This window comes from Candidatus Terasakiella magnetica, assembly GCF_900093605.1.
GTDB lineage: Bacteria > Pseudomonadota > Alphaproteobacteria > Rhodospirillales > Terasakiellaceae > Terasakiella > Terasakiella magnetica.
On record NZ_FLYE01000046.1, the window covers coordinates 1 to 115,343 of the forward strand.

Sequence of the window (115,343 nt, forward strand, 5' to 3'; positions counted from 1 at the left end):
CCCAGAAAATGACACGCCTGTGGTAGGTGAGATCACCTTGCCAGACGGTGTGGAATATAACACCTATACATTGACTGAGGAGCAGCTTCTGGCTAATGCCACAGACATTGATGGCGATAGTCTTGAGGTCACTGAAGTTAGCGGTGGCACCAACCTTGCCATTACCGATAATGGCGATGGCACTTGGACGATCATTAGCTCTGAAGAAGGTCTTGAAGGCATCGACTTTAAGGTCACGGATGGCACGGAAACTGTTGAGCAATCCGCCACCATTAACTTTGCCGATGTGGATAACACAGCTGTTGATGATACAGCCTCAACCACACAAGGTGAGTCTGTGACGCTAAATGTTGCGGACCTTCTTGATAATGACAACATCATTGATGGCGGCACGATCACCTCTGTTCAAGGCGCTGAAAACGGCACGGTGAGCTTAAGTGAAGATGGCACCACCGTTACCTTCACACCTGCTGAGGGTTATGATGGCTCAGCGGCGAGCTTTACCTATACGGTGACAGATGAGGATGGGGAGACTACGACAGCGACCGTGAATGTTGATGTTGCTGATCTGGATAACACCCTTGTTGATGATGCGGCGAGCCTTAACGAGGATGGTTCTAAAACGCTGAATGTTCTCTCAAACGATCAGATCGTTGATGGCGGTGAAGTCACGAGCGTGAGCCAACCTGATAATGGCAGCGTGAGCATCAATGAGGATGGCACGGTGACCTATACACCAGATGAAGATTGGAACGGTACAGAAAGCTTCACTTATACAGTCACCGATGATGATGGCGAGACAGCCACAGCGACTGTGACCATGACGGTTAATCCTGAAAATGATGACCCGATTGTGGGTGAGATTGAGCTGCCCGCGGGTACGGAATATCAGACTTATACAGTTACGGAAGAACAGCTTCTTGCCAACACAACAGATGTGGACAGCAGTAACCTTGATGTGACGTCGATTACGGGCGGGTCTAACCTGACCATTAATGATAATGGCGATGGCACCTGGACGATTATCTCTGATGAGGAAGGCCTGGAAAGCATCGAGTTTACCGTCTCTGATGGTGAGAATGAGGTTAGCCAAACCACAACCATCAACTTTGCCGATGTGGATAACACAGCCGTTGATGACACAGCCTCAACCACACAAGGTGAGCCTGTGACGCTAAATGTTGCGGACCTTCTTGAGAATGACAACATCATTGATGGCGGCACGATCACCTCTGTTCAAGGCGCTGAAAACGGCACGGTGAGCTTAAGTGAAGATGGCACCACCGTTACCTTCACACCTGCTGAGGGCTATGATGGCTCAGCGGCGAGCTTTACCTATACGGTGACAGATGAGGATGGCGAGACCACGACAGCGACGGTGAATGTTGATGTTGCTGATCTGGATAACACCCTTGTTGATGATGCGGCGAGCCTTAACGAGGATGGTTCTAAAACGCTGAATGTTCTCTCAAACGATCAGATCGTTGATGGTGGTGAAGTCACGAGCGTGAGCCAACCTGATAATGGGACTGTGAGCATTAATGATGATGGCACGGTGACCTACACACCAGATGAAGATTGGAACGGTACAGAAAGCTTCACTTATACAGTCACCGATGACGATGGCGAGACAGCCACAGCAACTGTGACCATGACGGTTAATCCTGAAAATGATGATCCGATTGCGGTTGATGATATTTCTACGACTGATGAAGATCAGCCTGTTGTGATTAATCTGTTGGGTAATGATACTGACCTTGATGGTGATACGTTAAGCATTACCAAGATTGATGGTCAGGATATTGTGGCGGGTGAAACCATTACATTGAGTGATGGTTCTGGCACAGTGACGCTCAATGATGATGGGACAGTGACCTATGATCCAGCAGATGATCTGGCTGGAGATGTGGACTTTAGCTACACTATTTCTGATGGGCAGGGTGGTACAGATACAGCAACAGCCACTGTGAGCATTGATGAAATTAATGATGGTCCGGTTGCCCTTGATGATGCCTTTAGCGGTCTTGAAGATAATGCCATTACCTTTACAGCCAATGACCTGTTGGGTAATGACAGCGATATTGATAGCGATGTCTTATCGGTTGCCCAAATCAATGGGGTGAGCCTTGAGAGCTTCCCATCTGAGGGCATGGACCTTGGGGATGGAACGCTTTCTTATGATAGTGAAAACGCCACCTTCACCTTTAATCCGACTGAGGATTGGAGTGGGACGGAAAGCCTGAGCTATACGGTTAGTGATGGTGAAGGCGGTTCTGCACAGGCAAATATCGCGCTGACAACCGAAGGGGTTGCTGATACGCCTGATCTCGCAGTTTCCATTGTGGAAAGTGATCATAGCGGTGATAGCGTGACGATTACCTTCCAAGGCAGTGATGCGGGGTATCACAACACATATGGCTATTATGTGCTGGATGAAAATGGCGAGCCAAGCACGGGCGAGATTATCTTTGCAGACCTCCATGACCAAAGCGTTGGGGACACATTTACGCTAGATGGTGTGAATGAGGATAATGTGGGCTTCTTCTTGATCTCTGATGGGGATGGAGAAAATGTTGGCTTGCTTAACGGTATGGATGTGAGCTTTGCCCAGGATGATGAGGGCAACTGGCAGGTGCTTGACCCAACGGGCACGTCATTAAACCATGATGACAATGGCGGGCTCTATTTCACCAATGAAGAGTTTAACGAAGATGGTCTAGACCATGCCTTTGATGATGGCGATGTGGCTGGGGAGCAAAATTGGGAAGATCAGGAAAGCCAGTATGGTGGCAATGACTTTGATTTCAATGATGCGTCCTTCAATGTGGATTGGGACTATACCAATACAGAAACCACTTATGATGTGAATATTTCAGCAGCCATCACGGATGATGATCTTTCTGAAACATTGAGTATCACCATTGATAGCTTCCCAGAAGGTGCGACCTTTAATATGGGTGAGATTGTTGATGGCAAGCTGGTGATTGAGGGCGAAGACCTTGATAACCTTGAAGATTTGACCATGACGGTTAGCGGTGAGGCTGAAGACTTCAATATTGATGTTACAGCAACGGCAACTGAACCAAACGGGTCAAGCGCAAGTACGTCCTTAACAGTTGGTCCAAACTTTGATCCAGATGCAATTGATGATCAGGCTTCTGTGACAGAAGGTCAGAGCATTACTATGGACCTGGTCAGCAACGATACGGACGCTGATGGCGATAGCTTGAACATCACTGAAATTGATGGTCAGGATATTGCGGTTGGTGAAACGGTTGATGTTGATAATGGCACGGTGACACTGAATGGGGATGGGTCCATTACCTTTGCAGCCGATAACGGTTATGAAGGGCCAGCGGACTTTAGCTACACCATTTCTGATGGTCAGGGTGGCACAGATAGCGCAACGGTGAACCTTGATATCACCGATGGCAATATCGCACCTGTGGCTGAAGATGACAGCGCAACAACTGATGAAGATACGGCTGTTACCATTGATCTGTTGGATAATGACAGTGATGCCAATAATGATAATCTGACCATCACCCAAATTGATGGACAAGATATTGCAGCGGGTGAAACCATTAACTTAAGCGATGGTTCCGGCAGCGTGACATTAAATGCAGATGGCACGGTCAGCTATGATCCAGCAGATGATATTAACGGTGAAGTGAACTTTGGCTACACGGTTACTGACCCTGAAGGTATGAGCGATAGCGCAACGGTCACCGTGGAAATCGAAGCTGAAAATGATGGCCCGGTTGCCAATGCCGATAGTGCGGACACATTAGAAGATAACGCAGTTACCTTTAATCCACTTGGTAATGATACAGACGTTGAAAATGATGCGCTTAGCATTACACAAATTGATGGTCAGGATATTGTTGCTGGTGGCACTGTTGATGTAGGTAACGGGACTGTTGAATTAAATGAAGATGGTACAGTTACCTTCACACCAGATGAGCATTATGCAGGTACAGAAAGCTTTGATTATACGGTTTCGGATGGTCAAGGCGGAACGTCCACTGCAACAGCAACTGTGGATGTTGAGGCCGATGCCGATGCACCATTGATCAGCATCGATATCGGCTCACCAGAAGCCGTTAGCGGTGATGGCGGTGTTGCCGGTGGTACAGTCACAGGTGATGATGTTAGCAATGGCACTGTCAGTGGGGTGACGATTTCCGGTCTGGATTCAGAAGGGAACCCTTCTCCTGTTGAACAAGTGGTCAACGGTCATGGCGATGGCATTGGTGTTGCGGGTCATACAACAGGTTCAAAAGACCTGTTGGGGTATGACAGCCGCGAAGATGCCAGTGAAACATTGATCTTTGAGTTTGATGAAGATGTAAATAACGTCAGCTTTGATGTGGAACAGTTCGGTGAAGGTGGCAACGGTAATAACGCCAGCTATGAGCAAGGCACATGGGAAGCTTATGATGATGGTCAATTGGTGGCCTCTGGCACATTTGACGGGCTTGGCTTAAATAATGCCGATGATACGGCCTCTGTCACCATTGATGGGGTGAGCTTTGATAAGCTGGTGGTACAAGCTGATACGACTATTAATGCCGATGGCTCAACAGCGGCGGGCGATTCAGACTTTGCCATTAACAATCTGGAATTCACCCATGCAGATGCAACGGGTGAGGTTGAATATTATGATTACCCACTTGATGTGTCTGCCCAGCTTGTGGACCAAGATGGTTCGGAAAGTCTGTCTGATGTGAGCTTAACTGGCCTGCCTGAGGGAGCTATTTTGAGCCAGGATGGTGTTGAAATTACCATCACCGATGGTAGCGCGACACTTTCTTCGGGTGATCTGGATGGTTTGAGCTTGCGTGTGCCTGCTGATGCAGATGACTTTAGCCTTGAAGCTTCTGTCACCACAACAGACAGTAATGGCGATCAGGAAACATCCGTTGCCAATGACAGTGCAATTGTACCGGATATGGATATTAATAATGATCCGGTTGCTAATGCAGATAGTGCTGAGGTGCTTGAAGATAATTCTGTCACCTTCTTCCCAATGGGCAATGACACTGATGCAGATGGCGATGAGCTCAGCATCACACAGGTTGCGGGCCAAGATATTGTTGCAGGTGGTTCTGTTGACATTGGTGACGGGGTTGTAACTCTGAATGAAAATGGCAGCGTTACTTTCACACCAGATGGTGATTATTCCGGTACAGAGACCTTTGAATATACGGTTTCTGATGGTCAAGGGGGTTCGCAAACCGCGATTGCCACAGTTGAAGTGGAAGCCGATGCAGATGTGCCTGACCTTACTGTTAGCCTTGGTGAAGGTGAAACAACCACAACAGGTGGCAGCCCAGTTGATGTGACCATTAACAGCGATAATGTTACAAGCAGTGAAAATGGCTTTAGCGTAACAGGGCGTTCCATCAATAGCGATGGTACACTTTCTGATGCCTCTAGTGACAATATCGACTTTAATTCAAGCCCACTTGGCTTTGGTGTTGAAGGTAGTGCTTCTGGGGCAAACTCGGAAATTGGCTATAGCGATAACCATGAAGTCTCTGAAGAGCTGATCGTTGATTTTGATACGGATGTATCTTCCATTGATGTATCTGTTGCATGGCTCAATGGTGGAGAAGATGCAGTTTACACCATGTATAATGATGGTGTTGAAGTCGGCTCTGGCCTGATTGACGGCGGGAGTGACGGGATCGATCCTGCCATTACGCTTACAGCTGATGGCAATGCGGACTTTGACCAAGTTGTCTTTAGCGCCCCTGATAGCGGGGACGACTTCCTGATCCATTCAATCGACTTTGTCGCCTCAGACGGTGGTGAGACAACAACGACTTATCCGTTAAATATTACTTCTAACCTAAATGATACAGACGGTTCAGAAAGCCTGAGCCTGATTGTGGACGGCTTGCCTGAAGGTGCAGTTCTTTCAGCAGGTACGCAAAATGAAGATGGGAGCTGGACATTAAGTGCAGATGATCTTGATGGGTTGAATGTAACAGTGCCAGGCGATGCAGGTAGCTTTAGCGTTGAAGTATCTTCTACTGCGATTGAAAATTCAAATGGGGATAGTGAGACAGTTACAGCTTCTGTGAATGTTGAACCAAATGTTGGCCCTGAAGCACAAGATGATAGCTTCACGGCAACTGAGGATGTTGGGGAGACCTTTGATCTTGTTGCCAATGACAGTGATGCAAATGGCGATAGTCTGACCATCACGCAAATTGGTGGTGCAGATATTGGGGTTGGTGAAACGGTTGAGGTTGAAAATGGCTCTGTCACGCTTAATGCCGATGGTTCCATCAACTTTATGCCAAGCTCAAACTTCAGTGGCGATGTCAGCTTTGATTACACTGTCAGTGATGGTCAAGGTGGTAGCGATACCGCAACAGCCACCATTGATGTTGAAGGCGTGGCTGATGGGGTCAGTGTTGGTGTTGATATCGGCGCAGGTTCGGTTCAAACCACGGTGCTTTCCGGTGAGACAGCCACCCTGACAGAAAGCAACTATGATAGCCTAGATGGTGTGACGATCACGGGCTCTGATGAAGGCACAACAAGCAGCAGCGTTGTGCGCACGGAAAGTTCCGGTGGCGGCTGGTTCGGTATTGAGAATGGTGGCGGTGATAAAGCTATTCAAGATAATGAACAGCTAATCGTCTCATTTGATAATGATATCTCCGATGCCACAATCAAGTTCAAAAGCCTTGGTAATAATGATGAAGGCAACTACACACTTTATAACAATGGGGTGGTTGTTGGTTCTGGCAATATTGGCTCAGATGATGATACCCTTGCGATTGCAGGTGATAACAATCAGGCCTTTGATCAGATCGTTATTGAAGGTGACAGCGGTAAATTCAAAGTTAAAAACATTGAATATAGCGAAGCTGGGGGGACGCTGACTTCTGTTGAATATCCGGTCACCTTTGCTTTAACCATGCATGATGATAGCGAAGCCCTTGTGGGTGGCGGCTTAAGTGTTGATCTTTCAACCGTGCCACATGGTTCTGAGTTAACCATTGGTGATGCAACAATTACGGTTTCTGATAACGGGACAATCTCGGTTACTTCTGGGGATGATGTGAGTGTCGATGGCACGACCATGATGATCCCAAGTGGCACATTGGGTGAGGACCTGAGTGTTTCTGGTACATTGAGTGTTCCAGCGGATGACAGCGCGCATCATGATACGTTTGACCTAACCGCAACGGCACAAAGCGTTGACGGTACGGATACCAGCCTTGAGGCCATGGATCTGGATGTTGCAGGTACAAGCACAGATGAGATCGGCACTGCAGGTGATGATATCTTAAGTGCCAGTGGTAGTGAGGATGCCATTCTTTCAGGCCAAGCTGGTGATGATGTTCTCAACGGTGGTGACGGAAACGACATTCTGCTTGGCGGTGAGGGGGCTGACACCATGATCGGTGGTGGCGGTAATGATACCTTCATGGCCCCAGATGATGCTGCCGATGATGTGATGAACGGTGGCGCAGGTGAAGACCTCTTTATCTTTAACTCGCAAGGTAACGCCGGAACCAGTGGTAACGATTGGGTTGATGGTGGTGAGGACTTCGATACCATCCAGCTTAATGGTACAGAAGGCTGGACAATGACCATCACAGGCGTCGACGGCGGCGAAGAAGTTATTTCTTCGGATGGGGCGCAAATGAGCGATTATCAAGATGTATCCGGCCTTACAGGTCAGATCGAATTCGAAGATGGCTCAACCGTTCTCTTCGAAGGTGTCGAAAAAGTCGAATGGTAATCCATTCACACGTAACAAAAGGGTCGTTGATGAAAATTCAGCGGCCCTTTTTTCATTGCACGGCCTCTTTATTTTTGGTCTTCTTAGTTCATGAAAGAATTACTCCAACCAGCTTATGACAAAATTGGCAAGTTTGATGTGAAAAGGGTTATCCGTTCAACGGGAAGCTCTGATCTTTATGAATGCTATGATCCTGATTTGGATATCAAAGTTGCCCTTAAGATATTCATCATCAAAAAGAGGTTGATGGATAAATTGCCATACAGTCGTGAAAGCTGGCAAAGACGTTTTATCAATGAAGCAAGGTTGCTTGCGCGCATTGACCATCCCCATGTTATAGGCGTGCGGGAATTATCCTCATGGGAGGGTTTGCCTTATTATGTGATGCCTTATATTGAGACAAACCTGCTTTTTGAAATGGGCAGGGATGGGGATAAAGAAGATTATGCAGCTGAAGTGCAACATGCCCCAGAAGCTCAAAAGCTGAGCGTTGCCCGTTCTTGTGAAATCCTGTTTCAAACGGCCAGTGCCTTGGCTGCCTTTCACGGGCGCGGGTTGGTTCATCGCGACATTAAGCCAGCGAATATTTTACTGACCAAGCTCCATACAGGCTTGGTAAAGCTATGTGACCCGGGCATGGTGAAATTTCCCAAGAGTGAAGAGTCTCAAGCAGGCTATTGGGTTGGAACAGAAGACTTCATTGCGCCAGAGCAAAAGCGCAGCGCAAAAGATGTGGATGCACGCGCAGATATCTATGCCTTGGGCGTGTTAGGTTATCGCATGTTGGTGGGTGAGTTGCCCGGTGGTGTGTTTAGCGGGCCAAAAGAAGAAGTGGCTGAGGTGCCTGATAGTTTAAATGATTTGATCATGCGCTCTATGTCGCGAAAAGTGAAAAGACGCCCGATGAATGCATTGGAATTTTTAAAAGAGATCGCCCCCATTCGGGCACAGGTCCGCACAAGCCAAGGAGTAAATAATGGCTGATTTTCTTGAAAAACTGAAAAGCTGGCGCCTGCCTTGGCGCGAGATTGCCACCAGTGGCACGACAAGTGAGTTACCTGAGCTGGAAGAACATTTACCGGATCATCAGATTGATCAGGTCCATGAACAGATGATGGCGTGCCTTCAATCAAAGGGTGGGGAAGTCTCCGCACGTCAACGCGCCGCGGCCCTTGGCGAGGGATATCTTGGATTAAATGAAGAAGGGCGCAAACGGTTTTTAAAAATTCTGGCAGATGATTTTGGCACGGACCGCGATGTGGTGGCGCAATCTATTTACAATTTTCAAAGTGCAGAAGATGAAGATGCCAAATGTAGCTACGAAATCGAACTTCGCCGTAACCTAGAACCTGCGCGCATGACCTTGTTGCGCCAATTCAACGCCTTGCCCCAAGGGGTGAAATTTCTTGTGGATTTACGCGCTGAATTGATGGCAATGGCGCGCGAAGATGCCAGTTTAAAAGTGGTGGAGCGCGACTTAAAAGATATTCTCATTTCATGGTTTGATGTGGGCTTTTTGGAACTGCGCCGCATCACATGGGATTCACCTGCCAGCGTTTTGGAAAAAATTATTGAATATGAAGCAGTTCATTCCATTCAAAGCTGGTCGGATTTAAAAAACAGATTGGCGAGGGACCGTCGCCTCTTTGCCTTTTTCCACCCCCGCATGCCGGATGAACCACTCATCTTTGTTGAGGTCGCCCTTGTGAATGGCATGGCCGATAATGTGCAGGCTTTACTTGATGAAGACGCCCCATTGTTAGACCCCCATGATGCGGATACAGCCATTTTCTATTCGATCTCTAACGCACAAGCGGGTTTGGCTGGTATTAGTTTTGGGAATTTTCTGATTAAGAAAGTTGTGGGTAATCTGTCCCAAGATTTGCCGAACTTAAAGACCTTTGCCACCTTGTCACCTGTGCCCGGCTTTCGCAAATGGTTGGATAAGGTTTTGGCAGAAGGCGATAGTAGTTTATTGCAAAACCAAGAGCGCGAGGCTTTAAAGGCTGCCAGTGGTCAAAAAGGTGCCAAAGGTGGCTTGAAGCATTTGTTAGAGCAGCCTGATTGGCATGAAGAGGAAGCCGCCCATGATGCGCTCAAAAGCCCCTTGATGCGTTTGGCAGCGCGTTATTTGACTGAAGCCAAGCGTAAAGGTACACGCCCGCTTGACCCTGTTGCCCATTTTCATTTAAGCAATGGCGCGCGTATGGAACGTTTAAACTGGCTTGGGGATGTCTCTGAAAAAGGCATGAAACAAGCTGGGGGGTTGATGATCAATTATCTTTATAAGCTCAAGGATATTGAGAAAAATCACGAAGCCTATAGTGCGGTGGGTAAGATCATTACCTCCAGCCAGATCAAGACATTGAAAAAAGGATAACGAGTGTGAGTGCAGCCCAAACCCTTCGCCAGCTTTTAGAAAGTGATGACTTTTTAATGATGCCGTGTTGCTTTGATGGCATGAGTGCCAAACTGGTGGAACGCGCAGGCTACCCCTTGACCTTTATGAGTGGATTTTCAGTTTCAGCAGCTCGAAATGCACTGCCTGATACGGGCTTGTTGTCTTATGGGGAAATGGTGGAACAGGGCCGTTCCATCTGTCAGGCAACCAGCCTGCCTGTCATCGGTGATGGGGATACGGGCTATGGCAATGCGTTAAATGTGAAACGCACGGTGCAAGGTTATGCTCAGGCTGGTTTTGCAGGCATCATGATTGAAGATCAAGTTTCACCAAAACGTTGCGGCCATACGAGGGGTAAGAAAACAGTTGGGTTTGAGGAAGCTTGCATGCGCATTCAGGCCGCGGTTGATGCGCGCAATGAAGGCGCTGATATTTTGATCATGGCACGCAGTGATGCGCGCGAAACCGAAGGCATGGATGAAGCCATCAAGCGCATGAAAGCGTTTGAAGAAATCGGCGCTGATATCCTGTTTTTAGAAGCCCCGCAATCGGTTGAAGAAATGCAACGGTTTTGCACAGAAATTAAGGGTGCAAAAATGGCAAATATGGTGGAGCAGGGCAAAACACCCGTACTACCCCCACAAGAGCTGCAAGACATGGGCTATAAGATTGCCGCCTATCCCTTAACCCTGATGCTCTCAGCCCTACAAGCCATGGAAAAAGCGCTTGAGGAGCTAAAAACAGGGGCGCACCCGTCAAACCTTGCCAGTTTTTCACACCTACAAGAAGTCATTGGTTTTCCTGAATATTATGCAGCGGAAGAACAATATAAGATCGAGTAGGTTTTTTCATATCGATTGAAAAGAGAGTAGGCCAAGAGCTTGTTTAGCTCCTGAATAGGGGGGCTTTAATGAGGGGGTATATAGAGGCACTCAGAAACGGACTTGGCTGTTAGCCAGTGTTTTCCAGCTCTCTTTTTTCAGCAAAGAGGTTAAATTCTTCAATGCGCAAAGGGCGGCTGTAATAATAACCCTGACCAAGCTGGCAGCCTTTTTCTCTCAAGAAATTATTATGTTCAAGCGTTTCAATACCTTCACCAACCACTTCAAGGTTGAGGCTTTGGGCCATGGTGAGGATGGCCGCGACCATGGCGGCATCTTCAGGATTGCTCGTGACGTCACGCACGAACATGCGGTCTATTTTTAGCGTATCAAGCGGGAAGCGTTTGAGATAGTTCAAGCTGGAATAGCCTGTACCAAAATCATCAATAGACAGGCGCACACCCATTTTCTTGAGCTCATGAAGCATGACAAGTGCTTCATCAAGGTTCTCCATCATCAAGGTTTCGGTGATCTCAAGAGAAAGCTGGTTGGGATCAAAGCCTGTTCTGTCTAAAACCCCTTTGACAACATCGGGCAAGTTCTGTTCTCTAAACTGGCGACTAGACAGGTTGATGCTGACGCGAAACGGGGTTTGAGACTGTCGTGACCAATCTTGAATTTCACGACAGGCGGTTTCTAAAACCCATTCCCCAATAGGCATAATGAGGTGGTTTCTTTCAGCCAGTGGAATAAACTGTTCTGGTGAGACAAGGCCGCGCTCAGCACTGTGCCAACGCACCAAAGCCTCGGCACTTTTCATCTGTCCTGTTTTGATATCCACAATGGGCTGATAGACCACATGAAATTCATCAAAGCTCTGCACCGCTTTGCGTAAATCACGCTCAATGGCGCGTTTGGCTTGGGCTTTTGCATCCAGCTCAGGGGTGAAGAAATGATAGGTGTTGCGCCCGGACTCTTTGGCCTTATTCATGGCACTGTCGGCGTTTCTTAAAAGCGTTTCCACATCATCGCCATCACCGGGCCATGAACACACCCCAATGGAGCAGGAAATATGGATTTCCTCATTTTCAATATCAAAGGGGCGATCCAGAGAATTTAAAATTTCCTGTGCCGCCAGACGGATTTCTTCATTGTCTTTAATATCAGGAATAACAGCTGTAAATTGGTCACCACTGAAGCGCGCAACGGTTACATTCTCATCAAATGTTTTGCTAAAGCGAATGGCAACTTCTTGCAGGAGCTTATCGCCTATAGTGTGACCCAAGGTGTCGTTAATCACTTTAAAACCATCTAGCCCGATAAAGAGAAGGGCCGTTTCAGAGCCTTTTTGACCAGAGGTGTAAAGCGCGCTGATGAAGTGATTAAGAAACAGGTTCCAGTTGGGCAGGTCTGTAATCAGGTCGTAATTACTGCGACGCTCAAGGCGTTCTTCTGTTTCTTTTTCATGAGTAACATCACGAAAGAAGAACACATAATTTGCCATGTCCAGATCGTCGCTATCCAGACTTTGGATATGGGTATCTGCACAATAAACATCACCCATTTTGCCTTCATTCCAAAGGATGCCCTCCCAGTGACCTTCTTGTTCAAGGCTGGTCTGCACCGCAGGCCAAAGTTCACCACGCTTGTGATGGGCAATCATCCCATTAATGGGGAAAAACTGAACGTCACTTTCATCATAACCCGTCAGCTCACTAAAGGCTGGGTTGATACTAATGATCTGATAGTTGGCATTTACAAGCGCAATAGGTTGAGTGGCAGATTGAAAAACAGATGACAACATACGATAGCGCGCGACTTCACGGCGCTGGGCAACCAGTTTCCCTTTAAGAGAGGCAATCTCTCTTTTTAAACTTTCAATGTCTTGTGTCATCGATATCTATATGCGCGGTTAGTTCTTTTAATTTAGAATTATTTTAGACTATAGATTTGCAAGTGACCAGAGTCAAAAACTGCGCAAAAGGATAATACCGATTGCGCAGTTTTTAAAGGCTATATTATAGAAAACTTATTTCAAAGCGGCACAAGCGCGTTGGATACGTGTGCAGGCTTCTGTCAAAGCTTCGTTGCTTGTTGCATATGAAACACGGAAATGTGGGGAAAGGCCAAAGGCCTCGCCATGAACCGCTGCAACACCTTCAGTTTCCAAAAGGTAAGTGACAAAGTCTTCGTCCGTTTCAATCTTTTTGCCATCTGGTGTGGATTTGCCCATAAGGCCCGCACAAGATGGATAAACATAAAAAGCACCTTCAGGTGTTTGACACTCAAGGCCTTCAGCTTCATTAAGCATTTTAACCACAAGGTCACGACGGCCTTTAAAGACGTCATTATGCTTGGCAACAAAATCATGCGGGCCGTTTAGGGCTTCAACAGCAGCAGCTTGCGCGATTGAGCAAGTGTGCGTTGTGCTTTGTGACTGGATCTTGTTCATCGCTTTGATGATTTCAAGAGGACCCGCCGCATAGCCCACACGCCAGCCTGTCATGCAATAGGCTTTAGATACACCGTTCAGTGTAAGTGTGCGATCAAACAGTTTTGGCTCAACTTGTGCAGGTGTTACAAACTCAAAATCATCATAAACGATGAGTTCGTACATATCATCTGTCATCACACGCACATGGTCGTGTTTCACTAGCACGTCTGTCAGGGCTTTCATCTCATCGCGCGAATAAGCGGCACCAGTTGGGTTAGATGGTGAGTTCAAGATCACCCATTTTGTCTTTGGTGTAATCGCGGCTTCAAGGTCAGCGGCTTGCAGTTTGAAGTTATTGTCAGCCGTACAATCAATAAAGACAGGCTCGCCACCCGCCAGTAGGGTAATGTCAGGGTAGGACACCCAATATGGTGCGGGGATGATAACTTCATCACCCTCATTAAGCGTTGCCATCAAAGCGTTATAGATGGTCTGCTTACCACCACAACCAACTGAAATTTGGTCAGGTGTATATTCAAGGTCGTTATCACGTTTTAGCTTGTCACAGATTGCTTGGCGCAGCTCAGGCGTACCAGCTACAGCCGTGTAGCGGGTTTTGCCATCGTTCATTGCTTGAACAGCAGCGTCGATGATGTTTTGCGGTGTGGCAAAGTCAGGCTCACCCGCACCAAGGCCGATAACATCACGACCAGCAGCTTTTAATTCAGCAGCTTTTGTGGAAACAGCAATGGTTGGGGAAGGTTTGATGCGAGACAGTTTGTCGGCAAGAAAAGACATGATATCACGAGACCTTTTCAAATAGGTATGATTAACGAAAAAAGATCGATCAGGTGTGATTATAGAACCATCGACCCGTTTGTATCCGACCCTACGCTTGCGCGCCTTTTGACGCAAGTTTTAATGGCGGTTTTATGACATTTTCTTATGCGCATAGATAGATTGTTATGATTCCAAAAAAAATGTAATATCGTGATATGCTCAAAAGTTTTACGACTCTTTTTATCTCTCTTTGGTTTTGTACATTCACAGTGCAGGCTGAAGATGTTGATGTGCGGGTTTTCTATTCTGATATCGCCGGTATGAGCATGGAAGGTGACCAGCAAAAAGGCATGGGGCGTGAACTGCTGGAAACAGCCCTCAATGCGGCAGGTTTATCCTATGAAACCAGGTTTTTGCCTTGGTCAAGGTTGTTGAAAACGGCTTCGCGTGACCCAAAAGCCTTGATGTTACCCCTTGGGCGCACGGAGCAAAGAGAAAAAAGCTATCGATGGATCAGGCCAATTTTTGAGGCTGAGATCGGTTTTGTTTCCCTGTTTCAGCCCATTGATGATTTTGAAACGGCAAAAAGCTTAAGCAGTATTGGTGTCTGGAAAGACACATTCTTTGAGACCATACTGGTTAAAAAAGGCTTTAAAAATCTTGCTCACTTCAATGATGATGAACAGTTAGGAAAATTGTTTCTCACGGGTCGAACAGGTGCATGGTATGGCGAGCTTAATGAAAGCCGCTACCGTCTTAAATCCTACCAAGATCAAAATGATTTGAAAGAGCTCGAAATCTATTTTGGCAAACCCGTAACAGCTATTCAGGCATGGCTTGTGGCGGGTAAAGAGTTTGACCCTGTCAAATCTGAAAAGATCAATGCAGCCTTGAATGCCTTATATCTATCGGGTTTTGCCGACGAGCTTTATGCCAAATATTATGATTTTGACACAGGCAACAGTCATTAAAAGCTGCCTTGAAATGAGGAGCGAAATAATAGGTAATTTATCGCCCCTCTTTATCAAGAAAAGATATGGTTAGTCCTCTACATCTAATTCTTGTTCGGTTGTACGAATAATGCGTGGGTCCCATTGAAGGAGCTCATCATTTTTTCCTTCATAGTCAACTTCTGAGAGGAAATAACGAATGGCATTGATACGGGCACGTTTTTTATCGTCAGACTTTACGATTGTCCAAGGGGCCTCTTTGGTATCTGTATAGAAGAAAACATCCTTTTTGGCTTTTGTGTAGGCAGCCCATTTATTCTGGGATTCTTTATCCACAGGAGAAAGCTTCCATTGCTTTAAAGGGTCATTTTCACGACTGGCAAAACGTCGCGCCTGTTCCGTTTTTGAAACGGAGAAATAGAATTTAAACATCTTTAGGCCAGAGCGATAAAGAATGCGCTCAAATTCCGGTACACTGCGCAGAAACTCTTTGACTTCATCTGGGTCGCAAAATTTCATAACGCGTTCAACCATGCCACGGTTATACCATGAGCGATCAAAGAGAACGATTTCACCTGCCGTTGGGAGGTGTTGCACATAGCGTTGGAAATACCATTGGTTACGCTCGCGGTCTGTTGGCTTTTCAAGGGCAACGACTTGGCAACCACGTGGGTTGAGGTGCTCAATAAACCGTTTGATCGTGCCACCTTTTCCCGCTGCATCGCGACCTTCAAAAATGGACAGAATTTTCTGTTCACTTTCTTTTACGGAGTTCTGCATTTTCAAAAGTTCAACATGCAGTGGTGCAATGATTTCAAGATAGTCAGCTGTCTTTAATTTACCAATAGGGGCATCTGGGTCATCAAGCTGATCAATTGGGCGGCCATTAAGCAAACCTGTACCCATTTGTTTGATGCGTTTTTTCGCATCTTTTTTGCCTTTGAATTTTTCAGCATCGCGCCCTGCAGGTCTTATTTTTTCAAGCTCTTCAGTTGCAATAAATTCCTGTTCCATCAGGGCATCATCTTTTGTATCCGCATCAAGCTGAACGATATCTGCTGATGACTGTTTTGCTTTTGTAGATGTTTTTGTCGTTGCCATTATATATTTATCCTCTACATGTGTCTAAATCGATTCCTATCGCAATGTAGCAGATTTTTATGAGTAAAACTTTATCTAGATCAAATTAGCTCTAAAAAAGGGCGTGATATTTTGATATATCAAAGGGTATGGAAAACGAAACAGTCTTTACACCGCCTAAGCATCCCGTCCCCAAAGGGGGGAAGCCTTTTAAACTGGTCAGCGATTTTGAACCCGCCGGCGATCAGCCCGAAGCCATTGCCGATTTGGTCAAAGGCATTGAGGAAGGTGAAAAAGATCAGGTTCTTTTGGGGGTTACAGGTTCGGGGAAAACCTTCACCATTGCCCATGTGATTGAAAAGCTGCAACGCCCGGCTGTTGTGCTCGCGCCAAACAAGACATTGGCGGCCCAGCTTTATAGCGAGATGAAAAGCTTCTTTCCCGATAATCATGTGGAATATTTTGTTTCCTTTTATGATTATTATCAGCCCGAAGCTTATGTGGCAAAGACCGATACTTACATTGAAAAAGACAGCTCCATTAACGAGCAAATCGACCGGATGCGCCATGCTGCCACACGGTCCTTATTAGAGTATCGCGATACTATCATTGTGGCCTCGGTTTCCTGTATCTACGGTATTGGCGCGGTTGAGACCTATTCAGAAATGACGCTTTCCATTGAAGCCGGTGGTGAATATGACGTGCGTGATATGATGAAGGGCTTGGTGGAGCTGCAATATCAACGCAATGATAACAGCTTTCAGCGCGGCAGTTTTCGCGTGCGTGGGGATGTGATTGAAATCTTCCCGTCTCACTTTGAAGACCGCGCATGGCGTTTAAGCTTTTTTGGGGAAGAGCTGGAAGATATCTGGGAGTTTGACCCGCTCACTGGCGAGAAGATCACCACCTTAGAAAAGATCACGGTTTATCCCAACAGCCACTATGTCACCCCACGCCCGACCTTGATGCAGGCGTCCAAAAAAATTAAAGCAGAAATGAAAGCCCGCGTGCAGTGGTTTCAGGAAAATAATAAATTACTGGAAGCTCAACGCATTCAAGAACGCACGACCTTTGATCTGGAAATGATCGAGACCACGGGGTTCTGCTCGGGCATTGAAAACTATTCGCGTTATTTAACAGATCGCGAAGAAGGTCAGCCACCGCCAACCTTGTTTGAATATCTGCCTGATGATGCCTTGTTGTTTGTGGATGAGAGCCATGTGGGGGTCTCGCAAATTGGCGGGATGTATCGCGGTGACTTTAACCGGAAAAGTAATTTATCCAGTTATGGTTTTCGCTTGCCGTCTTGTCTGGATAACCGCCCGTTAAAATTTGAAGAATGGGACCATATGCGCCCCCAAAGCGTGTTTGTTTCTGCCACCCCCGGGGATTGGGAGATGGAGCGCACAGGCGGGGTCTTTGCTGAACAGGTCATTCGCCCCACAGGGCTGATTGACCCCATCTGTATTGTGCGCCCGGTTGAAACCCAAGTTGATGATCTGCTTAATGAATGTAAGGAAACCGCAGCTAAGGGCGAGCGGGTGTTGGTCACCACCTTGACCAAACGCATGGCCGAAGACCTCACTGAATATTTCCACGAACAAGGCGTGCGGGTGCGCTATATGCATAGTGATATTGATACATTAGAGCGCATCGAAATTATCCGCGATTTACGCCTTGGTGCTTTTGATGTGCTGGTGGGCATCAACCTGTTGCGCGAAGGTTTGGATATCCCTGAATGTTCGGTTGTGGCAATTTTGGATGCGGATAAAGAAGGCTTCTTGCGCTCTAAACGCTCCTTGGTGCAGACCATTGGGCGTGCTGCGCGTCACATTAACGGGCGCGTGATCCTTTATGCCGATAAGATGACGCAAAGTCTGGATTACGCCATTGGCGAAACCAACCGTCGCCGCGCCAAACAGCAAGCCTATAACGAAGAACATGGCATCACCCCTAAGACGGTGAAATCCAACATCTCTAACGTTCTTGATGATGTTTCCCAAGGTGATTATGTGCATGTGGATACGGGCGCTGCGGGTGAAGAGCATTTAGTGGGCAAAGACTTAAAAACAGTCTTGGCTGATATGGATAAAAAGATGAAAGAGGCCGCCGCCAACCTCGAATTTGAAGAAGCCGCACGCCTTCGCGATGAAATCCGCCGCCTTGAAGCATCCGAGCTCGGCCTTGATCGCGCCGGCGTTGCCAAGGGTGCTGCCCAGCGTGCAGGTGTGGGCGCTAAAAAGAAGAAAAAGAAGCGTCGTGGACCGTGATTAAAATCACCAACACCGTCTTTATCGACGAGTCCGAGATTGAGGAAAAGTTTATCCGCAGTCCGGGCTCAGGTGGGCAGAAAGTCAATAAAACCGAAAGTGCGGTTCAGTTGCGTTTTAATGCGCGTGCGTGTCGTGTGCTTTCTTATGCTGTTTTTATGCGTTTGCAAAAGATTGCAGGGAGCCGGATGAGTAAAGACGGCGTGATTGTTTTAACCGCTCACACTCATCGTACACAGGAAATGAACCGGGCAGACGGGCTTGCGCGTTTGGTGAAAATGATTGCTCAAGCCTGTGTCAGCCCAAAGAAAAGGCGGGCAACAAAGCCGACGAAGGCGTCGAAAAAACGTCGCCTTGAGGGAAAGAAACGCACAAGCGACATAAAGAAAAGTCGTTCTAGGGTCAGGACCTATTAATTTATTGAGTTTGGCAGAGATGAATTTGAAGAAGGGTTAGGCATAGTCCCCGCAGAAGTACTTGTACTTTAAGGGGAGTATAACGACAGCTTTCTTCAAATTCATCCTGTCCCTCCGGGATTTATTAAAAATGCCACAAATACAGCGTCAAAGACTTTTGAAAGTACAAGTACTTCCTGCAAGTCATTTCCTTGCCTTGTGGTATTTTTAATAAACCAAACACATTAAATTAATAGGTCCTGACCCTAAGGTAAGTGACTATTAAAAAATAAACCTCAAGAAATCACGCCTGCATGATAGACTTGGCTTAGACTGATCAGCAAAAAGGTATGAAAAATGAACATGGAAGCGCTTTTCGCCCTTGTGGTGGCAACGGCCATTTTGGGGATGGTTCCCGGTCCTGTTGTGGCTGCACTGGTGGGGCGGGCTTTATTTAAGGGTGTTCAATCGACTTTTGGTGTTTTGGCTGGTGTGTTTGTCGGTGATCTGGTCTGGTTGCTGGCGGCTGTATCAGGGCTTGGCTATGTGGCGGCGAGTTACTCCACGCTTTTTCTGGTGATTAAATATGTCGGGGCGCTCTATCTGATTTATCTCGGCATTGGTGCGCTACGTCATGCGTTTGCCCAAAATATGGAAGTGAAAATCCCAAAAGAGGCCCGTAAAGGCGCAGGCTTTGTTACAGGCTTGCTGGTCACGTTGGGTAATCCGAAACTGGTGGTCTTTTATGTCGGTTTCTTGCCAAGTTTTATCGATATGCAAGCGCTTGCCTTTCAGGATGCGGTGATGGCGGCGATTTTGGTGCCGACCACTTTTTGTTTCATCAATTTCTGCTGGGCCTTTAGCGCATCTAAGGCCCGCAATCTGATGAAAGCACAAAAGCCCATGCGGGTCATGAACATGCTTTCTGGTGGTCTGTTAGTTGGGGCGGGCGCCTTTATGATGATTGAAGAATAGGAGAGTTTTTATGACATGGCTGAATGAAACCATGCGCCGGATTGAGGCTGATTATAACCGATCAGCTGACACCCACCTTATCCATCATCATGTGCCGGGCTGTGACGGTATTGATCTTTATTTTAAAGATGAATCGACCCATCCATCTGGCAGTTTAAAGCACCGCTTGGCGCGCTCCCTATTTCTTTATGGGGTCTGTAACGGGGTGATCAATGAAGGCACCACCATCATTGAATCCTCATCAGGTAGCACGGCAATTTCAGAGGCTTATTTCGCCCGTTTTCTTGGACTGCCTTTTATTGCGGTGGTGCCGAAAAATACCGCCAAAGCCAAGCTGGATCAGATTGAGTTTTTTGGGGGGAAATGTCATCTGGTGGACCCCAGCGATATTTATAGCGATGCCAAACGTCTGGCATTGGAGCTCGATGGTTATTATATGGACCAGTTCACCAATGCCGAGCGTGCAACAGATTGGCGCTCTAATAACAATATTGCCGATAGTATTTTCGCCCAGATGAGTGCGGAAAAATACCCGGTCCCCACATGGGTGGTGGTGAGCGCGGGCACGGGCGGGACATCTGCGACAATTGGGCGCTATAAACGTTATTACTCGCGCCAGTTTGGGGCAACCCAGCTTTGTGTGGCTGATCCTGATAACTCGGTCTTTTATGAGTATTATCATAAAGGGGATGAGAGCCTGACTTCGCCAAAAGGCTCACGCATTGAAGGCATTGGTCGCCCGCGTGTGGAACCTTCCTTTATCCGCACAGTGGTGGACCATATGGAGCATGTGCCCGATGCAGCCTCACTTGCTGCGATACATTTTTTAGAAAAAGAAATGGGGCGCAAATGCGGGGCTTCTACCGGAACAAACTTTTACGCCACCTTAAAGCTGATGTGTGAGATGAAATCCCGCGGGGAAAAAGGCAGTGTGGTCACCATGATCTGTGATCCCGGTGAGCGTTATAATGAGACCTATTATAATTCCGACTGGCTTGTTGCCCAAGGTTTTGACCTTCAGCCTCATCTTGAGCATATTGAGCAGGCCTATCGCACGGGCCAATGGGGGAAGGGGTAACTTGCAATGTTAATGGCCCCCATCATTGGGCATCGCGGCTGCGCTGGACATGCCCCTGAAAATACACTGGCAGGCATTCGTGATGCTGAGCGGGTGGGCTGTAGATGGGTTGAGGCTGATGCCACCTTACTGGCTGATGAAACGGTGGTGTTGTTTCATGATGACACATTGGATCGCTGCACTGATAAAAGCGGTTTTATTCGTGAAATTGATTGGATTGAGGCGCTCAAGCTGGATGCTGGGCGTTGGTTTGGGGATGGGCGTTTTGTCGGGGAGCGCATCCCGTTACTTTCAGATGGGATAGATTGTTGTCGTGCCTTAAAACTCGGTTTTAATATCGAGCTTAAGACCCATCGCGGGGAAGGTGAACATCTGGGCCAAGCGGTGGCAGCGCAACTAAGCAGTACTGAAAATATTCTTGTCTCCAGCTATGACCAAAATGCTCTAACCAGTTTCAGAAAAACGCAAAATGACTGTCCGCTTGGCATTATCTATGATGATTTACCGAAGGATTGGATCAAGCTCGCTGATGATCTTAAGGCGGCTTCCATTCATCTTTGGGCCAAGCATTTAAGCAAAGAAGCCATTGATGAAGTGAAAGCCACAGGGCGTGATGTTTATGTCTTTACTCTGAATGATCGCCTTGAAGCCAAACGCCTTTGGGCCATGGGGGTGGATGGGGTATTTAGTGATTTACCCGATTGTGTGATGTTAGAGGCCTAACTGTGCCCTCATCTTTTTTGTGAGTTTGCTTGCAATAATCTCATGGGCATCGCGAAGATGGCTTTTAAGGTCTGCCTCACTCATGGTGTCGTCACTGTTGATCTGCACCCATTTGGCGCGCGCAAGATAAGGGGCAGGGATAATGCCTTGTTGTTGGGTGAGGATTTCATAGGCGAAATCAGAAACTTTAAAGCTGATTTTCTGGAAGGAACCTTCCTCAACAATTGGCGCAAGGGCAAAAATTTTACCGCCAACTTTCCACACACTGGCCCCGCCCCATTGAACCACATGGGTGGCAGCTGTGAGCTGGGCGCAGTATGTATCAAATTCATCGCGGGTCATGTCTATCCAAACAAGAGTTTTTGCATCTCGGCCTCAGCCTCACGAAAGGCTGAATCAAAACCATCGGGCGCATTATAAACAGCCAAGCCCGTACCATACATGCCGCGCTCTTTTTCAGGCCCGATCAGTTCATAAAAACTCGCCCCTTTGAGTCTGGCTTTTAATTCTTCATGACGGTTTTCTGGTAAAAGCGGGTACCAAACCAGCAAGGTTGCGCTGGGCCAGCGTTTATGGGTGGAGATGGCAAGTTTTGCGATGGTGGTATATTCTTCTTTAAGCTCAAAAGACGGATCAATCAGCACAAGGCCGGCTGCTTTTCGCGCAGGCAGATAATTCACCAACCCTTCAAGCGCATCTTGATAGACAATGCGCAGGCGTTTATCTTCGCCCAGACTATTTTTAAGCTCTTCATGTTCTTGGGGGTGGAATTCAAAAAAGACCCCGTGATGGTTTGGTGCCATCATTTTCTGCATGAGGGCGGGGGAGCCGGGATAGATATTGCCTTCAAAGGAATTGATGGTCTCTAGATATTTTGACAGGGCCGGGCTTTTGATCTCTTTATCTTTTAAAGCACCAAAGCCGCTTTTCCATTCCCCTGTTTTTTCAGCCTGCTCGTTACTAAGATCATAAAGGCCGCGTCCTGAATGGCTATCCACATAGGTGACCAGTTTGGATTGGGCGCCGTAATGTTCAAGGACAAGGCAAAGGGCCGTGTGTTTGTGCACATCGGCGAAATTTCCGGCATGATAGCCGTGTTGGTAACTGAGCATAAAAGAGGAAGACCTATTTCTCGGCTTCGATTTCTCGAACCATTTTCTGGAGGTGATTAAGGCGGCCTAAACTTTCACAGTTTAACTCTGCACGCAAGCCTTCCCAATCATCAAGATGCTTTTTTACCGCACGAATGCGATTGCTCGCGGCTGACTTTTTATCTTTTGCAATATCCTCAACAGCTTGGTTGAGCTTGGCACGGTAATCAACGAACTCTTTATAGTCGATAGTCTTAGACATATGAACCTCCCTTATTCTTCAAAAAAAAGGCTACGTGTTGCACCCCAATTGGTCAAGGCCTTATAGGTGAACTAGGGGGCTAATAACCTCCATGGCTTGGTCCATACCTGTGGTCGCGGGTTGTTTATCTGAAAAGTCGGCCTTTAAAAGCTCTATAAGTTCATTTTCATAGTGACCTTTGTTTAAGGCATCTTGGCTGATGCAACAGCTTGGCGTATGGGCGTCAAGCCAGCTTGAAAGATAGGGGAATTCAGGCCAGTCGTGGCGATCGCAATAAAGCACGCGGGTTTTATTAAGGGCTGCTTCAACAAAAATCCCATAGCCCGGTTTGGCAATGATACCATCAGCTGAACTAAGCGCTTGGATAAAGGTAAAAGGCAGGTCTTTAAGGGATGTGCAATCAGTCCGCCTTGTTGGGAACTCCATCAGATCGGCGGTGAGCCAATGGATATTTTCAACAACAGGCAGTTGGAGCTCATGTGTGCCCATGGAAATCCCCCCCATACTGTAAAGCACAAGGAAGGTGTCTGGTGAAAGGTTGAGATGGTTGAGAATCTCATTGCGCTGTGAGGGCGTTATCCGTCCAAACGGGTCCACTTGAACAGAATTTTCAAGCCAATTCATGGGCAGAGACGGTGTGGTCTGGATAAAAGAGGTACAGTTTTGATAGATGGATTTGATGGTCTTTAGAAAGGCCGCTTGTGGATAATAGCCCGCCATGATGTCGGCCCAGTTTAACGAGCTGATGGCAATATTGGGAAGGCCGAGCCTTTGGGCCGCAGCCAATCCGCAATAGCCCACATCACTGAGTAACAGGTCTGGGGCAAGCTCTTTAAGTTGTTGTGTCTCGTTTAAAACAGTCTGTTCAAAGTTTTGATGGAGCTCTTCATAGGCTTTAAGAGAGGCCTTATGATCAACCACATAAGGGTTATGCATCAACATACCCACATCAGGGGCAGGGGGCGCGTGATCAACCTTATGGCCAATCATTTCCTCAATCTTATCATTTGCTACATTACAGCGAATGCTCAGTTTAATTTGGTCTGAGCTTTCCACGAGCTTGCGCAAAAGTGGGGCGATTTGACCCACATGACCTAAGCCGTGACCTGTGATATCTGCAACAATGTGGAACATGTGATGTTACCTTTAGACAAAGAAAAGGGCGTATAGTTTAAAACCATACGCCCGAATTCTTTTCGTTTCTGATGCTGCGTTAACCGCAGGCAGCAACCATTGCTTCAGCAGCGAGGAGCTCACGCTCTGCAACTTTTTTAGCAACGTCACTTTCAGCAGCTTGCAGGGCATCGTTTGCTTTTTGCAAACGCGCTTCTGCATCATCACGGCTGAGCTCGTCAACAGCGATGGCTTCTTCAGCAAGAACGGCACAGCGTTCTTCAGAAACTTCAGCAAAACCGCCTACAACAAAGATGCTTTTGGCAACTTTATCGTTTTCGTAGATGTCGATAATGCCGGGACGAACAGTCGTCAGCATTGGTGTGTGTCCGGGCAGGACACCGAAGTCACCTTCGCCGCCCGGAACCACAACCATTTCGACTTCTTCTGACAGAAGCAGCTTGGCCGGGGAAACGAGTTCGAATTGAACTTTATCACTCATTGTGTTGTCTCCTGGCTAAAATTAACTTCCGAAAGATTAAGCAGCTTCAGCGGCCATTTTCTTAGCTTTTTCCAAAGCTTCGTCAATGCCACCAACCATGTAGAATGCAGCTTCTGGCAAGTGATCGTATTCACCAGCAACAATACCTACAAAGGCTTTAATTGTGTCTTCAAGTTTAACGTACTTACCTGGAGAACCTGTGAATACTTCCGCAACGTGGAATGGCTGAGAAAGGAAACGCTGGATCTTACGGGCACGTGCCACAACCATCTTATCTTCTTCAGACAGCTCGTCCATACCAAGGATGGCGATGATGTCTTGCAAAGATTTGTATGTTTGCAGGATACGCTGAACTTCACGAGCAACTTTATAGTGCTCATCACCAACAACGCGAGGCTCAAGAACACGTGACGTAGAGTCAAGTGGGTCTACCGCAGGGTAGATGCCGAGCTCGGCGATTGAACGGTTAAGTACGGTTGTTGCATCCAAGTGAGCAAACGATGTAGCAGGCGCCGGGTCAGTCAAATCATCGGCAGGTACATAAATCGCTTGTACAGATGTAATGGAACCCTTCTTAGTAGAAGTAATACGTTCTTGAAGGTTACCCATCTCTGTTGCCAGAGTTGGCTGATAACCTACCGCAGAAGGAATACGACCCAACAGGGCGGATACTTCTGAACCAGCTTGTGTAAAGCGGAAGATGTTATCTACGAAGAACAGTACGTCTTGGCCTTCTTCATCACGGAAGTATTCAGCCAATGTCAAACCAGTCAAGGCAACACGAGCACGCGCACCAGGAGGTTCGTTCATCTGACCGTATACGAGAGCCGCTTTAGACTGGTCAGTGTCCAGCTGAATAACGCCTGATTCGATCATCTCATGGTAAAGATCGTTACCCTCACGAGTACGCTCACCAACACCAGCGAATACGGAGAAACCACCGTGCCCTTTGGCGATGTTGTTGATCAATTCCATGATAAGTACAGTTTTACCTACACCAGCACCACCGAACAGACCAATTTTACCACCTTTAGAATAAGGTGCGAGAAGGTCAATTACTTTGATGCCTGTTTCCAGGATTTCTGATTCAGTAGACTGATCAGCAAATTCTGGGGCTTGACGGTGAATTGGCAAAGTGCCTTTAGATGTTTTTAGCTCACCACGTTCGTCAATTGGCTCACCAACAACGTTGATGATACGACCCAATGTTTCCGGACCAACCGGAACATTAATCGCAGCGCCTGTATCAACTACTTCTTGACCACGGACCATACCGTCTGTGGTGTCCATAGCGATACAACGAACAGTGTTTTCACCAAGGTGTTGAGAAACTTCCAACACCAAACGTTTGCCTTGGTTTTCAAGTTCCAAAGCAGACAGGATTTCTGGCAAGACGTCGTCGAACTGAACGTCGACAACCGCACCCATTACCTGGGTTACCTTACCTACATTTTTTTTGCTCATCGCAAAAAGCTCCTACTTGCAAATATATGCCTATAACGGTTACAGCGCTTCTGCGCCGGAAATAATTTCGATCAGTTCGCTCGTAATAGCAGCCTGACGGGCGCGGTTGTAAGTTAGAGTGAGACCATCAATCATCTCACCTGCGTTACGTGTCGCGTTGTCCATGGCAGCCATACGTGATCCTTGTTCGGAAGCATAGCTTTCCAACATGGAACGGAAGATCTGAACGGAAAGGTTTCGCGGCAACAAGTCTTCCAGGATGTCTTCTTCTGAAGGCTCGTACTCGTACAAAGCTTTCAGTTCATCATCTTGGTTTTCTTCCTCGGCAGTTTCAGTTTCTTCAACTGCAAAAGGAATAACCTGTAACGGCGTTACTTCTTGTGTAATGGCAGATATAAACTTGTTATATACAACCGTACAAACGTCGATTTCACCTTCTTCATACATCGTACGAATACGAAGAGCGATATCATCAGCGTCTGAATAGATCGCGCCGTTCTTGGTCACGTCTTCCATCGTATCAAGGATAACATCCCCAAATTGACGGCGGACTTGATCTCGACCTTTACGACCAATACACAAGACTTTTACGGATTTGCCAGCATCTTGCAGCTCAGCAATTTTATTCCGAGTAAAACGACCAATTCCTGCATTGAAACCACCACACAGGCCACGGTCAGATGCAACAAGCACGATAAGGTGCTTTTCATCTTTACCATTACCTGCCAGTAGTTCCGGAGCGCCTTCAACACCGTCGAAGCTCTTAGCAAGAGCCCCGACCATTGCTTCCATACGCTCAGCATAGGGGCGGGCGGACTCCGCAGACATTTGTGCCTTACGAAGTTTCGCAGCCGCCACCATTTTCATGGCCGAAGTGATCTTCTGTGTCGATTTGACACTGTCGATCCTGATTTTTAGATCCTTGAGGTTTGGCATATGCCTAATTCCTCTTCTTCAACGACGAAAACAATTAAGCGAATGACTTAGTGAAGTCCTCTAGGAACTTCTTAAGTTTTGCTTCGGTTTCATCGCTAAGTTTCTTTTCATCACGAATAGTTTTGAGGATCTCAGAACCGTTAGCGCGAATGTCATCCAACATAGCTGCTTCGAAGCGGTTGACGTCGCCAGCAGGAATGCCGTCGAGGAAACCGTTCACACCAGAATAGATAGAGACAACTTGCTCTTCAACCGGAAGCGGAGAGAACTGAGGCTGCTTAAGCAGTTCAGTCAAACGCTCACCACGAGCCAGCAATTGCTGTGTAGATGCGTCAAGGTCAGATGCGAACTGGGCAAATGCAGCCATTTCACGATACTGAGCCAATTCAAGCTTAACGGAACCCGCAACCTGTTTCATGGCTTTAATCTGTGCAGATGAACCTACACGAGATACAGACAGACCAACGTTTACCGCAGGACGGATACCTTTATAGAACAGTTCAGTCTCAAGGAAGATCTGACCATCTGTAATGGAAATCACGTTTGTCGGAATAAACGCAGATACGTCACCACCTTGAGTTTCAATAACAGGCAAAGCTGTCAAAGAACCGGCGCCCATGTCGTCAGACATTTTACAAGCGCGCTCAAGCAAGCGAGAGTGAAGATAGAATACGTCACCTGGGTAAGCTTCACGTCCTGGTGGACGACGAAGTAGCAGAGACATCTGACGATAAGCAACAGCCTGTTTAGAAAGGTCATCATAACCGATCAAAGCGTGCATACCATTGTCACGGAAGTACTCACCCATGGCAGCGCCACAGTAAGGAGCCAAGAACTGCAACGGAGCAGGTTCAGAAGCTGTCGCAGCAACAACGATGGAATATTCCAAAGCGTTGTTCTCTTCGAGAACTTTAACCAGCTGTGCAACTGTAGAACGTTTTTGACCAACAGCTACGTAGACACAGTAAAGCTTTTCGCTTTCGTCTTTAGCGTTATCGTTAACGTTCTTCTGGTTCAAAATGGTGTCCAAGATGATGGCAGTTTTACCAGTCTGACGGTCACCAATGACCAATTCACGTTGGCCACGACCAACTGGGATCAAGCTGTCAACAGCTTTTAAACCAGTTTGTACAGGCTCGTGTACAGACTTACGCGGGATAATGCCCGGCGCTTTTACTTCCATCAATTGGTTTTTAACGTCTTTAAGAGGACCTTTGCCGTCGATTGGGTTACCCAAACCGTCAACAACACGTCCCAAAAGGCCTTTACCAACCGGTACTTCAACGATGGCGCCAGTACGTTTTACTGTATCGCCTTCCTTAATAGCACGGTCATCACCAAAAATCACGATACCGACGTTGTCGGTTTCGAGGTTCAAGGCCATGCCTTTCAAGCCACCAGGAAATTCAACCATTTCCCCAGCTTGAACGTTATCTAAACCATGTACGCGAGCGATACCATCACCCACAGACAATACTTGACCGACTTCAGCTACATCAGCTTCAGTCCCGAAATTAGCGATCTGATCTTTTAGGATCGCAGAAATTTCCGCGGCGCGGATTTCCATCACCCAACCCCTTTCATGGCGAGTTGAAGATGTTGCAACTTGGTGCGCAAGGATGAATCAACCATGCGCGAACCAACCTTGACGACTAAACCGCCAAGTAGTGCAGAGTCCACCTTCTGTTCAACAGCGACATCACTGCCAATTGCTTCTTTTAACGAAGCAGTCAACGAATCAACTTGTTTTTGCGTAAGCTTTTTAGAAGAAGTTACTTCAGCAGAAACTTCACCTTTATGCTCAGCAAGAAACGCCTCAAAGCCATTAATCATGCCTTCAAGTTCAAAGAGACGACGGTTTTGTGCCACCACTCCGATAAATCGTTTCGTGAGATCTGATAATTGTGCCTTGTCCATGACAGCAGTCATGGCGCGGCCTTGTTCTTCTCGTGCGATCACTGGACTGAGAACAAGCTTGGATAGATCTTCTGAATCAGCCAGCATTGCTGACAGGTCAGAAAGATCCTGAGCCACTTGTTCAACCGCATCATTACTAACTGCGAGCTCAAAAAGAGCCTGAGCGTAACGACCGGCAAGTCCGCTTGCACCTTGTGCTTTAGAAGCCACCTGGGACAGCCCTCGACATTTGGTCCACCCGAAGGGACATGCGACTGCACGTCCCCAAACGACAATTCGCTCTTTTGATTAAGCCCAAAGACTTAGCAAAAGAGTAGCGGTGTCATAACACACGCTGATACCAAGATGCAAGCAGGCATCTCGCCCGTGCCCAAATTAACCGAAACCATAGGAAAATAAGGAGGTTTTAGCCCTCTGGTCATACCAGAAAACACAGGTTTTACGGATTAATAGGGAGGGAATCGGGGCTTTGTTAAAAGATTCTGAGTGAAAGATTCTTACAAAAAACTATAGGGGTCGATATCAATCTGTATTTTTACCGTTCGTGAAACAGAAGTTCGTTCCAGCCAGTCCTTTAAAATGGACTGGATCGGCATTTTCTTATCTGTCTTTAAAAGAAGCCGCCTGCGATGGCGCCCGCGGATCATGGCAAGCGGGGCAGGGGCGGGGCCAAGGGCCAAGATACCTTGCCCGTGGGGGGCATTTCGCCCCAGTGCATTGGCGGTATCATCAACGAGAACTTCATCTTCACCTGAAACAATAAGGGCAGCAAGGCGACCAAAGGGCGGCATGCCAGCACTTTTGCGCGCATCGGCTTCACATTCTAAAAAACGATCACGCAGGCCGGATTTCAAAGCTTTCATCACCGGATGGTCCGGCATGAAGGTTTGGAGCATGACGGTACCGGGTCGATCAGCCCGCCCGGCGCGCCCCGCCACCTGATAGAGCAATTGATAGGTGCGCTCACTTGCACGCAAGTCTCCACCAGAAAGGCCCAAATCCGCATCAACCACACCCACAAGGGTCAGCATGGGGAAGTGATAGCCCTTGGCGACCATTTGCGTCCCTATTAAGAGGTCTACTTCCTGATCTTCAATCTTGCGCACCAGCTCAGCGGCTTGTGTGGGTGACGTCACTGTATCACTGGCTGCAACAATGGCCCTTAAATCTGGGAAAGTTTCGGCAACTTCTTCTGCTAGACGTTCCACACCGGGGCCACAGGCGGCAAAATTATCTTCAGATTCGCAACTGGGACAGGTGCGCGGCGGGCGGGTGAAATAGCCACAATGGTGACATTGTAATTTCTGGGCTTTGCGATGTTCCACCAGCCAGCTCGTGCAATTGGGACATTGCAGGCGATGACCACAAGAGCGACATAAGGTAAGGGGGGCATAGCCCCTGCGGTTGAGATAGAGCATGACCTGCTCACCGCGGGCAACGGTTTCTTTAATGGCTTCAATCAGGCTGGGCGATAACCATTTCTGGCGCTCTGGCTTATCAAGGCGCAGATCAATGGTGATGACATCAGGTAACGGCACATCAGCATGGCGGCTGGGCATATGGAGATTGTTATAGCGCCCTTCCCAACTGTTAACCGCTGTTTCTAGCGATGGTGTGGCAGAAGCCAGCACAACCGGGCATTTGCCCATCTGGGCACGCACCACGGCCATATCGCGCCCATTATAGATGACGCCTTCTTCTTGTTTAAAAGAAGCATCATGTTCCTCATCCACAATAATAAGGGCGAGGTCTTTATAGGGTAAAAATAGGGCAGAACGCGCCCCGACAATGACTTTGGCCTGCCCACGCACAATGGCGCGCCATGTTTTTTTGCGCATGGATTGCCCGATATCGGAATGCCAGACCGCAGGTTCCACGCCAAAGCGCTTTTTAAAACGCGTCAACCATTGCGAAGACAGGGCAATTTCCGGCAAGAGCACAAGGGTCTGTTTGCCATGTTCTAAGGCTTTGGCAACAGCTTCAAAATAAACTTCGGTTTTACCCGAACCGGGGACGCCATCCAGTAATGTAACGCTAAAACCATCCTCTGTGCCCGCATGTGCGGTTTTTTCAACAAGGTCATCAGCCGCAACACGTTGTTGATTGGCAAGCTCATAGCCATCGCGTTGCCAGTCCGGTTCTTGAAACGGGCTGGGGTCCGTCATATGCACGGTTTCAAGGGCGCCGAGGTCTGCAAGGCCTTTTAAAACAGAGGTGCCGCATCCTGCCTCGCGCGCAATGTCGCTTGGGGCCATGGGTGGCATATTTTCCATAAAGGCCAATACGCGTTCGCGCGCTTTGGTCAGTTTTAAGCCTTCAGGCTGGTGGCTTGCTTTTATATAAGCCGGCTTTGGGGCTGGATCGCTTAAGGCACCGGGCACGGACATGACCATTTTTAAAATGGAGCCGCTGGGTTGAAGGGTATAGCGCGCAACCCAATCCACTAATTTGCGCGAAGCTTCAGGAATGGGCGGTTGTTCCAGCTTTTCAATGACGTTTTTGAGCTTTTCAAATGGCACATCTTGATTGGTGGGCTCAAGCTCCCAGACAACGCCTGTTCTTTCGCGCGGACCAAGCGGGACGGTTACAAAGTCACCTTCACATAACTCCATTCCCGGGGGAACGGCATAATCATATGCCCCACTTAACGGGAGGGGAAGCAGGACACTGACGCGTCTTTCTTGATCGGCAAAAAGGGACAAAGTCTGATTTTCTTATTTTAGGGAAACGATAAGGTCACTGACGCATCTTAAGGGGCTCGGGATGTGAAATCAATTTAAGAGATTTTATGCCTCTGGATTGGGACAAAAATTGATTTTATGAGGTAGTTTCGTCATAAAGTCTTTACCAAATTGGTTTAAAAGTTCACCTTCATGTTTGTGCATTAAATAATGTGTGACGATGACGAGAATATAAATTGGAGTTTCTTTTATGAAGTTTTTTGTTGATACCGCCGATGTGACAGAGATTAAAGAGCTGGAAGACGTTGGTCTGTTGGATGGTGTCACAACCAACCCGTCTTTAATTGCAAAATCCGGTCGCCCGTTTCTTGATGTGGTTGCTGAGATTTGTGACATTGTTGAGGGACCTGTCAGTGCAGAAGTGACCGCACCTGATTTTGAAACCATGATGAAAGAAGCCGCTGTCTTGCGCAATATTGCAGATAATGTTGCCATTAAAGTGCCCATGACGCGCGACGGCATTAAAACCTGTAAGCATCTTTCTGATGATGGCTGTCAGGTGAATGTGACTTTGGTTTTCTCTGCCGCTCAAGCCTTGCTTGCAGCCAAAGCGGGGGCCGCTTTTGTCTCTCCCTTTATTGGGCGTCTTGATGATATTGCCCAAGATGGCATGTCCTTGATTGAAGATATCGTAGAAATCTATGCCAATTATCCAGACCTGCAAACAGAGGTTCTGGCAGCTTCCATTCGTGGGCCGTTGCATGTGGTACAAGCTGCCCAAGCTGGTGCGGATGTCTCAACGGTTCCAGCCAAGGCGCTGTGGCAGTTGTTTAATCATCCTTTGACAGATAAAGGCTTGGCAGCGTTTGAAGCTGATTGGGCAAAAACTGGTCAAAGCATCCTGTAATCTGTTAGACTGTTTAAAAGACGATAAAGTGGGAAAGGTTCAAGCATGAGTTCGAAGAAACAGGATTCTGCCGATGAAAACGCGCTGAGCAATCAGGACGTGGTGGATTACTTACAGAAAAATCCTGATTTTTTTGTGCAAAATACAGCCTTGCTGGAAGTGCTTGAACTGCCTGCGCGCTATAGCGGGGAGCAAATTGTTGACCTACAACATGAAGCCCTAAAACGCCTGCGCGCAAGACAAGACATGCTGGTGGATAATTCCCGCTCTAATATGTCTGTTCAAATCGCAACCCACGAAGCCGTGCTTGCCATGATGGAAGCGCGCACGCTTGATGAGTTTATCGGTATTGTTCAAGATGAAGTACCGATCTTACTTGATATTGATATGGCGGCTGTTGCCCTGGAAGGGGCGGTGGAAACCATTGATATGTCGGCAGAAGGTATGCCCGTTTTATTACCCACAGGCGAAGTGCAAAAACGCTTAGGCGATGATGATGTCAGCCTGATTGGTTGTGTTGAAACAGGGGATCACCTGTTTGGCGCGGCGCGCGATCTGGTGCGCTCGGTTGCAATCGCGCGGCTTTACCCCAGTGAAACAATGCCTGCGGGCCTGTTGATTTTAGGGGCGCGTGATGAAAACACCTTTAATCCACACCAAGGCACGGACCTGATCACCTTTATGGCCCGGGTGGCTGAAATTCTGGTTGAAAAGTGGCTTGCAGCGAGCGAAATGGACGACTGATTTGGCGACCAGCAAAGAAGCCCTTGATCGTATCAATTTTGAATGTGAGCCTGCTTTAAAAGAAGCCATTATCACATGGCGGCGCTGGTTAGAAACAGAACGTCGCGCCTCCAAACATACTTTAGATGCTTACTTAAGAGACCTATCTGCCTTTTTTATCTTTGCCCAGCAATTGCTTGGTTATCCAGCCGGTGTGGATGACCTGAGAAGTTTTACGGCAGCCGATTTTCGTGGCTTTTTAGCCGACCGTACAGACGCAGGCATTGCGCGCAGCTCCATCAATCGCCAGATGTCGACCCTGCGCAATTTCTTTAAATTTCTAGATCGCCAAAATATTTTAGAGAATCCCGCTTTGGTTGCGGTGCGCACACCAAAACAAAAACAAGCCGTGCCCAAGGCACTCAGCCAGCAAGAAGCCGTTGTTTCTCTTGATGCCATTGAGGCCTTAAGTGATGGCGATTGGCATGAAAGTCGGGGGCTTTCTTGGGTGGCAAAAAGGGATGCGGCCGTTTTAACCCTGCTTTATGGCTGTGGTTTGCGCATTGGCGAGGCCTTGAGCCTTAAGCAAAAAGATGCCCCAAACACGGATGTGATGCGTGTTAAAGGGAAGGGTAAAAAAGAACGGATGGTGCCTGTCTTGCCTTTGGTGATTGAAGCCATTAAAGCCTATCGTGAGGCCTGCCCGTTTGAGTTAAAACAACGCGATGCCTTGTTTGTGGGCGCGCGGGGCAAGCCGCTTGACCCCGGTGTGATCCAACGCCAAATCAGGAAATTGCGCCCGCTTTTAAATTTGGCTGATGATGCAACACCCCATGCGTTGCGCCATAGTTTTGCAACGCATCTTCTTGCAGGTGGCGGGGATTTGCGCACAATCCAAGAACTGCTTGGTCACGCCTCGCTTTCAACAACACAGCGCTATACAGCGGTTGATGCTGAAAAGCTCAACGCAGAATATAAAAAATCCCACCCGCGGGCTTAAGTTTATTCTTTCTTTTCAGCTTGATCAGCGTTTGTCGTATCGCCAAAGAAAAACTGTTTGCCAAAAAGCATCATGACAAAGACGGCGACCAGTTCAGCCGCAAAAGACATGATCAAATCTTGTGTAAGCAGGAATGTTACAAGAAAAACAGCGGCCATAATGACCCATGCAAGATATCTCATCTGATCATGAACTCCAGTTTCGTTTAAGAGACTTCTTCATACATCAATCAGCAGTGACTTGGAAGATAGTCATTTGATGATTATAAAAAATAGCCCCACTTAAAACACCATAAAGGCACGCCCCGGTATCCAGCCCAATGCGATGGGGTTCTAGTCGAGGGCCGGGTAGAACCGTGTGACCATGCACTACAAAGACGCCGTCTTCATAAGGGCCTTGATGGTCTAAAAAGTCATCTCTAATCCATGCCCAGTGATTTGGATGTTGGGACAGGCGCGGGGCGGTGAAATTTTCTTCTAGTGTTTTATTAGGATCAATCCCGCCATGTACGCACAGGATAGAACCATTGCGATAGTGTGAGCGAAAGCCATTGATATAATCAAGCCGCTCTTGTCCCAAGGCCTTGATCAGGGCTTTTTTATGGGTTTTCGTATCTGTTTCTGCAATGGAAGGGATATTGATTTGTAGGTTTTCAAGGGTAGAGATCCCACCGTTTCCCCGCCACATGCGCCATGTGGGGCGATAGGCGGCATCATTGGCATCTAGAACACGCAAAAGAAGCTGTTCATGATTGCCCAAAAGCGGGATGATGTTCCAATCCTCAATGCCTTCTCTGATGTAATCAATCACTTCAATTGCCGCATCACCACGATCCAGAATATCACCTAATAAGACCAAGTCGGTTTGCTTCGCCTCAGGGGGGAGTGCTTTTTTTATGCAAGGAATAGCTTTTTGTAATAGGTCGTAGCGCCCATGAATATCACCAACGGCAACCACACAGACACCTTCTTTAGGGGTGCCGGGGATAGGATATGGTTTTCTGATGATATTCACGAAGAAACCTTTTAGAACTCTGCCTGCTGCGCACGCACTTCGACGATCTTTTTACTCGCTTCAATTGCATCATTCAAGGTTTCAATGCCGCGGGCCTTTAACATGGGAACCATTCTTAGGAAGATACCTGCCGTGACCAAGGCATCGCCAATGGCTGTGTGGCGCCCTTCAATCTCAATTCCAAAGCGTTTAGCAATATCATCAAGACTGTGTTGATCCGTATGATCATGCAAAATCACAGATAGAAGTAATGTATCTAGAACAGGGTGATCAAAAGAAAGGCCGCAGTCATCTTTTTTTAGCTCAAGGAACTTCATATCAAAAGCAGCGTTATGGGCAACCAGCACTGCATCATCGACAAATTCCTGAAACTGGGGCAGGACAATTTGCGCAGGGGGCTTGTCTTTGACCATTTCATCGGTGATGCCGTGAAACTTAATCGAGCTTTTGGGGATTTTACGATTGGGGTTGACCATACGGGCAAAGGATTCCCCAGTTAAGATACGCCCGTTTAAAATACGCACACCGGCAATGGCGATGATCTCGTCACCTTCTGAGGGTTTAAGTCCGGTTGTTTCTGTATCAAAAATAACAAAAGACAGCTCACTTAACGGTCGGTTGCCCAATTCTGAAGAAAGGGGGGATGTTTTGTTTAATAGGCCAAAATCATAAAACTCAGGGCGTGCGGGTAAATCCTCACTGGTGCGATCGGCAATGGGGCGATGGGCTGAGAGCATGGGCAGGCGCAGGCGTGCATGATGCTCATCCGTATTCTCGCTCCACATTTCACAGCGGTGATGCTCTAAAATATCGCGCAGGCTCATACCGCCGATGGATTCTTTTAAATTTATATCCAGCCAGCTGTCAATTTCAGAAGATGAAAGCGGGGCGCCTTCCCAGATGATATCAATATGTACCCGATTGTCCCGATTGACAGTTTGCAAATCAAAATTCTCAGCCCCGGTTGCTTGATGGATATTATGGACAATCTGGTCCATGGCAAGAAGCAGGGAATGACTGTCCCCATGAAGCCAGCAGGGGATGCCCGTCATCATGGCGTTGATGTTTTTTTCATCTGATAAGCGCAAGGAAACAAGGCTTAACAGATTGGCTGAATAAATATCTGCCATGGGCCAATGGGTGGTTGCCAGCCCGTGATATTCTTGTGCCAGCCCATCAAGGGTTTGGGAAAGTTTCTGGCTTTCGTTTAAGAGAACATCCTGAAAGCGCATGGACATTTCTTTGCTCATATCATCTGAATTATAAAGCATTTCAGCCGCCGCGCGCAGGTTGGCAATAGGTTGGCGCAGGCCCTCGGTTGTTTCGCGCAACAAATGGTCACGTTTACCAAGGGCGGTGAGCTCTTCGGTGACATCTTCAAAGGTCAGCACATAGCTGGTGGGGATATTTTCATCCTGATCCAGAATGAGGGTCATATGCGCTTCTAAGGTATAGCGCCCATCACAAGTGGCACAAACAAAGGAGGTGCTTAAGCCTTCAGGGTGGTTGATATGGCGGTTTTCAGCCAAGCGGTTGCGCAAACGGCGAAGGGAATGCATGAGAGGCGGGCGATCAATCACGCTAAAGAGCGAGCGCCCCAGACCAATATCCCCACTCACATGTAAAAGCGAAAGTGCGCGCTGGTTATAAAGCAGAACCTGATTATTCAGGTTACAAATGATCACCCCTTCAAACAGGTCTTTAAGCACGGTCTCAAGGGTTTTTTTCTGCTCAGATGTTTTGGCTGTGGCGCTGGCAATGGCTTTATCCACTTCAACGCGTTGCTTGCGATATTGGCGCGCAAGGTCGCGCACGGTCTCAGGCAGGTGGTCAAGGTAGCGCCCTGTGGAAACCTCAATACTATGGTCACGGTTGCTGTGCAGGATGGTTTGAATATCGCGAATGAGCCCTTGAATAGGGCTTGCCACATTCATATCAAAAAGCAGGCCAATGGCAATGATGCAGAAAAGACTGCCCAGACTGGCCCCAATACCAAAAAGAAAAAGGGTGGTCGCCGGATCATTATGGGTTTGGATATGACCATAGGCAAAATAGAAGGTGAGGAACATCACAATAGTGATGCATATTGCCAAAAGGGCAAAAAACAAGAGTGTGCGTACGCGTAAACTCAGTTTTGAAATACGTTTGAGCATTCAACCCCTTAATGCAGACATTAATCGTCGCCCAAAAGCTCTTTTACGCGTTTGGTCAGTTCACTTGTTGAAAATGGTTTTGTGACATATTCATTGGCCCCCAGTGCAAGGCCTTTTTCCTTTTCAACTTCACGGCCCTTGGCCGTTAACATGATGATCGGAATGGCAGCCCATTCATCGGATCGGCGCAGCGTCTGGCAGACATCATAGCCATCGCGCCCCGGGATCATCAGGTCAAGAAGGATCAAATCAGGTGTTTTTTCAACGACGGATTCTAAAGCTTCGTTGCCATCGCGCGCGATGCGCACATTATAACCCGCTTGGGTCATAAGAAACTCAAGTGATAAAACGATATTAGGTTCGTCGTCGACGATAAGGACCGATTTGGTCATATTGGTTTTTGCCTCCCGAAATTATTCTTTGGATTTTTTATAATCCTTATTTTTACATCATAACATGTTTTTATGGACATGACATAGCGATGTAGTCCTGCTAAAACACATGCAAATCTCTTTTCATTCTAAATATGGATATATAAGCACGATGGCTTCTTATCAATACGTATATGTCATGAAAGACCTGTCCAAGGTCTATCCGGGCGGCAAAAAAGTTGTAGAGAATGTTTTCCTCTCCTTCTTGCCGGGCGCAAAAATCGGTGTGTTAGGTCACAACGGGACGGGTAAATCGACCTTGATGAAAATCATGGCTGGCCTTGATACGGAATATAACGGGGAAGCTTGGGCTGCAGAAGGCGCCAAAGTGGGCTATCTGCCACAGGAACCCCAGCTTGATGAAAGCAAAACAGTTGCTGAAAACGTGATGGAAGCTTTGGGCGATACCAAGCGTGATCTGGATCGTTTTAATGAAATTTCAAATAAGTTCATGGAACCCATGGACGATGATGAAATGAATAATCTGCTGGCTGAACAAGGCGAGTTGCAGGAAAAAATCGATGCGTCCAACGGTTGGGAGATCGAACGCACAATCGAGATCGCCATGGATGCACTGCGTTGCCCACCGGGGGACTGGTCTGTTGATAAACTTTCTGGTGGTGAAAAACGCCGGGTTGCTTTGTGTAAGCTCTTGCTTGAAAAGCCAGACCTGTTGCTGCTTGATGAGCCGACCAACCATTTGGATGCGGAATCAGTGGCATGGCTGGAACGTTTCCTTGAAACATATGAAGGTACAGTTGTGGCGGTAACCCACGACCGTTATTTCCTTGATAATGTCGCAGGCTGGATTTTGGAGCTTGATCGCGGTCGTGCCATTCCTTATGAGGGCAACTACTCTCAGTGGCTTGGGCAAAAGCAAAAACGTATGGAGCAGGAATCTAAAGAAGAAGCCAGCCGCCAAAAGACTTTGGCCCACGAGATGGAGTGGATCAAGCAATCACCAAAGGCGCGTCAGGCAAAATCTAAAGCCCGTATCAATTCATATGAAGAATTGCTCAATAAGGACATGAAGGAACAGATCGGTTCCGCCCAAATCGTAATCCCGCCAGGGCCGCGTCTGGGTAATGTTGTGATCAAGGCTGAAGGCGTTGCCAAGGGCTTTGATGATAAGCTTCTTTATGAAAACCTCGAATTTAGCCTGCCTGCTGGTGGGATCGTTGGGATTATCGGGCCAAACGGTGCAGGTAAGACGACTTTGTTCCGCATGATTACAGGTCAGGAAACGCCGGATGCAGGGACTTTCACGGTGGGTGAGACGGTCAAGCTTGGTTATATCGACCAAAGCCGTGACAGTCTGGATGATAATAAAACCGTTTGGGATGAAATCTCAGATGGGGATGACATGATCCAACTGGGTAATGGTGAGCTGCAAAGCCGTGCGTATGTATCGCGCTTCAACTTTAAAGGTGGGGATCAACAGAAAAAAGTTGGTCAACTTTCCGGTGGTGAGCGCAACCGTGTGCATCTTGCCAAAATGTTGAAAGAAGAAGCCAATGTGCTTCTGCTCGATGAGCCAACAAACGATCTGGATGTGGACACATTGCGTGCCCTTGAAGATGCGCTGGAAAACTTTGCCGGTTGTGCCGTGGTGATCTCACACGATCGCTGGTTCCTTGATCGTATCGCAACACACATTCTGGCCTTTGAAGGTAATTCTGAAGTGGTCTGGTTTGAAGGTAACTACGAAGACTATGAAGCTGATCGCAAACGCCGCCTTGGCGCAGATGCTGAACAACCTCATCGCATTAAGTTCAAACCGCTTACTCGCTAGTTTGTGAGTTTAAGATAACTGAATGAAAAAGGCGGCCCTTTGGTCGCCTTTTTCTTATTGATAAGGTCTGTTAGTGACCGCTGAGCAGGCATTAGAACAACCTGCTTACAAACTGCTTGGTGCTTTAGTTTATCATTCGTCGCCATCAGAGTTTCATTTTAGTTTAAAGCTGATAACTGATAGGTCGTCACGACGTTTTTCATCTCCTTGGAAATCTGAGAACACCTCAAGTATTGTATCTCGTTGGTTCTGCATTGGCTGGTCCTGAACAGAAAGCAGGAGCTGTTTGAGTCTTTTCTTACCAAACCCTCTTCTTCTTTCCCCACCGACTTGATCGGTAATGCCATCGCTAAACATTGTAAATGTATCACCTTCACAAATGGGAACATCATGTAGTGTAAAGTTTCTGTCGATATCAACATGGCGGTAACCAATCCCCGTTTTATCACCTTTAACCTCAGTGCAATCATCTCCATTAAATTTCAATAAAGAGAAACGGGCACCAGCATAAGTTAAAGTATTTGAACCATAGTGGATACGGCAAACTCCGAGTTCCAATCCATCGTCAGACTCCCCTTCACCTTGATGTTGGCTTAGAGAATGTTGAATACTTCGGTTAATGGAACTGATTATTTTAGCCGGATCACCATCAGGGTGTGTTCTCAAGCCACGATCCAATCCACCTGTGGTAAGCATTGTCATAAATGCACCAGGCACACCATGACCGGTACAATCGGCTAAGATAATTAAAAAGCCGCCTTCACAGCGCCTGTACCAGTAAAGGTCCCCACCAACGATATCCCTTGGCTCCCAGATTACGAAATAGTCGTCTAAGTCTTGTTTTAAATACATATCCTTGGGCAATAGGGAACGTTGGATGCTGGAAGCATATTCAATGCTCTCAGATATTGTGCCATAAGCATCAGAAAGCATTTTCGTTCGATCTTGAATATCCTTCTCTAAACGAGTTTGATACTGACGCGTGGCACGCATTTTAATTTGATAGATAGCTATAAGTAATACAGCCAAAAGAGCGACGTAAATTATTATGGCCCACCATCGCATCCATGGGGGCGTCGCAACGATGATTTTTAATGCTACTTCTTGCTCTTTCTGGCTCCAGACACCATCGTTGTTTGACCCTTTAATTCGCAGAACATAGGTTCCACCTGGCAAAGCCACATATCGACCATTACGAATTGAACCTGCATTAAACCAATCTTTGTCATAACCTTCTAATTTATATTTATATTGGTTCTGCTGAGAGTTTGTGAAATTCAAAGCTACATAACTAAATTCAATTATATTGCGATCCCAGTTTAACTGAATTTCATTCAACCGTTCTAAACTCATTTTTGTTTCTATAGGGGCTCCACCACTGGATAAAGATGTCAAAAAGACACGTGGCGATACTTTGTTTTTCGTGATGGACTTAGGCTCAACTATATTAAGTCCGCCAAAGCCACCAAACCACAGTTTACCATTTGAATCTTTTAATTTTGAGGTGGCGAAAAAGTTATGAGAATGAAGACCATCTTCCTTGGTGAAAATATCAACAAGATTTTCTTTTTCAGGGTCAAACTTCACAAGCCCGATACTGGTCCCCATCCATAAATACCCATTATCATCCTGCAAAATATTGTGAATGATTGCATTATTAAAACCTGAATGGCCTTTTATGTGATCAAAAGTTCCATTTTCTCGGTTGAATTTATTTAAACCTGATTGAGTTGCTACCCAGAATGTGTCATTGCGATCAATAAACACATCATATACAGAATTCGAGCTAATTGATTTTGGGTCGTCCAATTTATGTTGGTAATGCTTAAAAGTTTTTGTGACTGTATCAAAGCGGTCCATACCACCACCCCAAGTCGCAAGATAGATATGGTTCGGTTTTTTTGTATCCCTTATATTCTGTAATGCTGAATTATTTGCTGGGGTATTTAGATCGTCAGGGTCATGAAGCGTACATTTGCTCTCATATGTTTTTTTATTGAAACTGCATAGTCCTTGAATCCAACCTGAAGCCCATAATAACTCGGGGTTATTGGCATCTTGTTGAAAGTCATAGAGGAATGTGTTTTCAGTTAAGCGTTGAATGACTGCGCCTTTATCGCGGTCAAACAATGTTATCCCTGCGGCCGTGGAAACATAGAAATTATTCCCATCCTGATACATACCGGATGGGTAACCGTGAGGAAGGCTCGTTTTCTGGCTTGTGTCAGGTTTAAAGCTACGAAATGTACCTGTCTCTTTATCAATGTGATCTAGGCCTGAACCAAAATGGCCTATCCAAACATCCCCTCTATTATCCTCATAAATGGGCATGACTGAATCACTTGAAAGACCATTTTTCCCGATATTTACAAGCTTGAACTTTCTGGCGTTAGGATCAAATTTATCAACTTTACCTGAACTATGTACGACCCATAGTATTCCAGTTGCATCTTCCAATACGCCGTGGATAGTGTTTGTTGCCAACCCATAACTCTGTTTAAAAGTCTCAAATGTATTATGATTTGGATCAAAAATGACGAGACCAACATTTTGGGTGGCATCAATTAAAGCCAGTTTTCCCGATTTCAGGGGTACGATTTTCCAAATCCACATCTGTGGAACCGGACTGTTTTTCTTAGAAGTGTACTGTATGGTTTCATATTTACCAGTTGTGGTGTTGAATTTAATCAGCCCATTTTCTTTCGTGCCAAACCATAGTATTTCCTGTGTTTGAGCAATAGAATAGATGTCATTAAAGGGTAAAGAGGCTAAATCTTTGGGGTTATGTATGATACGGGTTATGTGATGTGTTTTACTGTTGATCTTAGCTAAACCAGCATCTTTAGCCGCGACCCACACATTCTCATTTGTATCTATATGAAGTGAGAAAATATCGTTTCCCGGCAACGAGTTTTCTAGTTTTGGATTGTGTCTGAAATTTGTAAAATTATTATTTTTAACATTATAGACACTCACACCATCCTGAGTTCCCAACCAAATGTTGCCATTTGTATCTTCAGCAATTGTTTGCGCAGAATTATTGAAGCTATTGTTTACAATTGTATTTTGCTGATTTGGGTCATGTTTGAAGATGGTTATTTTATTCGTCGACTTATCGTATAGGTTCAAACCGTCGTTTGTACCTATCCATATATTGCCTGCCTTATCTTCGAATAATTGAGAGACATATTTACTCGAGATGCCATTTTTGCCTGTGATCAAATTTTTTGTTTTATTACCATCAAACCTAACAGCTCCACTAAAAAATGAACCAAACCAGACAAATCCATCGCTATCTTGAAGCATGGAAAAAACCGGTTGGCCACCAATGTCAAAAGCAGGTTTGAATTCAATCTCAAAAGGGTAATGATCATTCCCAAATTCATAGGCATGCGTTTTGCTGACAAAACCAAGGGAGATAGAAAATACAACGATCCAAAGATATTTAATAAACATACTTTCTTCCTTGAGGTACTGCCTTGCCCTATTTAATAGGAATTACTGTACATTAGTATGTACTACTTACCAGTTATTTTTAAGCGCTTCTAATTTTGATTTTTATTTAGAATGACTACTATTGGCGAAATGCAGACTTCCTATATTTGAAAGTTAAACTCACCTATGGGGCATTAAGTTTAAACCTTTGACGAGATAGTAAGGTTTGGCTGAAAAGGGATTTGAAAAGGCGGTCTTCGGGCTGCTTTTTTTATGTGCCGATTTCTTTGCGGATTTTATCCCATTCACCATTTTGTCGCATAATTTGTAAACCTTGGTTCAGTCTTTCCATGAGAAAACGGGCACGTGCAGGCTTATTGCTGAAAATCAGCCGGTAAAGAGAAATTCTAAAAGGCTCTTTATGGAAAGTGAGCATATGGTCGTTCTTAGGATACTTTTCTTTAAGGATGGCCTCACCACTTATTTTGTTATACGGCAAAAAATTGATCTTTCCAGTTCGTAACATTTCAAAAGCATGAGCAGGATTTGCTATATAGCGAATTTTAAGGAGTTTTTCGTCTACGAGTTTCTGAAAGTAAGGAGCAAGCTGCCCCCCTTTTTCATACCCCATCACCATGCCATGCAAACTTTTAGAATCACGCCAATTAAAATATTTTCGAGCATCTAAATGGAAAATCACATAATCAGAGGAAATTATGGGATCACTGGCGAGCAGTTTACCTAACCAACTTTGATAGTCCCCCCAGACAGCTCCTCCATCGAAAACACCTTTCATCAAATTTGGATGGATTGTTTTCCAGGGTACGAATCTGAATTCGACCTCCAAACCAGAATAGGCAAATGCTTTTCGAATGATGCGAGGGATAATTCCCTGACCTTTAAAGTTTTGAGAGATATAAGGAGGCCATTCACCCGTCAGTATTTGAACGTTGTTTTCACCTGTTGATTTTGCAATCGCTTCATGACTTAAGGCAATCACCCCAATCAAGAACGCAAAGATCAAAACATATATTCTCTGCATTGGAAGCTTCCTTTAACTGAATAGGTGAAAAGTAAAAGATAAAGAAGTTGTTACAAAAACTCAAATATACTTATTGTCAATCTCGGCGACTAGCAGGCATTTGGAGCATGCTATATATTATGTGTCACTTTAGGCGCGATAAAGGCAAGTCGGTGACACGCTAGTCGGCAAGGTGTGAGAAAATGAAAAAAGAGGCGGCCCCTGAGATCGCCTTTTTTCATCACTAAAGTCCGCTTTTTAAGCTAGAACAGTCATTAATTAATCGATACTGACTCTAGTTACTTCTGATTTTAGAAACGAAATCTGTTAAAGCTGTTTTCAGCTCATCAGATTGCATTGAGAGTGTTTGTGAGGTCTCCAGCAATTGATTTGCGGATGTTTCTGTATGTTCCACACTGCTATTTACACCCGTGATGTTCTCTGAAACTTCATTAGTACCAACTGCAGCTTGTTCGGCACTATTTGCAATCTCATTTGTCGCATTGCCTTGTTCTTCAACACCTGCAGCAACCGCTGTGGAAACTTCATTGATGTCCTTGATCGTTTCACCAATTTGTTGAATTGCCTGCGCTGCTTGATCAGTCGAATTTTGTACATTGGCAATTTGAGTAGAAATTTCTTCAGTGGCGCGCCCTGTTTGGTTTGCAAGGTTTTTAACTTCGGAGGCGACGACTGCAAACCCTTTGCCTGCCTCACCTGCGCGCGCTGCTTCAATTGTTGCGTTAAGGGCAAGCAGGTTTGTTTGTTCTGCAATGTCAGAAATCAGGGAGACAACTTCCCCGATTTTGTTCGCTTCTTCCACAAGAGCTTTCACCATGCCTTGGGTTGTCTCAGCTTGATGTGCCGCATTATCTGCAATTCCGCTGGAATGGGCGACTTGAGAGCTGATTTCACTAATAGAAGAAGAAAGTTCTGTTGCAGCAGATGCTACAGATTGAACGCTACCGGCTGCTTGTTCTGATGCGGTTGCAACATTTGATGTTTGCGTTTTAGCCTCCTTCACAACATTCACCATGCCCATTGAAGCTTCTGATATCATTTGTGCTGCTTCACCAACGCTATTGGCAATTTCACCAACACTTTGTTCGAAGTCCTCTGCCATTTGATTGAGCATGGCTTTCTTTTCAGTTTCTGCACGTTCCTTGGCTTTTTCTTGTTCAGCTTCCATTTCACGTGTTTTGATGGCGCTATCTTTGAAGACCTGAACAGCCTGTGCCATATCACCGATCTCATCCGTGCGGGCTTGTGCAGGAATTTCAGCCTCAAGATTGCCTTGTGCCAATGCATTCATGGACCGAGCCATTCTACGCAAAGGCGCAGATGCCGCCCCGCCCATAAACCAACCTGCAGCAATGATAATGAGGGCAGAAGCACCAATGGTTAACACCATAATATTTTGAACTGTGTTTACAGTTGCATAGGCTTCTTCAACAGGTACACGAATAAGCACGGACCAGCCCATACCCGGGTAATCATAGGCACCTTTACTTTTTTCAAAACCAGCAACTTGATCGATTTTCTTGCGTGCATGTGTTGAAACCATATTACCGCTTTTGCCTGAGACGGCTTCCTTGGCCGCAGCAACCCCGACTTTTGCGAGGTTTAGATTTCCAATCACTTTGAAGTTACGTTTATATGTGGCCCATCCTTGTGCCGCAGGGTCATAATCAACGATAATATTTCCTGTAGGATCTAATAAAGTTAATTCGGTATTTGCCATTTTTTGCTTCTTGAAATCTTCATATGCGGAGGCAAAAATATCTTCAACGAGCCCGAAATCAGCAAAGTTCACCCAAACACCAACGAGTGAGCCTTGACTGTCTTTGACGCGTGTTGCAAAGGGAATAGTATATCCATCATCGCCATAAATATCAGAAATAATTTTTTGTTGTGTGGGTTGATATACGGCTGTGCCTGTTAAGCCATTTCGCCCTTCAAGGAAGTTGCCTGCCATAACATCCTTGAACCATGGCTCATTTGAAAAGTTGGTGTCATAGAGGCTAAATGTTTCAATTTCTTTTCCCTGAGCATCAAGCGTATTTACAGCAAGTAAGTCACCTTTTTTATCAACCAACAGCATGAGCTTATAGATGCCATAGCCTGTTGTGTAACTGTTCATTGCATTGATGAGGGGATTATATTCAGACGGTGTTTTCCAGTTCGTCGGATCATGTGCCGCTACATTTAATCCAAAGGCTTGGACATCGCCATAACGTTCAAATAAATTTCGATCGATTGTATTATTTAAGGAAATAGCTGCGGATTCTACCCTTTGGCCAAAGGCATCCTTAAAGGATTGTTCGTTTGATACATACACCATTAAAATGATGATTGATGGTATTAAGCCAAAAGCAGATAGCAGAAGAACGAGTTTACCTCTGATTTTAGTCAGCATTTCCATAATAGTTTCTCCTAGATAAATCCGCTTTGCATAAAGCAGATATCATGTCCTTTTTTCCAAAGGTTATTTTTATACAAAAAGATAGAATATTATTCTGTATATTACCGAAAAAGACAATCCCTAAGATGTGCGTAAAAAAAAGGAAATGGCGGTCCACGTGGTCGTTTTATTATTTTAAAGTGGGCAATAGCCTACGAGCCAATCTTCTCATAGCTCATTCCCGCCATAGCCTGCCGGTGATTTTTCAAAATAAATTATAGACAAGGGAGAAGAGATAGTGTTTAGTACCCGAACAATTAATTTGTCATACAAATATAGATAAAGCACACGGAGGTTATCATGAACCAGTCAACTGAACACCCTATTAGTCGTTTCCCTGTTCCTGAACTGAGCGAAATGCCAGATGATATCCGCGAGCGTATTTTAGCGGTCCAAGAAAAATCAGGTTTTATCCCAAATGTTTTCCTTGTTCTGGCTCACCGTCCAGATGAATTTCGTGCATTCATGGCTTATCATGACGCCTTGATGGATAAGCCTGGTAACTTGACGCAGGCCGAGCGTGAAATGATCATTGTTGCAACCAGCAATCTCAATCAATGCCAATATTGTGTCGTTGCTCATGGGGCTATTTTACGCATACGTGCGAAAGACCCATTGATTGCTGATCAGGTTGCTGTGAACTACCGTAAAGCCGATATCACGCCAAGACAGAAAGCCATGTTGGATTTTGCCATAAAGGTTTCTGTTGAGGCATATGAAGTCAATGATGAGGATATGACAACTTTGACCTCTCATGGTTTCACCGAAGAGGATGTCTGGGATATGGCGGCAATTACAGCCTTTTTCGGTCTTTCTAATCGTATGGCAAACGTGACAAGCATGCGTCCAAACGATGAGTTTTTTGCACTGGGCCGTCAGGCCCGCAAGTAGTCAAACAAGTGGTGAAATTCTCACTGAGTTGATAGCCAGTTTAAACTTAAAAACGTAAAAGGCGGCCCTTATGTGGTCGCCTTTTACTTTGAGTATCACGGCTATTCTTCGGTTTATCAGCGCATGTAACTCAAAATATCAATTTTGTTCGCATTGCGAAGGGGTTGAGTGAGATGGCTTATTGCTTGCGTAGAGTTTAACTCATGGCTAAATCCCAAATCAGCCATTTTCTTGCTGAAGTTTGTGGAATGACCTCTTGCTGGATCAACAATGATGATTTTGCAGCGCTCCTCTGCATGACGATTGATAAAGCCGGATAATAATTCAGCATGATCAGGTTCATACAGTAGATCACTTCCTATAATAAGGTCGAATTTACCAAGTTCATCTTTTAGTTCTAGCCAATCAGTTTGAACAAAAGGAATGTCGCGCCCGTTATTGAGTTCTACATTTTTTGCCAGATATGAGCCTGCTTCAGGGTGGTAATCTGTCGCTGTTATTTCTGCAGTGCGTTCATTAAGAACAAGGCTGGCAATGCCAATTCCGCAGCCGACTTCCAAAATCCGCAATCCCTGAATGTCATAATCTGACATCATATGGGCCAAGAATTCACCAGAAGCCCATACGACACCAAACAAGGACCAAGTAGAGGAGGGAACACCCAATTTCTCAGCTTTGCCCCCTGGGTCATGAAACTCTTGTCGATTACGTAAGGTACGTATGTGAATGTCGGTTTTGCCAAATTCAATGGTTTGATAACGAACGCGTACTAAAGTCATAGGAAACTCTATATTAAGTATCGCATCGAATTTGAGGGCAGCCTCCGAAGCAAGGGCTTTTAGGCTCTAAAAGTATATGTAACTCTTGATGTCATCCCGTATTCTAAGGGACCTTGAAAAGGTTTTCGCTGTGAGGCCGTTGTGAATTTCATCCTTGATGATGAAATCATATTCTTTGTTTCATGCGAGGGAGAAATAAAGAATTTGTAGCTATGACGACTGAAAAAAATCATAAAAACGTGCGAGGCGTCAGCCATTTTTATGGGCCTCTTGACTGAGGGTGTCAAGGTTTCTCCAATTCACGACTTTTCAATTTCAGGGATAATCTCTCTGGCGAGGTCTGAGCCGCTTATTCTCATGATGTCCCATAATCAGTCTCCAATCGGTCAACTTATTTCAGGACGGGTCATATAAAAAGAAAAAGGCCCCTAGTGAAGAAGCCTTTTTTTGTTTTGATTTTATATCAACCTTCAAGCAATTTAAGCGGGTTGTTGATATATTCGCGGTAATGACGCACTTCCTCTGTTGGTAGGCGGAAGGTTTTGCCATTTACTTTGCGATAGCCGTGATAATGACCGATCAGTTTATTGAAACTGATAAAGGCATCATCAAAGAGCCAAACTTGTACACAGTCTTTATCAAAGACAGGGGGGAGCTTATCAAGGGTAGACGTGACTGTTTCTTTTGGAGCGAGAAATTGATGTTTTTCATCAGTTGCGATGAGGTCCATCAAGTCACTTACTGCTCTTTCAATCTGAGCTCTGTAGGTTTCTTCTTCAACACCTTCCAGCAGATCGAATAAGAAGTCTTGCGCAAGCTCTGCCCCGTACATCTCTAGCAAGACATGTGGGTTCAGATCATTTGTCATCATTTGCACGTTACTTCCTCACGATTGTTTACCTATAAGGAGTATGGTGTCTGATGATAATCGGGTCAAGGTTGAGGCTCTACCTTATTAAGATAGATTTATAGCGCTTTGTACAACTTACTAAGTGAGAATACTTATTATAGTCGTTTAATAAGAGTAGGCTTTTGCCGTTTTCTGCACTTGTGCCCGATAAAAGATATGGCGACCGATCTTGGCTGTGCGCATCATTTTACCTGCCCAGCTTGGGCTGACATAGTCTGCGTGATACCACAAAGCATTCGCCGTTGGGTCATCATAGATACCGACAAGATACAGGCGTGCAACTTGTTGGGCATCACGCCAAGCGGTAAGCTCCCGCGGGATATCTTTCTTACCATCACAATACCAAGAAAATTGGCAACGGTGCAGGCGGGCACTTCTGCTATGTTTGACAACACCACAAATGGTGTGTGGGAATTTCTTATGGGCCACACGGTTCATGGTGACACCGGCAACAGCCAGTTTACCATTAAGGGGCTCTGAGCGTGCTTCCCAATATATATTGAGGGCGAGACAACGCAGCTCGCTTGTGTCCACGATCAGGTTATGTGAGGTGATGGTATTATACTGGCGCACAAAGGCTGCTGCAGAAGGTTCTTTCAAGGTATCTTTTTGATAGTCTTCAAAAGGGATGAAGCCCGTCACACCAAAAAAGAGGCTGAGACTTACAACCGACATTGCCAGAATACGTCCCAATGCAGGGCGCATGAGTGATTTAACCGAACGCATGTATCTATCCACATCTGTTTCAATTACAGGTCCGACAATCTGGCAATCAGTCCCAGTCGATTGCTTCTCATTAAGGCGGCGGCCATATATTCAATCGTGGCCGCAAAAAGGGTCGGACGGCATTAGCGCTTCTTATGCGCGCCCTAGATATATGAAGAACTACATATGAAGTCAAGGCTATGTTGCGTTGCAAAAAAGACACAGTTTAACGCAATGATATTGCTTGGTTTTTTAATAACGTTTAGACTTGTCAAGCTTAAAACAATCCTAAACTGGAAGCCCAATGACCTTCATATACAGCCCGCCACAGGATGATATTAAAATACTATATATTGATGATTGCTTTGTTATTGTGAATAAACCTAGTGGATTGCTGTCAGTTCCGGGACGTGCGGAGGAACATAAAGACTGTTTAGAGACTCGGCTAAAGTCTTTAGGCTATGCGGTGATGACGGTCCATCGTCTGGATATGGATACTTCAGGCCTTATGGTTTTTGCACTGCACAAAGAAGCCCATAAGAACCTATCAAAACAGTTTGAGTTAAAGCAGACGCAAAAGACTTATGTCTGTTTGGTTGACGGGCATGTGGGGGCGGATGAAGGTGAGATTGACCTGCCTTTAAGGTGTGATTGGCCAAACCGCCCTTTACAGATGGTGGACCATGAACTGGGTAAAAAGGCCTTAACTAAGTGGCGGGTTCTAGAGCGTTTGCAAGAAGGAACAACACGTTTGGAACTTACCCCTATCACAGGGCGCTCTCATCAGCTCAGGGTTCATTGCCTGAGCATGGGACATGCGATTTTGGGGGATCGCTTTTATGGGTCTGACGAGGTCGTTAATAAAGCAAAACGCCTATGCTTACATGCACAGGCGCTCTCTTTTCACCACCCTGAGACGGGTGAGCTTATGTCGTATGATTGTCCAGCAGATTTTTAGTTTGTAGCTTGATCAACATTTTGAACAAGTTGCGCTGTTTTATTTTTCAGCGCATCAATCAAGCCGTTCACCTTACCGCCATTGCGTTTAATAACAGAGGAAAACTCAGAACGTTGTGTCTGGCTCATGCTCACACCAGCAATCAGGACATCAACAACTTTCATATTGCCTTCCTTGCCTGATTTCACACGCCAGTCTACAAAGATGGGTTCGCTTGACGTTGGGCGGTCAATGCGTGAACGCACGATGGCATCTTGATCATTCTTTGCCAACGACTGAACCACTGTCATAGTGATGTCATCACCAGAATAGTCTTTAAAACGGTTGGCATAGGTAACAATGATGAAATCTTCAAACAGCTTGAGGTATTCTTCTTTTTCAGCTGGTTTTGCTTTGCGCCAGTAACGGCCCAAGACCCATTTACCAATGGCACGGACATCAAAGCCATCATTCAAGATGGTGCGGAATTCTTTTTGCAAAGCCGCTTCATCGTCAATGGTGCGAAAGCTGTTCATGGCTTTATCAGCCATGATTTGAATGAAGCCTTCAGCTTCTTTGGCAAAGTCTTTAGCAGAGGCAGTTGTTGCGCCAAGGCAGATAAAGGCCGACAAAAACGCAGCTACAAATAAACGACGTGTCATCATTGCTCTATTGGTCCTTAACGCGCTTCAGTAATTTCTTCATCGCCCGGTGAAGGGGCATCAAAATCGAAAGACAGGCTTGGTGCTGCTTTCACCTTTGGCTGATCATTATTCATGATCTCAGCCTGGCGGCGCTGCATATAAAAGCTGCGCATGGCAACATACGGGTCAAGCGAGTTCTTTTTCATATCTTCAATGGCGTCATAGTAATAAGCGCGTGTATCAACGGCACTTACAAGGCTGCGACCCATTGGGAAATTATCACGGTCCGTGTTGTTGGCCCAGATGTTAACCGGGTCTGTGAAATAATCGACAACCAGACCGATTGCATCACGTGGGCTTGAAGGACCAAAGATAGGAAGAACAATATAAGGGCCTTCACCAATGCCCCAAACGGCAAGGGTCTGACCAAAATCTTCACTATGTTGTTTAAAGCCCATGTCTTTTGCAGGATCGTTAAAGCCGAGCACACCAACTGTGGTGTTGATGGCAAAGCGCGATACGGTGTTTAACGCGCGATCAGGCTCACCTTGCAAAATATCATTGAGCAGAATAATCGGTGTGCTGAGGTTTGACAGCATATTGTGAATGCCATTTTGGACAGGTGGCGGCAAGAGCGAGCGATAAAGCGTCGCTGCCGGGCGCAGGAACCATGTATCCACAACTTCGTTGAAACCATAAACCGCACGGTTCACGCCTTCTAACGGGTCATTCACTTCATCAACAGCTTGTGGTTGACTTGCACACCCTGAGAGAATCACAGCAACAGCAACGATTCCACCAAGTCTTTTTATCCAACTCTTCTGCTTTACGGGCTTTGTCATTCTACACCGAATTTTTATTGTTTCTGTCCGTTTTGTTAATAAAAACAATAAGTTAAATATTTTTAATCAAATTGTATTTATCATTGAGTTCACGCATACCCCAACAGACATTCTGTCTTTCATACGTAAATCCAACCATTGAACTACCATAGCGTAACGCAAAATACCAGTACTTGAAATGGTTTAAAAAACATCAAAGGCTGTAGGGTGTGGCTTTTGTGCAACAGATGATTTTTTGTATTGCAATGATATAAAGATATCTTTATATGTTGAATATAGTTTTTTGATGAGACGAGTTTTAAATGGATAGAATTCTTTCTGCCTTAAAAGCATTGGGAGAACCAACCAGAATGCGTGTGATGGCCTTGTGTGCACAGGGTGATCTGACCGTGTCTGAACTCGTCCATATCTTAGGTCAAAGCCAGCCACGGGTTTCACGTCACCTAAAATTATTATGTGAGGCCGGTCTTTTACAAAGACTGCGTGAAGGCAGTTGGGTCTTTCATCGTTTGGCGCCAGACGGGGAGGAAAATGCCTTTGTCAGCAAGCTTGTTGAAATGATTCCCCAAGATGATGAGATTATTTTGCGCGATCGTGAACGTTTGGGTGAAATCAAGCGCGAACGTGCGCAAAAAGCCACAGAGTATTTTGGTGAGATCGCACAGGAATGGGCAGAAATTCGCGCCCTTCATGTCGGCGATGGTGAAGTTGAAAAGATTTTGCTGGATGTGCTTTCACCACAACCTGATTATGATTTTCTTGATATCGGTACGGCAACAGGGCGCATTATGGAGGTGTTTTCCCCTCATATTAGACAAGGCTGGGGAATTGACCTCTCGTCTGAGATGCTTTCCATTGCGCGTGCCAATTTAGAAAAAGGCGGCTTTAATAATTGCGCGGTGCGCCAAGGCGATATGTATCAGGTGCCCTTTAGTGGCGAAAGCTTTGACCTTGTAACAATTTATCAGGTGCTTCATTACGCTGATGAACCGCTGCGCGCCATCATTGAGGCTGCGCGGGTTTTGCGCCCCGGTGGCAAGCTTGCCATTGTTGATTTTGCCCCTCATGAAGAAGAGAATTTGCGAAGCCAATACCAACACCGTCGTCTTGGTTTTTCAGAAACAGAGCTTTCCCTTTTATGTGAGGAAAGTGGTTTAAATATTTCACAGGTTCGCCAATTACCGGGCGACCCATTAACGGTAACCATCTGGATTGCCGAAAAAAAAGATAACAATTAAATGAGATACATCTGCTTTTCAGATGATGGAGAATACGAAAGTGACGATTAAAGAAGAACAAAAAGCCATTTTAAGCGGCCTGCCTGTTGCAGCCCCTTTACCAAATGATGTGAATGTATCATTTGAATTCTTTCCCCCAAAGTCTGAAAAGATGGAAGAAACGCTCTGGGCCTCTTTAAAACGTCTGGAGCCCCTTGGTCCCCAATTCGTATCTGTCACATACGGGGCAGGCGGTACCACGCGTGAGCGCACTCATAATACGGTTGTAGGGATTCAAAAAGAAACCTCCATGACAGCAGCGGCTCATTTAACTTGTGTGGGTTCATCTAAGGCCGAGATTGATGAGATCGCGGACCGTTACTGGGAAGAAGGCATCCGTCATATCGTGGCCTTGCGCGGTGATCCGGCTGAAGGGGATAAAACTTATACGCCTCATCCAGATGGTTATGCTTATGCGGTTGATCTGGTTGAAGGGCTTAAAAAACGCCATGATTTTGAAATCAGCGTGGCAGGCTATCCTGAAAACCACCCAGAAGCCCCAAGTGAGCAGTTTGATCTGGATTACTTAAAGAGAAAAGTGGACGCTGGTGCCAACCGCGTTATCACACAATATTTCTTTGAGGCTGAAACCTTCTTGCGCTATCGCGACAAGGCCGCTGCCGCAGGTGTGACGGTGCCGATCATTCCGGGTATTTTGCCTGTGACCAACTTCAAGCAGGTTTTGAAAATGTCAGACATGTGTGCAACCAATGTCCCTGCGTGGATGGCGGACCTGTTTAGTGGTTTGGATGAGGAACCCGAAACACGCAAATTGGTCGCTGCAACCGTGGCGTCAGAGCTTTGTCGCGTGCTTCACGCTAATGGCGTGAAAGACTTCCATTTCTATACATTGAACCGTGCAGACCTGACTTATGCTTTCTGCCATGTTCTTGGTGTTCGCCCGAAAGGAACTAAATAATGACAACCCGTGAAGAACGTTTGGCTTACTTGGAAAGTGAATCTAAGAAACGCATTATGATCCTCGATGGCGCTATGGGTACAATGATCCAGCGTTATGGCCTAACAGAGGCTGATTATCGTGGGGAGCGTTGTGCTGAGTGGGCTCAAGATGTGAAGGGCAATAATGACCTTCTCTCCATCACCAAGCCCCAAGTCATCAAGGAAATCCATACGGAATATTTAGAAGCTGGTGCAGATATCTTGGGCACCAACACCTTTTCATCCACAACCATTGCGCAAGCTGATTATGCCATGGAAGAGCTTGCTTATGAGATGAATGTTGAAAGTGCGCGCATTGCCCGTGAGGCAGCCGATGAAATGAGTGCTAAAACACCTGATCGCATCCGTCTTGTCGCAGGGGCCATGGGGCCGACAAACCGCACATGTTCCATCTCACCTGATGTGAATGATCCGGGCTATCGCAACGTTTCCTTTGATGAGTTGCGCATTGCCTATAAATCTGCGGCCAAAGGCTTGCTTGAAGGCGGGGCTGATTTGCTGATCGTTGAAACCATCTTTGATACGCTTAATGCCAAGGCGGCACTGTTTGCTATTGAAGAGCTGTTTGATGAGCAGGGCTGGAGCGTGCCGATTATGATTTCCGGCACCTTGACCGATGCCTCAGGGCGTACCCTTTCTGGGCAAACGGCAGAAGCATTCTGGAATTCTGTTCGCCATGTAAACCCATTTTCTGTTGGGTTGAACTGTGCGTTAGGCGCTGATTTGATGCGCCCGCATATCGCAGCTTTGTCTCAAGTGTCTGAAGTGCGTGTCTCAACCTATCCAAATGCGGGCTTGCCAAACGAGATGGGTGGTTATGATGAAACACCCGAACAGATGGGTGAGGCCTTAAAAGAATGGGCTGAAAGTGGCTTGATTAATATCGTTGGGGGCTGTTGTGGCACAAGCCCGGCGCACATTAAGATCATTGCCGAGGCGGTTAGTGGCATTACCCCACGCGCTGTACCAGAGCTGGACGTGAAAATGCGTCTTTCGGGTCTTGAGCCTTTTAACATTGCGTCCTAAGAGAATAAAATGACAACTCAACAAGCAACATTTATCAATGTCGGGGAACGCACAAACGTTGCGGGCTCGGCAAAATTTAAACGACTGATCGCTGAAGAACAATATGACGAAGCCCTCAGTGTGGCTTTGCAGCAGGTCGAAAACGGTGCCAATATCATCGATATCAACATGGATGACGCCATGCTTGATAGTGAGAAAGCCATGGTGCGTTTCTTAAATCTGATTGCGGCAGAACCGGATATCGCACGTGTTCCTGTGATGATTGATAGTTCTAAATGGTCGGTCATTGAAGCAGGCCTGCAATGTGTGCAGGGTAAGGCCGTTGTGAACTCCATTTCCTTGAAAGAGGGAAAAGAACAGTTCGTTGATCATGCCAAGAAAATCAAACGCTATGGCGCAGCTGTTGTGGTTATGGCCTTTGATGAAGATGGGCAGGCCGATACCAAAGAGCGCAAGGTCGAGATTTGTAAACGCTCTTATGATGTTTTGGTCAATGAAGTTGGTTTTCCCCCTGAAGATATTATCTTTGATCCCAACATCTTTGCCGTTGCAACGGGCATTGAAGAACATAACAATTATGCGGTGGATTTCATTGAGGCCACACGCATCATTCGTGAACAATGCCCGCATTGTCATATTTCTGGCGGCTTATCAAATGTGTCTTTTTCGTTTCGCGGGAACAATCCGGTGCGCGAAGCCATGCATTCGGTCTTTTTGTATCACGCCATTCAGGCGGGTATGGATATGGGCATTGTTAACCCAGCTCAGCTGGAAGTTTATGATGAAATTCCCCTTGATCTGCGTGAGCGCGTTGAAGATGTTATTCTTAACAAACGCGACGATGCCACAGACCGCCTCTTAGAAGTTGCTGATGAATATAAAGGCAAGGGCGGCTCAAAAGCGGCGGCAACGGACCTGTCTTGGCGTGAAAAGCCTGTGGCAGAACGCTTATCTTTTGCTTTGGTTAAAGGGATGGATCAATTCATCACCGAAGATACCGAAGAAGCCCGCCAGATGTTTGATAAACCGATTGAGGTGATCGAAGGTCCCTTGATGGACGGTATGAACGTGGTGGGTGATCTGTTTGGTGCAGGTAAGATGTTTTTGCCCCAAGTGGTGAAATCAGCCCGCGTGATGAAAAAGGCTGTGGCCTACCTCATGCCATATATTGAAGACGGTAAAGAAGCCGGATCAGAATCTGCTGGTAAGGTTTTGATGGCGACGGTGAAGGGTGATGTACATGATATCGGTAAAAATATCGTGGGCGTTGTCTTGCAATGTAACAACTTTGAAGTCATCGACCTTGGTGTGATGGTGCCAACCCAAACTATTTTGGACGAAGCCAAAAAACACAATGTGGATATTATCGGTCTTTCTGGGCTGATCACACCATCGCTTGAAGAAATGGTGAATGTGGCGCGCGAGATGAAGCGTCTGGATATGAACATTCCGCTATTGGTTGGCGGGGCGACCACCTCTAAAGTCCATACGGCTGTGAAAATTGATCCAAGTTATGGGCATCCAACGGTGCATGTGCTGGATGCTTCGCGTGCTGTTGGGGTTTGCTCGAACCTGTTGTCTGAGACAAAGCGTGACGCGTTTGTGGCTAATCTGGATGCTGAATATGAGCAAACACGCATAGCCCGGGCGAAAAAGCAAAACAAGGGCAACAAGATTTCCATTGATGATGCCCGCAAAGCCAAGCAGCCTATTGATTGGGATGCGTTTAAGGCGGTAAAACCGTCTTTCTTGGGCACAAAAACATTTGAGGATTATCCGCTGGATGATCTGGTGGAACGTATTGACTGGACGCCGTTCTTCCGCACGTGGGAGCTGGCTGGTAATTATCCGAAAATCCTTGAAGATGAAGTTGTGGGCGAAACCGCAACCAATCTGTTTAAAGATGCCCAAGATATGCTCAAGCAGATCATTTCTGAGAAATGGCTGACAGCTAAGGGTGTTATTGGTTTCTGGCCTGCGAATTCAACAGAAGATGACAGCATTCGCCTGTTTAAGGATGAAGCACGTTCTGAGGATCTGGCACGTTTGCATATGGTGCGCCAGCAAATCCCCAAAGCAGAGGGGCGTTATGATAACTGTCTGGCTGATTATATCGCGCCAAGCGGGGAAGATTATATCGGTGGTTTTGCGGTTACAGCAGGTCATGGCATTGAAAGCAAATTGGCTGAGTTTGAGGCCGCCCATGATGACTATCGCTCTATCTTGTTAAAAGCTTTGGCTGATCGTCTGGCTGAAGCCTTTGCTGAGCGTATGCATGAGCGTGTGCGCAAAGATTTCTGGGGCTATGCTTCAGATGAGGGCTTAGCCAATGAAGCTTTGATTAAGGAAGAATATAGCGGCATTCGTCCGGCACCGGGGTATCCGGCCTGTCCTGAACATTCAGAAAAAGAAACATTGTTTAAGCTTCTGGATGCTGAAAAAGAAGCGGGCATTGAGCTGACAGACGGTTATGCCATGATGCCAACGGCTGCGGTCAGCGGGTTCTATTTCGCCAATCCTGAAGCCAAATATTTTGGTGTGGGTCGGGTTGAAAAAGATCAGGTTGAAGATTACGCACGTCGCAAAGACATCAATCTGGCACAAGCTGAAAGATTGCTTTCCCCGGTTTTGGGGTATGATCCTAAATAAGACAAAAAAGGGGAGCCATTTGGTTCCCCTTTTTTATTTACCCGTTTTGAAGGATTAGAGTTTTACAACCGTGCGCACCTGATTGCCACAGCCAATATATTCGACCTCGTCAAAAGAGATTTGCAAGGCCATGGCAATGCCGCGACCATGAGCATCAAACATGCGACACGGGTCAATTTCCATATAGCTTTCTGATCTAAAGCCCTTGCCTTGGTCTGTAATGACAAGCTCAATTTCTTTGTCGGTAATGGTGAGTTCAACCTCAACAAATTTATTGATATTTTCAGGCAGGTTCAGGCGACGGTATATTTCATTTTGCCAGTCGTTATCCAGCACCAGCTGGCTTTTCTTCTGATATTCCAAACCGAGATTGCCATGCTCAATCGCATTGGTCAAAAGCTCATGAATACCAAGATTGACACTCTCGGGCTCAGGATAAGCACAACAGAGCAGGCTGGTGAGCTGTTCCATCTCATCAAGGGTGCGAATGGCAAAAGAGGCATTTTTTGCAAATTTGATCCCTTTGCGCGCTTGGGCGTGTTTGAAATCATTATGCTCACTTTGCTCTTTATGTTTTTTGGCTGAATGAACAAGGGATTGAACGACTTTTTTGTCGGTTGATTTTTCAAGGAAGTAAAATGCACCCGCAGACAGGGCATCACTGATGAATGTAATATTGTGATTGTCTGTTTTAATGATCACTGGCAGATGAATGAATTTCTCATCATCCTTAATGGCATGAAGACACTGCAGGTCGCTCATTTCTTCACAGAGATCAAAATCGATAATCACCACATCATAACGTTCGGGATGCGTGTTGAGCTCATTAAGCGCTTTTTTTCCTGTTTCAAAAAAACTCAGTTGATGTTTCTTATCTGTCAATTGATCGGCAAGCAAATTCTGTGCGTATGGATCGCCGTCAACGACAAGAATTTTGATGAGGGAAGAAACCATGTTTTTATCCGCACCTATCTGAAGAAAGACCGGGGAAAGATTTGCCTGAAAAAGCACATCGGTTGGAGGAGGTGCGCCCGCCAACGGCCCGACAGAAATCTACTTGAGAGGGCTTGCGTAACTGAATGGCGTTAATTTTGTCTGATTGATCAAAGGCAAAATCAAGCTGCCATAAGTTGGGATCATTTTCCAGCTGAACCAAGGTGGTGCGATGGTCCCCGCTTTGACCCCGGCCCCGGCTGTAACAGCCATAAGATTTTATGGGCAGCATCATGAGATATTCAGCAGCATCTGTATTTGAAAGGCTTGGGGCGACCACATCGTTTGTTGCATTGATCAATTGGCCTGATTGGGCAGGAAACAGCAAGCGGGCTTCATCGCGCACCACGAGCTTGTCGGTCATCATTTTAGCCAAGCGGGTATAGCCGCTGTCTTTTTGATTTTTAACAAGGCTGGCTATGCTGCTGAGTGCCTTGTTCATGGTTTTTGTTTTTGTGCGGCTCGTGCGCCCTTGTTTGGGTGAGGGCAAGCTAAACCCTGCTTCTTCAAGCCGCGCTGCACTATCAATACCACTACATTGGGTGATGTAATCGGTCTCTTTGGCAAAAAGGGCATGGGCCTGCATCATGCGCCATAAAACCAGCGTGCTATCACGAAGAGAAAGGCCAAGGCGTTCTTGTAAAGCCCCTTGAATGGCGCGACAGCTTGAACGCAGAGCCTCAACAGGCACACTCCAGAAAACGCTTTCAAGGTCGCTTAAGGCTTCACGTGGGCTAAGGTTGCTGACTTTATAATTTAAAAGCTCATCATAAAGGGGCGGCTTGTTGTGATGCAGGGGTAAAACGCTGATTTTGCCTTCAACGGATAACAGAGTGCTTAGGGCAATATCCCCCATCGGGGCGATGAAGTTTAAGGCGGTGGCGAAATTTTCCAGATAGGAAATGGTGGAATGGGCAACTTCTTTTAAAGAGGCTTCTTCCACAAGGGCAATGCGCTGGGCAAAGGCGTCTGCCAATGTTGAGATCTGATGGGCCTGTTCTTTGGAATAAAGCGGCAAGCTGTTGGCATAAGACTGGATAAGCTCATGGGCATCTTTTGAAAGACCTGTGAGTTTATCTTTAAGTAAAACAATCTCGATATCTACTGTTAGGGCTGCGCGCTGGGCAACAAAATAAGGTGTGAGGTTACCAGAGGCCTGAAAGATGTTTTTCCATTTATCATCTTGCTTATCAAAAATAAACAGCGGCACGGGCGGAAGTTTTAAGGCTTCGCCATTTCCGATATGGGCCAACAGGACGACCGATTGGGTTTTATCTGAGGTCAGGCCAGAAAGAAAGGCATCAGGTGATTTCGGTTGTAAGTCCGGTGTGGCCATAATGCGCAGATAATCGCTATTTGTCGCAATGGGCGCACTGTTTACATCAATGCTGGCAATGCGCTTTATGGCAAGCTGTTGGGCTTTTTCAGGCTGAAAAACCTCTTTAACAGGAAGCTTGGCTTGCTCAATTTCAGGTTCCTTGCAGGCTGTTAAAGGCAGCAAGAAAATGCCAGAGATCAAAGCGAGTGTTTTCAGCTTTTTTCGCATTGCCTTTTTTAAACCCTTTCTTCTCACCAGCAAACAAAAGTATGGTGTTTTCCATAAGAAATATCAACAGCCTATCACGTCTTTTTACGGCTGTAGAGAGGGTATATTAAAATGTGTGAATTTATCTTGCATGAAGAAAGCGTTCAGCCCGAGTGGATTGATTATAATGGCCATATGAATGTGGCCTATTACGTTTTGGTTTTTGATCATGCAACAGATGGTGCACTTGAGGCACTGGGTATGGGAGAAGCTTACCGTGAGGCTGAAAATAACACCTTTTTTGTTGCCGAATCGCATGTGGTTTACGAGCGTGAAGTGAAAAAAGACGATTTGTTAGTAGTCAAAACTAAATTGATAGGTTATGACACCAAGCGCTTGCACATCTCTCATGAAATGTATGTAAAAGACGGCAAAGATAGATGTGCAGGTAATGAAGTTATGGCACTGCATGTGGATATGGAGCGGCGCAAAACAGCGGAAATTCCGCTTGAACATCGCAACGCGATTAAGACAGGGGTTGAAAAATCTTTGCAAAATGGCGTTCCGGATTATTGCGCGCGGGCCATTCAGAAACTGCATAATAAATTCTAATATCTAGAATTTCAGTTTTTTGCTTGGAGTCATGGCCTAAATATCTATACTTAAGTATAGGTACCGAAAGGTTGCGAGTGGAGAGTAAGCGTGGAATATACTGAAAATATTGATCAGGCCCTTGAATACGCCAATCAGGCGATTGCCAAGATGCGTGATATCGGTGTTCCTGCAAACCCGAATAATTTTACGGTTTGGTTTCATTATTACAGCGGTACTTACCCTGATTTGAAACGCACGCTCGATATTTTGTTGGACAATCAGCAGGCCTTTAGCGAAACGCGTAACTCTGAAATTTTCCAGAAATTCTTCACCTTGGATCAGGAAAGCGCAATTCTGCATGACACCACCGCACGCATGGAAGGCGAGCTGGCGCGTATTGTGACTGCCCTTGATGGGGCAGAAGATAATTACGCCATGTTGGATTCGGATTTGCGTAATTTTCAGGAAAAGCTTGCTCAAGGCGATCAAGCAAATGATATGACAGCAATTGTGGATAGCCTTAATGGCCGTATCGGCAATGTGCTTGAGCATAATTCCGCATTAGAAGACGAGCTAAAATCTTCCATCAAGGAAATTGATGAACTTAAAGAAGACCTGGAGCGTATGCGCCGTGAAGCCATGACCGATGGCTTAACTGGCATTGCAAACCGCAAATTATTTGACCTTGAATTGCGCAAATCTTCCATGAATGCCATGGCAAATGGGGAAGAGCTTGCTTTGATGATGATTGATGTGGATCATTTTGCGCGCTTTAACGAACATCATGGACATCAGGTTGGCGATCAGGTGTTAAAGCTGGTTGCGGTAACGATTGCTGAATGTATTAAAGGTCAAGATACGGCTGCACGTTACGGTGGGGATGAGTTTAGTGTGATTTTACCACGCACCAGTTTGGATAATGCCATGAAACTGGCTGAAAATATCTGTAAACGGGTGAGTTCTAAAAACGTGATTAACCGCGCGACAGGCGAGCGCCTTGGTAAAATTACCATGTCGGCAGGGGTTGCAACCTTTGAATATGGTGAACCGATCAGCCAGTTGTTGGTGCGTGCAGATCACGCCTTACAAGAGGCCATGCGCAATGGTTATAATCAGGTTCTCACGCAAGTCGATCTTAAAGATTCTGTCGCTTAAAAAAACGCTGCTGCAAACTTTACGTTAACTCTTCTGCTTCATGATAGCCTGTGAAAACTGCTATGAGTGGAGGCGTTTTGGTGAGCCAAGGTCGCAACAGGCCAAGTCCTTTTATTTTGTTTATGCGCAAGCTGGTGAAAAACGATCAGCTTGTCATGACCTTATTGGCTGTTGTCATTGGGGGCTGTGTCGGTTCCTTAGCTATTCTATTCGTTGAAAAGATCGATTTTTTCCAATCGCTATTTTTGGGCATAAGTGGAGCTTGGATTACAGAATATATTCGCGCCTTACCCGCATGGAAAGTGGTGATGATCCCAACCGTTGGCGGTTTGGGTGTGGGGTTGCTGCTGTATTATTTTATGCCCGGTGGTAAACCTAAAGGCCCCGCAGATGTGATTGCGGCTTGTGAAGTTGGCGGTGGGCAAATGTCTTTAAAAGAAGGTGTTGTCGCCCTTTTTGCCAGTACTTTTTCCCTTGCCTGTGGTGCCTCGGTCGGGCGTGAAGGCCCTGCGGTTCATATGGGGGCGACCTTTGCCTCATGGGCATCAGATAAACTGCAAATGTCGCGCTCTAACACCCGTGTGCTTTTGGGTTGTGGGGTGGCGGCTGCTGTTTCAGCCTCTTTTAACGCGCCCATTGCCGGGGCGCTTTTTGCCCAAGAAGTTATCTTATCGCATTATGCCTTAAAAGCCTTTGCACCTGTGGTGATTGCCAGTGTATCGGGAACGGTGGTGGCCCATCAGGTGGTGGGGAATGTAACGGCTTTTGAGCTTAAAGCTTATGAGTTAGGCTCATATCTGGAATTTCCCGCCTTTGTCGGGCTTGGCATTGCCAGTGGGCTTGTGGGCATTTTATTTGTGCGTGCAATTTTAAAAACCCAAAGCCAGACGGAGAAACTCCCCGGGCCGCAATGGTATAAGCCCGCACTTGGGGGCTTTTGCGTTGGCTTAATCGCCCTTTGGTTTCCCGAAGTGTTAGGTGTGGGTTATGAAGCGACCGACAATGCGTTGAAAGGCCAATATGGGCTGGCTTTGTTGTTTGGTCTTTTCGCCTTTAAATTTTTGGCAACGGTGATCTCGCTTGGCTTTGGCTTTGGCGGTGGTGTGTTTAGCCCGGCCCTTGTTATTGGGGCCATGTTGGGCGGCACCTATGGGACCATGGCAACTTCGCTTTATCCTGATCTTTCCTCAGGTGCGAGTGCCTATTCCCTTATCGGTATGGCGGCCATGGCCGCAGCCGTTTTGGGCGCGCCGATTTCAACAACCCTGATTGTGTTTGAACTGACAGGGGATTACTCCCTGACCATTGCGGTTATGTGTGGCTGTGTAATGGCGACGTTGGTCAATGACCAGATGGATCGTCAATCTTTCTTCTTAGAACAGCTTAAAGCCCGTGGCCTTGATTTGATGAATAATGTTAGTGGCCTCCTGTTACAGCAAGTAAAGGTCAGTGATATTCTCAAACAAGAAGGAACCTATGTAAGCGTTGATGCGCATTTGCCCCATATTCGCAAAAAACTGCTGCGCGCACCGGGCGGGCTTGTTTATGTCATTGCCCATGATCGACGTCTTTATGGGGTGATCACGTGGGAGCATTTGCCAGAAGATGCCTTTGAGGGCAATCTGGATGATCTGGTAATCGCTGCTGATATTGCCGATACCCGACCGCCCGTGATTCAAATATCTGATACGCTGGATGTGGCCCAAGGAATTTTGGAAGAAGTGCCTTATCATCAAATCGCTGTGGTGAACCCGGATGAGGGACGCGCGTATGTGGGCTGTATTGAAGAGCGTGAAGTGATGAATGCCTATAACGAGGAACTGCTGAAAAAACGCAAGCAGGAACATGGCGGCTAATTCGTCTTAAAAAAACAATTGTTCTCTCTTTGTTTCTTTGAAATCTGGTGTTATAACCAGACGTATGAACGATCCATTTGAATTTAATGATGAGCATTTAGAGCCTGCGGAACCCAATGTTCCCCAAGGCCTACCGCCTTATGTGAGCGCCCTAAACCCAGAACAGCGTATGGCTGTTGAGGTGACAGACGGCCCTGTCTTGGTCTTGGCTGGTGCAGGAACGGGGAAAACCCGTGTTCTCACCACACGCTTGGCCCATATCATGGATTGCGGCTTGGCCTATGCGGGCGAGATCATGGCAGTGACCTTTACCAACAAGGCCGCCATGGAAATGAAGGAACGGGTTGGTAGTATCTTGGGTCGCCCGGTTGAAGGCTGGTGGCTGGGCACGTTTCATGCGCTGGCGGCACGCATGGTGCGCGCCAATGCCGAAGTTGTCGGGCTGACCTCAAACTTCACTATCATTGATACGGATGACCAGATCAGGCTGTTAAAGCGGATCATGGAAGCCGAAGGTGTCGATGAAAAGAAAAATCCGGCGCGCAACCTCATGGGGGTGATCCAACGTTGGAAAGATCGCGGCCTGACACCGGATAAAGTCTCCCCAAGTGAAGGCGCTGCGTTTGCAGATGGACATGCTGCGCGGATTTATAAAATTTATCAGGAACGTTTACAGCTGAATAACGCCTGCGATTTTGGTGATCTATTGCTTCATGTACTCACCATCTTTTCCGAGCAGCCACAAATTTTAGAACAGTATCAGCGCCGTTTTCGCTATATTTTGGTGGATGAATATCAAGATACCAACGTGTCACAATATCTCTGGCTGCGCCTACTTGCCAAGCAACATAAAAACATCTGTTGTGTGGGCGATGATGATCAGTCGATCTATAGCTGGCGTGGGGCTGAAGTCACCAATATCCTGAAATTTGAAAAAGACTTCCCCGGTGCTAAAGTTATCCGGTTAGAGCGTAATTACCGTTCAACTGAACATATCCTTGGGGCGGCCTCGGGCCTGATTTCTTATAACGAAGATCGTTTGGGCAAGACGCTTCATCCCCAGCTTAAAGATGAAGACCCTATCAAGGTGCGGGTGGAAAGCCTGTGGGATGGAGAGTCTGAAGCACGCTTTGTTGGTGATGAAATAGAAGCTTTGCAACGCAAGGGCCAAAGCCTGAATGAAATTGCCATTTTGGTGCGCGCAGGTTTTCAAACCCGCGAGTTTGAAGAGCGCATGATCACCCTTGGCCTGCCTTATAAAGTTGTTGGGGGCTTGCGTTTTTATGAGCGTGAAGAAATCCGCGATGCGCTGGCCTATTTGCGTGTGGTTAATCAGCCCAATGACAGTTTGGCTTTGGAGCGCATTATTAATAAGCCCGCACGGGGTTTTGGGGCAAAGACCAAGGGCTTACAAACCCTGATGGAATATGCCCGTATCAATCAGGTGTCACTTTATTCAGCCGCGGTCACCTTGGTGGAAACTGATGAGTTAAGTGCGAAGGCCCGTTCAGGTTTGCGTGAGCTTCTCATGGAGTTTGATACATGGCGCAAGCTAAAAGACGGCTTGGATGTGGATGAACTTGTCGGTCAGGTGCTTGATGAGTCCGGTTATATGGATTGGCGCGTTCAAGAATCGAAAAAGGGCAAGGATGTTAAGGCCCAAGGCCGCGTGGATAACTTAAAAGAACTGGTTTCTGGCCTGAAGGAATTTGAAAGCCTTGATGAGTTTTTAGAGCATGTCTCCTTGGTGATGGAAGTACAGGAAAAAGGCGATGATGCCAAAGTGACCATCATGACGCTCCATGCTGCCAAGGGGCTGGAATTTGACAATGTGTTTTTGCCCGGTTGGGAAGAAGGCACTTTTCCAAATCAGCGTGCCCTTGATGAGTCAGGCAATAGCGCGCTGGAAGAAGAACGCCGCTTAGGCTATGTGGGTATCACGCGCGCGCGCAAACGCTCCATTATTTCCTATGCATTGCGCCGTCGTATTTTCGGGCAATATAACGATATGTTGCCGTCACGTTTTGTCGATGAGCTACCTGATCAACATATTGAAACAGGTGGGGAAACCGGTACACCCTCTGGTGAGTACGGCGGTGGAAATTACGGTTTTGGTGGTTTTAATGATCGCAACCAGCAACGTTTTACCTATCGTGGAGAGCGTGAAAGCCGTAAAGAGAAACTCATCACCATTGATGCTTATGATGTAAGTGTTTCTGATGCGCCAGATGGCGGCTTTAGAAAAGGTGATCATGTGCGCCATGGTAAATTTGGCACTGGCGTTGTGCTTAACGTTGATGGTAATAAGCTTGATATCGCCTTTGCCAAAGGTGGGCGCAAAAAAGTGATCGACAGTTTTGTCGAGAAAGTTTGATCATAACTGTCAGCCTTGTTTGAGTATGGCCTGACAAAAGGGAAGAAATAAATGTCCGATATATTGTGGCGCGTTGATGTGGCTGTAACGCCAGAGCTGGCTGATGCATTTGAATATGCGTTGGAAGATTATTGCGCAGCGGTGACCCAGTATCTGGATGATGACGAACTAGCCCAACGCCTTGAAGCTTATGCAGATGTGAAACCTGATGAAGCCGCGTTGCGGGCGTCGGTTGGCCTGGTTGCAAAGCGCATGGGTGTTGAGGTGCCTGAGGTGACGATAACTGAGGTGGAAAATAAAGATTGGCTGGCAGAATATGCCCGCAAATACCCACCGCTTTCTATTGGTCGCTATTTCATTTATGGCTCGCATTTTCAAGGCCCTTTACCCGCAGGTAAAATCGCGTTGAAGGTTGAGGCCGCAACGGCATTTGGCACAGGCGAACATGCCTCTACAAACGGGTGTTTACAGGCCTTGGACCGTTTGTCAAAACGCTATAAATTCAGCCAGCCGCTGGATATGGGCTGTGGGTCTGCGATCCTCGCCATGGCGATTGCCAAAACATGGAGCGCGCCAGTCGTTGCCAGTGATATTGATGCCCAGTCCGTTGATGTGGCGAAATATAATGCCGAGGTCAATGGCGTGGGCAGTTATATCCTGCCTGTCTGTGGTGATGGTTATGGCACACCGTCAGTTGCGCGCAATGGCCCCTATGACTTGATTATGGCCAATATTCTTGCGCGTCCTTTGTCTGCCATGGCAAAGGATTTGGCAAAAAATTTGCAACCCGGCGGCTTTGCTGTTTTGGCAGGTTTTTTAGAGCGCGATGCCAACTGGGTATTTGCCGCACACCGCTGTCATGGTCTGCGCCTTGTTGAGCGCATCAAGGTTGATGGTTGGCAGACGCTGGTTTTGCGCAAAGGCTAACCAGCATCAAACCCCACGCTTTCTATGTACGAATGCTCCCTAAGAACCCGTTGACTTCTTCGTGTAAAAGGTCGGTTGGTTTTTTTAAGTCTTCAGCCGCCCATGTGACTTGAATGGCGGTGTTGTGCGATTGTGCAGCATTTCTTGTCATATTCACAATACGCTCAGCTACGGCCTGGGCATCACGTGATACATTTTGCACATTTTCAGCAATATCACGCGTCGTGGCATCTTGTTCTTCAACAGAAGCCGCAATGGCCGCTGCAATCTGGTCGATCTGGTGAATGGTTGTTGAGATATCGGCAATGGCATCAACCGCTTCGCCTGTTGCACCTTGGATGGCATTGATCTGTTTTGCGATTTCGTCTGTGGCACTTGCGGTTTGATTGGCAAGGTTTTTCACTTCACTTGCCACAACGGCAAAGCCCTTGCCCGCATCACCTGCGCGTGCTGCTTCAATCGTGGCGTTCAGGGCAAGAAGGTTGGTCTGTTCTGCAATATCGGTAATCAGGCTTACCACCTCACCGATGCGTTGGGCTGCTTCTGCCAAACCATTAACTTTATCATTGGCATCTGTGGCTTTATTGACCGCTTGATTGGCAATATCGGTTGAGTGAGTAACTTGTTGACCGATTTCACTAATGGCAGATGACAGCTGTGAAGTGGCAGCAGCGACCGTATCGGCATTGGTTGTTGTGCGCTCTGAGGCTTCAGCAACTTCCATGGATTGGCTGGTCTCATTATCAGATGAGCTGCGACCATTTGCACTGGCAACACTCAGGATATCACCTGTCTTTTCACCAAGGCTACCAATGACAGTGGAGACTGAGCTTTCCAGATGGTTGGCAAGGTTCATCATCTGCTGGCGGTTTTCTTCTTCACGTTTTTGACGCTCAGTTTCCTGCTGTGTGCGCATGGTATCCATTTCAACCAGATTGTCTTTAAAGACGCTGAGGGCTGCGGCCATTTCACCAACTTCGTCACGGCGCTCATCATCAGGGATGGTGACGTTTAAATCACCATTTGCCAGTGATTGCATGGTTTTTGTCATAAAACGAACCGGGCGTGAAATACTGCCTGCCACCAACAAAGCAATAGCGAAAACACCGATGAGAACAATTACCAGAATAATGGCATCGGCTTGAATGGTTTGTTCAATACTGTCATTGGCACTTTCAAACTGGGCATCAGCTTCTTCGCGCCATTTTTCAACCTGTGAGGCAACGCTTTGGTTAACTTGGGAGAATAGATCATCTGCTTCAAACATATAGATGACAGCCATGGAAGCATCGCTTTCAGATGTTTCAATAACGTCTATTGCAGCCGTTGTATATTGGTCAAACAAGGTGATGATTTTATCGACGGTTTTCTTTTCTTCTCCAACAAACGGGTGTTTTTCAGAAAGAAGTCTGAGGTCAATCTTTAAGCCGTTGAGGTTAGATTTCAGCGATGCGCGCATGGCGTTGAGCGATTCTTCATCGGTCATATTGCTGGCACCCCAGCTGATCATACGAAAGAGACCACCGTTGAGCTCACTTAAGGATTCTTGAAAATCAAGGGCCTTAACGACCTTGGCTGTATTTTCATTAAACAGTTCATCCATGGTGGTGCGAATGGTTTGAACACCAGTAAATGATAACCAGGATAAAAAGATCAATGCGATGGTGAAAATCACTGGAGAAACCAGCAGTTTCTTTGTAATGCTCCAGTTTTTCATGGCTCTACCTCTTTTGTCGATTACAATAGCGCTATTGTTTGCTTGGCGAACAAATTATTTTATCAACTTCTTATATGCAAGATGAGCTTTGTAATAAATTGTAAGGAAGATGAATCAATCTCGCAGTTTCATTGACATTGAGCAAAAGTCTGCGTAGGTTGCCCAACGATTTTTGATTTCTTTCAGAACCATAAAAAATGACTGCTTCACTGACACTTGCACTGGCTCAGCTCAACCCGACTGTTGGGGCCATTCATCATAATATGAGCCTGTTAAAAACGGCCTTTGATAAGGCTGTTGATCAAAAGGCCGACCTGTTGGTGACGTCAGAACTTCTCAGTACAGGCTATCCCCCCGAAGATTTGGTGCTCAAACCTGCTTTTCAAGATGAAGTTGAAACAGCAGTTAATGGCTTTATTGAAAGCACAAAGGGCTGTGATACAGCTGTCTTGCTGGGGACACCTTGGCGCATTGAAGGCAAGCTTTATAACAGTGCCTTGATGATTGTTGATGGCGAGATCACCGATGTGGTGACCAAGCGTCATTTGCCCAATTACGGCGTATTTGATGAAATCCGCTTTTTTGAAGAAGGGCGTGATAGCCGTATCATCAATTTTAAAGGCCATAAGCTGGGCGCGATGATCTGCGAAGATATGTGGTTTGAAGATGTGACGGCAGATTTGAAATATCAGGGCGCAGAAATGCTACTGGTGCTCAATGGCTCTCCCTTTGAAGCAGATAAACCGTCCTTGCGTTATGACCTTGCTAAAATGCGCACCCAAGAAGCAGGTGTGCCGCTTGTCTATGTCAATCAAGTCGGTGGGCAGGACGAATTGGTGTTTGATGGGGCTTCTTTTGTCATGTGTCCTGAGGGCGAACGTGTCTGCCTGATGAAACATTGGGATGAAGAACTCAGCCTTGTCACCCTCACTAACGATGGGATTATTCAAGGCCCGCAAGATGAAGATAGTGAAGGCTTAGAGGCCATCTATCAGGCCATGGTTTTGGGCTTGCGCGATTATGTGAATAAAAATGGATTTCCCGGTGTAGTCCTTGGGCTTTCAGGCGGGATTGATAGTGCGATCTCAGCAGCCGTCGCCGTAGATGCTTTGGGGGCCGATCGTGTAAAATGCGTGATGATGCCTTCACCTTATACCTCACAAGAAAGCCTTGAGGATGCCAAGGGTTGTGCCCAGTATCTAGGCGTGGAGTATGACAGTGTGTCTATTGAACCTGTGATGCAGGCTTATGATACCATGCTTTCGCCTCTCTTTGAGGGGCGCGACAAAGACATAACAGAAGAAAATATTCAATCACGCGCACGTGGTTTGTTGTTGATGGCGCTCTCTAACAAGTTTGGCCATATGCTTTTAACCACGGGCAACAAGTCTGAAATGTCGGTGGGCTATGCCACGATTTATGGTGACATGTGTGGTGGCTATTCTGTTTTAAAAGACGTTTATAAAATGACGGTCTTTGCCCTTTGTAAATGGCGCAATGACCATAAACCTGCGGGCTGCTTGGGCCCTGCTGGGCGTGTTATGCCCGATAATGTGATTTCCAAGCCGCCTTCGGCTGAGCTTCGCCCTGATCAAAAGGATGAAGACAGCCTTCCGCCTTACGAAATTCTTGATGACATACTGGAATGTTTAATCGAGAAAGAGTATTCCCTAGAAGATGTAGTGGCCTGTGGTCATGATGCAGATGTGGTGCGCCGTATCTGGAAGTTGCTGGACCGTGCTGAATATAAGCGCCGTCAAGCCCCTCCGGGTGTGAAAGTTACCTCACGTGCATTTGGCCGTGATCGCCGCTATCCCCTTACCAATGGTTTTACGAGTCTGATATGACCTTAAAAGTACGTTTTGCGCCTTCACCAACCGGTATGCTGCACGTGGGTAACGCCCGCATGGCACTGGTTAATTATCTTTACGCCCGCAACGTTGGCGGTACTTTCTTGCTGCGTGTTGATGATACCGACCAAGAACGTTCCAAGCCGGAATATGAACAAGGCATCAAGGATGGGCTCACATGGTTGGGCTTAAGCTGGGATGAAGAAGAACACCAGTCTGCCCGTATGGAGCGCTACGAAGACGTTTTTGAAGACCTGAAATCCAAGGGTCTGGTTTATGACTGTTATGAAACGCCTGAAGAGCTTGATTATATGCGCAAGCGCCTGCGTTCACGCGGCAAGCCACCGATTTATGATCGCTCTGCTCTTGAACTCAGCGATGAAGCCAAAGAAAAGCTGAAAAGCGAAGGCCGTCAAGCACACTGGCGCTTTAAATTGCCACAAGATGATATTGAATGGACCGATTTGGTTCAAGGCGACAAGAAATTCTTGGCAGCAAACTTGGCTGACCCGGTGATCCGTCGCGCAGATGGGACATTCTTATATATGATGCCGTCTGCCATTGATGACATCGATATGGATGTGACCCACGTGTTGCGCGGGGAAGACCATGTATCAAACACGGCGGTTCAAATTGCCATGTTTAAGGTGATGAATGACGGTAAATTCCCAGAATTTGCTCACCTGCCACTACTGTCTGGTACAGAAGGTGAAAAACTTTCCAAACGTATCGGCTCCCTTTCATTGGCTGAGCTGAAAGAAGATGGTCTGGAAGCCATGGCGATCAACAGCTTGTTGGCTCACCTTGGTACAAGTGAGAATGTGGAAGCCACTGATGATATGGACGCATTGGTTAAGTCGTTTGATATTGCAAGCTTTGGCCGTGGCACACCGAAATTTGATTCTAAAGAACTGGACCGTTTGAACTCCAAGCTTTTACATGACATGGATTGGGCAACAGCTTCTGCCCGCCTTGATATTGAGGGTGCGGATGAAACATTTTGGGAAGCGGTTCGCCCGAACCTGTCACGCCTTAAAGACACCAAAGATTGGGCCGATATCGTCTTTGGTAAGGTTACCCCTGTGATTGAAGATGCTGATTTTGCCAAAGCTGCCATGGCTGTTCTGCCAGAAGGTACATGGGATGACACCACATGGAAAACATGGACCAATGCAGTGAAAGAGGCCACGGGCGCCAAAGGTAAAGGCTTGTTCATGCCACTTCGCCAAGCCTTAACGGGGATGAACCATGGACCGGAGCTTGGCGTTTTGCTGCCACTATTGGGACGTGAAAAAGTAGAAGCCCGCTTGCGTGGCGAAACGGCTTAAATCAGACTGTGTGCCCCTGCAAAGGCAGGGGCTTCTTGCTGGGAAATAAAGAATGACATTGCACATCTACAACACACTGACCCGTAAAAAAGAAGAGTTCAAACCGATCAATCCTGAGAAAGTCGGGATGTATGTGTGTGGACCAACGGTTTATGACTTTGCCCATATTGGTAATGCGCGCCCGGTCATTGTGTTTGATGTGCTCTATCGTTTGCTCAAAACGCTTTATTCAGATGTTACCTATGTGCGCAACATCACCGATGTGGATGACAAGATCAACGCCAAGTCCAAAGAGACAGGCGAAGATATCCGCACTATTACGGAGCGCACAGCGGCCATGTTCCATCAAGATATGGCTGCACTTAATGCAGGTAATCCTGATATTGAGCCCCGCGCGACCGAGCATATTGCTGAGATGATCGAGATGATCGAGCGTCTGATTGAAAATGGCAATGCTTATGCAGCAGATGGTCATGTGTTGTTCCATGTGCCAAGCATGCCTGAATATGGCGCGCTGTCTGGTCGCAATATGGATGATATGATTGCCGGTGCACGTGTGGAAGTGGCTTCTTACAAAAAAGATCCGGCTGATTTTGTCTTGTGGAAACCATCTGAGGATGACGTGCCGGGATGGGAGTCCCCATGGGGGCGTGGTCGTCCGGGCTGGCATATTGAATGTTCAGCCATGAGCCGTAAATATCTGGGGGATACCTTTGATATCCACGGCGGTGGGCATGATCTGATCTTCCCTCACCATGAAAATGAAATCGCACAAAGCTGCTGTGCAAACAAGACAGAGCGTTTTGCCAATTACTGGATGCATAATGGGCATTTGATGGTTGAAGGCGAGAAGATGTCCAAGTCTCTTGGGAACTTTTTCACCGTCCATGACCTGTTGGAAGAAGTCCCGGGTGAGGCTTTGCGTTTTTATATGTTATCTGCGCAATATCGCTCGCCCTTTGATTTCACCAAAGAAGGTGTGGCTGAAGCAAAATCGACCTTGGATCGTTTTTATACGGCCTTGCGCCAGAGCCAAGATGTGGAAGCCGCTGATGTGGAAGCGCCTGTTGAATTTATGGCAGCTCTCAAAGATGACCTTAATACACCATTGGCAATTTCGATTCTGCATGAGTTGTTGAGCGCTGTGAATAAAGATGCGGATCCTGATAACAAGGGCAGGTTGATTGCGGCAGCCAATATTCTCGGTATCTTACAACAAAATGTTGAAGAATGGCTAAAAGGCGGTTCTCAAGCGGCTTCAGGTCTTGATGAGGCGGATATTGAGCGTATGATCATTGAACGTCGTGATGCCAAGGCTAATAAAGACTTTGCCACGGCTGATCGTATCCGCGATGAATTGGATGCCCAAGGGATTGTTTTAGAAGACGGTGCCGGGGGGACCAACTGGAAACGTAAATAAGGTTTAGGAGTTTTCTTTCATGAAGTTGCAGCCATTTGCCCTCCTTCTTATTGGTTTTGTTTGTTTTTCACTACCTGCCCATGCAGAAAGTCTGCTCATTGGCATTGGTTTGTCAAAACCGCCTTATGTCATTCAGGAACATAATGCGGGTGCGGAATATGAAATTGTGGAACGCGCAATTGAGCTTTCCGGTTTTTCCATGACACCTAAATACATGCCGATGAAGCGTATCCCCCATGCCCTAAATGGTGGGGCATTAGATGGGGGCATGAATATGCGTGCTCATATGCCTGTAGATGGTTTCTTTTCTAATGAGATTATTTCTTATCAGAATTATGCCATTACCCTAAAATCATCAGGCTTAAAAATTTCCCAAATTGCTGAGTTAAAAAACTATAGTGTCGTTTCTTTTCAAAATGCCCATAAGCTTTTGGGTCCAGACTATCAAGAGGCTGTGAAGGGGAATAAGCAATATAGCGAACTTGCGAACCAAGAGTTACAAGTCAAAATGCTGGCAGCTGGTCGCAAACAAGTGGTGATTTCTGATTTCAGGATTTTTCTACATTTTAAAAAGCAGGTAGAACGTGAAACAGGTCGTAAAATTGACGTTCAGTTCCATGAAATCTTCATGCCTACGCCATATCGTGTTGCCTTTAGAAAAAGGACCGTACGTGATCGTTTTGATGAGTCTCTAGAGTTTCTTAGAAAGTCTGGGGAATATGATCAAATCCTTGCTAAATATATTTCTGCTGATGATGTGAAAGCGGTTAACCTGACAAAATAGAACTGTTTTTCACGGGCTTTATGGTGAGAGCAATTTATTTTTGCTTAAGGTGTAAGGGTTTTTCAGAAAATATTCCCTAATCCGTGTATATTGATTGGAAAGTTCAGTCTAAGGGTGCTGCACGTGCGTTTTTTCATTCTATTTGTTTTTTTATCATTCTGTGTCACCAGCCTAGAACCTGTATATGCACAAGGTTCAGGCGAGGCAATTTCCACACAGGATGAGGATAAGCCGTGGCTGAAAAAAAAGAAGAAAACAGATAAGAAAAAGAAGAAGAAACAGGCTTCAGCTTCTAAATCCTTTAAAAAAATGGCACGAGAACTCCTGGGGCGACCAAGTTGGAGTGATCGCTTTTTAAATCTGCTTGATCAGGATGTTGCAAAAATTGCCATTCATCCTTTTAAGGAAGAAGACCTGCCCATATCTCTTGAAGAGGCCCAGACTTATGTGGATGGCTTTACCCGCGCGCTTGTGCGCGAGGCGGATGGTCGCTATGCGATTGTGGGGCGCAAAGAACTAGGCGCGGTGGTAAGTGACATTAATGAAATGGGCACCCGCACAGAAAGTATAAATCCCCTTGGGGATTTGATTGCCCGGGCACGCTCCGACCTGTTGGCGGTTGGTAGTCTTTCTTTAAAAGGCGAAAAAATTATTCTGGCTTATAAGCTGGTGGAAACAGAAAGCGGGCGCATTGTTTCAGCAACGCAAAAGTCTTTTAAACGCAAGCAAGGTGAAACCCAGAAAGTCGGGGGGCTATCTGTGAAAGGTGCCGCCCAAAAAGCCTCAGCCCAGTTGATGCGTGATCTTGTGGAGGTGCGCAAGATCATGGTTGAAGGGCTGCGTTATCAAACCAGTGGCATCCACACGGGTTTTGGGCGCTATTTCATGGGGCTTTTAAGTGATGGTTTGCGAAAACAGGCCGCCAGTGGACCGCGCAACATCAATGATCTAAGTATCAGTGCTTTTGAAATTGAAGAAGAACGTTTTCGCGGGTTAAAGCTTGCCAAGGGGAGCCTTAACAATCAAGAAAACCAGCGTCAAAAACGCGATTATATCCTCAAAGGAACCTATTGGGTGTTTGAGCAATGGGTAGAAATCCGCCTCACCCTTGAAGGCGCTGATGGGCGATCTATTGCATGGCGGGGGCGCATTGTGCGCAGTGAAATCCCTGAAAGTTTTGAGCTCATCCCACCGCCAGCACCCATTGATGAAGAGGCACGCAAAGCCCTTGGGCCAATCGATCTTTATGTGACCAGTAATAAAGGCGATAATCCTTTATTTAAAATCGGGCAGAAAATGGTTCTGGCGTTGCGCGCACAAGAAGATGCCTATGTGAGCTGTTATTATTTTCAGGCCGATGGGGCTTTCTTTAAAATCTTTCCCAACCGTTTTATGACTTCTGGCAAAATCAATGGCGGCTTTACCCAGCATATCCCTTCTGCCGGGATGCCGTTTGCTTTTGAGTTTTCACCGCCAAGCGGGGTGGAAGCGGTGAAATGTTTTGCAACAGATGTTGAGGTAACAAAGCGCCTTGCCCCCCATATAGGAAAGGCTGCGTTTGAACCTTTGTCACTGCAAAATGAGCATGAACTGACAAAAATCTATCGCAGCCTTCGTGATGTCACGCTAAGTGAGGCATCCCTGATCGTTACTGTTCAGTAAGATCAGTCATCATAAGCAACCAATGTGTCAAACGGCACCCCATCAAGACGCTCACGCCCGTTTAGGAAGGTGAGCTCAATCATGCAGGCCGTGCCGACTACTTCTGCGCCAACGTCTTTAAACAGTTTAATGGCGGCTTCCATGGTGCCACCTGTTGCCAGCAGGTCATCTAAAATGACAACGCGTTGACCGGGCTTGACGCAATCGGCCTGAATTTCAATGGTGTTGGAACCATATTCAAGATCATAATCATATTGGATGGTTTCACCAGGTAGTTTGCCTTTTTTGCGCACCATGGTAAAGCCAAGGCCGAGTTTAAGCGCAAGAGGGGCTGCAACCAAAAAACCACGGGCATCAAGGCCTGCAAGGATATCAGGTTGATGGCGGCTAACGATTTTTGCCATACGGCCCATGGCGACTTGCCATGCATCGGGCTCTGCCAACAATGTGGAAATGTCGTAAAATAAAATGCCCGGTTTTGGAAAATCAGGAATGCCGCGGATATGGTCTTTTAGGTCCATTATAACCCCCTTTAAAATAAGATTGCGCTCATCATAATAAGGGCTTTGGTCTGTGTCATTTAAAATCCTTGGGTTCGCCAACATCATATGTCTATAATGTTGACCAAATGTGCAGCTTTGGGGGATGGATAAGATATGCCTGTTTATAAAATCATATGGTGTTTGGCTGTAATGCTTGGGGCATTGTTTGCTGCCCTTCCTTTTGCTCATGCCAGCCAGATGTTTATTACCATTGGTACAGCGGGTGTAACCGGGGTTTATTATCCAACGGGCGGGGCGATTTGTCGCTTGGTCAATAAGGAACGCAAGGAACATGGCATTCGGTGCTCCGTTGAATCAACAGACGGCTCAGCCCATAATATTACCTCCATTCGCGAAGATGATCTAAATTTCGGGATTGCCCAATCAGATGTGCAGGCTGCAGCTTGGTCTGGGAGCCACAGCTTTGAAGAGGCAGGGCGTTTTAAAAAACTGCGCGCGGTTTTTTCCGTTCATGGGGAGCCTTTGCAGCTTGTCGTGCGAAAAGATGCGGGCATTGATACATTTAAAGACGTTAAAGGCAAAAGGGTAAATCTGGGCAATATCGATTCCGGTCAACGCGAAACCATGATGCGTATTCTTGGGCATTTGGGCTGGGATGAAAAAGATTTTTCCTATGCGGGAAGCCTGAAATCAACGGAGCAATCCAAGGCCTTATGTAACAACAAGCTGGATGCGGTTTTTTTTACAGCAGGCATTCCCAACGCCTCTGTGAAAGAGGCAACAACATCTTGTGATACAAAGCTGATTTCGATGACAGGGCAGTGGGTTGATAGTTTTATCGCCAAATACCCGCAATATTCTAAAGCCGTGATCCCAGCAGGCACATATCGTGGCACGGAAAGTGATATCCACACTTTGGGCCCAAAGGCAACGGTGGTTTCTTCAACCAAAACATCTGATGAAATTGTCTATCAGGTGGTGAGATCCGTGATGGATCATTTTTCAGCCTTTAAGAAACTCCATCCAGCTTTTAAACATATAAAGAAGTCGCAAATGATTAAAGATGGGCTGTCCGCACCGCTGCATCGTGGGGCGATTAAATATTATAAAGAAGTGGGCTTATTGAAATAAACTTTATTTCTTTAAACGCTCAATAGGCAGGTTAAAGGGTGCGCGCAATTTGTCTGTGGTTTTGACCAGTGCAATCCCACCTAAAAGCGTGCTGCCCAGGTCAATCATCTCGCCTAGTTGCTCGCGTTTATTAATGCTGAAGCTGTAAAGCTTGGCTTGGATTGATGCGGCATGTTTATGCAGGGCGCTCACTTGTTCAGCCGTTATGGCTGTTTCTTCACTCATGCTCTGGAAATCAACCCCAATCCAGCTGAACTCTTTACATAAGGGGGCTTTAAAGCCATTGCTCCCAATGGGGCGAAAAGCAAGTGCATGGACCTGTGGGCTCAGTTGTTCACAAAGGTCTTGAAGCGGGGCCTCTTCCCATTTTCCATCGTCCATAATCTCTAAAACCAGATAGTTCTGGCGCAGGTTTTCTGTATATTTTGTCAGGCCTGCCAAGAAATCCTCAAGCTGTTCTTGCCTTAAAGAAGTGGAGTGAATGGGGAGGAAAACAGGGGTGATGACTTTTTTACTGATCATGGGGAACAGCGCTTTTGCCGTTTCCTGTAAAAGCCAGAGATCAACCTTTAGGCAGTCTTTTGGAGTGCGATAGCCCGCATATGCCGGAACCCCTTCAAGGTGGCGTCCCTCAGCAGTATCAAAACAAAGAATACTTCTATAGATGCAGAGACTTTCTTGAGTTTTTTCCCAACAAGGTTGAAAGCGTGCAGTATATTTGGGTTTCGCCTTTGGCTTGGTCTGTTTTTGTTTTACGGGTTCTTCTTGGGCGCTGATGGATTTCCATTGCGGGTCAGCATCGGCTTCTTTACCTGTTTCAGGCGCTTTGTTTTTTTGCCAGTCTTGGGAAGCTTCCGGATCATTGTCCAGTTGTTGCTTTTTCCAATCTGTATTGGCTTCTACATTTTCATGGGCGTCTTTTTGCCAGTCGGTCTCAGCTTCTTCATGTTCCCATTTCTTTTTCTTCCAATCAGGACTGTCGTCATCTTGATCATCTTGCTTGGCATCTAAATCTTTGATAGGGGCGGGATCACCTGCGGCCTCGCCTTCACGACCGACTTCTTCAAGTTTAGCAATATTTAAGGTGCCGTCTTCATTTAAGGCGTCTTTGGGGTCAACGCCTGCCACGCGCACAAGCGGGCGACGCCCGCCATCAAAACGCTCGCCAATAATTTTAAACCCAAGCTCTTCAGAAATCTCAAAGGCACGTGCGGTCCCTTCTATTTCTGAAAGGGCAGGAAACAGCATAATATAGATTTCCCGGCTTTGATGTTCCCAACGGTTTCCCTCACCAATACGTTCACGCAGCAGATTTTCTGTGAGCATTTGGATTTTAGCTTCACGGGCATCCCAAGTATCGCCAAGGGCTTGGTGGAATTCTGTTAGGCTGAGGATATGCAGCTTGCCAAGGTCTTCATTTTCGTCTTGATTGATAACATCTTCAATACTGACTGAAATATTTTCAGCCATAAATCCATCATCATCAATATGGACGAGTGAACTTCCTGATGTTTGCCCACTAAAGAGTTTCTTGGCTTTCTTGACCCATTTAAACACGATGATGCTACCTTGTTATTCTATCTTCTTTTCCCTTATGTAACAGCTTGTTCCCCATAGGAAAAGAGCGAAGGTGGGTAAGACCTGCGCTCTTTTGTATAGTATGGTTTATTCTCTACTTAGCGGCGGTATTCTTCTGGCAGGAATAAGAGCCCGTCGGTCTCTTCCCCCATGGAATTATGGCATTCAAAACAGAAGTTCATGCCAGCTGAGTTTTTACCCCCGGTTTGGCCCCACAGGCTGCCATCGGCATTGATCATGGTATATTTCCAATTCCAAGATGCCGTGTTCCAGCCCGTTGGCATTTTCTCCATCATAAAGAGCGGGCCGATTTCTGCGGTACCATCTTTTTTGCCCACAATGGTTGGTTTGGCAATGAGGGAGCCCGCAGGCAATGTGCCAGCCTTTTCCCATTTGGCATAATCTTTACCTGTTTCATTTACGATATTAACAAGATAACGCTCGCCATGGGTGCTGGATTGATAGGGGCTTTTGGTAACATTAATCCAATCAAAAAATTGGCCTGTGCCTTTTACACCAGATTTGGCATAGGTGGTGCGCATGGCCCCAACAAGGCGATCCCATTCAGCCGTGGCTTGTGCATTGGTGAGTTCTTCTGGCTCAGCCGCAGCACAGGGATTGGCAGCACAAGGATTAGCCGCGCACGGGTTCTTGGCTGCACACGGGTTTGCGGCACATGGGTTTTTCGCAGCGTATGGGTTAGCCGCGCACGGGTTCTTGGCTGCACAAGGATTTGCGGCACAGGGGTTTTTCGCAGCGCAAGGATTGGCCGCACACGGGTTTGCCGCACATGGATTAGCTGCGCAGGGGTTTTTGGCACAACAAGGGTTTTGGGCACAGGCTTTGGCAGCGCATGGGTTGGCTTGGGCAGGTTGGATATTGCCCATGGTCGCAATACCTATTCCAAGCCCGAGAGCAAGAGGGGTGATAGAGCTACAGAAAAGTGTCTTGCGAAAAGTCATGATGCCTCCAAATATGTCTGATGGACGGGGATGTCCGTAAAAGGATGTTGCCTTAAAATAACTATGATCCTTTGCCTGCTTTGGGTCTTTAAACAAAGCCATCACAGACCATCAACAAAATGTGATGACCAAGTGAACATCAAAGGCTTATAGTGAGAGTAAGGATGACCATGAGGGGCAAGAGCAAATGAAAGCTGACTTTAAAAATGTCGCGACAGAGCGTTTAAAGAAAATGCTTAAAGCTGGTCATGAAGTTGAAAATTGCCAGCGTGTGCTCACCAAGGTGGGGGAAAACATCGTTGCAGACCTGTTAAAGGGAAGTGGCACTTTTTTTCAAATGAACCATTACCCCGAAGGTGATGTTTATGACCATGACACCCATGGGCAATATTACTATCATGCCCATCGCGATGGAGAACATGGTCATTTCCATCTATTTTTGCGCCCCAAAGGCATGCCCAAGGGGGTAAAGCCGCTTGTCGGGGATGATTTTAAAAAACCAAAAGCCAAAAATGATGCGCTTAGCCACCTGATTGCTATTTCCATGGATGCGTTTGGCGCACCTCAGTCTTTATTTACAACCAATCGCTGGGTGACGGCAGAATATTGGTATGATTGTGAAGATGTCATCAAGATGCTGGATCATTTTGAAATTGACCATGCCAGCCCGTCTTGGCCTGCAAATAGATGGGTTGGCGCGATGGTTCAGCTTTATTATCCACAAATTTGTGACTTGCTGCGCACACGCGACCATGTGATTGAGGATTGGAAAAATGAGCATCCAGACGTGAATGTGTTTGAAGATCGTCATCTGGAGATCACGTCAGAGCTTGAATGTAACGTTCATTACCAAATTGCTGAGATTGAAGAAGAGTTGAAACGCCGCACTTAAGAGCTGGCACATTGGGCCATTACGTCTATATAGATATAAGATAATAATAAAACCAATTGAAAGCCTCCCCCCATGCGCCACCTTTCCCAAGATGCCCCAAAACATACTGGTCCTCGCAATGATTGGCGCACGTTAAAAACGCTGCTGCCTTATCTTTGGCCTAAAAATGCCACTAACTTGCGTATTCGGGTTTTAATCGCGCTGGTGTTTTTGACACTGGCAAAGGCGATGAATGTATCGGTTCCACTTTTTTATAAAGAGGCTGTTGATGCGCTGTCGCTTGGGGAGGGGAGCGAGCTGATTGTGGTGCCTGTCATGTTGTTAGTCGCCTATGGGTTAGCGCGTGTGATGGCCCAAGCCTTTGGCGAGTTGCGCGATGCGGTTTTTGCCCGTGTGGCCCAGCGCGCCATTCGTGATGTGGCACTAAAAACCTTTGAGCATTTACACCGTTTGGCCTTGCGTTTTCATGTGCAGCGCCAAACAGGGGGCTTAACCCGTTCAATTGAGCGCGGCACCAAGGGGATTGATTTCCTCTTGAACTTTATGCTGTTTAATATCTTGCCGACCTTGCTGGAAATTGTCTTGGTCTGTGGCATTTTATGGGTGCTTTATGATTGGACTTTTGCGGTTGTGACCTTTGGCACCATCGCAAGCTACATCGCCTGGACGCTCATTGTGACAGAGTGGCGCATCAAATATCGCCGCACCATGAATAAAAGCGATAATGAAGCCAATACCAAAGCGGTTGATTCTTTGCTGAACTTTGAAACGGTGAAATATTTCACTAATGAGCAGCATGAGGCACGTCGGTATGATGTGGCCCTAAAAAGCTTTGAAGAAGCTTCCATTAAATCCAAGGTGACGCTTAGCCTGCTTAATATCGGGCAGGGCGCAATTATCTCGGTTGGGCTAACGGCTGTGATGGTGATGGCGGGGTATGGGGTGCAGGATGGTTCCATGACCTTGGGTGATTTTGTGTTGGTTAATAGCTATCTCATCCAGCTTTATATGCCGCTAAACTTTCTTGGTTTTGTCTATCGAGAGATCAAACAGTCTCTTACTGATATGGAACATATGTTCTCGCTTTTGGATCAGGAAGCTGAAATTGCCGATGACCCTGAGGCGAAAGACTTACCCGTTGGCGGCGGTGAAGTGGTGTTTGAAAATGTCTCTTTTGCCTATGATGCGCGTCGCCCCATCCTAAAAGGGGTTGATTTCAAGGTGCCTGCGGGCAAAACCACAGCCATTGTCGGGGCCAGCGGGGCGGGTAAGTCCACCTTATCGCGCCTTCTTTTTCGGTTTTATGATGTCTCTGAAGGGGCGGTGAAAATCGATGGGGCTGATATTCGCACCATTAAGCAAAATGCCTTGCGCGGTGCCATTGGGATTGTGCCTCAAGATACCGTGTTGTTTAACGATACGGTTTTTTACAATATTGCCTATGGTCGCCCCGATGCCACACCGGCTGATGTGGAAAAGGCTGCCAAACTGGCGAGCATTCATGACTTCATCATGGAGCTGCCCGATGGCTATAACACCATTGTGGGCGAACGCGGACTTAAGCTTTCTGGTGGTGAAAAACAGCGCGTTGCCATTGCACGCACGATTTTAAAACGCCCCCGTATTTTGTTATTTGATGAGGCAACCTCGGCCCTTGATACCCATACGGAAAAAGAAATTCAGGTTTCCTTGCGTGAAGTTTCCAGTGGCTTGACCACCCTTGTTATCGCCCACCGTTTATCCACCGTTGTGGATGCGGATGAGATTATCGTGCTGGATCAAGGTGAGATTATTGAGCGCGGCAACCATGCGGTCTTACTTGAAAAAGACGGAGCTTATGGGGCCATGTGGGCCAAACAACAAGAAGCCGCCCTTGCTTTGGAAACATTGGAGAAAGTCGGTGAGAAAGAAGCTGTTCTGGCTGGCGTTTAAAAAAAGAAAAGCCTCTCCTTTAGGGCAAGGAGAGGCTTTCTTGTGACCAAAGGGCAGGGGAAAGCCCTTTAGTTACTAGTTGGCCGGATGCACGGTTGAATCATCAGGGATAGGGTCTTCATCGCGTACATAATAGGCCACCGGGCGCGGTGCGGTTGATTCCAAGCGATCGGGAGGTGAGGGCGTTTCAAATCGACTTGGATGAGGGCCATAGTAATTTACCAACCTGGCCGCGTCCCGGTGAACTGGTTCGCTGAAACATTGGATGGAGCCAAGCTGCTTGTAGCAATATCTTGGTTCCCAGTCATAGACGGCTTCTTCGTATTTATCCACATACCCGCAGGCAGTTAACAAAGTTAAGCCGCCTATAACTGTTCCTAGCTTCAACGCTCTAAACATAATTCGATCCTTTTAAAAGGTGTGTCACCCCTGCTCGTTGGCAGGGGCCCCGTTTTTTATTGGGTTCCTGTTTTTTTCAGGAATGACGGTTCTCTTTATGCTTAAAACTATTGCAAAGGGGATGCCAAAAATGAAAAGGGGCTGTTAAAAAGTTAACAAGCCCTTAAGATTCAATTGGTTAATAAAAGGTTTACGAATTTACATCCACGATGATGCGCCCTTGTGTCTGGCCTTTAAGGATTTTTTTGCCTACCTCTGGCAGGTCTGACAGGCAAATTGTGCTGGTCATACTATCCAGCACATCTTCTGGAAGCTCTGTCACAAGACGTTGGTAGGCTTTGACGCGGCGCTCATAAGGGCAGGTCGCGCTGTCAATGCCTTGTAAGGTAATGCCACGCATCAAAAACGGCAGGACGGTTGTGTTAAGCTCATTTGAGGCCGCAAGCCCGACAGAGGCACAGCAGCTCCAGTATTTAAGCGTTGCCAGCACATGGTGCAAGGTTGTGCCACCCACATTATCAATGGCACCAATCCAGCGTTCAGCCCCAAGGGGGCCGCGCGGGCCTTCTTCTAATTCAGCACGCGGCACAATGGTGCTAACACCGAGCTCTAAAAGATAGTTATGGGAGTCTTCTGATCCGGTTGAACCCGCCACTTGATAGCCAAGGCGGGCAAGGATGGCACAGGCAATGGAGCCCACCCCACCAGAAGCCCCTGTGACCAGTACTTCACCATCTTGATAAGGGGTTAGCCCATGTTCTTCCAAGGCCATGACGGAAAGCATGGCGGTATAACCTGCTGTGCCGATCGCCATGGCGCGTTTGGTGGAGATTTCATCAGGCAGGGGCACTAGCCAATCAGCTTTAACCCGTGCTTTTTGGGCATAGCCACCCCAGTGGATTTCACCCACACGCCAGCCGTTAAGCACCACGCGATCACCGGGTTTGTAACGCTCATCTTCTGAGGCCTCAACGGTGCCTGAAAAATCAATACCCGGCACATGGGGATATTGTTTTACCAGCTTGACCAGACCGTTCATGATTAGACCGTCTTTATAGTTCAGCGTAGAATAATCCACCTTCACCAGAACTTCACCGGCGGGCAGGTCATCTTCTGTGATGGGGTTGATGGCAAGGGACATATCTTCTTGGAGCTGGAGCGCATTAAATGCCATGGGGAGCCTCATTATCATTTTATTATTAAGTGACTTGTACGATACATAATGTTCGGTAGGCGATCAATGTGTTTTAAGCGAATCTTATGGGAGATTAGAATTCTTAATTGGGGTTGCGCAATTTCATTTCAAGTCAAACCATTAAAAGGTTTCATCTGTTATAAAAAATCCCATATTTATCGGGAATAGAAATAAAAGATGACAGTTTCTTGACTTCTTGGTTAAGTCGAATCAGAGTTGAAGTGTAATTAATTGATAAAAATCCATAAAAGATTTCATGACTATAGATTTTCCGGCCCTTGAGGTCACAGATATCCATAAATCCTTCGGTGAGCTGGAAGTGCTTAAAGGCATTTCACTAACTGCTCGCTATGGCGATGTTATTTCCATTATCGGTTCAAGTGGTTCCGGTAAAAGTACGTTTTTGCGTTGCTTAAACTTACTGGAGCGCCCCACACAAGGCAGCATTTCTGTGGCAGGGGAAGCCATGAAGCTGAAACGTGAAAAAGACGGGCAATTGGGCGCGGCTGATAAAAAGCAGATCACGCGCCTGCGCTCAGAAATCGGATTTGTGTTTCAAAGCTTTAATCTTTGGGCCCATATGGATTTGATGGAAAATATCATTGAAGGCCCAACTCAGGTTAAGGGGCTATCTAAGGCTGAAGCGACTGAAAAAGCAGAAGAACTGCTCAATAAGGTCGGGCTTTATGAGCGCCGTGGGCATTTTCCTTCCCAGCTTTCAGGCGGGCAACAACAGCGCGCAGCCATTGCACGCGCTTTGGCGATGGAACCGGAATTATTGCTGTTTGATGAACCGACCTCGGCCCTTGACCCAGAACTTGTCGGTGAAGTTTTAAAAGTTATGCAGATGTTGGCTGAAGAAGGGCGCACCATGCTTGTGGTTACCCACGAAATGGGTTTTGCGCGCGAGGTCTCCAGCCATGTGATGTATCTGCACCAAGGACAGGTGGAAGAGTTTGGACCACCTCAAGAGGTTTTTGAAAACCCGAAATCCGAACGTATGAAACAATTTATCAGTACGGAACTTTAAAATAAATCCGGCTGGTTAGGGACTAACTTAATTTTCGATCACGGGAGATCACCCAAATGAAAAAAATTGCAATTGCATTGGCTGCTGTACTCGGCCTTGGTATTTCTGTTGCAGATGCTGGCGACAAGCTGCGCATCGGTACAGAAGGCGCATACCCTCCGTTTAACGGCATCAATAAAGAAGGCAAAGCCTTTGGTTTTGATGTGGATATTGCCAATGCCTTATGTGCAGAAATGAAAGTGGAATGCGAAATTATCGCCCCGCTTGAATGGGATTCCATCCTTATTGGCCTTAAGAAAAAGAAATATGACGCGGTTGTGGCCTCTATGTCCATTACTGAAGAGCGCAAAAAGGCTGTGAGTTTCACTGAGCCTTATTATTCCAACAACCTGACCATGGTTGCGAAAAAAGGTTCTGGCCTGAAAGCACATATGTTGCGTGGTAAAAACATTGGTGCACAGCGTGCAACCATTGCTGCGAACTATGTGACAGATAATATGATGGGTGTGAATGCCAAGCTTTATGATACGCAGGAAAATGCTTATCTTGATTTAGCTTCAGGGCGCATTGAAGTGTTGGTGTCTGATAAGTTGCCAGCTTATGACTGGTTGCGCTCAGAGGCGGGTCAAGGCTTTGAATTCCTTGGGAAAGCCATTGATGTGAATGATAAAATCGGCATTGCGGTTCGCAAGAAAGATAATGATCTGCGTGAAAAAATGAATGCGGCGATCAAAGCAATTGTTGCCAATGGCACATACGCCAAGATTAACGAGAAATATTTCCCGTTTTCAATTTACTAAGAATAAGTTGTCGCCCTCATGAAGATGGGGGCGATACTTTGATTTAAGAGTTAGCAAGCAATGTTCGACCTTCAAGGATTTGGCCCACAGATCGCCTTTGGCGCATGGATGACCGTACAGGTCGCCTTGGGCGGGTTATTGGTTGGGCTTATCTGCGGTCTTTTAGGGGCATGGGCAAAACTGTCGCCTTATGCTTTTTTTCGCGCGCTTGGGCAAAGCTATACCACGGTGGTGCGCGGCATTCCTGAAATCCTTGTGGTCTTGCTGGTTTATTTTGGGGGCGAAGACATCATCAACCGCATGGCTGAGGCGGTTGGTTATGATGATTATATCGAGATCAATGTGTTTGTCGCCGGTGTTTGCGCATTGGGGCTTTCCTTTGGGGCTTATGCAACGGAAGTGTTTCGCGGGGCCATACAGTCTGTTCCGCGAGGCCAAATTGAAGCCGGCATTGCTTGTGGTATGCAAGGCAGGCAGGTTTTTTGGCGCATCACATTACCCCAAGCCATGCGCCTTGCCATACCGGGTCTTGGGAATTTGTTTCAGGTCTTGTTAAAAGATACCTCCTTGGTATCGCTCATCGCATTACCGGAATTAATGCGAAATTCCGCCATTGCGATTAGCAATACCAAGGAACCTTTCACCTTTTATTTCATCGCCGCCCTGATTTATTTAGCCATTACATCGGTTGTGATGTTGGGCCAGATTTATGCAGAAAAATGGGCTAACCGCGGTGTGAAAAGGGCAGCCTCATGAATTGGGAAGAGATTTTCATTGCCCTGCCCAAATTGTTGGATGGGGCTTTACTGACCCTAGAGCTGGTGTTCATTGCCTGTCTTGTTGGTTTTGTCATTGCCATTCCCGTGGCCTTGATGCGCAGTTCGCAAAACTGGTGGCTGCGCAATGTGCCGCTGGTCTATACCTTCTTCTTTCGTGGTACGCCGCTTTTGGTGCAGCTGTTCCTGTTTTACTATGGCGCAGCCCAGTTTGAAGCGGTGCGTGAAAGTATCTTTTGGGTGGTGTTAAAAGAGGCCTATTGGTGTGCACTCATTGTCTTTGCGCTAAATACCGGGGCCTATACGGCAGAAATCTTTCGCGGTGCCATTAGGGCCGTTCCCCACGGGGAAGTGGAAGCCGGCATTGCCATTGGTATGAAAAAACACACGCTTTATCGCCGTGTGGTCCTGCCGCGCGCCATTCGCATGGCCCTGCCTGCATATGGCAATGAAATCATCCTCATGTTGAAAAGCTCGGCACTGGCCTATACCATCACATTGTTAGACCTCACCGGAGTGACGCGCACCATCATTGCACGCAACTATCTCGCCATTGAAATGTATTTCACTGCGGGTGTGATCTATCTTTTGATGACGTTTATCTTTATCCAAGTCTGGATGCGGGTGGAAAAACGCCTTTTGCGTTTTCAGTGATTATGTGTTTTACTATACGATAGTAGTAGATTCTTTTGATTGATTAAAATGCCTGCTCTTCACGTACTTGCGAAGCTGTCTTTGGTTCTATCTTTCTGTTTCTTTGGTGCACTGCCCGTTGTTGCAGAAGATGATAAAGCTGTTTTGCAAGCCGCAACACTACATTATCCCCCTTATGAATATGAGATTAACGCCCGCCCGGCTGGCCTTGCCATCGACATTTTACAAGAAGCTGTAAAACGCACGGGCAAAGATGGGGTGAATATTGAGTTTTACCCATGGAAACGCGCAGTTAGTAAAGTGCAGCATGGTTTTAAAAATGTGTTGTTTAATGCAGGCAAGAATGAGCAACGCCAAGTTTGGGGTTATTATTCCAACCATGTGCTGGTTTTACAGAAATATTATCTCTTTACCCGCAAGGGCAAGGGGCTTGCAACGGACTTGTCTTTTGAGCATATGAAGGATAAGAAAATTGCTGTTCGTCGGGGTTATCTTTATGGCAGTGGGCCTTTTAAAAAAGCCATTACAGGTGATAAAAAATTTAAGGAAGTCACCCCGTCTGATTCAACAGAACACAGTGTGCGCCTGTTGTTAAAGGGGCGCATTGATATGTTTGTCGGGGATTATTTGCCCGTTATGCATTATCTGATTAATAACGATCTGGCAAGTGAGGTTGAGCTGGTTGAGAAAACAGCTACGAAAGAGAATTTGGTTGTTTTGACTTGGCCGACGTACTTTCTTTTTTCCAAGAAATCTGTGCGCCCCAGCTATGTGAAACTGTTTGATGACAAGCTCAAAAACATGATTGATGATGGCACATATGATGCGATCTACGCAAAATATAATCTGCGCTATAAGCTTGCGGATTAATTCTTATTCTAAAAACCGTAGAATGACGGTATGAACAGGCTAAAGGCGATCCAGATGATAAAGACAAGCGGTGTGCCTGCGACAATGAAATCTTTAAAGCTATAGCGCCCCGGTGCCATGACCAGCAGGTTGGTTTGATAGCCAATGGGGGTGGCAAAGGCACAGTTTGCGGCAAAGACCACAGCCACGGCAAAGGCGCGCGGGTCCACACCCAGCTCATTTGCCATAGAAACGGCAATGGGGGTGAAAAGGACGGCGCATGTTTGCGTAGATAAAACGTTGGTCAAAATCGCGATTAACAAGAAAAGGACAGATAAGACCGTCCTTGGTCCTGCCCCATCCAGCATATCAACAACACTATGGGCGAGATAGCTGGCCGCCCCTGTGGCCTGCATGGCAGAACCCAGCGCAAGGGCCGCCCCCACCATGGTGACGATTTTTGAATCAACCGCGCGCACAGCTTGGCGCACATTTAAGGCACCAATGCCGACCATGGCGGTTGCACCCAGTAAGGCGCAAGTCACAGTTGGTAAAATGCCCGTACCAGCCAAGACGACAACACTGGCGAAAATAGCCAAAGCCCGGCGGGCATGGTGAACAGCTGGCAATTCTTCTTTAGACCATTCCAGCAAGATCACATCGCGGTTAGAGCGCAAGTTATGAATATCACTGGGGTGGCCTTGAACAAGCAAGACATCACCTGATTGCAGGCGAATATCATCCATACGCGCACGGATCATGCGTGAGCGACGTTGAATGCCAATAACTTTACAGGCGCTTTTTTGGGCAAAAGTTGTGTTTTGCAGGGTTTGACCCGAAATCTGTGATGTTGGGGGCAGCATAACTTCAACCAACATACGGTCTTGGGTTTTGACTTCCTCTTCTTCGGGGGCTTCTTTTTCACTGTCTTCACCTTCCATGGAGGTGAAAGACTTATCAATCAGTTCAGGGTGATGAGGCTCTAAAAGACCTTTATTTTGGGTCAGCACTTCCGTGATGGTTTTGCGCGTGGCAGCCACCACCAAAATATCACCGGGCTGAATGATATGATCTTCAAAGGGCGGCAGGATGCTTTCGCCGCGGTTCTGGATCATGCGCACGGTCATATCGGGCAGATCAATAAAGAAGCCACCCATGGATTTTTTACCTACCAGCTTAGCACCGGGTGCGACACTTAGCTGCGCGATGAAATGCTTGCCACTATGTTTATTTTCGCCTTCTTCACCGCTGCGGTCCGGCAATAGGCGGGGCATAACAAAGACCACATAGACAAGCCCGATTGAGGCGAGAACCAAACCCGGGATGGTAAAGTCAAAAAACTTGAAAGGCACCTCACCAAGCTGGATGAGGGCGGAGTTTACCAACAGGTTTGTGCCAGAACCGATCAAAGTGATCATCCCGCCAAGAACGGCAGCTGCACTGAGCGGCATCATGACTTTTGAGGCCGATTTATTGATGCGCGCAGCCAAGGCCTGCATGATCGGGATGAAAATCACCACAACCGGGATGTTGTTGAGCATGGAGGAAATCAGCATGCCAACGATCAAGGTCAGCAAAATGGTGATCAGCGTGTTTTTCCCGCCAAGTTGTAAAAGCAGCTGTGCGCCGCGCTCTAACACACCTGTGCGCACCATGCCTTGACCCACAACCAAAAGCGCAAGCACGGTTATGAGCCCGGTATTGGCAAAACCTAACAACAGATTTCTGGGAGAAAGTAGGTTATGACCGTCTTCACCCACAACAGGGAAAATATGGAAAATCACCATGATGAGACCCAAGGTCACAAGCGAGGTGAGTTCTACTGGAATATCTTCAACAGCATAAGCGATGAGGGCAGCAAGAATGATGATGTAGGTTAACCACATCTGGAAATTTTGCCCAAAGATATCTATCGCAAGTTCAGTCATGCTGTTCCTGATTTTTGTTATTTATCTTACAGATATCGCCCATGGGGCGCTTTCACACAAGTATTTTCGCGCAAGAACAGCTGCTTTTCTTTTATTACCTGTTTGTTTTTTAAAGGGTGATTTCACCAAAAAGATATAAATCAAAAGGCAGAAACAATTTTCTTGGGTTGGATATCAATGATTTGTCGTTGAAAAAAAGGCCTTCGGTTGAGATTGAACCGAAGGCCTTTTTAGGTTGTTTTGATAAGGTTGAAACTATTAGAACGTTGCTTTTAGGCGAGCAAATGGGCCAAACATAAGGTAATCTTCGTGTGACTGTTCCGCACCTGTCGTATCATCCGTAGCAATATAGTGTGACGGAGCGTTTGCCCAATATTCGGCTTGTAAGCCAAATTCGGCAACAAGGTCCATGTCTTTTGTTTTAATTTTATAATGGCCTGCGACTTCTGTATCAAAAACAGGTACGGCATGGAAACCACTGGATTTTGCATCACCATCACCATTGGTCGTAACCTGATTGTCTTTTCGACCTACGAGCACGGAGCCGCTGACAGAGGTCTTAAAACCAAGCTGATCGGTGATGGCGAAATTTGCATCCATACCAATTTTTGGCCCCAGACCCGTATAGCCGAATTTACTATTAACGCGATCAGTGCCCGTAATATTTTCATAGGCGACACTTCCTGCCATATGACCTGCACGTAAACCTGTAATGAAGGAGAATTTACCATCAGCCTCATTAATCAGGGTATAGGTGGCATCGGTATCAAGAAGAATACGTCTAAAGTCAGCAGATAAAGCTGTGTTAGTTACTTCTTCTTTGTTTTTACCCATGCGCCAAGCGTTAGTCTGACCGATGAATTGATGTCTTTCCATTTCATTGGCGTAATATTTTCCGGAAACGCCAAGGGACCATCGGCTATCTTCTAGAGGAATGTTTAATTCAGCTTCATACCCTGGTTCAAAACCGTGATATTGTTCTGTATCTTGATACATATCATCATTGCCATCATCTGTCTGGAAATATTGGAAGGTATTGGATGAGGGGCGTAAGTAGGAAATGCCAATTTTCCCAGACACTTTGGTGTCGTTATTCTTGGGGCTCAGGTGGGAATAGTCATTATAGCGGCCCGCAGGTTTGCCTTGAGCTTTTAAAACTTGATTTTCTTTTTCAAGTTTTTCAACTTTCATCTGTAACGCTTTAAGCGCTTCCATAACATCAGCATTGCTTGGACTTGCTGCCTGAGCACTTCCTGCGATAAGGGCAAATGTGCAACCTGTTGCAAGAGCCACTTTTTTAAATAACATTATAACTTCCCCATTGATTTGCGATAAAACAACTTTAGATAGTTGTTTATATGTAGAGTGAGATCAATCTGAGGTTAGTTGGTTACATTATCCTGAGGTCAAAGCAATGGGAAAGTAAGTTAGCGGAAAAATAAGTCGGCGCTATTAACATTGCGTTTACATTGAGTTTCATGAAAAATGGATATTGATGCGGCGGTTTAATTTGCCTTTTTTCTCAACCTTACCAATGCGGATGGGGCCAATTTCGCCGGTGGATTTAACATGGGTGCCCCCGCAAGGTTGATAGTCCACATCCCCCACACGAATGGTGCGCACACTGCCTTGGCCTGTGGGTGGCTTTACCGACATGGTGCGGATAAGATCGGGATTCGCTTCAAGCTCTTCATCGCTGATGGCGGCAATCTCAACAGGTTTATTAGCTGCAATTTCTTCATTAATAGCGGCTGCCAAAGCCTCTTTATCAGGGGCTTCGGGCAGGTCAAAATCAAGGCGGCTTTTTTCAAGTCCGATGGAACCCCCACTGACAGCGGCATCTACTTTTGAACACATAATATGGAGGGCTGTATGCATGCGCATAAGCTGATAGCGCCTTTCCCAATTTATGATGGCTTTGAGCTTTGTGCCAACAGGGGGCAGGGGCGTGCCTTCTTCAACCAGATGTAAATGCGTGCCTGTCTCACGGTCTTTCACCGTATTGGCAATGGTGATCACTGTGCCATCTTCAAGCTCAAACGTGCCGCTGTCACCGGGTTGCCCGCCGCCTGTGGGATAAAAGACGCTTTGATCCAAAATGATGGCCCCTTCTTGTGTTGCGGTGATGGTTGCAGCACATTCTTTGAGGTAGGAATCAGCTCTAAACAGCTCAATCGTCATTTTGAAACTCCTTTTATAAAAACAGGGTCGCCACCATGGTCAGGGCCAAGATGATATAGAGTATGCGCGTGCGCGCGGGGTTGTCGATGAGAAATTGACGCATCCATGCGCCGGCAAAAATCCATGTGCCACAGACCGTATTGGTCAGGGTAAAGATAATCGCCCCGCTCAGCGTATCTAGCCCATAAGAGGTCGCACCCGCAAAAGCCATCATCAAGGCTTTGGGATTGATCCATTGAAAGGCGGCGGCGCGAAAAAAGCCCCATGGTTTTTCATCGGCTTCAGGATCGCTAAAATCCGTTGAGGCGGTGGCGATTTTAAAGGCGATGTAAAACAACAGCGCCATGGCGACCCACTGTAAAACCTCCATGGTGCCATCAGGTAATAAAGGCAGGATGGAGCCCACCAGTAAGAACATAAAGCCAAAGCCAAGATTAATCCCAAAGAGATGGGGCAGGGTGCGTTTAATACCAAAACGCACGCCCGATGCCATTAAAAGGGAATTGTTCGGCCCCGGTGTGATGGAGGTAACAAAGGCAAAAAGGGCAAAGCTGAACATGATCTAACTACCTATCATCATCGCGAATGCGGGGATCTGTATGTAAAGGGTCGGGAGGTCCCCGCTTTCGCGAGGACGACACCTTTGATGAATTACGCCATCCAGAACGGCTTTTGTGCCTGCTCTCTTATTTGCGCGCGGTTCAGCCCGACATCTCTTAAGGTTTCATCCGAGATATCATGAAGCTGGCGGCGATGGTGTGCCCGCATGGACCAAATTCGCCCTATCTCAACAAGCTGGAGCATGTCTGCACGGACCATCTTTACCCCAGCTTTTACCCATTGGCCCCAGCTTGGTAGCGGGGCAGTTGTTGTGTCGATTGTATCGATACAATTCTGTCTCATCGGTCGTAACTCCGCTTGTGTTTGTGTGTTTACAAAATACTTGATGACAATGACCATAAAATCGATACAATATGGTGTCAATTATTACATTGTCACCGTGACAATATAGTCAGGAGCCGTAAAATGTCTGGATGGGTGCCGCAAATTGAAGATCGACGAGGCCCGCGTTACCTCGCCATTGCCGATGCTATTGGTGAGGCCATTCGCGATGGAAGCCTTCAGCCTGAAGAACGTCTGCCCACCCACCGCGACCTTGCTTACGATCTTGGGGTGACGGTAGGTACGGTGAGCCGGGCCTATGCAGAAGCAGTGCGCCGTGATTATGTGATTGGCGAGGTCGGGCGCGGCACCTATGTCAAACCGGAAAATGAGCCCGATAATCCCTTTCATATCCCCTATGATGTGGAGCCTGATATTTATGATTTCAGTTTAAACTTTCCGGCTGAAGAAGGACGGGTTGAACTGTTAAGCAAGGCCTTGATGGGCGTGGCGCAAGACCCCGGCCTTGGTGCATTGATGCGCTATCAGTCTGAACAGGGGATGGAGCATCACCGCCAAGCCATGGCGAAATGGGCAGCCCATCATGGTGCGCCAAATGATCCTGAGCGCATTGTGGTATCCAACGGTGTGCAACATGCCATGACCTTGTCCTTAATGGCGCTGTCAAAGGCAGGCGATACCTTGTTATGTGAGGAATATTCCTATCCCGGCATCAAGACATTAGCGACCCAACTGGGCTTGAAAATGCAGGGTTTGCCCATGGATGGGGAAGGGATAATTCCTGAAAAATTGGAAGAAGCCATCGTGCAAACGGGCGCGCGCATGCTTTATTGTATGCCCAATTTCCAAAACCCGACCAATGTGGTGATGGGATTAGATCGGCGCAAAGAGATTGCGTTGATTGCCAAAAAGTATGGGGTGTGGATTATTGAGGATGATATCTATGGCTTTTTACATGATGACCCTTCTGCCCATACACCCTTTGCCAGCTTGTTACCCGAGCAGACCTTTTATCTAAATGGGGCCTCAAAATGTGTTAGCCCGGGTGTGCGCGTTGGCTTTGTCTTGGCCCCTAAACAAAAGGTTTCAACCGTTGCGGCCTGTATGCGTTTAAGCAGCTGGATGGCGGCGCCATTAAATGTGGAACTGACCGCGCGCTGGATTGAAGATGGCACGGTGTTTGATTTAATGGAGTGGCACCGTGGGGAAGCGCAAAGCCGCCAAGCTGTGATGAATAAGGCCTTGCAGGGCCAAGACTTTCTTTCCCTACAAGGAACCTATCATGCTTGGTTGCGCCTGCCTGCGCCGTGGAGTGCAGAGATGTTTTGCCTGCGTGCGCGCGAACGTGATGTGTCCATCCTGCCTGCCCATGTGTTTCATATCGGCAAGAAACAGCCGGAAAATGCCGTGCGTATTTGTTATGGTTCGCCACCAAATCTTGATCATGTTGAAGAAGGCATGAGCCGCTTAGCAACGCTGCTGAGCGAAGAAATTCACGCCTTTCATAATGTTATGTAAGCCAGAAATAGAGCAAGGGTAAGATGATGGCAGTTGCCAGTGCATTAAGCCCCATGCCTAATCCTGCAAAGGCACCTGAAGTTTCATTTAAGCTGAGCTTGCGCGCAGTGCCAATGCCATGAGAGGCAATGCCAACGGCAAGGCCACGGGCTTTTTTATCTTTCACCCCAACAAGGTTGAGCGCCGCCCCGCCAAGGACGGCCCCTGTCACCCCGCTTAAGATGACAAGCACGGCGGTCAGCGAAGGTGTGCCGCCAATAATCTCAGCCAGCCCCATGGCAACCGGAGCTGTTACTGATTTGGGTGCAAGTGAAAGCAAGGTTTCCTCAGATGCCCCTAAAAGGGCGGCGACACCCACACCACTGCCAATGGCAAACAGGCAACCTGTGAGGAGGGTAACGATAATGGGGGCCAGGGCAGCTTTTACATGATGGATGTTTTTATAAAGGGGGACTGCCAAGGCAACCGTGGCAGGGCCAAGCAGGAAATGGATATATTTCGCCCCATCAAAATAAACCAGATAGTCCGTCTTGGTCACCCACAAGGTCAGTGAAACCGTGATGATGGAAAAAAGTACCGGATTGGTCAGCGGGTGCTTGTTGCATTTATTATGTATCCAGTTGCCCAAGGCAAACCAGGCCAAGGCCAGGGTAATGCCCAGCAGGGGTGTTTGGGCAAGATGGGCCCAGAGATCAAGCAGTTTATCCATGGCTGCGATCCAATAGCTTCATAACAAGGCCGCAAAAGGCGATGGTCAGCAGTGTGGCAAAAATGATCGAAGCCGTAATGGGCAACCATTCACTGGTGATGAGGTTGAAATGTAAAGTCACCCCCACACCAGCAGGCACGAACAACAAGGCGAGATATTGCAACAGGCCGGAGGCGGTCTTATCAAGACTTTCCGGTAAGCCTTTTTTGATGAGCAATCCAATGAGCAAAAGCGCCATGCCAATTACAGGGCCGGGAATGGGCAAGCCTGTCACATAAACAATGGCCTCACCTACCAGCTGTAAGAAGCAGAGGAGGAAAAAGAAAGCGATCATAATTTATAGAGACTCCTCAAGAAAACTGCCGAGCATTTTAAACTCATCACCCCGACCAGATGTTTTGCGCCACACCAGCCCAATATCACGCGGTGGGCTTTCTTTGGCAAGTGGGATCGCTGTGATATCACACCCATTTGTAATGCCGGATTGTACCGCCATTTCCGGCAGCAAAGTCAGCCCCAACCCATTGGCAACCATTTGTACAAGGGTGGTCAGGCTGGTGCCACCAAACTCATTGGTTTGTTGTTTTTGTGGCCATGAACAAGCCGCAAGCGCATGATCACGCAGGCAGTGGCCCTCTTCGAGTAAAAGCAAAGTTTCTTCAAAGATATCTTCGTTTTTAATGGATTTCTTGCGCCCTAGTTTATGGGTCTTTGGAAAGGCGCAATAAAAAGGGTCCTGCATGAAAGTGTAGCTCTCAATGCCGTCATGTTCATAAGGAAGAGCAAGGATGAGGATATCAAGTTGACCATTATGCAGGCTACTTAACAGTCGTTCGGTTTGATCCTCTTTTAAATAAAGCGTGAGATCGGGGTAACTGTCGCGCACCGCATGCATAAATTTGGGTAAAAGATAAGGTGCAATGGTCGGGATTACGCCAAGGCGGAGCTCGCCACTTAAGGGCGCGCGGCGCGATTGAGCCAGTTCCATCAAGGCATCGGCTTGAATGCTAATCTCTTTTGCGCGCTCTAACAGTTCTTCGCCAACACTTGTGAGCAGGACACTTCTTTTGGTGCGCTCAAACAGTTGTAGGCCGAGAATCTCTTCAAATTCCTTAATGGCAGCACTTAAGGTTGGCTGGGTGACAAAGCAGGCTTGGGCGGCTTTGCCAAAATGCTGATGTTGGGCAACCGCCATAAAATATTTGAGGTGTTTAAGTGTATATGTCGCATTCATAGGTAATATCTATAAATCAATGAATATTCATTGGCAAACTTGCATATCGCCTATAGGTGTATTTTTTGGTAGGCCTTATCCTTAAAAAATGGCATATATCTATTTATATAATAAATGAGAAATATCGTCGTATAAAGAGCAGGCTATGGTCAAAGAACGGTTTCAGGATGTGACGGTCGTGGTGGCAGACCCCGACCCCAGAGCAAGAACAGTTGCCAAGAAGACTTTGATTCAGGCAGGCTTTCGCAAGATTTTAACGGGCCATTCCCTCTCGTTTGTCAGAGAAAGTTTTGACATTGAGATGCCGGAATTGCTCATTGCGGAAACTGAATTACCCGATGGTGATTTCACCGAATTTGTCAGCGACCTGCGCCATCATAAAATCGGCAATAACCCGTTTCTTGTTGTTTCTGCCCTGACCTCAAACCCTACACCTGAGCTTGTGAAAAAGGTTATTCAGGCAGGCGCGGATGACCTGTTATCCAAACCCTTTGATGTGAAAACTTTGATGCGCCGTGTCGGTCGTTTGATCCATGAGCGCAAACCTTTCGTGGTGACAGGGGATTATGTGGGGCCGACCCGTCAGGCCAAATCACAAAAAGAAGCCAATGCAGAACGGTTTGATGCGCCCAATACTCTTAAGGCCCGTGCCTTAAATGAAGGCACGATTGATGAAGTTCAGGCCATGGTGGATGCGGCCATCACCAATGTGAATACCAAGGCGCTGGAATCCCATGCTGAAGATATTGAAGAGCTGGTCACGATTTTGATACCGCGTCTTGCAACAGGTGAGATTGATGCAACGGCGCGCTTGTGCCTTGATCGTTTGCGTTATGCCGCAGAAGATGCCAACCGCCGCTTAGATGGCACCATTTATAATCATGTCTCAGACCTGTGTCAGACCCTGTTGGGGATTGTAAATAGTATTCGCAATTGTGGCGGTACACCGGGCGAGCGCGATGTGAAACTGCTGGGTCCGTTAAATAAGGCCATTCAGCTTGGCTTTGATAAAAATGCAGATGTGGCAACAGCCCGCCAAATCACGCAGGCTGTTTTGTCACAAATCGGCTAGGCCTGATCTTATTTTTCTAAAGTAATATAGCGACAGGCTGGTTTGAGGTCTTTGGGGGAACCACCCGATTTAACGATCTCAATGGCTTTGGTCGAATCGACAATGATGCGCCCAGATAAGACATCAATGCCATAATCAAACAGCTTTTCACATAAGGGTGTTTCTGGTCCCACAAGCACGGTTTCAGCGCGACCTTTAGTTTCCAGTAATGTGGGTAAAAGCCCATCGCCAAATGTGTGCGATGGCAGGATAACCCCGTCATAGGAATGCCCAATAAGATGGGGGATTGCTTTATCCGTGTTCATTAAGGTGAAGTCATTGGCGTAATCTTTGTTCGGTGGGAAATTTCCAACAACAAGGACTTGGTCGTCGCGACCTTGAAAATGGGTCAGGCCGCTGTGGTCTGAGCCTTCCATATCAAATCTGTTGTGATGGGCAAGGATGGCGGCAATGCCCAAGGCATGTTCGATGGGGTTGTGAAGGTTTTGTGCGCGCCCAGCCATGGCCTTTAAAGAAAGGTTTGTTGGGATTTCAATATCTGTTTTACCTGTAGGGTTCGCTGTAACCCCGCAGCCATGTTCACTTTGAACGAGGATGGCATTTTTGCCCACTTCAATATGTGTGGCGGGTAGATTGCTAATTGAATGAGCGAGTTCTTTATAGATGTTCCACTTGGGCCACCATTGCCAGAGGGTCTCGCTATCATGGGGCACAAGGGTGCCAAGGCGTCCGGTAAATTCATTCCATGTTTCAAGGGCCGTTGCGGGAACGGCAACAAGGGTGGGGATGCCTGCCATGGCAGCGGTGATGATTTCTTGTGCTAAGCCATCACCTGTTTGTTCGCGCTCCCCAAATTTTTCAATCACTAAAAGGTCGGCTTTTTCTTCAATGGCGCGTCTTAAAACGCTGGATGATTCGCAAAGTAAGCCCACATCAAAACCACAGGTGCCGCTTTCACGGTCTTCTTTACTGGGGCGCGCCAGTGGGAAATGCTCTCCTGTGCGAATATCAATGGCATCGAGACCGATTTTTTCGCCTTTTTCGTCATAAGCGAGTTCTTGAGTGAGCCCAGCCACATGCCAGCCGCGATTTTTTAATGTTTCTGCAAAACCCAGCAAAGCGTTGCGTTCAGGGGTGTCTACGGCATAAAGTACACCGGCAAGGCGGATCGGTTTTGCAGTTTGTGTTGACATTGGCTCTGGTTCGCTTTTCTTCTATGGTTTGTATTGGGGTTAATTTAGCAAAAGAAGGAACAAAATTCTATGGGTGTTCAAGTCGATATGAGAGTGGCGGAGTTATTGTGTTCTCGTTTATGTCATGACCTCGTCGGTCCTGTTGGGGCTGTGAACCATGGAATTGAGCTGCTTGAAGAAACAAATAGTCCGGTTATGGCGGAAGCCACGCAGATGATTGGGCAGAGTGCAGGCCAAGCGTCAAACCGTCTTGAGTTCTTCCGCGTTGCTTTTGGACTTTCTGGTGGGGGCAGTGGGCAAATGTCCATGGCGCAGGGGCGCAGCTTGTCACAAGGTTTTCTTGAAAAGCATATTCAGCTTCATTGGCCGCAAAACCCTGAATTGCCTTGGCAGGATAGTGAAAAACGTGTCCCTAAAGACATCATCAAGGTGATTCTCAATCTGATTATGTTAGGCGTGGATTGCCTGCCTCGTGGTGGGGATATGACCCTTAATCAGGCTGTCTTGCCAGAAGGGCTTGGTATTGCCTTGGTCGCGCAGGGGCAAAAGGCGCATGTCAAAGATGAAATTCAAAGTGCAATTGATGCGAATGCCAGCTGTGATTCTTTAACAGCACGCACCGTTCAAGCCTTTTTTATGGCGCGATTGGCGGATGACTTGGGGTTGGATTTTGAAATTTCTTGCCCACAGACTGATTGTGTCCAAATCGCAGCAATTATTCCCCTAGAAAGCTAGAGCGCCCGTAGGGTCTAGGGTTTGAAAGCTCTTAAAACCATTCTAAAATTAGTTTCATTGTCAAACTAAAATGAAATAAAAATTACGAAAGCGGAACGAAGTCGTTTTTTTCTTTTTCCTCAAGATATTTTAGGTAATAGTTAGCGCAAACATAGTGATAATTTCGCATTCTTTGTGAACAATATTGCCGAATGCTATCGGTAAGATTAGGAGAAAGGTATAGCCATGGATGATCTACTCAGTGAATTCATAACAGAAACGTCCGAAAGCCTGATGGTGCTTGACTCGGAATTGGTAAAATTCGAGCAAGACCCAAATGATACGGAAATCCTTTCCAATATCTTCCGTCTTATGCACACCATTAAAGGGACATGTGGTTTCCTTGGTCTGCCACGTCTTGAAAAAGTTGCGCATGCTGGTGAGAACGTTCTGGGTAAATTCCGTGAAGGAACACTGGAAGTTACACCTCAGGCGGTGACGTTGATCTTACATGCAATTGATACCATTAAAGAGCTGTTGCAGATTCTGGAAGATACAGAAACTGAGCCTGATGGGGATGATCAAGAACTGATTGATCAGTTAAACGCCATGGCTGAAGGGCGCTCTATTGAAGAAGCAGCCCCTGCACCCGTTGCAGAAGCGCCAGCCCCCGTTGCAGAAGCAGCTCCTGCTGCACCAAGTGGCCCGATTACCAATGAAAACGGTTTCCCCGTTGCTGCTGAATTATTGGCAGAAGTTGAACAGGCTGTTGCTGAAGGTGTCAAAGCCCCAAGTCAAAATGAAATTGAAGCACAGATGCAAGCTGAGATGGAGGCTGAAAAAGCTTCTGAACCTGCGCCTGCCCCTGCGCCAGTAGAAGCCACACCGCCAGCACCTGCTGCGCAAGTGCCTGCTGCCCCAAAAGAAGAGCCGAAAAAACCAGCCCCTGCTGAAGCGAAAAAGCCAGCGGGTGGTGCCAAGGAATCGGTTGCGAACCAGACAATTCGTGTGAATGTGGAATTGCTTGAAAACCTGATGACATTGGTTTCCGAGCTTGTTCTGACACGTAACCAGCTTTTACAGATGGTGCGCGGTTCTGATGATAGTGTCTTTAAGGTGCCGTTACAGCGCCTGTCACATATTACGTCTGATCTGCAAGAAGGCGTGATGAAAACACGTATGCAGCCAATCGGGAACGCTTGGGCCAAACTGCCACGTATTGTTCGTGACCTTGCCGTTGAATCGGGTAAGAAGATCGATCTGCAAATGATCGGTGCGGAAACCGAGCTTGACCGTCAGGTTCTGGAACTGATTAAAGATCCGCTGACCCATATGGTGCGTAACTCCGCCGATCATGGTCTTGAAATGCCAGATGAGCGTGTTGCCATTGGCAAGCCACAGGTTGGTACGGTAACCTTGAACGCTTTCCATGAAGGTGGTCATATCATCATTGAAATTACTGATGATGGTAAAGGTCTTAATACAGATCGCATTAAAGCGAAGATCGTTGAAAGTGGCCTGGCGACAGAAACTGATCTGGAAGCTATGTCTGATCAGCAAATCCACCAGTTTATTTTCCGCGCAGGTTTCTCAACGGCCCAAAAAGTCACGTCCGTTTCCGGTCGTGGTGTGGGTATGGACGTGGTGCGCACAAACATCGAGAAAATCGGTGGTACCATTGAGCTCAAATCAATTGAGGGCAAAGGCTCGACCTTTACCATCAAGATTCCACTGACGCTGGCGATTGTTTCTGCACTGGTTGTTGAATGTTCTGGTGAGCGTTTTGCTATTCCGCAAATCAGCGTTCTGGAATTGGTTCGCACATCCTCTGCATCTGATAATGCCATTGAGATGATCAACGATGCACCGGTCTTGCGTTTGCGCAACCGTCTGTTGCCGCTGGTCTCGCTGCATGATCATTTGAAACTGGATGACTATAAGAAAGACTTGGCAAACGACGAATTGTTTATCGTTGTGACGCAAGTCGGGACTTACCAATTTGGTATCATCGTTGACCGTGTCTTTGATACGGAAGAAATCGTGGTGAAACCAGTTGCACCGATCCTGCGCCATATCTCCTTATTCTCAGGTAACACCATCCTTGGTGATGGTAGCGTGATCATGATCCTTGATCCAAACGGTATCGCAGCCACAACAGGTGAGGTTGCCATGGGTGGCAGTCAGGAAGCACAAAACACAACAGTGGCCACGCGCACAGACGGCGAAACAACCTCAATCCTTATCTTCCGCGCAGGCGGCGAAGAGCTCAAGGCGGTTCCGCTGGCGCTTGTTGCTCGTCTGGAAGAGGTCGATGTGACGAAGATCGAATATTCTGGTACGAATCCGGTTGTTCAGTATCGTGGTCAATTGATGCCGCTTATTCCGATCGATACGGGTCACGAGTGGAAAGAAGAAGGGCGTCAGCCTGTTCTGGTCTTCACGGATAAAGATCACTCTATGGGTCTTGTGGTTGATGAGATCGTCGACATCGTTGAAGATCATCTTAATATCGAACTGGCCTCTGAGCGTGATGGTTTTGTTGGTTCTGCGGTTATTAGTGGTAAGGCAACAGACCTTATTGATGCAGGCTACTACCTCACGAAAGCATTCCCAGACTGGTTTGGTCGTCCTGAAACAGCAACGGCTTATGGCGATGAAACTTCTTCTGGTCCGCGCGTTCTGTTGGTTGATGATAGCCCGTTCTTCCGTAACCTTCTCACGCCGATTCTCTCGGTTGCAGGCTATACGGTAACAACGGCAGAAGGTGCAAAGAAAGCGCTTGAGCTTCGTTCTGCCGGTGCGGTCTATGACGCAATCGTCAGTGATATTGAAATGCCAGACATGAACGGCTTTGAATTTGCAGAAGCTGTTCGCAGTGATACGCGTTGGAATGATATTCCAATGGTAGCCCTATCTTCGCATGCAACTGAAGCAGACTTCGAACGCGGCCGTGAGGTTGGGTTTAACGACTATTGTGCGAAGTTTGATCGTGATGCATTGTTACAAACACTCGCCGAAACATTGGCAGTACAGTAACTTATTTGACAACGTTGTTGAGTTTGGCGGCCTACTCCTTTATTTTATACAGATGTGTAGGCCGTCTTCTAACCAAAGGAGCCGGTAAACTTAAGGCGATATAGCCGATGGGAACCGTGAAATAATGAAATCTTGTTTGATTGTTGATGATTCTAAAGTTATCCGAATGGTAGCTCGAAAGATTCTACAGGAGTTGGGCTTCGAGACAGTCGAAGCAGCCGATGGCCAGCAGGCATTGGACGCATGTATTAAAGAAATGCCGACGGTTGTTCTGCTTGATTGGAACATGCCTGTCATGAGTGGTATCGAATATTTGCGTGAATTGCGCAAGCAACCCGGTGGTGATGAGCCCGTTGTTGTTTTCTGTACGACAGAAAATGATATCGAGCACATTCAGGAAGCGATCGAAGCCGGTGCGAATGAATATATTATGAAGCCGTTTGACAGTGAGATTATCCAAGCGAAATTCTCTCAGGTTGGTCTTCTGTAATTTAATAAAGAATTGAGGTTCCTTTGACGGGTCTCGTTGGGAAAAGTATGTCTGTAAGCGCAACGCAAAAAAATGATAACCCGATCAGGGTCATGGTCGTTGATGACTCTGCGGTTGTTCGCGGATTGATTACGCGTATGCTGGAAGCCGAAGCTGATATTTCAGTGGTGTCTTCTGTTGGCAACGGGAAAATGGCTGTTGATAGTCTCGCGCGCAATGAGGTCGAGGTTATTGTCCTTGATATCGAAATGCCCGTAATGGACGGTTTGACAGCGCTACCTAAGTTGCTTGAAGTTGATCGTTCCATTCGTATTGTCATGGCCTCTACGCTGACAGCGCGCAATGCCGATATCAGTTTGCGCGCCCTTCAAGCCGGTGCGGTTGATTACATCCCAAAACCTTCTTCTTCGCGTGAATTGTCCGGTGGGCGTGATTTTGCGAAAGAGCTTGTTGAAAAAGTGCATATTCACGGTGCTGCACGTCGTAAAGTGAAAGGTGCGCCTTCGGTTGCTTATTCCAAGCCGCGCCCGGTTTCACGCACAGCGCAGCCCGCACAGCCCAAACAAGTCAGTATTCGCCAATCAGCCTTAAAAGATCGTCCCGATATTATTGCGATTGGCAGCTCAACAGGTGGGCCGCAGGCACTCTTTTCCGTCCTGAAAGGGATGTATGGAAAGGTGAAGCAACCTGTTGTGATTACACAGCATATGCCCGCCACTTTTACAAAAATTCTTGCAGAACATATTAACCGTATGACAGGTTGGGACTGTTCTGAAGCGAGCGATGGTATGGTGATTGAAGCGGGGCATGTTTATCTTGCGCCCGGTGATTTTCATATGACGGTTGAAGCCAAGGGTGTTCAAAAAGTTCTGCACCTTGATCAAAACCCGCCAGAAAATTTCTGTCGCCCGGCCGTTGACCCAATGTTGCGCAGTGTTTCAGCAGCGTATGGTCGCAAAGTCCTGACTGTTATTTTAACAGGGATGGGTTCTGATGGCCTTAAAGGCGGGGAACTCGTTGTGAAAAACGGTGGTGACTTGATTGCACAAGATGAAGCTACAAGTGTTGTATGGGGCATGCCTGGGGCTGTTGCCAATGCAGGGATTTGTAGTGCAGTTTTACCCCTTGAAGAAATTTCTTCTCATGTTGTTAAAGTCGCTGCAGGAGGTGCGTTATGAGACCTGATGACTTTCAGTTTCTCGCAACTTTGGTAAAAGAACGCTCCGGCCTCGTTTTGACGCAGGATAAATCTTACCTGCTTGAAAGCCGCTTAATGCCCGTTGCGCGCAAACGTGGGATGAAAGGTCTAGAAGACCTTGTTGCCGCGATGAAAACACGCATGGATAATACGTTGGCTGATGAAATCACAGAAGCAATGACGACCAATGAGTCGTTCTTCTTTCGTGATATCAAGCCGTTTGATATTTTCCGCGATACGGTTTTACCAAATTTGCTTAAAACCCGTGCTTCCAAGAAGACATTTCGCATTTGGTGTGCAGCCGCCTCTAGTGGGCAAGAGCCTTATTCCATTGCTATGGTGCTGAAAGAAGCAGCGGCGCAATTGGCGGGTTGGCGCATTGAGATTGTCGGCACAGACATTTCAAAAGAAATGCTCGATAAAGCGCAAGCGGGGCTTTATTCCCAGTTTGAAGTACAGCGCGGCCTTCCGGTTCAGCAGCTCGTAAAATATTTTAAAAAACGTGATGATCTTTGGCAGATCGATTCAGCATTGCGCGGTATGGTGCAATATAAAGAATTCAACCTGCTTGAAGATATGAAATCACTGGGCACTTTTGATGTGGTTTTCTGTCGTAACGTGTTGATCTATTTTGATCAGCAGACAAAAGGCGATGTATTGGGCCGCATGGCAAAACAAATGTCTGAAGACGGTGTGCTTTACCTTGGTGGGGCGGAAACTGTTTTGGGTATTTCTGATGCCTTTAAACCTGTTCAGGGATTGCGCGGTATTTATAGCCGTCCTCATTGCGCGGAAAGCCTTGGCACGGTAAGCGAAGGTGCAGCAGCAGCTCCTGCTCCGGCCCCTGCGGCACCCACAGGATTTGCAAAACCCAAGCATATGGTTGAAGGACGTGCACCGAAAGGGGCTGAACCATCACCTGCTGCAAGGCCGGGGGTAACGCCACGTCCAGCGGCCGCGCCAAGACCCGGTGCACCGAGACCTGCATCTGGTACAACACCGCCACCGCGCCCAGCGCCAAGACCGGGGGCAGCACCAGCAGGTACGCCACCACGTCCAACGCGACCAATTGGTGGTGGTGCTGGTTCAACAACAAAACCGGGGTCTTTACCGCCACGTCCCGGGGTAAAGAAGCCTTAAGATAGGTTTTCTATTGAGAATAAAAAAACGGCTTTCATAGATGCATGAAAGCCGTTTTTCTTTATCAAGTCGTGTGAAGCGCTAATTATGCTGTGGCAGCAGCGGCTTCTTCCAATGCATCCGGGTCACGCAAAACATAGCCGCGGCCCCAAACAGTGTGGATGTAATTGTCATCGGTTGCTTTTGTCAGCTTTTTGCGAAGCTTACAGACAAACACGTCAATGATTTTAAGCTCAGGCTCATCCATGCCACCATAAAGGTGGTTGAGGAACATTTCTTTGGTTAGGGTTGAGCCTTTGCGCAAAGAAAGCAGCTCAAGAATGCCATATTCCTTAGAGGTCAGGTGAACGGGCTTACCATTACTTTCCACAGTCTGATTATCAAGGTTCACAGACAGTTTGCCTGTTTTGATAATGGACTGTGCATGACCTTTAGAACGGCGCACAATCGCATGAATACGTGCGATGAGTTCTTCTTTATTATACGGCTTGGTCAGATAATCATCTGCACCAATTTCAAAGCCTTTAACCTTTGAGGGCGGTTGATCCAGCCCTGAAAGAATAAGGATCGGTGTGTCGACCTTGGAGCTACGCAAAGCGCGCAGTACTTCAAAACCGTCAATGTCAGGTAACATCAAATCTAAAATAATGATGTCATAGTCATAAAGCTTGCCAATTTCGATACCTTCTTCACCGTAATTGGTGACATCAATCACCATACCGGCAGATTTCAGCATCAATTCAATTGCTTTTGCTTCGCTTGGGTTGTCTTCAACAAGTAATGCACGCATGGCTTATCCCCGATTGCTATGTGCGTTAACCTTTTCTTAACCTTTCGTTAACCTTTATCATATTAGTAAAATGATTAAAACATTTTTTTTCGCTCAACGCTATATTTTCTCGCGAGTCGCAAAAAATGTTGAATCTTGTCAAGGGGTTTGTCATTTTGAGCAAACAGAGTATAGTGTATGAAAATATCACGAAAACGCACACTTTTTACGGAGCATCCCCGTGGCCCTTTTGGTCAATAACGTAATCGCAGAAGTTGATAAACTGCCACAATATAATGTGTTTGGCCGGGTCGCTGCTGTTAAAGGCTTGATGGTTGAAGTTGGTGGTGTGCAAGGGGCCTTATCTATCGGGGATCATTGTCGTATTCATGTGCGTCGTCGTGACTGGGTTGTCTGTGAGGTGGTAAGTTTTCGCGATGGGCGCGCACTCGTTATGCCGTTTGGCTCTGTTGATGGGATTGCCATGGGTGATCGCGTCGAGGTTGGGCAACGCGAACCTGTTTTATACCCCTGTGAGGAATGGTTAGGTCGTGTGATTAATGCCATGGGGGAGCCTGTGGATGGTAAGGGGCCGCTACCTGTTGGGCCAAACCCATATGTGATCAAAGGTGCGCCACCATCGGCTCATGAAAGAACCCGTGTGGGCGGGAAAATGGATTTGGGTATACGTGCCATCAATACATTTTTGACCTGTTGTCGTGGGCAACGTATGGGGATTTTTGCCGGCTCTGGTGTGGGTAAATCAACCATCCTTTCCATGATGGCACGTAATACCGAAGCTGAGATCAGCGTCATTGGGTTAATCGGGGAACGTGGGCGTGAAGCGCGTGAGTTTATTGAAGATGATCTGGGTGAAGAAGGTCTTGCGCGCAGTATTGTCATTGTTGCGACCTCGGATGAGCCCCCATTAATGCGCCGCCAAGCGGCTTATGTGACCATGGCGGTATCGGAATATTTTAGAAATCAGCAAAAAGATGTTCTTTGCTTGATGGATAGTGTCACCCGTTTTGCCATGGCACAGCGCGAGATTAGTCTATCAGTTGGTGAACCACCGGCCTCAAAAGGCTATACGCCTTCTGTTTTTGCCGAACTGCCACGTCTTTTAGAACGCGCAGGTCCCGGTAATAAAGAGCAGGGCAATATCACGGGCCTCTTTACCGTTTTGGTGGAAGGTGATGATCATAACGAGCCGATTTCAGATGCGGTGCGTGGTATTTTGGATGGTCATATTGTATTAGATCGCGCCATTGCGGAGCGCGGGCGTTATCCGGCGATTAACCTGCTTCGAAGTGTGTCGCGGACCATGCCTGACTGTAATGATGATGAGCAAAATGCTTTGGTCTTTAAAGCCCGCCAATTGCTTTCAACATATGAAGATATGGCAGAATTAATCCGTCTTGGGGCGTACCGTCAAGGCACGGATCCAAAGGTGGATGAAGCGGTTTATTATAATCCGGCCCTTGAAGCCTTTTTATCGCAAAATAAAAATGAGCCGATGGATTTGGAAACTGGCTATATGGCTTTGGCGCAATTGTTGGGTATGCAGTATAAGGGCTTTAATGGGGATGTCTCCCAATTGGGTGTGCCGCAAGACCAGCTTCAGGCCCCGCAGTAATCTAGGTAAGATATGGGCAAGACACTCGCCAACCTGATCCGCCTTCATAAATATCGTGTGGATGAAAAACGCCGTGTTCTGGGTGTGCTTTATGGCGAGCTGCATGAGCTGGAACAAAGATTACGCGACCTTGAAGAACAGATTGTGCGTGAAAAAGAAATTGCCCAATCCTCACCAGACCAAACCATGTTTTCTTATGGGCGCTTTCATGAGCGCGCCATGGGTATTCGCGAAGAAATCAACGGGGCCATTCAGGCTAAAGAAGAAGAGGTCGAGGCCGCACGTGATGAAGTAAACGCGGCCTTTCGTGAGCTAAAGGTCTATGAAGAGGCAGAAAAGAACCGCCTTAAAAAAGAAGAAGAAGAACGCACCCGTAAAGAAAATATCGAGATGGATGAGATCGCCATGAATCTTTATCGCCAGAATATGCCTGAAGATTAAATTTTCGTCATGCGCGCAATCAGGTGGGGGTTCTCCCAATGGGGTTGGTGATCTTCTACCACAACACTATGCATGGCCGTGTCGCTTAAATCTTCAAAAACAATCACCTGAACCCAGCGAACAACCAGCTCATTATTGATATCTTCAAGCAAGCGATTTGCCAAAGTCTCAACCGTCTGGGTCTTATCATTAAATAGATTGTTGATATAAGTTTCAAAACAGGCACTTTCTAAAACCTGTTTATCAGGCACATAACGCAGTGAAACCCGGCGTGTTTCATGGGGGCAAAAGGCCTCTAGGGTAATGAGATAATCAATCGCTTTATTGGGGTTGTTTTGAGCTTTTAAAAGCGCGCGTCTTTTGATCGTATCCATTATATCTATACCAACATACCAAGGTTAAGTTCACTTTTATTAAGCTCAATGCCATCCACTTCCACAAAATGCGGGGTGACTTGATAGGTGATTTTACCATCAAAACCAATGGCTTTCATGCCAGTGTCATAAATATCATGGATTTCCTTGCGCATAAAACCGGGTAGGGCACTGTGGGTGCGCACAATCAGGTCAAACTTTTTAAGACGGTCTTTTGCCAGCCCATCAAACTGCATGGGGCCAAGTTGAGATAGGTCCAAATCAATAACAAACCTGACGCCGGGATCATCCTTGCCGTCTTTCTCATCCTCTTTAGGATTGCGATGGGCAATGCGGATTTGATTGATCTCCCCATTATTTTGCATGGGGACATAGGCGATTTTCCAATCTGTTGAGTTTGGCGCTTTGGCCTTATCACTCATTTGGGAAAAATCACCTTCAAGGCGTTTGAGTAATTCTGGCTTAAACTTACCAAGTGCTTTCAGGGTTTTTTCATCTGCCCAGTTTTTAAAAGTGCCACGCCCCAGCGCTTTTAAAAAGAAGATCATATTGGCTGCAAGGCGGTTATCGGCTTTAGGTACCAAGGCATTGCTGAGGTTTTCAGCAAGTGCCGGATTGATATCTTTTAAAGTGGCCATGGCTTCTTCAAGGGCGGGCCATTTCTGGGCCAAGTTCTGGGGACCTTGGTTGGGCTGGGTCGGGTTGGTCGTTGCTGGCTTTGTGCTTGGCTTAAGCGAAGACAGCACTTCCAGTTTCACTAACGTGCCTTCCTGCATTTTGGCTGTGGTATCTAGGGCAATGAGCCCTTGGGGCAGCTTGATAATCGGTTGGCCTTGAGCTGTTTGTCCCTGCACTGTGCCTTGAGTAATGACAGTGCTGGTGGAAGGGGTGCTTGAGGCACTTTGGATTTGGCTGGTGCTTTGGCCGGGTTGTTGCACACTGAGAAGGCGCACATTGAGCTGGTTGCCACTTTGGAAATGATTGCTCCCCGTGGCTTGAGTGCCTTGGCCCTGAATGACGGTTGAGCCCGTTGTTGTGGGGGTCGCACCTGATTTAACCTGTACACCTGCAAGGCTTGATTTACCTGATTGTGTGGGGTTTGCTTTAGTTTGTGCTTGGCCCGTAGTTGTCCCAGCCTGCGCTTGGCCTTGGTTTGTTGTGGGGCTGAGCACAAAGGCTTTGATGCCAGATGCGGTATTGAGGTTAAGCAGGGTCGCCGGGGTTGCCCCGACATTAAGTTGGGCGCCACCAGCTTGTGAGCTTTGCCCACCAAGGGAGGCGGTTTGAGCATTGCCTTGCATAAACTGGGTCGCAACCGTATTGACCCTTCCCGCGGGCGTATTAGGCGCAATGGGTTTGCCATTGATATGGGTGAGTTGCACTTGCACTGCGGGTTGGGTTTGCACCAGCTTAAATGTCGCTTGGGCATTGGGCGGCAGGGTAAAGGGCGCTTTAAATTGCAGTAGGCCGAGATTTGTTTGTAAGCTTGTTGTGCCACCTTGGCTGGATTGTTTTACAATACCTGTAAGCAGACTATCTAATGCCATCTTAGACAGCTGGACAGAGGCTGGGCCACCAACGCTGACAGTCAGTTGCGGTGCCGCACCACCAGCAGTCGGCGGTAAAGGTGGTGGCGGTGGGGGCGCAACACTTGTCATGTCAGGCGGGCCTTAGAAGTTGTTGATCAGGCTATTGGCAATGGTTGCAACATCTTTTGCCGCAATACAGCTGGGCGCATGGCTAAGCAAAGGCTGTTGATGCTTTATTGTATCACGAACACGCTTGTCCCAGCGAATCACACCTGCAAGAGGCGGTGAAATACCCAAGAAACCCTCACATGCACGGCGCAAGGTATTATAGGTGCGCTCGCCATCACGAATGGAATCGCTCATATTGACCACAACGCGAATATCCAGACCGGGGCGTTCTTTTGTCATGGTCTTGATAAAGGCATAGGCATCGGTCATCGCTGTGGGCTCATCTGCGGTTACCACCAAACAGGTGCCTGCTTTTGAGGTGAGTTGACGCGTTGGACGGTCAAGCCCTGCACCAAGGTCAACAATCACACGGTCATAAGAGACAGAGAGAACACCAAGGTCATTGCCTAAATGTTGGATTTGGTTTGCAGGAATATGATTAAGCGAGCTGGAGCCTGATCGCCCGGCAATAATGTCAAAGCCGCCTTCATCAAAGGGTTGGGCAGCCTGATTAAGGGTGAGGTTGCCCCCGACCACGCCGGATAGATCATGTTTAGGCATAAGCCCTAACTGAATATCCACATTGGCCAGACCGAAGTCACCGTCAAAAAGGAGGGTCCGCTGACCCAAGTTCGCCAACGCATGTGATAGCGTCACTGCAAACCAGGTCTTTCCCACACCGCCTTTTCCCGAGGCAACAGCAAATACATTGCCGCCTTTTCGTACAGCCGGTGTTGGAGTTGTTTTTGTCATAGCTGCAAACATGGCTATTATATGTATAGGGAAATGGTTACCGAACAGTTAGGCAAAGATTTTTTTTCGGTTAATTTAGGGAGTGTCACCATGCTGACAGCAAAGCAACAAAAAGCTTATAATGCGTTTTATGAAACAACACATCAAACAGAACATCTTGATTCTAAAGCGGAATTACTCGTGGATCTTGCTGCGGCAATGGCGATGAACTGTGCGCCTTGTACAAAATACTATCTTGAACAATGTAAGAAATCAGATATCACAAAAGGTGAAATTTCTGAAGTTTTAGCAAAAGTCATGGCCGTGGCAGCAGGCCAAAAACGACTCCAGATGCAGGAGGTTATAGAAACCTATGATCTTGAATTATAGGTTTTAATCAAAATGAGTATCGATGCTTTTGGTGAAACGTTAAATCTGCCCGATGGTTTTGATCTTGGCTTTGGGGTGAACTTCACTTTGTGAAATCACCGTTGTTGTTGGGCGGAAGCGCTCAATAATGGAACGGACATAAGGGCGAATAGCCGGGCTTGTCAGCAAGGCAGGTGTTTCGCCCATCATGGCTTGACGCTCAAAGGTCTGGCGTACCGCATTGATAAATTCCTGCATCTTACTTGGTGCCATGGAAAGCTGTCTTTCATCACCACTACCCACCAAAGATTCAAGGAAGACCTGCTCCCATTCTGGTGACAAGGTAATTAGTGGTAAGATACCTTGATGGTTGGTCAGCATATCACTGATCTGGCGACCAAGGCGTGAGCGCACATGCTCGGTAATCATATTTACGTTGCGGGTATAGCCTGTGGCTTCTGAAATCCCTTCCAAGATGGTCGGTAAATCACGAATAGAGATACGCTCGATCAACAGATTTTGAAGAACACGTTGTACACCACCCACACTCATGGCTGCTGGAATAATATCAGCAATAAGTTTCTGATGCTCTTTATCCAGATCATCAAGCAGCTTCTGGGTTTCTGTATAAGACAGAAGCTCAGACATATTGTCTTTGACCAGCTCGGTCAGATGGGTGGTAATGACGGTGCCGGGTTCCACAACCGTATAGCCGCGAAACAGGGCTTCTTCCCGGTTATTGGAATCAACCCAAAGGGCAGGCAGGCCAAAGGTAGGCTCTTTTGTGGATTCACCGGGCAGGGAAATATCTTCACCGCGCGGATCCATAATCATCAACTGATTGGGGCGAAGATCACCGCGCCCTGCTTCAATCTCTTTAACGCGGATGACGTAATTATTAGCGGGCAGCTGCATGTTATCTTGGATACGCACTGAGGGCATAACAAAGCCCATCTCTGTGGCAAGCTGGCGGCGTAGCGCTTTAATCTGGTCGGTTAAACGTTGCCCATCCATGCCCGCATTTACCAGAGAGAGAAGGCCATAGCCAAGCTCTAGACGCATCATGTCAATCTTCATGGTCTGGGCGATGGGTTCTTCTGAGGGGGCAGGTGGTGCAGTAGATTCTGCAGCTTGGCGTTTTTCTATCTCAGCTTTTTCTGCACTTTGTTTGGAAAAGACGTAATAAGCGCCCCCACCAGTAAGAAGGCCAAGGAACATGAAAGGCATCATCGGGATGCCGGGCATGGTCGCCATACCAAACAGGATGACCGAGCTCACCCCCAATGTTTTTGGGTTGGCCCCAAATTGACCGATAAGGGCTTTATCAGCGGTGCCGGAAACACCCGCTTTGGTCACCAAAAGACCTGCAGCGGTTGATACGATAAGGGCTGGAATTTGTGAAACCAGACCATCACCTACGGTCAGTCGTGTATAGCTGTCAGCAGCTTGGATCATCTCAAGGTCTTTTTGCACAACCCCGATGATGATCCCGCCGATCACGTTGATGAAGGTAATGAGAATACCGGCAATGGCATCCCCACGTACAAACTTGGATGCACCATCCATGGCCCCAAAGAAAGTACTTTCATCTTGCAGTTCTTGACGGCGTTCTTTGGCTTGGTCTTCATCGATCAGGCCCGTGGACAAATCAGCATCAATTGCCATTTGTTTACCGGGCATAGCATCAAGGGTGAAACGTGCAGTCACCTCGGCGATACGACCAGAACCCTTGGTGATAACGATAAAGTTAACGATCACAAGGATGGAGAAAACGATAATACCGATAACGAAGTTACCGCCCATGATAAAGCCACCAAAGGCTTCAATCACGGCTCCCGCAGCGTGGGTACCTTCGTGACCATTGGTCAAAATCAGGCGGGTGGAGGCTAGGTTCAAGGCCAGCCGGATCATGGTCGCAATCAGCAAGACCGTGGGAAAGGCACTGAAATCAAGGGGTTTTTCCAAGAATATGACTGTCATCATAATCATGACAGAGAAGGTAAAGGAAAAAGCCAGCGAGATATCAAGCAGCCACGGCGGCATGGGGAAGATCAGCACAACCAAAATGGTTGAGATGCCAACAGCCATGCCGTAATCGCCTTGGAGGAAGGTGTTTTTTAATTTATTAAAAAATGCGCCGAACTGGTCCCCGCCAGATTGGCCGGGCTGGCCGGGAGTCGCTGGATCTGCCATCGCTTATACCCTGCCTGACCTTAAGTGTTGCCGCCTGCTGCGGGGACTTCAAAACCGTCATCCCCGTAGAGTTTTAACTTGTTACGTAATGTGCGAATGGAAATGCCCAGCACGTTAGCCGCATGGGTGCGGTTACCAAGGCAGTGATCCAATGTGGCAATAATCAGTTTGCGTTCCATATCAGCAACGGTCTGACCGACAAAATCGCTCGGATTTTCAGATTGCGCTGCTAAAAGAGGCGCGCCTGCTTCTTGTTGTGGGGCCGAAGCCCCCGCTGTGGGGCTGCCACTAAGCATAATGGCTTCTTCCCCAATCTCCGTTGGCCCTCCAATGAGAACCGCGCGGTGCATGGTGTTTTCCAGCTCGCGCACGTTACCGGGCCATGCATGACCCAAAATTTTATTCATCGCTGTTACTGTAAGTGGACGTTCATCCATTTCATTGGCTTTGGCGTATTTCTTGATGAAATGTTCAGCCAGTACGGTGATGTCTTTGGGGCGATTTTTCAGCGATGGCAGTTGTAGGTTCACCACATTTAGGCGGAAGTATAAATCTTCACGAAACTCGCCTTTGGCAACGCTTTGTTCCATATTGCGGTTAGAGGTCGCAAGGACACGCACATTGACCGGAACGGGCTTTTTACCCCCGACACGATCAATTTCGCGTTCTTGTAAAATACGCAAAAGCTTAGCTTGTAAGCGCGGGTCCATCTCTGAAATCTCATCAAGCAGGATG

At 47.0% G+C, this 115,343-nt stretch carries 95 protein-coding genes and 1 pseudogene (1 of these 96 running past the window's edge); 48 read left to right on the forward strand and 48 right to left on the reverse strand.

The window, feature by feature from the left end:
* From MTBPR1_RS14500 to MTBPR1_RS14515, 4 genes are all read left to right on the forward strand, one after another.
* A partial coding sequence (locus MTBPR1_RS14500) for a cadherin-like domain-containing protein (RefSeq protein ID WP_126465280.1) occupies positions 1 to 7,765 on the forward strand: 7,765 nt, incomplete at its 5' end.
* 90 nt (positions 7,766 to 7,855) lie between these two features.
* Complete coding sequence (locus MTBPR1_RS14505) at positions 7,856 to 8,749, forward strand: serine/threonine protein kinase (RefSeq protein WP_069189750.1); 894 nt, start codon at positions 7,856 to 7,858, stop codon at positions 8,747 to 8,749.
* Positions 8,742 to 10,145 (forward strand): malonyl-CoA decarboxylase, encoded by a 1,404-nt coding sequence (locus MTBPR1_RS14510; RefSeq protein ID WP_069189751.1) that lies wholly within the window; start codon positions 8,742 to 8,744, stop codon positions 10,143 to 10,145. Before MTBPR1_RS14505 ends, MTBPR1_RS14510 begins: the two co-directional genes overlap by 8 nt.
* 5 nt (positions 10,146 to 10,150) lie before the next feature.
* Entirely contained in the window at positions 10,151 to 11,008 is an 858-nt protein-coding gene (locus MTBPR1_RS14515) for an isocitrate lyase/PEP mutase family protein (RefSeq protein WP_069189752.1), read from the forward strand.
* A gap of 109 nt (positions 11,009 to 11,117) precedes the next feature.
* On the opposite strand, the gene MTBPR1_RS14520 is transcribed toward MTBPR1_RS14515, so the two are convergent.
* Together MTBPR1_RS14520 and MTBPR1_RS14525 are read right to left on the reverse strand one after the other, a co-directional pair.
* Complete coding sequence (locus tag MTBPR1_RS14520; RefSeq protein WP_069189753.1) at positions 11,118 to 12,881, reverse strand: putative bifunctional diguanylate cyclase/phosphodiesterase; 1,764 nt, start codon at positions 12,879 to 12,881, stop codon at positions 11,118 to 11,120.
* Between the two features lie 135 nt (positions 12,882 to 13,016).
* Complete coding sequence (locus MTBPR1_RS14525; protein WP_069189754.1) at positions 13,017 to 14,219, reverse strand: pyridoxal phosphate-dependent aminotransferase; 1,203 nt, start codon at positions 14,217 to 14,219, stop codon at positions 13,017 to 13,019.
* Between the two features lie 197 nt (positions 14,220 to 14,416).
* On the opposite strand from MTBPR1_RS14525, the gene MTBPR1_RS14530 reads away from it, so the two are divergent.
* Positions 14,417 to 15,172, forward strand: a complete 756-nt coding sequence (locus MTBPR1_RS14530) for a substrate-binding periplasmic protein (protein WP_069189755.1) — start codon at positions 14,417 to 14,419, stop codon at positions 15,170 to 15,172.
* Positions 15,173 to 15,241: 69 nt separating this feature from the next.
* Here MTBPR1_RS14530 and ppk2 read toward each other — a convergent pair whose 3' ends face one another.
* Positions 15,242 to 16,252 carry a polyphosphate kinase 2 gene (gene ppk2, locus MTBPR1_RS14535; protein ID WP_126465282.1) on the reverse strand — a complete coding sequence of 337 codons (1,011 nt, stop codon included), beginning with the start codon at positions 16,250 to 16,252 and terminating at the stop codon, positions 15,242 to 15,244.
* Positions 16,253 to 16,380: 128 nt separating this feature from the next.
* On the opposite strand from ppk2, the gene uvrB reads away from it, so the two are divergent.
* The 5 genes from uvrB (at position 16,381) to MTBPR1_RS14560 (ending at position 21,672) form a co-directional block, all read left to right on the forward strand.
* A complete protein-coding gene (uvrB, locus tag MTBPR1_RS14540) occupies positions 16,381 to 18,501 on the forward strand; it encodes an excinuclease ABC subunit UvrB (protein ID WP_069189756.1) in 2,121 nt (706 codons plus the stop codon).
* Entirely contained in the window at positions 18,498 to 18,917 is a 420-nt protein-coding gene (gene arfB, locus MTBPR1_RS14545; RefSeq protein WP_069189757.1) for an alternative ribosome rescue aminoacyl-tRNA hydrolase ArfB, read from the forward strand. The genes uvrB and arfB overlap by 4 nt, the downstream gene beginning before the upstream one ends.
* Positions 18,918 to 19,253: 336 nt before the next feature.
* Positions 19,254 to 19,871 carry a LysE family translocator gene (locus tag MTBPR1_RS14550; protein WP_069189758.1) on the forward strand — a complete coding sequence of 206 codons (618 nt, stop codon included), beginning with the start codon at positions 19,254 to 19,256 and terminating at the stop codon, positions 19,869 to 19,871.
* Between the two features lie 10 nt (positions 19,872 to 19,881).
* Positions 19,882 to 20,949 carry a PLP-dependent cysteine synthase family protein gene (locus MTBPR1_RS14555; RefSeq protein ID WP_069189759.1) on the forward strand — a complete coding sequence of 356 codons (1,068 nt, stop codon included), beginning with the start codon at positions 19,882 to 19,884 and terminating at the stop codon, positions 20,947 to 20,949.
* A 6-nt stretch (positions 20,950 to 20,955) separates the two neighbouring features.
* The gene (locus MTBPR1_RS14560) at positions 20,956 to 21,672 is read left to right on the forward strand and encodes a glycerophosphodiester phosphodiesterase family protein (protein WP_069189760.1); all 717 of its coding nucleotides are present in this window, start codon (positions 20,956 to 20,958) and stop codon (positions 21,670 to 21,672) included.
* On the opposite strand, the gene MTBPR1_RS14565 is transcribed toward MTBPR1_RS14560, so the two are convergent.
* The 10 genes from MTBPR1_RS14565 to MTBPR1_RS14610 all read right to left on the reverse strand — a co-directional run bounded on the left by MTBPR1_RS14565 (position 21,661) and on the right by MTBPR1_RS14610 (position 31,659).
* Positions 21,661 to 22,014 (reverse strand): MmcQ/YjbR family DNA-binding protein, encoded by a 354-nt coding sequence (locus MTBPR1_RS14565; RefSeq protein WP_069189761.1) that lies wholly within the window; start codon positions 22,012 to 22,014, stop codon positions 21,661 to 21,663. The genes MTBPR1_RS14560 and MTBPR1_RS14565 overlap by 12 nt on opposite strands.
* A 2-nt stretch (positions 22,015 to 22,016) precedes the next feature.
* The gene (gene rlmJ / locus MTBPR1_RS14570) at positions 22,017 to 22,784 is read right to left on the reverse strand and encodes a 23S rRNA (adenine(2030)-N(6))-methyltransferase RlmJ (RefSeq protein WP_069189762.1); all 768 of its coding nucleotides are present in this window, start codon (positions 22,782 to 22,784) and stop codon (positions 22,017 to 22,019) included.
* Between the two features lie 13 nt (positions 22,785 to 22,797).
* Entirely contained in the window at positions 22,798 to 23,025 is a 228-nt protein-coding gene (locus MTBPR1_RS14575; protein ID WP_069189763.1) for a hypothetical protein, read from the reverse strand.
* A gap of 60 nt (positions 23,026 to 23,085) precedes the next feature.
* On the reverse strand, positions 23,086 to 24,159 hold the full coding sequence (locus MTBPR1_RS14580; RefSeq protein WP_069189764.1) for a glycosyltransferase family protein: 1,074 nt from the start codon (positions 24,157 to 24,159) through the stop codon (positions 23,086 to 23,088).
* Between the two features lie 79 nt (positions 24,160 to 24,238).
* Positions 24,239 to 24,640, reverse strand: a complete 402-nt coding sequence (locus MTBPR1_RS14585) for a F0F1 ATP synthase subunit epsilon (protein WP_069189765.1) — start codon at positions 24,638 to 24,640, stop codon at positions 24,239 to 24,241.
* A gap of 36 nt (positions 24,641 to 24,676) precedes the next feature.
* Positions 24,677 to 26,104 carry a F0F1 ATP synthase subunit beta gene (atpD, locus tag MTBPR1_RS14590; RefSeq protein ID WP_069189766.1) on the reverse strand — a complete coding sequence of 476 codons (1,428 nt, stop codon included), beginning with the start codon at positions 26,102 to 26,104 and terminating at the stop codon, positions 24,677 to 24,679.
* Positions 26,105 to 26,143: 39 nt separating this feature from the next.
* Complete coding sequence (locus MTBPR1_RS14595; RefSeq protein ID WP_069189767.1) at positions 26,144 to 27,040, reverse strand: F0F1 ATP synthase subunit gamma; 897 nt, start codon at positions 27,038 to 27,040, stop codon at positions 26,144 to 26,146.
* A gap of 34 nt (positions 27,041 to 27,074) precedes the next feature.
* A complete protein-coding gene (gene atpA, locus MTBPR1_RS14600) occupies positions 27,075 to 28,607 on the reverse strand; it encodes a F0F1 ATP synthase subunit alpha (RefSeq protein WP_069189768.1) in 1,533 nt (510 codons plus the stop codon).
* Positions 28,607 to 29,167: a F0F1 ATP synthase subunit delta gene (locus MTBPR1_RS14605; protein ID WP_069189769.1), complete on the reverse strand. Its 561-nt coding sequence runs from the start codon at positions 29,165 to 29,167 to the stop codon at positions 28,607 to 28,609. Before MTBPR1_RS14605 ends, atpA begins: the two co-directional genes overlap by 1 nt.
* Before the next feature lie 287 nt (positions 29,168 to 29,454).
* On the reverse strand, positions 29,455 to 31,659 hold the full coding sequence (locus MTBPR1_RS14610) for a primosomal protein N' (protein WP_069189770.1): 2,205 nt from the start codon (positions 31,657 to 31,659) through the stop codon (positions 29,455 to 29,457).
* A 229-nt stretch (positions 31,660 to 31,888) separates the two neighbouring features.
* Between MTBPR1_RS14610 and fsa the strand changes: the two genes are divergently transcribed.
* The 3 genes from fsa to MTBPR1_RS14625 are packed head-to-tail and all read left to right on the forward strand — an operon-like array spanning position 31,889 to position 34,268.
* Entirely contained in the window at positions 31,889 to 32,545 is a 657-nt protein-coding gene (gene fsa, locus MTBPR1_RS14615) for a fructose-6-phosphate aldolase (protein ID WP_069189771.1), read from the forward strand.
* 45 nt (positions 32,546 to 32,590) lie between these two features.
* Entirely contained in the window at positions 32,591 to 33,289 is a 699-nt protein-coding gene (locus MTBPR1_RS14620; RefSeq protein ID WP_069189772.1) for a DUF484 family protein, read from the forward strand.
* A 1-nt stretch (position 33,290) separates the two neighbouring features.
* Positions 33,291 to 34,268, forward strand: coding sequence for a tyrosine recombinase XerC (locus MTBPR1_RS14625; protein ID WP_240492927.1), 978 nt, complete (start codon positions 33,291 to 33,293; stop codon positions 34,266 to 34,268).
* Between the two features lie 2 nt (positions 34,269 to 34,270).
* On the opposite strand, the gene MTBPR1_RS14630 is transcribed toward MTBPR1_RS14625, so the two are convergent.
* The 4 genes from MTBPR1_RS14630 to MTBPR1_RS14645 are packed head-to-tail and all read right to left on the reverse strand — an operon-like array spanning position 34,271 to position 37,827.
* On the reverse strand, positions 34,271 to 34,450 hold the full coding sequence (locus tag MTBPR1_RS14630; RefSeq protein ID WP_069189773.1) for a hypothetical protein: 180 nt from the start codon (positions 34,448 to 34,450) through the stop codon (positions 34,271 to 34,273).
* Positions 34,451 to 34,493: 43 nt separating this feature from the next.
* Positions 34,494 to 35,282, reverse strand: coding sequence for a metallophosphoesterase (locus MTBPR1_RS14635; RefSeq protein ID WP_069189774.1), 789 nt, complete (start codon positions 35,280 to 35,282; stop codon positions 34,494 to 34,496).
* 11 nt (positions 35,283 to 35,293) lie between these two features.
* Positions 35,294 to 37,435, reverse strand: a complete 2,142-nt coding sequence (locus MTBPR1_RS14640; RefSeq protein WP_069189775.1) for an exonuclease domain-containing protein — start codon at positions 37,433 to 37,435, stop codon at positions 35,294 to 35,296.
* Between the two features lie 20 nt (positions 37,436 to 37,455).
* Positions 37,456 to 37,827 (reverse strand): response regulator transcription factor, encoded by a 372-nt coding sequence (locus tag MTBPR1_RS14645; protein WP_069189776.1) that lies wholly within the window; start codon positions 37,825 to 37,827, stop codon positions 37,456 to 37,458.
* 151 nt (positions 37,828 to 37,978) lie between these two features.
* Between MTBPR1_RS14645 and ettA the strand changes: the two genes are divergently transcribed.
* Positions 37,979 to 39,658, forward strand: coding sequence for an energy-dependent translational throttle protein EttA (ettA, locus tag MTBPR1_RS14650; protein WP_069189777.1), 1,680 nt, complete (start codon positions 37,979 to 37,981; stop codon positions 39,656 to 39,658).
* A gap of 153 nt (positions 39,659 to 39,811) precedes the next feature.
* On the opposite strand, the gene MTBPR1_RS14655 is transcribed toward ettA, so the two are convergent.
* The 3 genes from MTBPR1_RS14655 to MTBPR1_RS17890 all read right to left on the reverse strand — a co-directional run bounded on the left by MTBPR1_RS14655 (position 39,812) and on the right by MTBPR1_RS17890 (position 46,536).
* Positions 39,812 to 43,114, reverse strand: a complete 3,303-nt coding sequence (locus MTBPR1_RS14655) for a ligand-binding sensor domain-containing protein (RefSeq protein ID WP_069189778.1) — start codon at positions 43,112 to 43,114, stop codon at positions 39,812 to 39,814.
* Positions 43,115 to 43,364: 250 nt separating this feature from the next.
* Positions 43,365 to 44,135: a substrate-binding periplasmic protein gene (locus MTBPR1_RS14660; protein ID WP_069189779.1), complete on the reverse strand. Its 771-nt coding sequence runs from the start codon at positions 44,133 to 44,135 to the stop codon at positions 43,365 to 43,367.
* A gap of 274 nt (positions 44,136 to 44,409) precedes the next feature.
* The gene (locus MTBPR1_RS17890; protein ID WP_083223127.1) at positions 44,410 to 46,536 is read right to left on the reverse strand and encodes a methyl-accepting chemotaxis protein; all 2,127 of its coding nucleotides are present in this window, start codon (positions 46,534 to 46,536) and stop codon (positions 44,410 to 44,412) included.
* A 339-nt stretch (positions 46,537 to 46,875) separates the two neighbouring features.
* Here MTBPR1_RS17890 and MTBPR1_RS14670 point away from each other — a divergent pair, with 339 nt between their 5' ends.
* Positions 46,876 to 47,466, forward strand: coding sequence for a peroxidase-related enzyme (locus MTBPR1_RS14670; RefSeq protein WP_069189780.1), 591 nt, complete (start codon positions 46,876 to 46,878; stop codon positions 47,464 to 47,466).
* A 116-nt stretch (positions 47,467 to 47,582) separates the two neighbouring features.
* Here MTBPR1_RS14670 and MTBPR1_RS14675 read toward each other — a convergent pair whose 3' ends face one another.
* From MTBPR1_RS14675 to MTBPR1_RS14685, 3 genes are all read right to left on the reverse strand, one after another.
* A complete protein-coding gene (locus MTBPR1_RS14675; protein WP_069189781.1) occupies positions 47,583 to 48,245 on the reverse strand; it encodes a class I SAM-dependent methyltransferase in 663 nt (220 codons plus the stop codon).
* A gap of 463 nt (positions 48,246 to 48,708) precedes the next feature.
* A complete protein-coding gene (locus MTBPR1_RS14680; RefSeq protein WP_069189782.1) occupies positions 48,709 to 49,116 on the reverse strand; it encodes a hypothetical protein in 408 nt (135 codons plus the stop codon).
* A gap of 144 nt (positions 49,117 to 49,260) precedes the next feature.
* The gene (locus MTBPR1_RS14685; RefSeq protein ID WP_069189783.1) at positions 49,261 to 49,881 is read right to left on the reverse strand and encodes a cell wall hydrolase; all 621 of its coding nucleotides are present in this window, start codon (positions 49,879 to 49,881) and stop codon (positions 49,261 to 49,263) included.
* 283 nt (positions 49,882 to 50,164) lie between these two features.
* Here MTBPR1_RS14685 and MTBPR1_RS14690 point away from each other — a divergent pair, with 283 nt between their 5' ends.
* Complete coding sequence (locus MTBPR1_RS14690; protein ID WP_069189784.1) at positions 50,165 to 50,818, forward strand: RluA family pseudouridine synthase; 654 nt, start codon at positions 50,165 to 50,167, stop codon at positions 50,816 to 50,818.
* Here the strand turns inward: MTBPR1_RS14690 and MTBPR1_RS14695 are convergent.
* On the reverse strand, positions 50,815 to 51,462 hold the full coding sequence (locus MTBPR1_RS14695; RefSeq protein WP_069189785.1) for an MlaC/ttg2D family ABC transporter substrate-binding protein: 648 nt from the start codon (positions 51,460 to 51,462) through the stop codon (positions 50,815 to 50,817). The genes MTBPR1_RS14690 and MTBPR1_RS14695 overlap by 4 nt on opposite strands.
* Before the next feature lie 14 nt (positions 51,463 to 51,476).
* Positions 51,477 to 52,283, reverse strand: a complete 807-nt coding sequence (locus MTBPR1_RS14700; RefSeq protein ID WP_083223128.1) for an MlaA family lipoprotein — start codon at positions 52,281 to 52,283, stop codon at positions 51,477 to 51,479.
* A 302-nt stretch (positions 52,284 to 52,585) separates the two neighbouring features.
* Here MTBPR1_RS14700 and MTBPR1_RS14705 point away from each other — a divergent pair, with 302 nt between their 5' ends.
* The 4 genes from MTBPR1_RS14705 to metH are packed head-to-tail and all read left to right on the forward strand — an operon-like array spanning position 52,586 to position 58,195.
* Entirely contained in the window at positions 52,586 to 53,521 is a 936-nt protein-coding gene (locus MTBPR1_RS14705; RefSeq protein WP_069189786.1) for an ArsR/SmtB family transcription factor, read from the forward strand.
* A 46-nt stretch (positions 53,522 to 53,567) separates the two neighbouring features.
* Positions 53,568 to 54,479 (forward strand): methylenetetrahydrofolate reductase, encoded by a 912-nt coding sequence (gene metF, locus MTBPR1_RS14710; protein ID WP_420808129.1) that lies wholly within the window; start codon positions 53,568 to 53,570, stop codon positions 54,477 to 54,479.
* On the forward strand, positions 54,479 to 55,546 hold the full coding sequence (locus MTBPR1_RS18170; RefSeq protein WP_069189787.1) for a homocysteine S-methyltransferase family protein: 1,068 nt from the start codon (positions 54,479 to 54,481) through the stop codon (positions 55,544 to 55,546). The genes metF and MTBPR1_RS18170 overlap by 1 nt, the downstream gene beginning before the upstream one ends.
* A 9-nt stretch (positions 55,547 to 55,555) precedes the next feature.
* On the forward strand, positions 55,556 to 58,195 hold the full coding sequence (gene metH / locus MTBPR1_RS14720; RefSeq protein WP_069189788.1) for a methionine synthase: 2,640 nt from the start codon (positions 55,556 to 55,558) through the stop codon (positions 58,193 to 58,195).
* A 54-nt stretch (positions 58,196 to 58,249) separates the two neighbouring features.
* On the opposite strand, the gene MTBPR1_RS14725 is transcribed toward metH, so the two are convergent.
* Together MTBPR1_RS14725 and MTBPR1_RS14730 are read right to left on the reverse strand one after the other, a co-directional pair.
* Entirely contained in the window at positions 58,250 to 59,149 is a 900-nt protein-coding gene (locus MTBPR1_RS14725) for an ATP-binding response regulator (RefSeq protein ID WP_069189789.1), read from the reverse strand.
* Positions 59,150 to 59,153: 4 nt separating this feature from the next.
* The gene (locus tag MTBPR1_RS14730) at positions 59,154 to 60,734 is read right to left on the reverse strand and encodes a hypothetical protein (protein WP_069189790.1); all 1,581 of its coding nucleotides are present in this window, start codon (positions 60,732 to 60,734) and stop codon (positions 59,154 to 59,156) included.
* A gap of 111 nt (positions 60,735 to 60,845) precedes the next feature.
* On the opposite strand from MTBPR1_RS14730, the gene MTBPR1_RS14735 reads away from it, so the two are divergent.
* The 5 genes from MTBPR1_RS14735 (at position 60,846) to MTBPR1_RS14755 (ending at position 67,619) form a co-directional block, all read left to right on the forward strand.
* Entirely contained in the window at positions 60,846 to 61,325 is a 480-nt protein-coding gene (locus MTBPR1_RS14735; protein WP_069189791.1) for a thioesterase family protein, read from the forward strand.
* Positions 61,326 to 61,415: 90 nt separating this feature from the next.
* A complete protein-coding gene (locus MTBPR1_RS14740) occupies positions 61,416 to 62,462 on the forward strand; it encodes a GGDEF domain-containing protein (protein WP_083223129.1) in 1,047 nt (348 codons plus the stop codon).
* A 62-nt stretch (positions 62,463 to 62,524) separates the two neighbouring features.
* Complete coding sequence (locus tag MTBPR1_RS14745; RefSeq protein ID WP_083223130.1) at positions 62,525 to 64,318, forward strand: chloride channel protein; 1,794 nt, start codon at positions 62,525 to 62,527, stop codon at positions 64,316 to 64,318.
* Positions 64,319 to 64,382: 64 nt separating this feature from the next.
* Positions 64,383 to 66,692, forward strand: coding sequence for an ATP-dependent helicase (locus MTBPR1_RS14750; RefSeq protein ID WP_069189793.1), 2,310 nt, complete (start codon positions 64,383 to 64,385; stop codon positions 66,690 to 66,692).
* A gap of 51 nt (positions 66,693 to 66,743) precedes the next feature.
* On the forward strand, positions 66,744 to 67,619 hold the full coding sequence (locus tag MTBPR1_RS14755) for a 50S ribosomal protein L11 methyltransferase (protein ID WP_069189794.1): 876 nt from the start codon (positions 66,744 to 66,746) through the stop codon (positions 67,617 to 67,619).
* 22 nt (positions 67,620 to 67,641) lie between these two features.
* Here the strand turns inward: MTBPR1_RS14755 and MTBPR1_RS14760 are convergent, their stop codons facing one another.
* Positions 67,642 to 69,336 carry a methyl-accepting chemotaxis protein gene (locus tag MTBPR1_RS14760; protein WP_069189795.1) on the reverse strand — a complete coding sequence of 565 codons (1,695 nt, stop codon included), beginning with the start codon at positions 69,334 to 69,336 and terminating at the stop codon, positions 67,642 to 67,644.
* A gap of 197 nt (positions 69,337 to 69,533) precedes the next feature.
* Here MTBPR1_RS14760 and MTBPR1_RS14765 point away from each other — a divergent pair, with 197 nt between their 5' ends.
* The 5 genes from MTBPR1_RS14765 to MTBPR1_RS14785 all read left to right on the forward strand — a co-directional run bounded on the left by MTBPR1_RS14765 (position 69,534) and on the right by MTBPR1_RS14785 (position 76,380).
* The gene (locus MTBPR1_RS14765) at positions 69,534 to 71,183 is read left to right on the forward strand and encodes an NAD+ synthase (RefSeq protein WP_069189796.1); all 1,650 of its coding nucleotides are present in this window, start codon (positions 69,534 to 69,536) and stop codon (positions 71,181 to 71,183) included.
* Positions 71,180 to 72,514 (forward strand): glutamate--tRNA ligase, encoded by a 1,335-nt coding sequence (gene gltX, locus MTBPR1_RS14770; protein ID WP_069189797.1) that lies wholly within the window; start codon positions 71,180 to 71,182, stop codon positions 72,512 to 72,514. The genes MTBPR1_RS14765 and gltX overlap by 4 nt, the downstream gene beginning before the upstream one ends.
* A gap of 52 nt (positions 72,515 to 72,566) precedes the next feature.
* On the forward strand, positions 72,567 to 73,934 hold the full coding sequence (cysS, locus tag MTBPR1_RS14775) for a cysteine--tRNA ligase (RefSeq protein ID WP_069189798.1): 1,368 nt from the start codon (positions 72,567 to 72,569) through the stop codon (positions 73,932 to 73,934).
* Between the two features lie 19 nt (positions 73,935 to 73,953).
* On the forward strand, positions 73,954 to 74,718 hold the full coding sequence (locus MTBPR1_RS14780; protein WP_069189799.1) for a substrate-binding periplasmic protein: 765 nt from the start codon (positions 73,954 to 73,956) through the stop codon (positions 74,716 to 74,718).
* A 123-nt stretch (positions 74,719 to 74,841) separates the two neighbouring features.
* Complete coding sequence (locus MTBPR1_RS14785) at positions 74,842 to 76,380, forward strand: DUF4384 domain-containing protein (RefSeq protein ID WP_069189800.1); 1,539 nt, start codon at positions 74,842 to 74,844, stop codon at positions 76,378 to 76,380.
* Between the two features lie 2 nt (positions 76,381 to 76,382).
* Here MTBPR1_RS14785 and MTBPR1_RS14790 read toward each other — a convergent pair whose 3' ends face one another.
* Positions 76,383 to 76,901 carry an adenine phosphoribosyltransferase gene (locus MTBPR1_RS14790; RefSeq protein WP_069189944.1) on the reverse strand — a complete coding sequence of 173 codons (519 nt, stop codon included), beginning with the start codon at positions 76,899 to 76,901 and terminating at the stop codon, positions 76,383 to 76,385.
* 135 nt (positions 76,902 to 77,036) lie between these two features.
* Between MTBPR1_RS14790 and MTBPR1_RS14795 the strand changes: the two genes are divergently transcribed.
* Positions 77,037 to 78,014, forward strand: coding sequence for a TAXI family TRAP transporter solute-binding subunit (locus tag MTBPR1_RS14795; RefSeq protein WP_069189801.1), 978 nt, complete (start codon positions 77,037 to 77,039; stop codon positions 78,012 to 78,014).
* 3 nt (positions 78,015 to 78,017) lie between these two features.
* Here MTBPR1_RS14795 and MTBPR1_RS14800 read toward each other — a convergent pair whose 3' ends face one another.
* Both MTBPR1_RS14800 and MTBPR1_RS18245 read right to left on the reverse strand, forming a co-directional pair.
* On the reverse strand, positions 78,018 to 79,571 hold the full coding sequence (locus MTBPR1_RS14800; protein ID WP_069189802.1) for a hypothetical protein: 1,554 nt from the start codon (positions 79,569 to 79,571) through the stop codon (positions 78,018 to 78,020).
* A 119-nt stretch (positions 79,572 to 79,690) separates the two neighbouring features.
* A complete protein-coding gene (locus MTBPR1_RS18245; protein ID WP_205631256.1) occupies positions 79,691 to 80,554 on the reverse strand; it encodes a hypothetical protein in 864 nt (287 codons plus the stop codon).
* 187 nt (positions 80,555 to 80,741) lie between these two features.
* Between MTBPR1_RS18245 and MTBPR1_RS14810 the strand changes: the two genes are divergently transcribed.
* Together MTBPR1_RS14810 and MTBPR1_RS14815 are read left to right on the forward strand one after the other, a co-directional pair.
* Positions 80,742 to 81,446 carry a DUF6969 family protein gene (locus MTBPR1_RS14810; RefSeq protein ID WP_069189803.1) on the forward strand — a complete coding sequence of 235 codons (705 nt, stop codon included), beginning with the start codon at positions 80,742 to 80,744 and terminating at the stop codon, positions 81,444 to 81,446.
* A gap of 72 nt (positions 81,447 to 81,518) precedes the next feature.
* Positions 81,519 to 83,378 (forward strand): ABCB family ABC transporter ATP-binding protein/permease, encoded by a 1,860-nt coding sequence (locus MTBPR1_RS14815; protein WP_069189804.1) that lies wholly within the window; start codon positions 81,519 to 81,521, stop codon positions 83,376 to 83,378.
* Between the two features lie 75 nt (positions 83,379 to 83,453).
* Here MTBPR1_RS14815 and MTBPR1_RS18175 read toward each other — a convergent pair whose 3' ends face one another.
* Positions 83,454 to 83,777: a hypothetical protein gene (locus MTBPR1_RS18175; RefSeq protein ID WP_069189805.1), complete on the reverse strand. Its 324-nt coding sequence runs from the start codon at positions 83,775 to 83,777 to the stop codon at positions 83,454 to 83,456.
* A gap of 190 nt (positions 83,778 to 83,967) precedes the next feature.
* Positions 83,968 to 84,951: an MDR family oxidoreductase gene (locus MTBPR1_RS14825; protein ID WP_069189806.1), complete on the reverse strand. Its 984-nt coding sequence runs from the start codon at positions 84,949 to 84,951 to the stop codon at positions 83,968 to 83,970.
* Positions 84,952 to 85,228: 277 nt separating this feature from the next.
* On the opposite strand from MTBPR1_RS14825, the gene MTBPR1_RS14830 reads away from it, so the two are divergent.
* Genes MTBPR1_RS14830 through MTBPR1_RS14850 form a run of 5 tightly spaced genes read left to right on the forward strand, consistent with a single transcriptional unit; the run spans position 85,229 to position 89,102 of the window.
* Complete coding sequence (locus MTBPR1_RS14830) at positions 85,229 to 86,002, forward strand: ABC transporter ATP-binding protein (RefSeq protein ID WP_069189807.1); 774 nt, start codon at positions 85,229 to 85,231, stop codon at positions 86,000 to 86,002.
* Positions 86,003 to 86,058: 56 nt separating this feature from the next.
* The gene (locus MTBPR1_RS14835) at positions 86,059 to 86,802 is read left to right on the forward strand and encodes a transporter substrate-binding domain-containing protein (RefSeq protein WP_069189808.1); all 744 of its coding nucleotides are present in this window, start codon (positions 86,059 to 86,061) and stop codon (positions 86,800 to 86,802) included.
* Between the two features lie 60 nt (positions 86,803 to 86,862).
* A complete protein-coding gene (locus MTBPR1_RS14840) occupies positions 86,863 to 87,558 on the forward strand; it encodes an ABC transporter permease (RefSeq protein ID WP_069189809.1) in 696 nt (231 codons plus the stop codon).
* Positions 87,555 to 88,232, forward strand: coding sequence for an ABC transporter permease (locus MTBPR1_RS14845; protein WP_069189810.1), 678 nt, complete (start codon positions 87,555 to 87,557; stop codon positions 88,230 to 88,232). The genes MTBPR1_RS14840 and MTBPR1_RS14845 overlap by 4 nt, the downstream gene beginning before the upstream one ends.
* Positions 88,233 to 88,280: 48 nt before the next feature.
* Positions 88,281 to 89,102 carry a substrate-binding periplasmic protein gene (locus tag MTBPR1_RS14850; protein WP_069189811.1) on the forward strand — a complete coding sequence of 274 codons (822 nt, stop codon included), beginning with the start codon at positions 88,281 to 88,283 and terminating at the stop codon, positions 89,100 to 89,102.
* Between the two features lie 8 nt (positions 89,103 to 89,110).
* Here the strand turns inward: MTBPR1_RS14850 and MTBPR1_RS14855 are convergent, their stop codons facing one another.
* The 5 genes from MTBPR1_RS14855 to MTBPR1_RS14875 form a co-directional block, all read right to left on the reverse strand.
* On the reverse strand, positions 89,111 to 91,009 hold the full coding sequence (locus tag MTBPR1_RS14855; RefSeq protein ID WP_083223131.1) for a sodium:proton antiporter: 1,899 nt from the start codon (positions 91,007 to 91,009) through the stop codon (positions 89,111 to 89,113).
* Between the two features lie 258 nt (positions 91,010 to 91,267).
* Positions 91,268 to 92,317, reverse strand: coding sequence for an Lpg1974 family pore-forming outer membrane protein (locus MTBPR1_RS14860; protein WP_069189812.1), 1,050 nt, complete (start codon positions 92,315 to 92,317; stop codon positions 91,268 to 91,270).
* 168 nt (positions 92,318 to 92,485) lie between these two features.
* Positions 92,486 to 93,190, reverse strand: coding sequence for an alanyl-tRNA editing protein (locus MTBPR1_RS14865; RefSeq protein WP_069189813.1), 705 nt, complete (start codon positions 93,188 to 93,190; stop codon positions 92,486 to 92,488).
* Between the two features lie 13 nt (positions 93,191 to 93,203).
* Positions 93,204 to 93,749, reverse strand: coding sequence for a LysE family translocator (locus MTBPR1_RS14870; protein ID WP_069189814.1), 546 nt, complete (start codon positions 93,747 to 93,749; stop codon positions 93,204 to 93,206).
* A gap of 92 nt (positions 93,750 to 93,841) precedes the next feature.
* A complete protein-coding gene (locus MTBPR1_RS14875; RefSeq protein ID WP_165602684.1) occupies positions 93,842 to 94,093 on the reverse strand; it encodes a DUF1127 domain-containing protein in 252 nt (83 codons plus the stop codon).
* A gap of 123 nt (positions 94,094 to 94,216) precedes the next feature.
* On the opposite strand from MTBPR1_RS14875, the gene MTBPR1_RS14880 reads away from it, so the two are divergent.
* On the forward strand, positions 94,217 to 95,611 hold the full coding sequence (locus MTBPR1_RS14880) for an aminotransferase-like domain-containing protein (protein WP_069189816.1): 1,395 nt from the start codon (positions 94,217 to 94,219) through the stop codon (positions 95,609 to 95,611).
* On the opposite strand, the gene MTBPR1_RS14885 is transcribed toward MTBPR1_RS14880, so the two are convergent.
* From MTBPR1_RS14885 to MTBPR1_RS14895, 3 genes are read right to left on the reverse strand one after another with little or no spacing between them, the layout of a single operon-like run.
* Entirely contained in the window at positions 95,604 to 96,320 is a 717-nt protein-coding gene (locus MTBPR1_RS14885; RefSeq protein WP_069189817.1) for an LrgB family protein, read from the reverse strand. The two genes, MTBPR1_RS14880 and MTBPR1_RS14885, sit on opposite strands and share 8 nt — an antisense overlap.
* Entirely contained in the window at positions 96,313 to 96,654 is a 342-nt protein-coding gene (locus MTBPR1_RS14890) for a CidA/LrgA family protein (protein ID WP_069189818.1), read from the reverse strand. The genes MTBPR1_RS14885 and MTBPR1_RS14890 overlap by 8 nt, the downstream gene beginning before the upstream one ends.
* Before the next feature lie 3 nt (positions 96,655 to 96,657).
* Complete coding sequence (locus tag MTBPR1_RS14895; RefSeq protein WP_069189819.1) at positions 96,658 to 97,554, reverse strand: hydrogen peroxide-inducible genes activator; 897 nt, start codon at positions 97,552 to 97,554, stop codon at positions 96,658 to 96,660.
* A gap of 145 nt (positions 97,555 to 97,699) precedes the next feature.
* Here MTBPR1_RS14895 and MTBPR1_RS14900 point away from each other — a divergent pair, with 145 nt between their 5' ends.
* A complete protein-coding gene (locus MTBPR1_RS14900) occupies positions 97,700 to 98,626 on the forward strand; it encodes a response regulator (RefSeq protein ID WP_069189820.1) in 927 nt (308 codons plus the stop codon).
* A gap of 8 nt (positions 98,627 to 98,634) precedes the next feature.
* Here the strand turns inward: MTBPR1_RS14900 and MTBPR1_RS14905 are convergent, their stop codons facing one another.
* A complete protein-coding gene (locus tag MTBPR1_RS14905; protein ID WP_069189821.1) occupies positions 98,635 to 99,819 on the reverse strand; it encodes a DUF2478 domain-containing protein in 1,185 nt (394 codons plus the stop codon).
* Between the two features lie 69 nt (positions 99,820 to 99,888).
* Here MTBPR1_RS14905 and MTBPR1_RS14910 point away from each other — a divergent pair, with 69 nt between their 5' ends.
* The 5 genes and pseudogenes from MTBPR1_RS14910 to MTBPR1_RS14930 form a co-directional block, all read left to right on the forward strand.
* Positions 99,889 to 100,554: a histidine phosphotransferase family protein gene (locus tag MTBPR1_RS14910; RefSeq protein ID WP_069189822.1), complete on the forward strand. Its 666-nt coding sequence runs from the start codon at positions 99,889 to 99,891 to the stop codon at positions 100,552 to 100,554.
* Positions 100,555 to 100,779: 225 nt separating this feature from the next.
* On the forward strand, positions 100,780 to 103,569 hold the full coding sequence (locus MTBPR1_RS14915; RefSeq protein ID WP_069189823.1) for a hybrid sensor histidine kinase/response regulator: 2,790 nt from the start codon (positions 100,780 to 100,782) through the stop codon (positions 103,567 to 103,569).
* 124 nt (positions 103,570 to 103,693) lie between these two features.
* Complete coding sequence (locus MTBPR1_RS14920; RefSeq protein ID WP_069189824.1) at positions 103,694 to 104,059, forward strand: response regulator; 366 nt, start codon at positions 103,694 to 103,696, stop codon at positions 104,057 to 104,059.
* A gap of 47 nt (positions 104,060 to 104,106) precedes the next feature.
* On the forward strand, positions 104,107 to 105,237 hold the full coding sequence (locus MTBPR1_RS14925; RefSeq protein WP_069189825.1) for a protein-glutamate methylesterase/protein-glutamine glutaminase: 1,131 nt from the start codon (positions 104,107 to 104,109) through the stop codon (positions 105,235 to 105,237).
* Positions 105,234 to 106,061, forward strand: a pseudogene (locus MTBPR1_RS14930) (CheR family methyltransferase); the annotation flags it as partial. The gene MTBPR1_RS14925 and the pseudogene MTBPR1_RS14930, both read left to right, overlap by 4 nt.
* Positions 106,062 to 106,482: 421 nt before the next feature.
* Here MTBPR1_RS14930 and ctrA read toward each other — a convergent pair.
* The gene (gene ctrA / locus MTBPR1_RS14935; RefSeq protein WP_069189826.1) at positions 106,483 to 107,187 is read right to left on the reverse strand and encodes a response regulator transcription factor CtrA; all 705 of its coding nucleotides are present in this window, start codon (positions 107,185 to 107,187) and stop codon (positions 106,483 to 106,485) included.
* A 220-nt stretch (positions 107,188 to 107,407) separates the two neighbouring features.
* Here ctrA and fliI point away from each other — a divergent pair, with 220 nt between their 5' ends.
* Positions 107,408 to 108,802, forward strand: coding sequence for a flagellar protein export ATPase FliI (gene fliI / locus MTBPR1_RS14940; RefSeq protein ID WP_069189827.1), 1,395 nt, complete (start codon positions 107,408 to 107,410; stop codon positions 108,800 to 108,802).
* A 12-nt stretch (positions 108,803 to 108,814) separates the two neighbouring features.
* The gene (locus MTBPR1_RS14945) at positions 108,815 to 109,243 is read left to right on the forward strand and encodes a flagellar FliJ family protein (RefSeq protein ID WP_069189828.1); all 429 of its coding nucleotides are present in this window, start codon (positions 108,815 to 108,817) and stop codon (positions 109,241 to 109,243) included.
* On the opposite strand, the gene MTBPR1_RS14950 is transcribed toward MTBPR1_RS14945, so the two are convergent.
* From MTBPR1_RS14950 to MTBPR1_RS14960, 3 genes are read right to left on the reverse strand one after another with little or no spacing between them, the layout of a single operon-like run.
* On the reverse strand, positions 109,240 to 109,617 hold the full coding sequence (locus tag MTBPR1_RS14950; RefSeq protein ID WP_069189829.1) for a hypothetical protein: 378 nt from the start codon (positions 109,615 to 109,617) through the stop codon (positions 109,240 to 109,242). The genes MTBPR1_RS14945 and MTBPR1_RS14950 overlap by 4 nt on opposite strands.
* Before the next feature lie 5 nt (positions 109,618 to 109,622).
* On the reverse strand, positions 109,623 to 111,275 hold the full coding sequence (locus MTBPR1_RS14955; RefSeq protein ID WP_069189830.1) for a hypothetical protein: 1,653 nt from the start codon (positions 111,273 to 111,275) through the stop codon (positions 109,623 to 109,625).
* A 12-nt stretch (positions 111,276 to 111,287) separates the two neighbouring features.
* The gene (locus MTBPR1_RS14960) at positions 111,288 to 112,067 is read right to left on the reverse strand and encodes a nucleotide-binding protein (protein ID WP_240492928.1); all 780 of its coding nucleotides are present in this window, start codon (positions 112,065 to 112,067) and stop codon (positions 111,288 to 111,290) included.
* Between the two features lie 90 nt (positions 112,068 to 112,157).
* Here MTBPR1_RS14960 and MTBPR1_RS14965 point away from each other — a divergent pair, with 90 nt between their 5' ends.
* A complete protein-coding gene (locus MTBPR1_RS14965) occupies positions 112,158 to 112,436 on the forward strand; it encodes a carboxymuconolactone decarboxylase family protein (protein WP_069189946.1) in 279 nt (92 codons plus the stop codon).
* 39 nt (positions 112,437 to 112,475) lie between these two features.
* On the opposite strand, the gene flhA is transcribed toward MTBPR1_RS14965, so the two are convergent.
* Together flhA and MTBPR1_RS14975 are read right to left on the reverse strand one after the other, a co-directional pair.
* Positions 112,476 to 114,608 carry a flagellar biosynthesis protein FlhA gene (gene flhA / locus MTBPR1_RS14970; RefSeq protein ID WP_069189832.1) on the reverse strand — a complete coding sequence of 711 codons (2,133 nt, stop codon included), beginning with the start codon at positions 114,606 to 114,608 and terminating at the stop codon, positions 112,476 to 112,478.
* A gap of 20 nt (positions 114,609 to 114,628) precedes the next feature.
* On the reverse strand, positions 114,629 to 115,343 hold the 3' portion of the coding sequence (locus tag MTBPR1_RS14975) for a sigma-54-dependent transcriptional regulator (protein ID WP_069189833.1). It continues 644 nt past the right edge of the window; 715 of the gene's 1,359 nt are visible here — the last part of the coding sequence; its start codon lies beyond the right edge, outside the window; its stop codon occupies positions 114,629 to 114,631.

Coding starts and splice junctions, on each gene's coding strand:
- MTBPR1_RS14830 (WP_069189807.1), top strand. CDS start 85,229: ATGACTATAGATTTTCCGGCCCTTGAGGTCACAGATATCCATAAATCC.
- rlmJ (WP_069189762.1), bottom strand. CDS start 22,784: ATGCTCAGTTACCAACACGGCTATCATGCCGGAAATTTCGCCGATGTG.
- MTBPR1_RS18170 (WP_069189787.1), top strand. CDS start 54,479: ATGACAACCCGTGAAGAACGTTTGGCTTACTTGGAAAGTGAATCTAAG.
- MTBPR1_RS14880 (WP_069189816.1), top strand. CDS start 94,217: ATGTCTGGATGGGTGCCGCAAATTGAAGATCGACGAGGCCCGCGTTAC.
- MTBPR1_RS14955 (WP_069189830.1), bottom strand. CDS start 111,275: ATGACAAGTGTTGCGCCCCCACCGCCACCACCTTTACCGCCGACTGCT.
- MTBPR1_RS14950 (WP_069189829.1), bottom strand. CDS start 109,617: ATGGATACGATCAAAAGACGCGCGCTTTTAAAAGCTCAAAACAACCCC.
- MTBPR1_RS14510 (WP_069189751.1), top strand. CDS start 8,742: ATGGCTGATTTTCTTGAAAAACTGAAAAGCTGGCGCCTGCCTTGGCGC.
- MTBPR1_RS14555 (WP_069189759.1), top strand. CDS start 19,882: ATGACATGGCTGAATGAAACCATGCGCCGGATTGAGGCTGATTATAAC.
- gltX (WP_069189797.1), top strand. CDS start 71,180: ATGACCTTAAAAGTACGTTTTGCGCCTTCACCAACCGGTATGCTGCAC.
- MTBPR1_RS14905 (WP_069189821.1), bottom strand. CDS start 99,819: ATGTCAACACAAACTGCAAAACCGATCCGCCTTGCCGGTGTACTTTAT.
- MTBPR1_RS14965 (WP_069189946.1), top strand. CDS start 112,158: ATGCTGACAGCAAAGCAACAAAAAGCTTATAATGCGTTTTATGAAACA.
- MTBPR1_RS14560 (WP_069189760.1), top strand. CDS start 20,956: ATGTTAATGGCCCCCATCATTGGGCATCGCGGCTGCGCTGGACATGCC.
- MTBPR1_RS14660 (WP_069189779.1), bottom strand. CDS start 44,135: ATGCAGAGAATATATGTTTTGATCTTTGCGTTCTTGATTGGGGTGATT.
- MTBPR1_RS14860 (WP_069189812.1), bottom strand. CDS start 92,317: ATGTTATTTAAAAAAGTGGCTCTTGCAACAGGTTGCACATTTGCCCTT.
- MTBPR1_RS14585 (WP_069189765.1), bottom strand. CDS start 24,640: ATGAGTGATAAAGTTCAATTCGAACTCGTTTCCCCGGCCAAGCTGCTT.
- MTBPR1_RS14730 (WP_069189790.1), bottom strand. CDS start 60,734: ATGCGAAAAAAGCTGAAAACACTCGCTTTGATCTCTGGCATTTTCTTG.
- MTBPR1_RS14815 (WP_069189804.1), top strand. CDS start 81,519: ATGCGCCACCTTTCCCAAGATGCCCCAAAACATACTGGTCCTCGCAAT.
- MTBPR1_RS14825 (WP_069189806.1), bottom strand. CDS start 84,951: ATGGCATTTAATGCGCTCCAGCTCCAAGAAGATATGTCCCTTGCCATC.
- MTBPR1_RS14885 (WP_069189817.1), bottom strand. CDS start 96,320: ATGGATAAACTGCTTGATCTCTGGGCCCATCTTGCCCAAACACCCCTG.
- MTBPR1_RS14900 (WP_069189820.1), top strand. CDS start 97,700: ATGGTCAAAGAACGGTTTCAGGATGTGACGGTCGTGGTGGCAGACCCC.
- MTBPR1_RS14945 (WP_069189828.1), top strand. CDS start 108,815: ATGGGCAAGACACTCGCCAACCTGATCCGCCTTCATAAATATCGTGTG.
- MTBPR1_RS14645 (WP_069189776.1), bottom strand. CDS start 37,827: ATGACCAAATCGGTCCTTATCGTCGACGACGAACCTAATATCGTTTTA.
- MTBPR1_RS14630 (WP_069189773.1), bottom strand. CDS start 34,450: ATGAGATATCTTGCATGGGTCATTATGGCCGCTGTTTTTCTTGTAACA.
- MTBPR1_RS14870 (WP_069189814.1), bottom strand. CDS start 93,749: ATGTTCAGCTTTGCCCTTTTTGCCTTTGTTACCTCCATCACACCGGGG.
- MTBPR1_RS14840 (WP_069189809.1), top strand. CDS start 86,863: ATGTTCGACCTTCAAGGATTTGGCCCACAGATCGCCTTTGGCGCATGG.
- MTBPR1_RS14735 (WP_069189791.1), top strand. CDS start 60,846: ATGTGTGAATTTATCTTGCATGAAGAAAGCGTTCAGCCCGAGTGGATT.
- metH (WP_069189788.1), top strand. CDS start 55,556: ATGACAACTCAACAAGCAACATTTATCAATGTCGGGGAACGCACAAAC.
- MTBPR1_RS18245 (WP_205631256.1), bottom strand. CDS start 80,554: ATGACTTTTCGCAAGACACTTTTCTGTAGCTCTATCACCCCTCTTGCT.
- MTBPR1_RS14855 (WP_083223131.1), bottom strand. CDS start 91,009: ATGACTGAACTTGCGATAGATATCTTTGGGCAAAATTTCCAGATGTGG.
- atpA (WP_069189768.1), bottom strand. CDS start 28,607: ATGGAAATCCGCGCCGCGGAAATTTCTGCGATCCTAAAAGATCAGATC.
- MTBPR1_RS14575 (WP_069189763.1), bottom strand. CDS start 23,025: ATGTCTAAGACTATCGACTATAAAGAGTTCGTTGATTACCGTGCCAAG.
- MTBPR1_RS14925 (WP_069189825.1), top strand. CDS start 104,107: ATGTCTGTAAGCGCAACGCAAAAAAATGATAACCCGATCAGGGTCATG.
- MTBPR1_RS14505 (WP_069189750.1), top strand. CDS start 7,856: ATGAAAGAATTACTCCAACCAGCTTATGACAAAATTGGCAAGTTTGAT.
- MTBPR1_RS14680 (WP_069189782.1), bottom strand. CDS start 49,116: ATGATGACAAATGATCTGAACCCACATGTCTTGCTAGAGATGTACGGG.
- MTBPR1_RS14915 (WP_069189823.1), top strand. CDS start 100,780: ATGGATGATCTACTCAGTGAATTCATAACAGAAACGTCCGAAAGCCTG.
- MTBPR1_RS14705 (WP_069189786.1), top strand. CDS start 52,586: ATGGATAGAATTCTTTCTGCCTTAAAAGCATTGGGAGAACCAACCAGA.
- MTBPR1_RS14865 (WP_069189813.1), bottom strand. CDS start 93,190: ATGACGATTGAGCTGTTTAGAGCTGATTCCTACCTCAAAGAATGTGCT.
- MTBPR1_RS14620 (WP_069189772.1), top strand. CDS start 32,591: ATGAGTTCGAAGAAACAGGATTCTGCCGATGAAAACGCGCTGAGCAAT.
- MTBPR1_RS14755 (WP_069189794.1), top strand. CDS start 66,744: ATGTCCGATATATTGTGGCGCGTTGATGTGGCTGTAACGCCAGAGCTG.
- MTBPR1_RS14760 (WP_069189795.1), bottom strand. CDS start 69,336: ATGAAAAACTGGAGCATTACAAAGAAACTGCTGGTTTCTCCAGTGATT.
- MTBPR1_RS14910 (WP_069189822.1), top strand. CDS start 99,889: ATGGGTGTTCAAGTCGATATGAGAGTGGCGGAGTTATTGTGTTCTCGT.
- cysS (WP_069189798.1), top strand. CDS start 72,567: ATGACATTGCACATCTACAACACACTGACCCGTAAAAAAGAAGAGTTC.
- MTBPR1_RS14640 (WP_069189775.1), bottom strand. CDS start 37,435: ATGCTCAAACGTATTTCAAAACTGAGTTTACGCGTACGCACACTCTTG.
- MTBPR1_RS14550 (WP_069189758.1), top strand. CDS start 19,254: ATGAACATGGAAGCGCTTTTCGCCCTTGTGGTGGCAACGGCCATTTTG.
- MTBPR1_RS14745 (WP_083223130.1), top strand. CDS start 62,525: ATGAGTGGAGGCGTTTTGGTGAGCCAAGGTCGCAACAGGCCAAGTCCT.
- MTBPR1_RS14795 (WP_069189801.1), top strand. CDS start 77,037: ATGCCTGTTTATAAAATCATATGGTGTTTGGCTGTAATGCTTGGGGCA.
- MTBPR1_RS14875 (WP_165602684.1), bottom strand. CDS start 94,093: ATGAGACAGAATTGTATCGATACAATCGACACAACAACTGCCCCGCTA.
- MTBPR1_RS14655 (WP_069189778.1), bottom strand. CDS start 43,114: ATGTTTATTAAATATCTTTGGATCGTTGTATTTTCTATCTCCCTTGGT.
- MTBPR1_RS14725 (WP_069189789.1), bottom strand. CDS start 59,149: ATGGTTTCTTCCCTCATCAAAATTCTTGTCGTTGACGGCGATCCATAC.
- atpD (WP_069189766.1), bottom strand. CDS start 26,104: ATGAGCAAAAAAAATGTAGGTAAGGTAACCCAGGTAATGGGTGCGGTT.
- MTBPR1_RS18175 (WP_069189805.1), bottom strand. CDS start 83,777: ATGTTTAGAGCGTTGAAGCTAGGAACAGTTATAGGCGGCTTAACTTTG.
- MTBPR1_RS14790 (WP_069189944.1), bottom strand. CDS start 76,901: ATGGACCTAAAAGACCATATCCGCGGCATTCCTGATTTTCCAAAACCG.
- MTBPR1_RS14780 (WP_069189799.1), top strand. CDS start 73,954: ATGAAGTTGCAGCCATTTGCCCTCCTTCTTATTGGTTTTGTTTGTTTT.
- MTBPR1_RS14750 (WP_069189793.1), top strand. CDS start 64,383: ATGAACGATCCATTTGAATTTAATGATGAGCATTTAGAGCCTGCGGAA.
- MTBPR1_RS14700 (WP_083223128.1), bottom strand. CDS start 52,283: ATGACAAAGCCCGTAAAGCAGAAGAGTTGGATAAAAAGACTTGGTGGA.
- MTBPR1_RS14845 (WP_069189810.1), top strand. CDS start 87,555: ATGAATTGGGAAGAGATTTTCATTGCCCTGCCCAAATTGTTGGATGGG.
- MTBPR1_RS14850 (WP_069189811.1), top strand. CDS start 88,281: ATGCCTGCTCTTCACGTACTTGCGAAGCTGTCTTTGGTTCTATCTTTC.
- ppk2 (WP_126465282.1), bottom strand. CDS start 16,252: ATGGCAACGACAAAAACATCTACAAAAGCAAAACAGTCATCAGCAGAT.
- MTBPR1_RS14960 (WP_240492928.1), bottom strand. CDS start 112,067: ATGACAAAAACAACTCCAACACCGGCTGTACGAAAAGGCGGCAATGTA.
- flhA (WP_069189832.1), bottom strand. CDS start 114,608: ATGGCAGATCCAGCGACTCCCGGCCAGCCCGGCCAATCTGGCGGGGAC.
- MTBPR1_RS14895 (WP_069189819.1), bottom strand. CDS start 97,554: ATGAATGCGACATATACACTTAAACACCTCAAATATTTTATGGCGGTT.
- MTBPR1_RS14670 (WP_069189780.1), top strand. CDS start 46,876: ATGAACCAGTCAACTGAACACCCTATTAGTCGTTTCCCTGTTCCTGAA.
- MTBPR1_RS14580 (WP_069189764.1), bottom strand. CDS start 24,159: ATGTTCCACATTGTTGCAGATATCACAGGTCACGGCTTAGGTCATGTG.
- MTBPR1_RS14810 (WP_069189803.1), top strand. CDS start 80,742: ATGAAAGCTGACTTTAAAAATGTCGCGACAGAGCGTTTAAAGAAAATG.
- MTBPR1_RS14690 (WP_069189784.1), top strand. CDS start 50,165: ATGACCTTCATATACAGCCCGCCACAGGATGATATTAAAATACTATAT.
- MTBPR1_RS14520 (WP_069189753.1), bottom strand. CDS start 12,881: ATGACACAAGACATTGAAAGTTTAAAAAGAGAGATTGCCTCTCTTAAA.
- MTBPR1_RS14835 (WP_069189808.1), top strand. CDS start 86,059: ATGAAAAAAATTGCAATTGCATTGGCTGCTGTACTCGGCCTTGGTATT.
- MTBPR1_RS14920 (WP_069189824.1), top strand. CDS start 103,694: ATGAAATCTTGTTTGATTGTTGATGATTCTAAAGTTATCCGAATGGTA.
- MTBPR1_RS14595 (WP_069189767.1), bottom strand. CDS start 27,040: ATGCCAAACCTCAAGGATCTAAAAATCAGGATCGACAGTGTCAAATCG.
- MTBPR1_RS14530 (WP_069189755.1), top strand. CDS start 14,417: ATGCTCAAAAGTTTTACGACTCTTTTTATCTCTCTTTGGTTTTGTACA.
- MTBPR1_RS14765 (WP_069189796.1), top strand. CDS start 69,534: ATGACTGCTTCACTGACACTTGCACTGGCTCAGCTCAACCCGACTGTT.
- ettA (WP_069189777.1), top strand. CDS start 37,979: ATGGCTTCTTATCAATACGTATATGTCATGAAAGACCTGTCCAAGGTC.
- ctrA (WP_069189826.1), bottom strand. CDS start 107,187: ATGCGTGCATTACTTGTTGAAGACAACCCAAGCGAAGCAAAAGCAATT.
- uvrB (WP_069189756.1), top strand. CDS start 16,381: ATGGAAAACGAAACAGTCTTTACACCGCCTAAGCATCCCGTCCCCAAA.
- fsa (WP_069189771.1), top strand. CDS start 31,889: ATGAAGTTTTTTGTTGATACCGCCGATGTGACAGAGATTAAAGAGCTG.
- MTBPR1_RS14675 (WP_069189781.1), bottom strand. CDS start 48,245: ATGACTTTAGTACGCGTTCGTTATCAAACCATTGAATTTGGCAAAACC.
- MTBPR1_RS14525 (WP_069189754.1), bottom strand. CDS start 14,219: ATGTCTTTTCTTGCCGACAAACTGTCTCGCATCAAACCTTCCCCAACC.
- MTBPR1_RS14565 (WP_069189761.1), bottom strand. CDS start 22,014: ATGACCCGCGATGAATTTGATACATACTGCGCCCAGCTCACAGCTGCC.
- MTBPR1_RS14695 (WP_069189785.1), bottom strand. CDS start 51,462: ATGATGACACGTCGTTTATTTGTAGCTGCGTTTTTGTCGGCCTTTATC.
- MTBPR1_RS17890 (WP_083223127.1), bottom strand. CDS start 46,536: ATGGAAATGCTGACTAAAATCAGAGGTAAACTCGTTCTTCTGCTATCT.
- MTBPR1_RS14685 (WP_069189783.1), bottom strand. CDS start 49,881: ATGCGTTCGGTTAAATCACTCATGCGCCCTGCATTGGGACGTATTCTG.
- MTBPR1_RS14890 (WP_069189818.1), bottom strand. CDS start 96,654: ATGATCGCTTTCTTTTTCCTCCTCTGCTTCTTACAGCTGGTAGGTGAG.